The sequence below is a fragment of the Parahoeflea alexandrii genome (assembly GCF_024105735.1).
GTDB classification, from domain to species: domain Bacteria; phylum Pseudomonadota; class Alphaproteobacteria; order Rhizobiales; family Rhizobiaceae; genus Hoeflea; species Hoeflea alexandrii.
Genome location: NZ_JAAAML010000003.1, coordinates 510138 through 622446 on the forward strand (window position 1 = coordinate 510138; position 112309 = coordinate 622446).

The 112309-nt window shown below is 62.2% G+C and carries 112 protein-coding genes (2 of these 112 only partly in view); 51 read left to right on the forward strand and 61 right to left on the reverse strand.

Annotated elements, in window-relative coordinates:
* Positions 1–1225, forward strand: partial view of a putative bifunctional diguanylate cyclase/phosphodiesterase gene (locus GTW23_RS17345; protein WP_252916701.1) — the 3' portion only. 776 nt of this gene lie to the left of the window's left edge; only the last 1225 of its 2001 coding nucleotides appear in the window; the start codon falls outside the window, past its left edge; the stop codon is at positions 1223–1225.
* A 119-nt stretch (positions 1226–1344) separates the two neighbouring features.
* Entirely contained in the window at positions 1345–2031 is a 687-nt protein-coding gene (locus GTW23_RS17350; RefSeq protein WP_252916702.1) for a cupin domain-containing protein, read from the forward strand.
* A gap of 34 nt (positions 2032–2065) precedes the next feature.
* Here the strand turns inward: GTW23_RS17350 and GTW23_RS17355 are convergent, their stop codons facing one another.
* A complete protein-coding gene (locus tag GTW23_RS17355) occupies positions 2066–3151 on the reverse strand; it encodes an alpha/beta hydrolase fold domain-containing protein (protein WP_252916703.1) in 1086 nt (361 codons plus the stop codon).
* Between the two features lie 123 nt (positions 3152–3274).
* Positions 3275–3697: a hypothetical protein gene (locus GTW23_RS17360; protein ID WP_252916704.1), complete on the reverse strand. Its 423-nt coding sequence runs from the start codon at positions 3695–3697 to the stop codon at positions 3275–3277.
* A gap of 139 nt (positions 3698–3836) precedes the next feature.
* On the opposite strand from GTW23_RS17360, the gene GTW23_RS17365 reads away from it, so the two are divergent.
* Positions 3837–4196, forward strand: a complete 360-nt coding sequence (locus GTW23_RS17365; protein WP_152009294.1) for a hypothetical protein — start codon at positions 3837–3839, stop codon at positions 4194–4196.
* 89 nt (positions 4197–4285) lie between these two features.
* On the opposite strand, the gene GTW23_RS17370 is transcribed toward GTW23_RS17365, so the two are convergent.
* The 3 genes from GTW23_RS17370 to GTW23_RS17380 form a co-directional block, all read right to left on the reverse strand.
* A complete protein-coding gene (locus tag GTW23_RS17370) occupies positions 4286–5329 on the reverse strand; it encodes an aldo/keto reductase (protein ID WP_252916705.1) in 1044 nt (347 codons plus the stop codon).
* A gap of 139 nt (positions 5330–5468) precedes the next feature.
* Entirely contained in the window at positions 5469–6395 is a 927-nt protein-coding gene (locus GTW23_RS17375) for a calcium/sodium antiporter (RefSeq protein WP_252916706.1), read from the reverse strand.
* Between the two features lie 152 nt (positions 6396–6547).
* The gene (locus tag GTW23_RS17380; RefSeq protein ID WP_152009291.1) at positions 6548–6832 is read right to left on the reverse strand and encodes a hypothetical protein; all 285 of its coding nucleotides are present in this window, start codon (positions 6830–6832) and stop codon (positions 6548–6550) included.
* Between the two features lie 275 nt (positions 6833–7107).
* On the opposite strand from GTW23_RS17380, the gene fabD reads away from it, so the two are divergent.
* The 7 genes from fabD to gmk all read left to right on the forward strand — a co-directional run bounded on the left by fabD (position 7108) and on the right by gmk (position 13691).
* Positions 7108–8052 (forward strand): ACP S-malonyltransferase, encoded by a 945-nt coding sequence (fabD, locus tag GTW23_RS17385; RefSeq protein WP_252916707.1) that lies wholly within the window; start codon positions 7108–7110, stop codon positions 8050–8052.
* Positions 8053–8124: 72 nt separating this feature from the next.
* On the forward strand, positions 8125–8862 hold the full coding sequence (gene fabG / locus GTW23_RS17390) for a 3-oxoacyl-[acyl-carrier-protein] reductase (protein ID WP_152009289.1): 738 nt from the start codon (positions 8125–8127) through the stop codon (positions 8860–8862).
* A 282-nt stretch (positions 8863–9144) separates the two neighbouring features.
* Positions 9145–9381 carry an acyl carrier protein gene (locus GTW23_RS17395; RefSeq protein WP_152009288.1) on the forward strand — a complete coding sequence of 79 codons (237 nt, stop codon included), beginning with the start codon at positions 9145–9147 and terminating at the stop codon, positions 9379–9381.
* Between the two features lie 99 nt (positions 9382–9480).
* On the forward strand, positions 9481–10746 hold the full coding sequence (gene fabF / locus GTW23_RS17400) for a beta-ketoacyl-ACP synthase II (protein ID WP_252916708.1): 1266 nt from the start codon (positions 9481–9483) through the stop codon (positions 10744–10746).
* A gap of 114 nt (positions 10747–10860) precedes the next feature.
* Complete coding sequence (mltG, locus tag GTW23_RS17405) at positions 10861–12090, forward strand: endolytic transglycosylase MltG (RefSeq protein WP_375588866.1); 1230 nt, start codon at positions 10861–10863, stop codon at positions 12088–12090.
* Between the two features lie 54 nt (positions 12091–12144).
* Positions 12145–13032, forward strand: a complete 888-nt coding sequence (locus tag GTW23_RS17410; protein WP_252916709.1) for a YicC/YloC family endoribonuclease — start codon at positions 12145–12147, stop codon at positions 13030–13032.
* Positions 13033–13034: 2 nt separating this feature from the next.
* Positions 13035–13691, forward strand: a complete 657-nt coding sequence (gene gmk, locus GTW23_RS17415; protein WP_152009284.1) for a guanylate kinase — start codon at positions 13035–13037, stop codon at positions 13689–13691.
* A gap of 25 nt (positions 13692–13716) precedes the next feature.
* Here the strand turns inward: gmk and GTW23_RS17420 are convergent, their stop codons facing one another.
* Both GTW23_RS17420 and GTW23_RS17425 read right to left on the reverse strand, forming a co-directional pair.
* Positions 13717–16104 (reverse strand): transketolase-like TK C-terminal-containing protein, encoded by a 2388-nt coding sequence (locus GTW23_RS17420; RefSeq protein ID WP_252916710.1) that lies wholly within the window; start codon positions 16102–16104, stop codon positions 13717–13719.
* The gene (locus GTW23_RS17425; protein ID WP_252916711.1) at positions 16101–16808 is read right to left on the reverse strand and encodes an aspartate/glutamate racemase family protein; all 708 of its coding nucleotides are present in this window, start codon (positions 16806–16808) and stop codon (positions 16101–16103) included. The genes GTW23_RS17420 and GTW23_RS17425 overlap by 4 nt, the downstream gene beginning before the upstream one ends.
* A gap of 126 nt (positions 16809–16934) precedes the next feature.
* On the opposite strand from GTW23_RS17425, the gene GTW23_RS17430 reads away from it, so the two are divergent.
* Positions 16935–17387: an Lrp/AsnC family transcriptional regulator gene (locus GTW23_RS17430; RefSeq protein ID WP_324288446.1), complete on the forward strand. Its 453-nt coding sequence runs from the start codon at positions 16935–16937 to the stop codon at positions 17385–17387.
* Positions 17388–17435: 48 nt separating this feature from the next.
* On the opposite strand, the gene GTW23_RS17435 is transcribed toward GTW23_RS17430, so the two are convergent.
* Positions 17436–18641, reverse strand: coding sequence for a methionine gamma-lyase (locus GTW23_RS17435; protein ID WP_252916713.1), 1206 nt, complete (start codon positions 18639–18641; stop codon positions 17436–17438).
* A 113-nt stretch (positions 18642–18754) separates the two neighbouring features.
* On the opposite strand from GTW23_RS17435, the gene GTW23_RS17440 reads away from it, so the two are divergent.
* Positions 18755–19216: an Lrp/AsnC family transcriptional regulator gene (locus GTW23_RS17440; protein ID WP_152009279.1), complete on the forward strand. Its 462-nt coding sequence runs from the start codon at positions 18755–18757 to the stop codon at positions 19214–19216.
* A gap of 38 nt (positions 19217–19254) precedes the next feature.
* Here GTW23_RS17440 and rsmA read toward each other — a convergent pair whose 3' ends face one another.
* From rsmA to GTW23_RS17475, 7 genes are all read right to left on the reverse strand, one after another.
* Positions 19255–20085, reverse strand: a complete 831-nt coding sequence (gene rsmA / locus GTW23_RS17445) for a 16S rRNA (adenine(1518)-N(6)/adenine(1519)-N(6))-dimethyltransferase RsmA (RefSeq protein WP_252916714.1) — start codon at positions 20083–20085, stop codon at positions 19255–19257.
* Positions 20085–21131, reverse strand: a complete 1047-nt coding sequence (gene pdxA, locus GTW23_RS17450) for a 4-hydroxythreonine-4-phosphate dehydrogenase PdxA (protein WP_252916715.1) — start codon at positions 21129–21131, stop codon at positions 20085–20087. The genes rsmA and pdxA overlap by 1 nt, the downstream gene beginning before the upstream one ends.
* A 12-nt stretch (positions 21132–21143) precedes the next feature.
* Complete coding sequence (locus GTW23_RS17455; RefSeq protein ID WP_152009276.1) at positions 21144–22079, reverse strand: SurA N-terminal domain-containing protein; 936 nt, start codon at positions 22077–22079, stop codon at positions 21144–21146.
* Between the two features lie 134 nt (positions 22080–22213).
* Positions 22214–24580, reverse strand: a complete 2367-nt coding sequence (locus GTW23_RS17460) for an LPS-assembly protein LptD (RefSeq protein ID WP_382264750.1) — start codon at positions 24578–24580, stop codon at positions 22214–22216.
* A complete protein-coding gene (gene lptG / locus GTW23_RS17465; RefSeq protein ID WP_152011555.1) occupies positions 24577–25659 on the reverse strand; it encodes an LPS export ABC transporter permease LptG in 1083 nt (360 codons plus the stop codon). The genes GTW23_RS17460 and lptG overlap by 4 nt, the downstream gene beginning before the upstream one ends.
* 2 nt (positions 25660–25661) lie before the next feature.
* Positions 25662–26867 (reverse strand): LptF/LptG family permease, encoded by a 1206-nt coding sequence (locus tag GTW23_RS17470; RefSeq protein WP_193217285.1) that lies wholly within the window; start codon positions 26865–26867, stop codon positions 25662–25664.
* A gap of 90 nt (positions 26868–26957) precedes the next feature.
* Positions 26958–27245 carry a hypothetical protein gene (locus GTW23_RS17475; RefSeq protein ID WP_252916717.1) on the reverse strand — a complete coding sequence of 96 codons (288 nt, stop codon included), beginning with the start codon at positions 27243–27245 and terminating at the stop codon, positions 26958–26960.
* On the opposite strand from GTW23_RS17475, the gene GTW23_RS17480 reads away from it, so the two are divergent.
* Both GTW23_RS17480 and GTW23_RS17485 read left to right on the forward strand, forming a co-directional pair.
* On the forward strand, positions 27232–28719 hold the full coding sequence (locus GTW23_RS17480; protein ID WP_252916718.1) for a leucyl aminopeptidase: 1488 nt from the start codon (positions 27232–27234) through the stop codon (positions 28717–28719). The two genes, GTW23_RS17475 and GTW23_RS17480, sit on opposite strands and share 14 nt — an antisense overlap.
* A gap of 8 nt (positions 28720–28727) precedes the next feature.
* Entirely contained in the window at positions 28728–29177 is a 450-nt protein-coding gene (locus GTW23_RS17485) for a DNA polymerase III subunit chi (RefSeq protein WP_152009272.1), read from the forward strand.
* Positions 29178–29205: 28 nt separating this feature from the next.
* Here the strand turns inward: GTW23_RS17485 and GTW23_RS17490 are convergent, their stop codons facing one another.
* The 6 genes from GTW23_RS17490 to GTW23_RS17515 all read right to left on the reverse strand — a co-directional run bounded on the left by GTW23_RS17490 (position 29206) and on the right by GTW23_RS17515 (position 37833).
* Positions 29206–30423 carry an ABC transporter permease gene (locus tag GTW23_RS17490; RefSeq protein ID WP_252916719.1) on the reverse strand — a complete coding sequence of 406 codons (1218 nt, stop codon included), beginning with the start codon at positions 30421–30423 and terminating at the stop codon, positions 29206–29208.
* The gene (locus tag GTW23_RS17495; RefSeq protein WP_252916720.1) at positions 30413–31147 is read right to left on the reverse strand and encodes an ABC transporter ATP-binding protein; all 735 of its coding nucleotides are present in this window, start codon (positions 31145–31147) and stop codon (positions 30413–30415) included. The genes GTW23_RS17490 and GTW23_RS17495 overlap by 11 nt, the downstream gene beginning before the upstream one ends.
* Positions 31144–32400, reverse strand: a complete 1257-nt coding sequence (locus GTW23_RS17500; protein ID WP_252916721.1) for an efflux RND transporter periplasmic adaptor subunit — start codon at positions 32398–32400, stop codon at positions 31144–31146. The genes GTW23_RS17495 and GTW23_RS17500 overlap by 4 nt, the downstream gene beginning before the upstream one ends.
* Positions 32401–32629: 229 nt before the next feature.
* On the reverse strand, positions 32630–34408 hold the full coding sequence (locus tag GTW23_RS17505; RefSeq protein ID WP_252916722.1) for a methyl-accepting chemotaxis protein: 1779 nt from the start codon (positions 34406–34408) through the stop codon (positions 32630–32632).
* Between the two features lie 383 nt (positions 34409–34791).
* A complete protein-coding gene (locus GTW23_RS17510; protein WP_252916723.1) occupies positions 34792–35841 on the reverse strand; it encodes a bifunctional transcriptional activator/DNA repair enzyme AdaA in 1050 nt (349 codons plus the stop codon).
* A gap of 111 nt (positions 35842–35952) precedes the next feature.
* Entirely contained in the window at positions 35953–37833 is a 1881-nt protein-coding gene (locus tag GTW23_RS17515) for an ABC-F family ATP-binding cassette domain-containing protein (protein ID WP_252916724.1), read from the reverse strand.
* Positions 37834–37958: 125 nt separating this feature from the next.
* Between GTW23_RS17515 and GTW23_RS17520 the strand changes: the two genes are divergently transcribed.
* Complete coding sequence (locus GTW23_RS17520) at positions 37959–38651, forward strand: glutathione S-transferase family protein (protein ID WP_252916725.1); 693 nt, start codon at positions 37959–37961, stop codon at positions 38649–38651.
* A gap of 6 nt (positions 38652–38657) precedes the next feature.
* Here the strand turns inward: GTW23_RS17520 and GTW23_RS17525 are convergent, their stop codons facing one another.
* Positions 38658–39233, reverse strand: coding sequence for a hypothetical protein (locus GTW23_RS17525; RefSeq protein ID WP_252916726.1), 576 nt, complete (start codon positions 39231–39233; stop codon positions 38658–38660).
* A 269-nt stretch (positions 39234–39502) separates the two neighbouring features.
* Between GTW23_RS17525 and ndk the strand changes: the two genes are divergently transcribed.
* Positions 39503–39925, forward strand: coding sequence for a nucleoside-diphosphate kinase (gene ndk / locus GTW23_RS17530; RefSeq protein ID WP_152009264.1), 423 nt, complete (start codon positions 39503–39505; stop codon positions 39923–39925).
* Between the two features lie 106 nt (positions 39926–40031).
* Here ndk and ung read toward each other — a convergent pair whose 3' ends face one another.
* The 7 genes from ung to GTW23_RS17565 all read right to left on the reverse strand — a co-directional run bounded on the left by ung (position 40032) and on the right by GTW23_RS17565 (position 46110).
* Entirely contained in the window at positions 40032–40721 is a 690-nt protein-coding gene (gene ung / locus GTW23_RS17535; RefSeq protein ID WP_252916727.1) for a uracil-DNA glycosylase, read from the reverse strand.
* The gene (locus GTW23_RS17540) at positions 40721–41218 is read right to left on the reverse strand and encodes a molybdenum cofactor biosynthesis protein MoaE (RefSeq protein WP_252916728.1); all 498 of its coding nucleotides are present in this window, start codon (positions 41216–41218) and stop codon (positions 40721–40723) included. Before GTW23_RS17540 ends, ung begins: the two co-directional genes overlap by 1 nt.
* Position 41219: 1 nt before the next feature.
* Positions 41220–41477 carry a molybdopterin converting factor subunit 1 gene (gene moaD / locus GTW23_RS17545; RefSeq protein WP_252916729.1) on the reverse strand — a complete coding sequence of 86 codons (258 nt, stop codon included), beginning with the start codon at positions 41475–41477 and terminating at the stop codon, positions 41220–41222.
* Positions 41474–42058 (reverse strand): CDP-diacylglycerol--glycerol-3-phosphate 3-phosphatidyltransferase, encoded by a 585-nt coding sequence (gene pgsA / locus GTW23_RS17550; RefSeq protein WP_152009259.1) that lies wholly within the window; start codon positions 42056–42058, stop codon positions 41474–41476. The genes moaD and pgsA overlap by 4 nt, the downstream gene beginning before the upstream one ends.
* A gap of 120 nt (positions 42059–42178) precedes the next feature.
* Positions 42179–44266, reverse strand: a complete 2088-nt coding sequence (uvrC, locus tag GTW23_RS17555; protein ID WP_252916730.1) for an excinuclease ABC subunit UvrC — start codon at positions 44264–44266, stop codon at positions 42179–42181.
* 95 nt (positions 44267–44361) lie between these two features.
* Positions 44362–45126: an SDR family oxidoreductase gene (locus tag GTW23_RS17560; protein ID WP_252916731.1), complete on the reverse strand. Its 765-nt coding sequence runs from the start codon at positions 45124–45126 to the stop codon at positions 44362–44364.
* A 48-nt stretch (positions 45127–45174) separates the two neighbouring features.
* Positions 45175–46110, reverse strand: coding sequence for a calcium/sodium antiporter (locus tag GTW23_RS17565; RefSeq protein ID WP_252916732.1), 936 nt, complete (start codon positions 46108–46110; stop codon positions 45175–45177).
* Positions 46111–46388: 278 nt separating this feature from the next.
* Between GTW23_RS17565 and GTW23_RS17570 the strand changes: the two genes are divergently transcribed.
* Positions 46389–47027 carry an outer membrane protein gene (locus GTW23_RS17570; protein WP_152009255.1) on the forward strand — a complete coding sequence of 213 codons (639 nt, stop codon included), beginning with the start codon at positions 46389–46391 and terminating at the stop codon, positions 47025–47027.
* Between the two features lie 97 nt (positions 47028–47124).
* Here the strand turns inward: GTW23_RS17570 and GTW23_RS17575 are convergent, their stop codons facing one another.
* From GTW23_RS17575 to GTW23_RS17600, 6 genes are all read right to left on the reverse strand, one after another.
* The gene (locus GTW23_RS17575; protein ID WP_252916733.1) at positions 47125–47778 is read right to left on the reverse strand and encodes a DsbA family oxidoreductase; all 654 of its coding nucleotides are present in this window, start codon (positions 47776–47778) and stop codon (positions 47125–47127) included.
* A 161-nt stretch (positions 47779–47939) separates the two neighbouring features.
* Positions 47940–48326 carry a diacylglycerol kinase gene (locus GTW23_RS17580; RefSeq protein WP_152009253.1) on the reverse strand — a complete coding sequence of 129 codons (387 nt, stop codon included), beginning with the start codon at positions 48324–48326 and terminating at the stop codon, positions 47940–47942.
* A complete protein-coding gene (locus tag GTW23_RS17585) occupies positions 48323–48919 on the reverse strand; it encodes a glutathione S-transferase (protein WP_252916734.1) in 597 nt (198 codons plus the stop codon). Before GTW23_RS17585 ends, GTW23_RS17580 begins: the two co-directional genes overlap by 4 nt.
* A 39-nt stretch (positions 48920–48958) precedes the next feature.
* Entirely contained in the window at positions 48959–49660 is a 702-nt protein-coding gene (locus GTW23_RS17590; RefSeq protein WP_252916735.1) for a ribonuclease T2 family protein, read from the reverse strand.
* A 7-nt stretch (positions 49661–49667) separates the two neighbouring features.
* On the reverse strand, positions 49668–50090 hold the full coding sequence (locus tag GTW23_RS17595; RefSeq protein ID WP_152009251.1) for a hypothetical protein: 423 nt from the start codon (positions 50088–50090) through the stop codon (positions 49668–49670).
* A 130-nt stretch (positions 50091–50220) separates the two neighbouring features.
* Complete coding sequence (locus GTW23_RS17600; RefSeq protein WP_252916736.1) at positions 50221–50805, reverse strand: hypothetical protein; 585 nt, start codon at positions 50803–50805, stop codon at positions 50221–50223.
* Here GTW23_RS17600 and GTW23_RS17605 point away from each other — a divergent pair.
* Complete coding sequence (locus GTW23_RS17605; RefSeq protein WP_252916737.1) at positions 50783–51484, forward strand: Crp/Fnr family transcriptional regulator; 702 nt, start codon at positions 50783–50785, stop codon at positions 51482–51484. The two genes, GTW23_RS17600 and GTW23_RS17605, sit on opposite strands and share 23 nt — an antisense overlap.
* Here the strand turns inward: GTW23_RS17605 and GTW23_RS17610 are convergent.
* Positions 51452–52303 carry a 23S rRNA (adenine(2030)-N(6))-methyltransferase RlmJ gene (locus GTW23_RS17610; protein WP_252916738.1) on the reverse strand — a complete coding sequence of 284 codons (852 nt, stop codon included), beginning with the start codon at positions 52301–52303 and terminating at the stop codon, positions 51452–51454. The two genes, GTW23_RS17605 and GTW23_RS17610, sit on opposite strands and share 33 nt — an antisense overlap.
* An 85-nt stretch (positions 52304–52388) precedes the next feature.
* On the opposite strand from GTW23_RS17610, the gene GTW23_RS17615 reads away from it, so the two are divergent.
* The 3 genes from GTW23_RS17615 (at position 52389) to GTW23_RS17625 (ending at position 56393) form a co-directional block, all read left to right on the forward strand.
* Positions 52389–54527 (forward strand): molybdopterin-containing oxidoreductase family protein, encoded by a 2139-nt coding sequence (locus tag GTW23_RS17615; RefSeq protein ID WP_252916739.1) that lies wholly within the window; start codon positions 52389–52391, stop codon positions 54525–54527.
* A gap of 125 nt (positions 54528–54652) precedes the next feature.
* A complete protein-coding gene (locus GTW23_RS17620; RefSeq protein ID WP_252916740.1) occupies positions 54653–55612 on the forward strand; it encodes a VOC family protein in 960 nt (319 codons plus the stop codon).
* Between the two features lie 154 nt (positions 55613–55766).
* A complete protein-coding gene (locus tag GTW23_RS17625; protein ID WP_252916741.1) occupies positions 55767–56393 on the forward strand; it encodes a class IV adenylate cyclase in 627 nt (208 codons plus the stop codon).
* Here GTW23_RS17625 and GTW23_RS17630 read toward each other — a convergent pair.
* The gene (locus GTW23_RS17630; protein ID WP_252916742.1) at positions 56390–56860 is read right to left on the reverse strand and encodes a MarR family winged helix-turn-helix transcriptional regulator; all 471 of its coding nucleotides are present in this window, start codon (positions 56858–56860) and stop codon (positions 56390–56392) included. The genes GTW23_RS17625 and GTW23_RS17630 overlap by 4 nt on opposite strands.
* A 121-nt stretch (positions 56861–56981) precedes the next feature.
* Here GTW23_RS17630 and GTW23_RS17635 point away from each other — a divergent pair, with 121 nt between their 5' ends.
* The gene (locus tag GTW23_RS17635; RefSeq protein ID WP_152009243.1) at positions 56982–57404 is read left to right on the forward strand and encodes an organic hydroperoxide resistance protein; all 423 of its coding nucleotides are present in this window, start codon (positions 56982–56984) and stop codon (positions 57402–57404) included.
* Between the two features lie 70 nt (positions 57405–57474).
* Here GTW23_RS17635 and GTW23_RS17640 read toward each other — a convergent pair whose 3' ends face one another.
* The 3 genes from GTW23_RS17640 to purM all read right to left on the reverse strand — a co-directional run bounded on the left by GTW23_RS17640 (position 57475) and on the right by purM (position 59603).
* Entirely contained in the window at positions 57475–57750 is a 276-nt protein-coding gene (locus tag GTW23_RS17640) for a hypothetical protein (RefSeq protein WP_252916743.1), read from the reverse strand.
* A 162-nt stretch (positions 57751–57912) separates the two neighbouring features.
* Positions 57913–58503, reverse strand: coding sequence for a phosphoribosylglycinamide formyltransferase (gene purN / locus GTW23_RS17645; protein ID WP_290129038.1), 591 nt, complete (start codon positions 58501–58503; stop codon positions 57913–57915).
* Positions 58504–58532: 29 nt separating this feature from the next.
* Positions 58533–59603, reverse strand: a complete 1071-nt coding sequence (gene purM / locus GTW23_RS17650) for a phosphoribosylformylglycinamidine cyclo-ligase (protein WP_252916744.1) — start codon at positions 59601–59603, stop codon at positions 58533–58535.
* Positions 59604–59808: 205 nt separating this feature from the next.
* Between purM and GTW23_RS17655 the strand changes: the two genes are divergently transcribed.
* From GTW23_RS17655 to GTW23_RS17675, 5 genes are all read left to right on the forward strand, one after another.
* A complete protein-coding gene (locus tag GTW23_RS17655; RefSeq protein ID WP_252916745.1) occupies positions 59809–60354 on the forward strand; it encodes a CDP-alcohol phosphatidyltransferase family protein in 546 nt (181 codons plus the stop codon).
* Between the two features lie 48 nt (positions 60355–60402).
* Positions 60403–61530: an AI-2E family transporter gene (locus GTW23_RS17660; protein WP_252916746.1), complete on the forward strand. Its 1128-nt coding sequence runs from the start codon at positions 60403–60405 to the stop codon at positions 61528–61530.
* Complete coding sequence (hdaA, locus tag GTW23_RS17665; RefSeq protein ID WP_152009238.1) at positions 61530–62234, forward strand: DnaA regulatory inactivator HdaA; 705 nt, start codon at positions 61530–61532, stop codon at positions 62232–62234. The genes GTW23_RS17660 and hdaA overlap by 1 nt, the downstream gene beginning before the upstream one ends.
* A 58-nt stretch (positions 62235–62292) precedes the next feature.
* On the forward strand, positions 62293–64506 hold the full coding sequence (locus tag GTW23_RS17670) for an RNA degradosome polyphosphate kinase (protein WP_382264421.1): 2214 nt from the start codon (positions 62293–62295) through the stop codon (positions 64504–64506).
* Between the two features lie 260 nt (positions 64507–64766).
* Complete coding sequence (locus GTW23_RS17675) at positions 64767–66293, forward strand: Ppx/GppA family phosphatase (protein ID WP_152009236.1); 1527 nt, start codon at positions 64767–64769, stop codon at positions 66291–66293.
* A 226-nt stretch (positions 66294–66519) separates the two neighbouring features.
* On the opposite strand, the gene GTW23_RS17680 is transcribed toward GTW23_RS17675, so the two are convergent.
* Positions 66520–66822, reverse strand: a complete 303-nt coding sequence (locus GTW23_RS17680; RefSeq protein WP_152009235.1) for a hypothetical protein — start codon at positions 66820–66822, stop codon at positions 66520–66522.
* An 86-nt stretch (positions 66823–66908) separates the two neighbouring features.
* Complete coding sequence (locus GTW23_RS17685) at positions 66909–67268, reverse strand: hypothetical protein (RefSeq protein WP_152009234.1); 360 nt, start codon at positions 67266–67268, stop codon at positions 66909–66911.
* 323 nt (positions 67269–67591) lie between these two features.
* On the opposite strand from GTW23_RS17685, the gene GTW23_RS17690 reads away from it, so the two are divergent.
* The gene (locus GTW23_RS17690) at positions 67592–68896 is read left to right on the forward strand and encodes an SAM-dependent methyltransferase (RefSeq protein WP_252916748.1); all 1305 of its coding nucleotides are present in this window, start codon (positions 67592–67594) and stop codon (positions 68894–68896) included.
* Positions 68897–69009: 113 nt separating this feature from the next.
* Here GTW23_RS17690 and rnd read toward each other — a convergent pair whose 3' ends face one another.
* Together rnd and GTW23_RS17700 are read right to left on the reverse strand one after the other, a co-directional pair.
* Positions 69010–70155, reverse strand: coding sequence for a ribonuclease D (gene rnd, locus GTW23_RS17695; protein WP_252916749.1), 1146 nt, complete (start codon positions 70153–70155; stop codon positions 69010–69012).
* Positions 70156–70170: 15 nt separating this feature from the next.
* A complete protein-coding gene (locus tag GTW23_RS17700; RefSeq protein WP_152009231.1) occupies positions 70171–71460 on the reverse strand; it encodes an MFS transporter in 1290 nt (429 codons plus the stop codon).
* A gap of 234 nt (positions 71461–71694) precedes the next feature.
* Between GTW23_RS17700 and aspS the strand changes: the two genes are divergently transcribed.
* Positions 71695–73482: an aspartate--tRNA ligase gene (aspS, locus tag GTW23_RS17705; protein ID WP_252916750.1), complete on the forward strand. Its 1788-nt coding sequence runs from the start codon at positions 71695–71697 to the stop codon at positions 73480–73482.
* A gap of 92 nt (positions 73483–73574) precedes the next feature.
* Here the strand turns inward: aspS and GTW23_RS17710 are convergent, their stop codons facing one another.
* From GTW23_RS17710 to GTW23_RS17730, 5 genes are all read right to left on the reverse strand, one after another.
* Positions 73575–73730: a hypothetical protein gene (locus tag GTW23_RS17710; protein ID WP_252916751.1), complete on the reverse strand. Its 156-nt coding sequence runs from the start codon at positions 73728–73730 to the stop codon at positions 73575–73577.
* Positions 73731–73854: 124 nt separating this feature from the next.
* Entirely contained in the window at positions 73855–75078 is a 1224-nt protein-coding gene (locus tag GTW23_RS17715; RefSeq protein WP_252916752.1) for a hypothetical protein, read from the reverse strand.
* A 129-nt stretch (positions 75079–75207) separates the two neighbouring features.
* Entirely contained in the window at positions 75208–76473 is a 1266-nt protein-coding gene (locus tag GTW23_RS17720; RefSeq protein WP_252916753.1) for an RNA polymerase sigma factor, read from the reverse strand.
* A gap of 5 nt (positions 76474–76478) precedes the next feature.
* Positions 76479–76829, reverse strand: a complete 351-nt coding sequence (locus GTW23_RS17725) for a YciI family protein (protein ID WP_152009227.1) — start codon at positions 76827–76829, stop codon at positions 76479–76481.
* 112 nt (positions 76830–76941) lie between these two features.
* Positions 76942–77331, reverse strand: a complete 390-nt coding sequence (locus GTW23_RS17730; protein ID WP_252916754.1) for an MAPEG family protein — start codon at positions 77329–77331, stop codon at positions 76942–76944.
* Between the two features lie 168 nt (positions 77332–77499).
* Here GTW23_RS17730 and parC point away from each other — a divergent pair, with 168 nt between their 5' ends.
* Positions 77500–79746, forward strand: coding sequence for a DNA topoisomerase IV subunit A (gene parC, locus GTW23_RS17735; protein WP_152009225.1), 2247 nt, complete (start codon positions 77500–77502; stop codon positions 79744–79746).
* Here the strand turns inward: parC and GTW23_RS17740 are convergent.
* From GTW23_RS17740 to GTW23_RS17760, 5 genes are all read right to left on the reverse strand, one after another.
* Positions 79739–80500 (reverse strand): DUF3750 domain-containing protein, encoded by a 762-nt coding sequence (locus tag GTW23_RS17740; RefSeq protein WP_252916755.1) that lies wholly within the window; start codon positions 80498–80500, stop codon positions 79739–79741. The genes parC and GTW23_RS17740 overlap by 8 nt on opposite strands.
* A gap of 112 nt (positions 80501–80612) precedes the next feature.
* Positions 80613–81524: a DMT family transporter gene (locus GTW23_RS17745; RefSeq protein ID WP_152009223.1), complete on the reverse strand. Its 912-nt coding sequence runs from the start codon at positions 81522–81524 to the stop codon at positions 80613–80615.
* A 106-nt stretch (positions 81525–81630) separates the two neighbouring features.
* Positions 81631–82380, reverse strand: coding sequence for an arginyltransferase (locus GTW23_RS17750; RefSeq protein ID WP_252916756.1), 750 nt, complete (start codon positions 82378–82380; stop codon positions 81631–81633).
* Between the two features lie 19 nt (positions 82381–82399).
* A complete protein-coding gene (locus GTW23_RS17755) occupies positions 82400–84220 on the reverse strand; it encodes an SLC13 family permease (RefSeq protein ID WP_152009221.1) in 1821 nt (606 codons plus the stop codon).
* Between the two features lie 194 nt (positions 84221–84414).
* On the reverse strand, positions 84415–87834 hold the full coding sequence (locus GTW23_RS17760; RefSeq protein WP_252916757.1) for an indolepyruvate ferredoxin oxidoreductase family protein: 3420 nt from the start codon (positions 87832–87834) through the stop codon (positions 84415–84417).
* Between the two features lie 126 nt (positions 87835–87960).
* Between GTW23_RS17760 and GTW23_RS17765 the strand changes: the two genes are divergently transcribed.
* Positions 87961–88431: an Lrp/AsnC family transcriptional regulator gene (locus tag GTW23_RS17765; RefSeq protein ID WP_252916758.1), complete on the forward strand. Its 471-nt coding sequence runs from the start codon at positions 87961–87963 to the stop codon at positions 88429–88431.
* 1 nt (position 88432) lies between these two features.
* On the opposite strand, the gene GTW23_RS17770 is transcribed toward GTW23_RS17765, so the two are convergent.
* Both GTW23_RS17770 and hemB read right to left on the reverse strand, forming a co-directional pair.
* Positions 88433–88903 carry an RDD family protein gene (locus tag GTW23_RS17770; RefSeq protein WP_382264411.1) on the reverse strand — a complete coding sequence of 157 codons (471 nt, stop codon included), beginning with the start codon at positions 88901–88903 and terminating at the stop codon, positions 88433–88435.
* A gap of 99 nt (positions 88904–89002) precedes the next feature.
* On the reverse strand, positions 89003–90058 hold the full coding sequence (gene hemB / locus GTW23_RS17775; protein ID WP_152009218.1) for a porphobilinogen synthase: 1056 nt from the start codon (positions 90056–90058) through the stop codon (positions 89003–89005).
* Positions 90059–90283: 225 nt separating this feature from the next.
* Between hemB and GTW23_RS17780 the strand changes: the two genes are divergently transcribed.
* The 9 genes from GTW23_RS17780 (at position 90284) to GTW23_RS17820 (ending at position 98021) form a co-directional block, all read left to right on the forward strand.
* Entirely contained in the window at positions 90284–90730 is a 447-nt protein-coding gene (locus GTW23_RS17780; protein ID WP_152009217.1) for a DUF6163 family protein, read from the forward strand.
* 125 nt (positions 90731–90855) lie between these two features.
* Entirely contained in the window at positions 90856–91380 is a 525-nt protein-coding gene (ldtR, locus tag GTW23_RS17785) for a transcriptional regulator LdtR (RefSeq protein ID WP_244615184.1), read from the forward strand.
* Positions 91381–91622: 242 nt separating this feature from the next.
* Positions 91623–92036 carry a hypothetical protein gene (locus GTW23_RS17790; protein WP_152009216.1) on the forward strand — a complete coding sequence of 138 codons (414 nt, stop codon included), beginning with the start codon at positions 91623–91625 and terminating at the stop codon, positions 92034–92036.
* Between the two features lie 48 nt (positions 92037–92084).
* Complete coding sequence (locus GTW23_RS17795; protein ID WP_152009215.1) at positions 92085–92585, forward strand: hypothetical protein; 501 nt, start codon at positions 92085–92087, stop codon at positions 92583–92585.
* A 374-nt stretch (positions 92586–92959) separates the two neighbouring features.
* Positions 92960–94231, forward strand: a complete 1272-nt coding sequence (locus tag GTW23_RS17800; RefSeq protein ID WP_152009214.1) for a L,D-transpeptidase family protein — start codon at positions 92960–92962, stop codon at positions 94229–94231.
* 260 nt (positions 94232–94491) lie between these two features.
* Positions 94492–95805: a serine hydroxymethyltransferase gene (gene glyA, locus GTW23_RS17805; RefSeq protein WP_252916759.1), complete on the forward strand. Its 1314-nt coding sequence runs from the start codon at positions 94492–94494 to the stop codon at positions 95803–95805.
* Between the two features lie 6 nt (positions 95806–95811).
* Complete coding sequence (nrdR, locus tag GTW23_RS17810) at positions 95812–96294, forward strand: transcriptional regulator NrdR (RefSeq protein WP_152009213.1); 483 nt, start codon at positions 95812–95814, stop codon at positions 96292–96294.
* Positions 96295–96298: 4 nt separating this feature from the next.
* Positions 96299–97402: a bifunctional diaminohydroxyphosphoribosylaminopyrimidine deaminase/5-amino-6-(5-phosphoribosylamino)uracil reductase RibD gene (gene ribD, locus GTW23_RS17815; protein WP_252916760.1), complete on the forward strand. Its 1104-nt coding sequence runs from the start codon at positions 96299–96301 to the stop codon at positions 97400–97402.
* Positions 97403–97406: 4 nt separating this feature from the next.
* Complete coding sequence (locus tag GTW23_RS17820; RefSeq protein WP_252916996.1) at positions 97407–98021, forward strand: riboflavin synthase; 615 nt, start codon at positions 97407–97409, stop codon at positions 98019–98021.
* A gap of 24 nt (positions 98022–98045) precedes the next feature.
* On the opposite strand, the gene GTW23_RS17825 is transcribed toward GTW23_RS17820, so the two are convergent.
* Together GTW23_RS17825 and GTW23_RS17830 are read right to left on the reverse strand one after the other, a co-directional pair.
* The gene (locus tag GTW23_RS17825; RefSeq protein WP_252916761.1) at positions 98046–99422 is read right to left on the reverse strand and encodes an O-antigen ligase family protein; all 1377 of its coding nucleotides are present in this window, start codon (positions 99420–99422) and stop codon (positions 98046–98048) included.
* Positions 99423–99549: 127 nt separating this feature from the next.
* Positions 99550–100266: a DUF2161 domain-containing phosphodiesterase gene (locus GTW23_RS17830; protein WP_252916762.1), complete on the reverse strand. Its 717-nt coding sequence runs from the start codon at positions 100264–100266 to the stop codon at positions 99550–99552.
* A 269-nt stretch (positions 100267–100535) separates the two neighbouring features.
* On the opposite strand from GTW23_RS17830, the gene ribH reads away from it, so the two are divergent.
* From ribH to GTW23_RS17855, 5 genes are all read left to right on the forward strand, one after another.
* Positions 100536–100991, forward strand: a complete 456-nt coding sequence (ribH, locus tag GTW23_RS17835) for a 6,7-dimethyl-8-ribityllumazine synthase (protein WP_252916763.1) — start codon at positions 100536–100538, stop codon at positions 100989–100991.
* Between the two features lie 2 nt (positions 100992–100993).
* Positions 100994–101503, forward strand: coding sequence for a transcription antitermination factor NusB (gene nusB / locus GTW23_RS17840; protein WP_375588804.1), 510 nt, complete (start codon positions 100994–100996; stop codon positions 101501–101503).
* 5 nt (positions 101504–101508) lie between these two features.
* Positions 101509–102747, forward strand: a complete 1239-nt coding sequence (locus GTW23_RS17845) for an MFS transporter (protein ID WP_252916764.1) — start codon at positions 101509–101511, stop codon at positions 102745–102747.
* Between the two features lie 258 nt (positions 102748–103005).
* The gene (locus GTW23_RS17850; RefSeq protein WP_152009205.1) at positions 103006–105159 is read left to right on the forward strand and encodes a sodium-translocating pyrophosphatase; all 2154 of its coding nucleotides are present in this window, start codon (positions 103006–103008) and stop codon (positions 105157–105159) included.
* A 107-nt stretch (positions 105160–105266) separates the two neighbouring features.
* Complete coding sequence (locus tag GTW23_RS17855; protein ID WP_252916765.1) at positions 105267–106028, forward strand: bestrophin-like domain; 762 nt, start codon at positions 105267–105269, stop codon at positions 106026–106028.
* A gap of 55 nt (positions 106029–106083) precedes the next feature.
* On the opposite strand, the gene GTW23_RS17860 is transcribed toward GTW23_RS17855, so the two are convergent.
* Positions 106084–106593 carry an outer membrane protein assembly factor BamE gene (locus GTW23_RS17860; protein ID WP_152009203.1) on the reverse strand — a complete coding sequence of 170 codons (510 nt, stop codon included), beginning with the start codon at positions 106591–106593 and terminating at the stop codon, positions 106084–106086.
* Between the two features lie 136 nt (positions 106594–106729).
* Here GTW23_RS17860 and GTW23_RS17865 point away from each other — a divergent pair, with 136 nt between their 5' ends.
* The 6 genes from GTW23_RS17865 (at position 106730) to GTW23_RS17890 (ending at position 111284) form a co-directional block, all read left to right on the forward strand.
* Complete coding sequence (locus GTW23_RS17865) at positions 106730–107278, forward strand: ubiquinol-cytochrome C chaperone family protein (RefSeq protein ID WP_252916766.1); 549 nt, start codon at positions 106730–106732, stop codon at positions 107276–107278.
* Positions 107278–107841 carry a YceD family protein gene (locus GTW23_RS17870; protein WP_252917000.1) on the forward strand — a complete coding sequence of 188 codons (564 nt, stop codon included), beginning with the start codon at positions 107278–107280 and terminating at the stop codon, positions 107839–107841. Before GTW23_RS17865 ends, GTW23_RS17870 begins: the two co-directional genes overlap by 1 nt.
* A 96-nt stretch (positions 107842–107937) precedes the next feature.
* The gene (gene plsX / locus GTW23_RS17875) at positions 107938–108996 is read left to right on the forward strand and encodes a phosphate acyltransferase PlsX (RefSeq protein ID WP_252916767.1); all 1059 of its coding nucleotides are present in this window, start codon (positions 107938–107940) and stop codon (positions 108994–108996) included.
* A 9-nt stretch (positions 108997–109005) separates the two neighbouring features.
* Positions 109006–109977, forward strand: a complete 972-nt coding sequence (locus GTW23_RS17880; protein ID WP_252916768.1) for a beta-ketoacyl-ACP synthase III — start codon at positions 109006–109008, stop codon at positions 109975–109977.
* A 171-nt stretch (positions 109978–110148) separates the two neighbouring features.
* Positions 110149–110472: an integration host factor subunit alpha gene (locus GTW23_RS17885; protein ID WP_152009198.1), complete on the forward strand. Its 324-nt coding sequence runs from the start codon at positions 110149–110151 to the stop codon at positions 110470–110472.
* Positions 110473–110741: 269 nt separating this feature from the next.
* Positions 110742–111284 carry a MerR family transcriptional regulator gene (locus tag GTW23_RS17890; RefSeq protein WP_252916769.1) on the forward strand — a complete coding sequence of 181 codons (543 nt, stop codon included), beginning with the start codon at positions 110742–110744 and terminating at the stop codon, positions 111282–111284.
* A 90-nt stretch (positions 111285–111374) separates the two neighbouring features.
* Here the strand turns inward: GTW23_RS17890 and GTW23_RS17895 are convergent, their stop codons facing one another.
* Together GTW23_RS17895 and GTW23_RS17900 are read right to left on the reverse strand one after the other, a co-directional pair.
* Complete coding sequence (locus GTW23_RS17895) at positions 111375–111578, reverse strand: hypothetical protein (RefSeq protein ID WP_152009196.1); 204 nt, start codon at positions 111576–111578, stop codon at positions 111375–111377.
* Positions 111575–112309, reverse strand: the 3' portion of a protein-coding gene (locus GTW23_RS17900; RefSeq protein ID WP_252916770.1) for a LysR family transcriptional regulator. 264 nt of this gene lie beyond the right edge of the window; the window shows 735 of its 999 coding nt (coding positions 265–999); its start codon lies off the right edge, out of view — the gene reads right to left on this strand; its stop codon occupies positions 111575–111577. The genes GTW23_RS17895 and GTW23_RS17900 overlap by 4 nt, the downstream gene beginning before the upstream one ends.

Consider the following 112309-nt stretch of genomic DNA (forward strand, 5'->3'; position numbering starts at 1 on the left):
GGCCTTCGATCTCGATGGCTTCAAGGCCGTCAACGACCGGCTTGGCCACGCTACCGGCGACGCGCTGCTCCGGCAGGTTGCCGACCGCATGTCCCACACCTGTTCCGGTTTTCCCAACGCGATCCTGTCAGCCCGCATCGGCGGTGACGAGTTTGTCGCGATGCTGGATACTGCCCTGGGCGAGGAAGCGGTTCTCCGGCAGGCCGAGCAACTGCGTGCGGTCTTGTCTGCCCACTACATGATTGATGGCGCTGCAGTGATTGTCGGTGCATCGGTCGGTGTGGCCATCAGCAAGCCGGATCGCGATCCCGCCAGCCTCCTCATCGATGCCGACATTGCCCTGTCCCAGGCAAAGAGCTCCGGCAAGGACCGGGCGCTGTTGTTCGATCCTGCCATGCATGACCTGTTCCTCAGGCGGGCGCTGATCCAGGCAGAGCTTGCCTGCGCCATCGACAACGACCAGATCACGCCCCATTACCAGATCAAGGTCGACGTCCGCACAGGGCGCGTGACCGGTGCCGAAGTGCTGGCGCGCTGGACCCATCCGACCCTCGGCCCGATATCGCCGGGCGAATTCACCAAGATCGCCGAACAGTCCGGCCTGATCGTGCCGCTCGGACGCAAGATTCTTGAGAAGGCTTGCCGCGATGCGCTTCATTTTCCCGCCGGCATGGGCATTGCTGTCAATCTCTCTGTGGTTCAGTTCGTTCGCGGCGACCTGGTTCAGACCGTTCGGGACGTGCTGGCGGACACAGGCTTCCCGGCCGATCGGCTGACCCTTGAAGTCACCGAATCGCTGATGATCACGGAGGAGGGCCGCGCAGTCGAGATCCTGTCGCAGTTCCGGAAGATGGGCATCGCCATCGCGCTTGATGATTTCGGTACCGGTTATTCCGCGCTGAGCTATCTGCGGCAGTTCGAGTGGGACGAGTTGAAGATCGACCGCTCCTTCGTCATGGAAATCGAGGAAGACAGCCGGGCCGGATCGATCGTTGGATCGATCGTTTCCATGGCGCATCAGCTGGGCATCAAGGTGACTGCGGAAGGCGCGGAAACCTGCGGCCAGGTCACGATGTTGCGGAAGGCCGGTTGCGACACCATCCAGGGCTACCATTTCGGCAGGCCTGTGCCGTTCTCGGATTTTCCAGCCGCCATGCTGCAGGCCGTCGCCGCGAGCGCGAAGCTCAAGGTAATGGAAGACGCCGCCGACTCCGCGGTGGCTTGAACCGGACGCAAGACAACGGCGCGCAGGAGCGGTCGGTCGGGCCATGATTCCGGCACGTGTCTGTTGACGTCAGGCAAGGCGTACCCCACTTGTTCGGCTCACAACGACCGGAGACGGACATGACCACCCCAACTGCCATCAGAACCGATTTCACCCGCACCGAAATCGTCGACACCGCGGCCATGGACTGGATCGCCTCACCCTCGGGCGGGGTTGACCGCAAGCCGCTCGATCGCATCGGCGGCGAAGTGGCGCGGGCGACAAGTCTGGTGCGCTATGCGCCGGGCTCGGATTTCCCCAGCCACACCCACAATGGCGGTGAGGAATTCCTCGTTGTTGAAGGCATTTTCTCGGACCAGCATGGCGATTACGGTCCCGGCACCTATGTCCGCAACCCGGTCGGCACCAGTCATGCGCCGGGCAGCCGCGATGGCTGCACCATTCTGGTCAAGCTCTGGCAATTCGAGGAAGGCGATACCGCTCCGGTGGTGATCGACACCGCATCGGCGGAATGGCAGGCGGTCGGACAGGGCATCGAGCGGCTGCACCTGCACCGTTACAAGTCTGAAAAGGTGGCGATGCTGCGCTTTTCCGATGGCGGCAGCCTGCGCCTTCCGGAGGAAAGCGGCGGCGTCGAACTCTACCTGCTTGACGGCCGGCTGCAGGTCGAAGGGCAAAGTCTGTCGAAAGGCGGCTGGGCCCGGCTTCCGGCAGGGATGGCGGTCACGCTGTCGGCGCCCGGCACAGCCACCCTCTACATCAAGACCGGGCACCTCGACAGACCGGTAACAGGTCCCGATGCCTGACCCGGGCCGGTCTGGATGTCACCGTCTGGCATCCTCAAACGGAGCCCGGCTGCCAGTGGCGATGGATGAAATCATTGACCTCGCCAAAGGACTGCGCCGCTGCCTCCGAAGACAGCCGCTCCAAATGATGGCGCGGTGAATCCCAGTAGTTGATCCGGACTTCGCATCCGTGCTTCTGGCCGTTTTCCGCCATCCGGATTGCGTCGTCGAAATGCAGGTCATTCTCGCTGGTGTGGATCAGGATCGGCGGCCATCCGGACTGATCGGCAAATACCGGCGAGGCAAGCGGCGATGTGACCGGCTCATCCTGCAGGTAAAGCCGTGCGCAGAACGCCGCGGTCTCCATCCTGAATGGAGACTGCGAGGACATCGAGCGGGTGATATAGGACCAGCCGCTCAGGCTGAGATCGCACCAGGGCGAAAACAGCACAATGCCGGCCGGCAGATCAATGCCGTCTTCGGCAAGCATTTGCAGGGCACCCAGGATGATCGAGGCGCCTGCCGTGTCAGCCGCGAGAAACACGTTCTCCGCCCGGTGACCGTTTTCGAGAAGGTCCAGATAGCGGGCGGCGAAATCCAGTGGCGCTGCCGGAAACGGATGCTCCGGCGCAAGCCTGTGCGACACCATCAGGATCTCGCAATTGACGGCTTCGGAGAGCCGCTGGACCATAGTCTTCTGCTTTCGTGATGGCGGCATGATGAAGCCGCCCCCCGCGACGTAGAGAATGACGGGCCGATTGCTCGATGATTGCCTCAGATGAGCGGCATGATCCTTCGGCTGGTCAGCCTGATTGCCGCCGCGCGCTGTCATTCCGCGCGGCATGAAGCTTGGCAGGGTCTCGAGCGCGCCACTTTCATAGCCGCCACGCATCTCGGCGATATGCAGTTCCGCTGCCTCAAGGCTGCCAGCCTGCCTGAGCGCGAATTTCAGTCTCGATATCAGAACTCTTTCGATCACCCGGTTTTCGACACGGGCCATGACCTGTTCCAGGCCACGCCGCAGCGGGCCGGTCTCGATGCTGAAACGGCGGGCAAGGTCGGATGCTTCCAGCATTGCCAGTCTTGGACCGGTAAGGCTGTTCAGTATATCGGCATTGGCTGTCATCTGTGTTTGTGACATTCTGTCGACCGTATCATGTCCGGTGGATCAATGCGCCTGCGAACTGTTTCGAGTACCCTAGTTAGTGCGGGTGTATTTGTAAAATACGTAAGGGCGGAGCGGGCATAAATGGCGGACAAGCGGTCAGACGCGAAAGACGGCGCAACCGGCGCTAGGAAGGCGGCCAGCGATCAGCTTGGTGATGCGCGGAAAGCCTTGCCCGGCCTCGTTCGCGACAGCGGCTTGTTCGACCTTGACTATGACCCGTCCGAGCTTGCGCGGATGAACCAGATATTCGAACATCTCCCGGACCAGACGGTTTTTGACCTTTCCGCGCGTTTGAGGTCGGTGATTGCCGAAAAAGAGCCGGATTTCGTTGCCTTTTCTGAGGTCTTTGGCATTTCGCCTGCTGAGCGCAAGCTTCTTGAAAGCCTGGTCGAAGGGCTCACCGTGGTCGCTCATGCCGAAAGGGCCGGGATATCGGTCAACACCGCACGCACTCATATGCGGCGCCTGTTGGAGAAAACCGGTAGCGGCGGTCAACTCGATCTTATCCGCAAGGTTCATGCTACCGCCTGATATCGCGATCCGGACCACACACGTTCGTCGGGACTGAACAGGTCGTACGGATCATCACATATGATGATTACCCACCGGTGCCGGTGGACGAGTATCGGCTGTCCCAACGAGAAGAGGCAGTATTGTGATGATCAGAAAAGTCGGTTTGCTTTGCTTGATTGCAGCAATGGCACACGGGTGCGCGGGCACCGCTCAGTGGGACGAATTCCGGGGCGCAGAGAAAAGAAATCTTCCGCCGATCACCGTGAACGGAAAGACGTACAAAGTCTACGAACTCTCGCGCAGCTCGGACCCCGAGATTCGTGCACAGGATGACCCGAACGCCACATTCGCGGTGTATGTTGTCACTGGTCCGGGCAAGACCGTGTATTGCGGCCCCAATGCGTCGAGATGCAGAAATGTAATCCAGAAACTGGTCGGGTCGCCTGCCAAAGCCAATGCCAAACCCAAGCCTGACGTCCAGAAAGAAGTGCTTGATGGGATGTGATGTCGCCAGGGCGCGCAACCGGGGCTGAGCTGCTGCGGGGCTGAGCATGACGGGACTGCAGCCTCGGCAGTCCCGTCATTCATTTCCGATCAGATCGGCAGCGGATGCGCCCGCCGGGCCTGTGCGATGTCCTCAAACACTGCGTCCGACAGGCTCACTTCGGCGGCCCCGATGGCGGTCTTCAGCTGGTCCATCCTCGTGGCGCCGATGATCGTCGACGTCATGAACGGGCGCGAGATGCAGAAGGCGATCGCCATCTGTGACGGATCGAGCCCGTGCTTTCCGGCGACATCCAGATAGGCCTGCGCCGCCGCTTCCGCTTCGGGCCCCCAGCGTCCGCCGAGATTTTCGACCTTGGTGCGGCGGGAGCCTTCGGGAATGACCCCGCCCTGGTACTTGCCGGTGAGAATGCCGGTGGCCAGCGGCGAGAACGCCAGCAAGCCGACATCCTCGTGATGCGCCACTTCCGCCAGATCGGTGTCGAACATGCGGCAGATCAGGCTGTACTCGTTCTGGATCGAGGCGACCCGGGGCAGCCCGTGCTCTTCGGCCAGCCGTACGAACTGCATCGTGCCCCAGGCGCTTTCGTTGGACAGCCCGACGGCGCGGATCTTGCCGGCCTTCACCGCGTCACCGAGGCCTTCAAGCGTTTCGCGGATGTCGTCGACCGCGCCCGCCTTGTCCTGTTGGCTGGCGTCAAACGCCCAGTGCTTGCGGAAATGGTAGGAGCCGCGGTTGGGCCAGTGCAGCTGGTAGAGGTCGATATGGTCCACACCCAGCCGCTTCAGATTGCCGTCGACCGCCTGCATCACCGAAGCCCTTGTGAAGCCTTCGCTGTTGCGGATCCAGTTGACACCGGCGCCGCCCATCTTGGTGGCAAGGATTACCTCGTTGCGTTTGCCCGAGGCCCGGAACCAGCTGCCGATATACTCCTCTGTGAGGCCTTGGGTTTCCGCCCGCGTCGGCTGGGTCGGGTACATCTCGGCTGTATCGAAGAAGTTGACCCCCTGGGCCAGGGCGTAGTCCATCTGCTCATGGGCGTCTGCCTCGGTGTTCTGTTCACCCCAGGTCATGGTGCCGAGACAGATCTCGCTCACCATCATCTCCGTGCGTCCGAGCCGGTTCATTTTCATGCGGTACATCCTTGGCTGCTGAGTTGCGCGCACAATAGCGTGAGCAAACCGGTGCGCAAGCCGGTCCATTGTGAATCACTCAATTCACCGGGGATTGCCGGTCATCGGGGATTGCCGGTCACATCGAACTGCCTGCGTCTCAAAACAGCCAGGCCACATAGCCCGTGTAGATTGCCAGCATTGCCACGCCAGCTGGGCGGCCGATGCGGCCGGCCAGCAGGATCAGGGCAACCAGCGCCAGCGATACGCCAAGCATGAACGGGATGTCGAACGATGCCATCGAGGCGTCGACCGGCACCGGCACGACCATGGCTGTCAGGCCGAGAATGCCCAGGATGTTGAAGATGTTGGAGCCAACGACATTGCCAAGCGCGATTTCGGCCTGCCGCCGGAACGCGGCAACCACTGAAGTGGCAAGTTCCGGCAGGCTCGTGCCCACGGCGACGATTGTCAGGCCGATGACCGCTTCGGAGATGCCGAATTGGAGCGCAATCGAGGTTGCCGCATCGATCAGCAGATTGGCGCCGATGAACAGGCCGGCCAGTCCGCCCGCTATGAACAGGGCTTCTTTCCACCCGGCGAGCTTGACCACCAGCTCGGCCTCCTCGGCGCTCATGCGGCGCCGGTCGGTGTAGGTTACCCATGCAAGATAGGCCGAAAGCAGGGCGAACATGGCCAGGCCGGTTAAGAAACCGATGAGCCCCAGATAGCCCAGGCCGAGCATGACCACGGCAGCAAACAGCATCATCACCATGTCTCGCTTGAGGCTGGGGATCATGGCGGGAATTGGCGAAATCGCTGCGGCGAGGCCAAGAATGAGCAGGATGTTGGCGATGTTAGAACCGACCACATTGCCGACCGCGATCGCCGGCGCGCCATCAAGCGCCGCCTGCATCGAGACCAGAAGTTCGGGCATCGACGTGCCAAAACCGACGACGGTCAGGCCGATGAGAAGCGGCGGCATGCCGAGCCTGTTGGCAAACGAGATTGCGCCGCGCACCAGATAGTCTGCACCAAGTGTCAGCAGAACGAGTCCGGCGGCCAGCAGCAGCAGGTTGGATAACATGATGTGTTTCCTGTGATCGTGATTTCAGGTGCGGTTCAGGCTGTCAGGCTCGCACAGACGTCCGCACGATGTCCAGCGCACGCCGCATCTCGCGCCCCGCGGCGCCGAGCGGCAGATATGGGATTTTCTGGTGTCGGCCGAAAGCCCGGCAATCAGTCCGCGTTCTCGGGATCCATTTCGGCGGCGATCGCGAGCTTGACCGTCATCCAGGTCGCCCAGATCGCCAGCGGAATGACGAGGGCAAACATTACCAGATCACCGCCCAGGCCCAAGCCGAAAAAGCCGTCGGCAGCCCAGATTGCAGCCAGCGCGGTAAGCCAGATTTCCGAGCCGATCAGCACAATCGCGCCGATGGCGGTCATGAAGGCAATGAACTTTGTTGTCGGGGCCTGGCGGGCGGAATCTTGGCTGGAGGTATTGGAAGCGGGATACGACATCGTGGTCTGTCCGGAAAGGCGCTGCTGGTTCTGAGCGCAACAGCGAATATGTGAATGCACTTGGTGACGAATTCAAGATAGCAGCCGGTCCATATGCAAATAAATCTTTCGGCTCTCCTCGACTGGACTGACCGGCGTGCTGAAACGCCGCCGCATGGGCGTTTAGGCTGACCCGACTCTCTGGCGCCGCGGCCTGAAACCGGTCTCAACCTTGACACCGGCGGTGCGAATGTGAATTGAAGCGGCAACGCGACATCAATCATCGGAGCCGAAACATGGCCATAGCATTCACTTTTCCGGGGCAGGGCAGCCAGACGGTCGGCATGGGCAAGGACCTGGCCGCCGCTTTTCCCGAAGCCCGGGCCGTCTTTGACGAAGTCGATGCGGCGCTCGGCGAAAAGCTTTCGTCGGTGATCTTCGAAGGCCCCGAGGACACATTGACCCTGACCGCCAATGCCCAGCCTGCCTTGATGGCGGTCTCCATGGCGCTGATCCGCGTGCTCGAAGCCCGCGGTCTCGACCTGGCCAAGACCGCAAGCTATGTCGCCGGCCATTCACTCGGTGAATATTCCGCGCTGTGTGCGGCCGGCATGTTCTCGATTCCCGACACGGCGCGGCTGCTGCGCATTCGCGGCAACGCCATGCAGGCCGCGGTTCCGGCGGGCGAGGGCGCAATGGCTGCCATCATCGGGCTGGAGAACACTGATGTTGAAGCCGCCTGCACAGAGGGCCGCGCGCACGGCGCCGTCCAGATCGCCAATGACAATGGCGGTGGCCAGCTGGTCATTTCCGGCCTCAAGCCGGCGGTGGAAGCCGCAGCTGCCGCGGCCACGGCAAAGGGCGCCAAGCGTGCCCTGATGCTGCCGGTCTCCGCACCCTTCCATTCGAGCCTGATGCAGCCAGCCGCCGATGCCATGCGAGAGGCGCTGGCGGGCGTGGCAAAATCCGCGCCGGTTGTCCCCGTCATTGCCAATGTCCGCGCCGCCCCGGTCTCCGATCCCGATGAAATCGCAGGGCTGCTGGTCGAGCAGGTCACCGGCCAGGTGCGCTGGCGCGAGACTGTGGCCTGGTTTGCCGCAAACGGTGTCGACACGCTGGCCGAAATTGGCGCCGGCAAGGTCCTCACCGGTCTAGCCCGCCGCATCGACCGCTCCGTGACCGGTTTGAATGTTGCCGGGCCCGACGACATCGACCCGTTTCTGGCCGCAATGAACGCATAGGCCGGACTGGCCTGCAAACAGGACTGCCCGCGCCCCGGCGCCGGCGCGAGACCAATCCCGAAAGGACTTTCCATGTTCGATCTGACCGGCCGCAAGGCCCTCGTCACCGGTGCATCCGGTGGAATCGGCGAAGCCATCGCCCGTCAGCTGCACAGCCGTGGCGCGACCATCGGCCTGCATGGCACCCGCGTTGAGCGGCTCGAGGCGTTGGCCGCCGATCTCGGCGACCGGGTTCACATGTTTCCCGCAGACCTCTCCGATCGCGACGCGGTCTCTGCGCTCGGCAAGTCCGCCGAGGAGCGGCTCGAGGGCGTCGATATCCTGGTCAACAATGCCGGGATCACCAAGGACGGACTGTTCGTGCGCATGAGCGACGATGCCTGGGACCAGGTGCTGGAAGTCAACCTGACTGCGGTCTTCCGCCTGACACGCGAACTTGCCCACCCGATGATGAAGCGCCGCAATGGTCGCATCATCAACATCACCTCGGTGGTGGGTGTTTCCGGCAACCCCGGGCAGGCGAACTACTGCGCCGCCAAGGCCGGTATGATCGGCTTCTCCAAGAGCCTGGCCCAGGAAATCGCGCCGCGAAACGTCACCGTCAACTGCGTTGCGCCCGGCTTCATCGAGAGCGCCATGACCGAAAAGCTCAATGACAAGCAGAAGGATGCGATCATGGGCGCAATTCCGATGCGCCGCATGGGCACTGGTACCGAGATCGCTTCCGCGGTGACCTGGCTGGCATCCGACGAGGCCTCCTACGTGACCGGCCAGACCATCCACGTCAATGGCGGGATGCTGATGGTCTGATCTGCCGGAGGGAAGGTCCGGGCCATGCCGGCGCATCAGGAGCGCTGGCGGGAATCACGGTTGACCCGCATTTTCCGGCTTTGCCCGGTTGGCAAACCGTGATACTTCGCCCCCGCTGCGCGCGGCGCATGCCTTTTCCAGGGGGCGAATAAGCTGAAATCCACAGCTTCGGCTTTGACGGGATGGGGCAGAGCGCATAAAAACGTGCAACAAGCTTGATTACCCATGCTTGCGCAGGTAACGAGGCGCAACAACAATTTGAAACAGGTCGAGGAATCCGACATGAGCGACATCGCAGACCGCGTAAAGAAAATTGTCATCGAACATCTGGGCGTTGACGCTGAAAAAGTGACCGAAAGCGCAAGCTTCATCGACGATCTGGGTGCGGACTCGCTCGATACCGTCGAACTGGTGATGGCGTTTGAAGAAGAATTCGGCGTTGAAATCCCCGATGATGCCGCCGACACCATTCTGACTGTTGGCGACGCGATCAAGTACATCTCGTCTGCTCAGTCCTGATTGGACTTCAATTGACCGGCGGACCTGATGTCCGTTGTCAGGACCGGCGCAGACCCTGCGCCGGTTATTTGCATTTTGACATGACTGGGACTTGAGACGATGCGCAGAGTTGTCATTACCGGCACCGGTGTTGTTTCTCCGCTGGGATGCGGCACCGAAATAACATGGTCCCGCCTGATCGGCGGCCAAAACGGTGCGTCACGCGTCACGGCATTCGATGTCAGCGACATCCCCGCACAGATAGCCTGTTCGGTTCCCACCGACCCGTCGGTCGAGGGAGCCTTCAATCCTGACGACTGGATGGAGCCCAAGGAACAGCGCAAGGTCGACAAGTTCATCCTGTTCGGCGTGGCCGCCGCCGACATGGCGCTCAAGGATGCCGGCTGGAACCCGCAATCGCGTGAAGACCAGATCGCCACCGGCGTGATGATCGGCTCGGGCGTCGGTGGTCTCGAAGGTATCGTCGAGGCCGGCTACACCCTGCGCGACAAGGGCCCCCGCCGCGTCTCCCCGTTCTTCATTCCCGGACGTCTCATCAACCTGATCTCCGGTCAGGTGTCGATACGCCACGGCTTGCGTGGACCCAACCACGCCGTGGTCACAGCCTGTTCGACCGGCGCCCACGCCATTGGTGACGCGGCCCGGCTGATCGCGCTCGGCGATGCCGAGGTGATGGTTGCCGGCGGTGCGGAAGCCGCCATCTGCCGGATCGGGCTTGCGGGATTTGCCGCCTGCAAGGCGCTGTCTACCGCCTACAACGACACGCCGGAAAGGGCGTCGCGCCCCTATGATCGCGACCGCGACGGTTTTGTCATGGGCGAGGGGGCTGCCATCGTGGTGCTTGAAGAGCTCGAGCATGCGCTGGCGCGCGGCGCCAATATCATCGCTGAAGTCTCGGGCTACGGGCTGTCGGGTGACGCCTATCACATTACTGCGCCGTCCGAAGATGGCGATGGGGCCTACCGTTGCATGCAGATGGCGCTCAAGCGCGCCGGTATCACGCCGGCAGAGATCGACTACATCAACGCTCATGGCACATCGACCATGGCCGACACCATCGAGCTGGGCGCCGTCGAGCGGCTGGTCGGAGAGGCGGCTGATGGCATCTCGATGTCGTCGACCAAATCGTCGATCGGCCATCTTCTGGGTGCCGCGGGCGCGATGGAGGCGGTCTTCTCTGCGCTTGCCATCCGCGACAATGTCGCCCCGCCGACGCTCAACCTCGACAATCCGGAAGTCGAGACAACAATCGACCTTGTTCCCAAGGTTGCGCGAAAGCGCAAGATCGATGTTGCTTTGTCCAATTCCTTCGGGTTCGGCGGAACCAATGCATCGCTCGTGCTGAAGCGTTTTCAACACCAGTAAGACCTGTGCCCGGTCCGGGAAGACACGTTGCCGGACCGGCATTTCGCCACATTGAGCGGCCAGAACACTGCAACGGACGCCGTCCCTGTTTCAATTCCTGCGGAGATTGATCTCGTGAACGACCGCAACAATCAAGGCAATGGCATTTTTGGCCGCGCCGGTGACCAGAACAATGCGCCGTCCGGCCCGATCATTCCGGTCTCGCCGTCGCAGGCGCTGAAGCCTGAAAAGGCGCCGCCTCCACCGAAGCGGTCGCGCCGCGCCCGTAACCAGGTGGTCGTCTTCCTCAATTTCATTCTTTCGCTTGTCATCTTCGTGGCCGTCATCGCCGTGGGTGTGTTCTGGTACGGCAAGACTGAATTCGAAGGTCGCGGACCGCTTGACCGGACCACCAATTACATGGTGCGCGAAGGCGCGGGCCTGAACCAGATTGCCGCCGGGCTCGAGCGCCAGGGCATCGTGACAAACCAGCGGATCTTCTCGATCGGGGCAAAGGGCGTGCTGGGCGACGATACGCTGAAGGCCGGCGAATACGAGATCAAGGCCGGCGCCTCGATGCTTGAAATCGTCGAGCTGATGCAATCTGGCAAGTCCATCCTGCATTCCTTCACCGTGCCGGAAGGGCAGACCGTTCAGCAGGTGTTCGACCGGCTGAGAAGTGACGAGATGCTTGTCGGGGATCTCCCCGAGGACATGCCGGCGGAAGGTGCCTTGCTGCCCGAGACCTACAAATTCTCGCGCGGCACCACGCGTGCCGACATTCTTGACCAGATGATCAAGGCGCAGACACGCGCGCTCGAACAGGTATGGGCCCGCCGCGCGCCCGATCTTCCGCTCGAAACCCCCGAAGAGCTGGTGATTCTTGCCTCGATCGTCGAGAAGGAAACCGCCCGGGCAGATGAGCGCCCGCGGGTAGCCAGCGTCTTCATCAACCGGCTCAACAAGGGCATGCGCCTGCAGTCCGACCCGACCATCATCTACGGTCTGTTCGGTGGTGCCGGAAAACCCTCCGACCGTCCGATCTACAAGTCGGACATCGAGAAGCCGACAGCCTACAACACCTACGTGATCAACGGGCTGCCGCCCACGCCGATCGCCAATCCGGGCCGCGAGGCGATGGAAGCGGTTGCCAACCCGTCACGGACAGACGATTTCTACTTCGTCGCCGACGGCACCGGCGGCCATGCCTTCGCCCAGACGCTGGACGAGCACAATTCCAATGTCGCGCGCTGGCGCCGGATTGAAGCCGAGCGCGAAAAGGCGCTGGCTGCGGAAAAGGCCGCCGCCGAGGCGGCTGCCGCAAATCAGCCGGCCGATAGCGGGGCGGGCGGCGAAAACAACTGACCGGACGCCGTCCTGGCGGGCGGATCCGGTCCGGGGGAACAGGGGGCTGAAACAATGGCGATCCAGTCGATGACGGGATTTGCCCGTCATGAAGGCGAAGTCGATGGCTTCCGCTTCGTGTGGGAACTGCGCTCGGTCAATGGCAAGAATCTGGATGTCCGTCTGAGGTTGCCGCAGGGCTTCGAAGTGCTCGAACAACCGGTCCGCAAGGCCGTGGCGGCGGCCATGACCCGCGGCAATCTGCAGGTGTCGCTGTCCACTAGTGCTTCCGCGACGGCCGTGGAGGCCGTTGTCAACGAAGCCGCGCTCGATGCGGTGATAGATCTCGTCAACCGCCTGGAGGACCGGATCGATGCGCGCAAGCCAGCACTTGACGGCATTCTCAATATCAAGGGTGTTCTCGAACTTCGCGATCCCGAACTGACCGAGGAGGCCCGTCAGGCCCGCAACGAGGCGGTTCTTTCAGGCTTCATGAAGGCGCTGGGGGATCTCAAGGCCATGCGCCTTTCCGAAGGCAAGGCCCTGACGCGGGTTCTGGGCGAACAGGTCGACCGTATCGGAGAACTGACCCGCGCGGTCGAGGCCGATCCGTCGCGGTCTGCCGAGGCCATTCGCGCCCGCCTGGCCGAGCAGGTGGCAAGCCTGATGGACACCGGCGCCGGGCTGGATCGCGACCGGTTGCACATGGAAGCTGCTCTTCTGGCCACCAAGGCGGATCTGCGTGAGGAAATCGACCGCCTCAAGGCCCATGTCGAGGCGGCGCAGGCCTTGATCGGTGGAGAGGCCGCCGTCGGCCGGCGGCTGGATTTCCTGGCCCAGGAGTTCAACCGGGAAACCAACACCATCTGTTCAAAATCCAATGCGGCGCCGGTCACTGCGATCGGGCTTGATTTGAAGGTCCTGATAGACCAGTTTCGCGAACAAGTTCAAAATCTGGAGTAGCGATGAGCCAGCCGCCCGCCCATCTTCCCTCGGCCCGCATCAAGCGGCGCGGCCTCATGCTGGTGATTTCCTCGCCCTCCGGAGCCGGAAAATCCACCATTGCCCGCAATCTTCTTGAACATGACACCGGCCTCAGTCTGTCGGTCAGCGTGACCACGCGGCAGCGTCGCGGCAGCGAGATCGAGGGTGTGCACTACCAGTTCAAATCGCATCGTGAGTTTGAGCGGATGCGCGATTCCGAAGCGCTGCTGGAATGGGCGGAGGTACATGGCAATTACTACGGCACGCCGCGCGAGGCCGCCGAAGTGGCCATGGCCGAAGGTCGGGACATGCTGTTCGACATTGACTGGCAGGGCGCACAGCAGCTTCAGGAAAAGATGAGCGCCGATGTGGTCTCGATCTTCATCCTGCCGCCTTCAATGGATGAACTCAGGGCCCGTCTGCACCGTCGTGCCGAAGATGCAGACGATGTGATCGAGCAACGGCTCGCCAATGCCCGTTCGGAGATCGAGCACTGGCGCGAATATGACTACGTCGTCGTCAACGACGATCTCGACCGGGCCTATTCGGCGGTGCGCGCCATCGTCCAGGCCGAACGCCTGCGCCGCGACCGCCGTCCCGGCCTGTTCGAGTTCGTCCAGGGGCTGCTTGAAGGCTGAGCCTCCGGCTTTTCCCTGGGCCGTCTCAACTGTCGGTTCGCATCAACGGCGGCAAGGTCTGGCGTCCTTCCGACAGGCCGATGGCGGCCTGTACGATGGCCTCAGCGTCAATCCCGAAATGCCGGTAAAGATCGCCGATCGTGCCGGTCTGGCCGAAATGCTCTACGCCCAGAGGGATGGTCTGATGGCCCTGCACCGAGCCGATCCAGCCCAACGTGGCCGGGTGGCCGTCGATGACCGTGACGATCTTGCAGTGCCGGGGCAGGGCGGCGGTCAGCGTCTCGATGTGGCTTCGGGCTTTGGAATTGCCACGTGACCGCGCCCGTTGCGCCGCCGTCCAGCCGGCGTTGAGCCGGTCGGACGAGGTGACAGCAAGCACCCCGACATCGCGCCTTGTCTCGGCAATGCGGCCCGCCGCCCGGATCGCTTCCGGCGCCACGGCGCCCTGGTAGGCGATCACCACCTCGCAGTTTGGCCCAGGCTTGCGCAGCCAGTAGGCCCCGTCGATGGCTCCCTGGCGAAAATCCTCGTCGGCACGGGTGCCCGGCTGTTCGATCGGGTTGGTGGTGAGTCTCAGATAGACCGAGCCCCCGGTCTCATCGCGCAACCAGGTGCGTTCGTCCGGATCGCCCTCGCCATCTTTCTGCATGTAGTCAAACGCCCATTTCATGATCACCGCCAGTTCGTCGGCAAAGGCCGGCTCGAACGCCGCCAGCCCGTCCTGGCTCAAGCCGATCAGCGGCGAGCCGATCGACTGGTGAGCGCCGCCCTCGGGCGCCAGCGTGACGCCCGAGGGCGTGCCGACGATCATGAAGCGCGCATCCTGGTAGCAGGCATAGTTGAGCGCATCCAATCCGCGGGCGACAAAGGGATCGTAAACCGTGCCGATCGGGATCAGCCTTTTGCCGAATAGCGAATGCGACAGGCCGGCGGCACCCAAGAGCAGGAACAGGTTCATCTCGGCAATGCCGAGCTCGATATGCTGGCCGTCGGGCGTGAACTCCCATTTGGCGGTCGAGGGGATGTTGTGGGTCTTGAAGGTGTCGGCGCGCGCTCCCCGGGCAAACAGCTTGCGCCGGTTGACCCAGGGGCCGAGATTGGTGGTTCCGGTCACGTCCGGCGACGTGGTCACGATCCGGGCCGCCAGCTCGCTGTCCGTCTTCGACAGCTCATCAAGGATCTTGCCGAATGCCATCTGGGTCGAGATCTCGCGTTCGGACGCGAGCTCGATCTGAGGCGTGGCGATGACATGGTCGGAAAAGCGCCGCCGGCCCTTGGCAAAGAACGGCGTCCGCTCGAGGAACGCCTGGAGTGTGTCGGGATCCTTCACGGTTGCGAATTTCTCCCACTCTTCTCCCTCGGGAACGCCCATGTGGCGCTGCCACTCGGCCATCTGGGCCTTGTTCATCAACCCGCCATGATTGTCCTTGTGGCCTGCAATCGGCGTGCCCCAGCCCTTGATCGTGTAGGCCAGGAAACACACCGGCCGGTCATGGTCGATCGAGGCGAAGGCATCGGCCATGGTCGAGACACAGTTGCCGCCGAGGTTTTCCATCAGTACGGCCAGTTCAGCGTCGGAACGCCCCTCGATCAGCGCGGTCACGTCACCCTGGTCGCCAAGGTCGTCCATCAGGTGCTTGCGCCACACGGCACCTCCCATGAAGGTGAGCGCGGCATAGAGCTGGTTGGGGCAATTGTCGATCCAGCCCTTGAGCTTGTCTCCGCCCTTTTCGGAGAACGCCGCGCGCTGCAGGTGGCCGTACTTGACCCGCACCACGTCCCAGCCGAAGGCCTCAAAGATCTTCTCGACCCGCCGGAACAGGCCCTCATGGACGATGCCGTCGAGCGACTGGCGATTGTAGTCGATGATCCACCATGTGTTGCGCAGGTCGTTCTTCCAGCCCTCCTGCAGCGTCTCGTAGATGTTGCCCTCGTCAAGCTCTGCGTCGCCGACCAGAGCCACCATGCGCCCGAGCGGCAGATCCTGGCCCCACTCCTTGGCGGCAATGTAATCCTGCACGATTGAGGCGAACGAGGTGATCGCCACCCCGAGGCCCACCGAGCCCGTGGAGAAATCGACGTCGTCGATATCCTTGGTCCGCGAAGGGTAGGACTGCACCCCGCCGAACCCACGGAAATTCTCCATCTTCTCGCGGGTCTGGTTGCCCACCAGATACTGGATCGCGTGGAAAATCGGCGAGGCGTGCGGCTTGACCGCCACCCGGTCCTCGGGTCTGAGCGCGGAGAAATACAGCGCCGTCATGATCGACACCATCGAGGCCGATGACGCCTGGTGCCCGCCGACCTTGATCCCGTCCGCCTTGGGGCGGATATGGTTGGCATTGTGGATCATCCAGTGCGACAGCCACAGCAGCCGCTGTTCGATTGTCTTGAGATGGTCGGTACGGCTCATCGTGCAGTGTCCCCTGAAAGTGCGAAATCAACCGCAGCCTGTGCGTGAAGCTGGGTGGTGTTGAAGGCGGGAATGTCGAAATCATCCTGCGAGATCAGCAGCCCGACCTCGGTGCATCCGAAGATGATCCCGTCGGCTCCACGCGCCCGGGCAGTTTCGATGATTCTCAGGTAACGGTTCTTCGAGACTGGGCTGATCACACCCTGGCAAAGCTCTTCGTAAATGATGCGGTGCACGTCGTCGCGCTCCTGCTGTTCGGGTACGCAGACTTCGATCCCGTGCCGCTCCCTGAGCCTCGCCTTGTAGAAGTCCTGTTCCATGGTGAAACGGGTGGCAAGCAGCAGCGGCTTGCGGCAGCCGCTGGCCTTGATCGCTTCGGCAGTCACGTCAGCGATGTGAAACAACGGGATGGAAAGCGCCGCCTGAACTTCGTCGGCACAGATGTGCATCGTGTTTGTGCCGATCAGCAGGCAGTCGGCTCCTGCCGCCTCCAGCCGGATCGCCGCTTTGACCAGCAATTTCGCCGCTTCGCTCCATCTGGCCTCGGCCTGCAGCTCCGCGATCGGCGCGAAATCGAACGAGCGCATCAGGATTTCGGCGGAGTGCAGACCACCCAGCCGTTCCCGCACCATCCCGTTGAGCAACTGGTAATAAGTGACGGTGCTTTCCCAGCTCATCCCGCCCAGCAGACCGATCGTCTTCATGTATCCTCTCCCGTGTCCCTTCACAGTAACATCCTGCTTGAGCAAATTGATGCCATTTTCTGCTTCCTGTGCCGCATTTATTGGTGATATATCGCGTATATTGAGGCGATAATGGGGGTAATCCGCGTGGATGATATCGATATGGCGATTGTCCGTCGCTTGGCGGTCCATGGCCGTATTTCACTCAATGAGCTCAGCGAGGAGGTCGGGTTGAGCCCGACCCCTGTCTCGCGACGCATCCGGCAACTCGAAGCCGAAGGTATCATTACCGGCTATCACGCCAAGCTCGAAGAGACCGCGCTGGGCTTTCCGGTTTCCGTTTTCGTGTCCGTGCGCCTCGACAAGCAGGTGGACGAGGCGCTGGCGGTTTTCGAGGCCGCGATCAACCGTTTTCCGGAAGTCGTTGACTGCTGGTTGATGACCGGAAATCGCGACTACCTGATGCGCGTCGCCACCCGGGATCTGGCGGATTTCGAGCGTTTCCTGACCCAGCAGCTGACGCGGGTGAAAGGCGTGGCGGCGATCGAATCCTCCATCCCCCTGCGCCGGGTCAAGGCTATGCCGGCAAGAACCCCGTGACCCCGCAAGCCTGACCGTCCTTGTCCCGCGCATTCGAGTCGTGCATCCTCACGCCGCTGCGCGGACTGCATCATCGCTCAGCGCCTGGGCCAGATCGCCGATGATGTCGTCGACATCTTCAAGTCCGACGGACAGACGGATCAGCCCGTCGGAAATGCCGTGCTCGGCCCGCTCTTCGGCGGTGTAGGTCGAGTGTGTCATGCTCGCCGGGTGCTGGATCAGCGATTCCGCGTCGCCCAGCGAGACCGCACGCCCGATCATGGTAAGCCGGTTCATCAGCCGCCGTCCGGCCTCGATGCCGCCGTCGAGTTCGAAAGCGATCATCGCGCCGAAGCCGGGCATCTGCCTCAGCGCAAGCTCGTGCTGCTCGAAGCTTGCAAGACCCGGGTAATGGACCTTCGCCACGCCTTCGCTCGCCTCCAACATGGCGGCGACCTTCTGCGCATTTTCGCAATGCCGCTCCATTCTGAGCGCGAGCGTCTTCAGCCCGCGCAGGATCAGCATGGCGTTGAACGGGGCCATCACCGCGCCGGTCATGTCCTTCATGCCGAACATCCTGATTTCGGAAACCTGTTCCGCGCTGCCGACAAGCAGACCGGCGACGACATCGCCGTGGCCGCCGAGATATTTGGTCGCCGAATGCACGACGATGTCGGCGCCGAGCTCGATCGGACGGGTGAGGTAGGGGGTGGCGTAGGTGTTGTCGACAACCACCGTCGCACCGCTCGCATGGGAGATCTTCGAGATGGCCTCGATATCGACGAGCCGCATGTTCGGATTGGCCGGTGTCTCGAAATAGACGACGCGTGTCTTCTCGGAGATCACCGGTGTCAGGTTGGCCGGATCGGTCATGTCGACATGGGTGATGGTGATGCCGAACTTGGATAGCCCGTGGCGCATGAAGGCGAAGGTGCAGCCATAGAGCGTCTTGTCGACGATGACTTCGTCACCCGGGGACAAGAGCGTCCACAGGGCCGCGGTGATGGCGCCCATGCCGGATGCCAGAGCCAGCCCGGCCTCTGCACCTTCAAGCACCGCGATGCGCTGCTCCAGCAGGTCGAGCGTCGGGTTCGAAATGCGCGAATAGATGTAGCCCGGTCGCTCGCCCGCAAACATCTCGCCGCCGGCTTCGGCGCTGTCAAAGGCAAAGGTCGACGTCAGATGCAGCGGCGGCGTCAGCGCCCCCTGATGATCCATCGGATAGTAGCCGTGGTGGATGGCGCGGGTGGAGAAGTTCTTGCTGCTGGTTTTCATGACGGGATCCTTTCCGGTGGTGCAGCAAGATTGCCCTATCTTGAAGGGCATTTGATTGCTATTTGTGCTTCAACAGACATCAGTTTTGGCATTATCTGCCAGGGAGCGGGAAGATGGACAGCAAGGATCGCCAGATCATCCGGGCGCTGCAGGCCAATGCCCGCATGACCAACCAGGATCTCGCTGCAGCGGTGAACCTGTCACCCTCGCCATGCCTGCGCCGGCTTCGCAACCTCGAGGACAGCGGCGTGATCCGCGGCTACAGCGTCGATGTCGACGCCAGGGCCTACGGACTGCCGATGACGGTCTTCATCCGCATCCGGCTCGAGCGGCACACGGGCAGCCATATCCAGGAGTTCGAGGCCCGCATCAGGGCGATCGATGAAGTGCTCGAATGCCATCTGATGACCGGACCGGCGGATTATCTGCTGAGAGTCGTGGTCGCCGGTCTTGACCATTACGAGGACTTTATCCGCAACCGCATCCACGCCATCGGCGGCATTGCGTCGATCGACACGAGCATCGTCTACGGAACCGTCAAGAAAACCGGCGTGTTTCCGGCGCTGCCGTCATAGGCAATGAAGGCAGCCGGGATTGAGGGTTTGTCGCCAGTCTACAGAGCCTGAGCCAGCGCGCAGAATTCGGCGACACTCAGCGTCTCGGCGCGGCGCGTGGGCTCGATCCCGAGCCGTTCCAGCAAGGCTTCTCCGCCCAAGGGTTTCAGGCTCTGCCTCAGCATCTTGCGGCGCTGGCCGAAGGCGGCGTGGGTGACGCGTTCGAGCCGTGCGAGGTCGCAGGGCAGGCGGTCGGCCAGCGGTTCGAGCTGCACCACGCTCGACGTGACCTTCGGCGGCGGCGTGAAGGCCTGTGGCGGCACGTCGAAAAGGATCTCGCTGCGCGCGATCCATCCTGCCAGCACGCCCAGGCGGCCGTAGTGGTTCGATCCCGGCACGGCCACGATCCGCTGGCCGACCTCCTTCTGGAACATCAGCGTCATTGACGTCCAGAACGGATGGTCGACATCGGCAGTGAGCCAGTTGATCAGCAATTGCGTGCCGACATTGTAGGGCAGGTTGGCGACGATCTTGGCCGGAGCGCCATTGGCCAGGGCCGCAAGGTCGGTCTCGAGCGCATCTCCCTCCACCACCTCGAGCCGACCGGGATAATGTGCAGCGATCTCGGCCAGGATCGGCAGGCAGCGCGGGTCGCGCTCGACCGCGACGACGCGGGAAGCGCCCTGGGCCAGCAGCGCCCGGGTGAGCCCACCCGGGCCGGGGCCGATTTCGAACACGGTGAAGCCCTCGAGAGGGCCGGCCGACCGGGCGATCTTGGCAGTCAGGTTCAGGTCGAACAGGAAATTCTGCCCAAGCGCTTTTTTCGGCGCCAGCCCGTGCGTGGCAACGACATCGCGCAGCGGTGGAAGGCCGTCGGGGGTGGTGGCCATCAGACCCTGCTCAATGCTTGAAGGGTTGCGGTTTCAATCTCGGTATTGGCCATCCTGGCGGCAAGCTTCAGTGCCGCCACAAGGCTGTCGGCGCGGGCCTCGCCCTTGCCGGCCAGCGAGAAGGCGGTGCCGTGATCGGGCGATGTGCGGATGAAGGGAAGGCCGAGCGTCACATTGACCGAATCGTGAAAGCCCAGCGTCTTCGCCGGGATCAGCGCCTGATCGTGATACATGCAGATCGCCGCGTCATACCCCGCCCTGGCCTCCGCATGAAACATCGTGTCAGCCGGCAGCGGACCTGTGACATCAAGCCCCTCGGCCTTCAACAGGGCAATCGCGGGCAGGATGACCTCGCCGTCCTCGCGTCCCAGAGCGCCATCCTCGCCGGCGTGCGGATTGAGGCCCGAAACCGCGATGCGCGGCCGTGTCAGGCCGAAACGGCGGCCGAGATCATGAGCCACAATGCGTGTGGTCTCCACGATCGCGCCGGTCGTCAGCGCATCGGGAACCTGCCTGAGCGGGATGTGGATGGTGACCGGAGCAACGCGCAGGGAAGGGCCTGAAAGCAGCATTACCGGAGTGACGGCATGGCCGGTGTTCTCGCTCGCCAGATGGGCAAGATACTCGGTGTGGCCGGGAAAGCCGAAACCGGATGCATAGAGCACCGATTTTGCGATTGGATTGGTCACAACCGCCCGGGTTCTGGCAGCCGTGGTCAGTTCCACCGCGACACGGATGGCCTCGATGATCGCCTCCGCATTGCCCGAATCCGGATGGCGCGGCACGGCGGGCCTGGCGAGTTCGACCGGCAGCACGGGCAGAGCGCTGTCGAACTTCGCCACGGCACTTTCCGCGGTGGCCTCCACCAGCGGAACATCCAGGCCGAGCAGCTGCGCCCGCTCGGCGAGCATCGCCGGATCGGCAATCATCAGGAAGGCCGGCAGCTCAAGCTGCCCACGATGTGTCCAGGCTGCAAGCGCCAGATCCGGGCCAATTCCGGCCGGGTCGCCCATGGTCAAGGCCAGCGCGCGGCGGTGCCCGTTCATGTGGGGGAATTCCTACTTGTTGGCAATGACCGCACGCTTGCGCAGTTCGGCGAGGTACTTCTTTGCCTCCGCGGAATCGCCGGCATCGGCGTTCTCTGCGCGAAACACCATTTCCGCGGCCTTGTCGTCCGACACGGTCTTGGCCGAGCACACGATGATGAATTCAACGCCGCGTTCCGTGATCCGCGCCGAGGTGGTTCCGCCGGCATCCGTGCGTTCAATGAGCGGCTTCCACTCCGGCGGCAATTCCGGCTTCATGACGCGCCCAAGCTGGCGCAACGACACGTCGCGCAGACCGGTAATGGTCGATGCGGTGTTGTCACAGCCCTGAATGCGCGGGCGCAGCTGGTCTGCCTCGCGCTTGCGCGCGTTCAGCACCGCGTTCGAGCGCTTGTTCGCCGGCACCACCAGAACCACCTGCTGCAGAAAATACTCCGTGGTCGACGGCTTGTCGTCGCCACGCTCGAGCATCTTCGTCACGAGATCCTGGGTGGAAATGCCGCCACCGCCGGTGACTGCGCCAACCACCCTTGGCCAGCTCATCTGCACCCGGATGAAGGACTTGAAATGCTTTGGCGTCACACCGGCCTGGTTGAGCACCTGGTTCATCTGCTTGGCCGACAGGTTGTTGGAGGCGGCGAACCGCTCATACGACGCATCTACCTGGGAATCGGAGGCCAGCACGCGGATCCGCGCGGCTTCCTGCAGCTTGAGCGCTTCCTCGATCAGTTGTTCCCGCGCTTTCTGGTTCAGGTTTCCGCCCGTGCGTTGCAGTCTGAGGAATGCCGCCCTGCGGGCGATATCGACGCTGGTGATCGCCTGGTTGTTGACGATGATCTTGATCTCGCTGGCGGCATTTGCAGCGCGCATGGGCGCAAACGACATAGGCAGCGCCAGTGTCAGTGCCAGCAGCAGTCCGGTAAGGCGAAAGATCGCGGAAGATGTCATGCTTTCGTGTCCTCTTGTCCGGTCAAACGGATCATTGCCAGTCTTGCAAATCCGGCGCCGCCCGTAAATGCCTGTTGCTTGCGGCAAAAACGAGGCGGGTAGGGCACGCTTTCCCTTGCATCGGACTGCTTGAATCAGAAACTGGGCTTGAGCAGCGGGCTTTCAACATCACCTGTCCCGATGCCGCCAAGCGTCCTGAAGCTCAGCCGGGCGCCGATCTTCCAGTCGCGGGCGTTGGTGTTGCCGTCGTCGCGGATGCTCTCATAGGCGAAAGAAAACGCGTAGCATTCGTCCTCGTAGAGAATCCCGAACGCCTGCCGGTTGAATTTCTTGTCGACCAGATCATAGCTGGTCGATGCGGCGACGCGCCAGAAGTCATGCACCTTGAGCGAGGCATAGCCGGTGACTTCGCGGCGGTCCTCGTCGCCGACAACGAACGGACGCGGTGCCTTGATTTCCGTATAGGTCATCGAGGTGCTGAGCCGGCCACGGCTGAAGCCTGCGCGCACATCGGTGCGTTCCATGCGGAAATCGTCCTTGTCAAACCGCGCCGATGCGGCCAGCGAGAGGCCGTTGAAGGACAGGCCGCCCATGCCGACGAAATCAGAGACATCGTTCTCCAGCCCGGCGTTTCGGGTCGCCTGCGAGAGATCCGGGGATGCGAAGGAATTGAGGCCGGCAATGTGATAGGACTGGCCGAACGCCGCGTGGGTTTTCAGCCCGTTGTCGAAGCTGCCGGTGTAGCGCAGGCCGACATTGGCGCGGGTGCCGCCCTCGGTCCTGTCGAAACCGGAAAATTTGTCACGCTCGAACAGCGAAGTTGTGTCGAACACAAAGCTCTGCGCGTCTTCGTTGGGCAGGCCGCCGGCCAGCCGCTCGTTGGGACGCACGAAAATCTGGCCGATCGGTTCGAACACATGGCTCGAGCCAGCAGTAGTCACAAGCACCGGATAGCTCGCTTCCAGGCCGGCGGTCACCATGCCGCGGGCATGCGAGCCATTGCCCGCGAACGTGCCGTTGTAATCTGTGGGCGCTGTGTCGATATTGACCGAATTCAGGTCGCCGCGCGCCGCCAGGATGGGGGTCAGGCGCAGGCCGTTGGCCGTGGTCAGGGTCCGCCTCCACTCGAGCTCGCTGCTCAGACGCGAATTGGCGCCGGCGAAGCCCTTGTAGCGGTCGGCAAACAGGGGATCGGTCGCGGCAAGCCCGGTGCGCGTGGTGATGTCGTCAGCATTGCGGGAAACCGAATAACCATTGACGTTCAGCGAAAGCTCGCCCCCGGCGACCGGATCGGAGAAGGTGCGGGTGTAGTCGAGCGAGGGGTGGATCGTCGCCTGTTGCCTCTCGGTCAGGTTTGTCGTGGTTGCGTCCTGAATGTCGAACCGGTAGCTGCGCAGATCGAAATGGCTGCGGTTTGACAGGCCGGTCAGGTACACTTCCGATTTGACCGTGTTCTCCGAATAGCCGGAAATCCCGTAGGTGCGCGAGAAATTGTTGTCGGACTGCAGCATCCCGTCCCAGCCGAAGGTCCAGCGTGGATTGATCCGGAACTGGCCTCGCGAGGCAATCATGCCGCGCTCGGTCACCAGGCTGTCGGAGGTGCCGGCATCGAAGTCGCCGGGATTGGTCTGGGAGATGCCTGCCATGCGCAGTGTGTGTTCGCCATTGGCGAAGTTCTGCCGGAATTCGACCTCACCAAGAAAGCCCTGGTTGGTGTAGCCGCTGCCGGTGAAGGTCGCATCCATATAGGGCGAGATCGCCCAGTAGTAGGGGATCGACACACCGGTGCCGAGGTTGTCGGCAGTCAGGTAACTGGGCGTCAGGAAACCGCTCTTGCGCTTCCTGTCGTGATCCGGGATCTCGAGAAAGGGCAGGTAGGCAATCGGCATGCCGAAAAGTTCGAAGGTCGCCTGCTCAAGCCGGATCGTCTTGGTTTCGCCGTTCTGGATGACGCGTTTGGCCTTGACTTGCCACAGCGGCGCGCGCTCCGGGTCGTCCTCGCATGCTTCGCACGCGGTGTAGACACCGTTGTTAAAGGTGGTCTGGCCGTCACCGCGTTCAGCACTTTCAGCCGCTATACGGGTGTTGTCCGGTGTCTCGATTCTGAGCGCGTTGACAAATCCATCGGCGAAGTCGTCGGTGATGTCGAGATTGTCGGCATAAATCCGGTTACCGGTCGGCTCTATCATCTCGACCGAACCGAAGGCCTGCATCCGGCCGCTGTTCTGGTCATATTCGACGCGGTCGGCGACGAGCTTGTAGTTGTCATAATCGATCTGCACGCCGCCACTGGCGACGACCACGCCGGTGTCGTTGTTGTAGATCAGTTCGTCGGCTGCCAGCAGCATCTTTGCGTCTTCGGCAACACTGATGCCGTCCGGCGCCACGATCTGGGCGGCAGCCTGCGGCGCGGCAAAGTAAAAAATGGTGCAAAAGGCCACGCCGGCGCACAAGACGCCAGCAAACGCATGAACTCTCGACCGGCGCACACCCGCCACTATCCGTCCTCCTTGTGGAGAAGCACTGTTGTCCCCAATGCCGAGGCGACCAAAACCGGAAGCCATGCCGCCACGACCGGCGGGATGGTCCCGGCATTCGCGAACGCCTGGATCAACTCGGAGACGACATAAAGCACGAAGCCCGCCAGGATTCCACCCAGGATGACCGTTAAAGACTGACCAAATCGAACAAATTTGAGCGACACCATCGCCGCGATAAGTGTCATGGCCGCCAAAAGCGCCGGAAGAGCCAGCAAACGGTGGAATTGAGTCTCGTAGCTGGTTGCCGGAAGGCCGAAGGATTTGGCCGCGGCAATTTTCTCCCGCAACTCGAAAAACGGCACGGTTTCCGGTGAAGTCAATGATTCGCCAACAAATTCCGCCTTGAGACTGGTCGGAACGGTTGTGCTCTCAAGCTCTTCAACCGGTTGCGAGCCGCGGATGCGCTTGACCTTGGTCAATTCCCACACGCCATCCCCCAACCGTGCGCTCTCGGCCTCCAGCCGTTCCCTGATCCGCTGGTCCTGATCGAACAGGAAAAAGGTTGCGCCGGAGAGTTTGGTACCACCGTCGGAGCTGGCCCGGGCGCCAAGAACGGTATCGCCTTCTGCAGTTCGCTGTCGCAGCCAGGGCGCGGCATTGGTCTGTTGCCGGCTGCCGAGATTGCTTTCAACGACAATGTCCTCGGCTTTTTGCATAGCGCTTGCCGCGAGAGTGTTGAGAACGGTGATCGACAGAACTCCGATCAGCAGGTTGGCAATGATCAGGGGGGCCAGGAACTGCCAGGCGGAGATTCCCGCAGCGCGCGTTACCACCAGCTCGTATTTCCGATTGAGCTGCATGAGCGTGGCAATCGAGGCGATCAACACGACAAACGGAATGATCAGCTGCAGCACGCTGGGGACGCGCAGCGCCGAGACCAACAGCCCGAGCGCGACCGTGTAGTCGGGCGCGCGCGACAGGCGCCGGCTGGTCTCGTTGAAATCCACCAAGAGGATCACCAGCAGCAGTCCAAAGCAGTAGACAAGGAACGTCGTCATGTAGCGACTGAAGAAATAGCGCGAAAGAGTGGAGGCCAGGATTGTCATGCCGAGCGTCCTTCACCCGGCTTCTCGCGGTTGCCCTGAAACCGTTCGAGCAAGCCGGAAAGGTTGTCGAAAAGCCGGTTGTTGAGCTGGGCCCAGGCCTTCGGGATCGTCAGTGCCCGGCCGCTGATGGTCAGAAAGCCGAAGACCACGATCAGGCTTACCGGCACGAGATAGGATATCGCCTCCATCACCGGGCTGATGCCTGCCGCTTCGGTGCTGTAGAACCCGAGCCCGCGGGCACTCAGCGCGATGGCTGCGACCAGTGCCCCGTTCTGAAACTGTTCATGCCGGTTCGAGCGCGCCTTTCCGAGGAAGGAAAACGCCACAAGCCCGAAGGCAAGCGGATAGGTCCACGTCGAAAACCGCTTCACCAGCTCCTGCTGGATCATGTTTTTCGGACCTGTGTAGTAGTAGTCGTCGGGGTCCGGATCCAGGAGATAGAGGGTGGATCGCTCGTTCGGGCGCTTTGCCGCGGAGCCGCCTGCGGGAACGAACGCGGCCATGTCCAGGGCGTAGGATGAAAAGGTGACGATCGAGATCCGGTTGTTGGAGAGATCCTGCTGCTGCAATTCGCCATCGACCAGGTAGAGGATGTTTGTATCGGTCTCTTCAGATTTCCGGATGACGCCGCTGCGCGCGTAGTAAATGGTTTCGTTGCCCTCGGTACGGGTGTCGGAGAGAAAGATCCCGCCGAGTTCGCCGCCGGGCAGCTTCTCGTTGACCTGGACGTACAGGCCATCCTCGAGCTTCATGAAGGCGCCGGAGCGTACGGCGACCGAAAACAGGTCTGACTGCGCCTCGGCGATCACGTCATAGAGCTTGCCGTTTGCCCATGGCTCGATGAAATTGCTCACCACGAGCACCATCAGCGAAATCGCCGCTGACAGCGCCAGAACCGGTTTGAGAACCGTGGTCGGTGGCACGCCGGCGGCTTCCACGACAACCAGTTCGCTGTCCGAATTCATGCTCGACAGCACCTGGCTGACCCCGATCAGCAGCGCAAAAGCGGCGACGATGGGCACCACCGAGGGAATAAGCGTGGCCGCAAGCATGGCGAAGGCTCCGAACGCCTGTCCGGTGGTCGTCAGCACATTGACACGTATGAGCACCTGCGTGGTCAGCACAAGCAGGGTCACCGCGGAAAGCGACCAGAAGGTCAGCGAACTCATACGGCGAAATATGTAACGTTCAATCTGCTTCATTTCGCCTTTCCGGAGCAGCCCGAGCGGAACCATGATTCGTTTGGCACCTCAGTGCCCCGGTTCGACCAGCCCAACCATGCACCGGCCTTATCAAATCTCAAATTGGATAATGTGTGGCAAACAAATGCGGTTAACATATTGTTGCGGCGGTGTAACGCAAATGCAATATGGCTTGATACGAAGCTTCGGCAGCGCCGCTGTCAGCTCAAGGACAATCCGGATCAGGCCCAATTTTCGACGCAAAGCCGGTTCGTCATGAGAGCGCGGGAATTTGCGGCGTGTTGCGCCCATCCGCTCTTGCCTTCTGCCGCGAAAGCGCCAAGATCGCGACCCACGCAAATCAAGAGAATCCATTGGAGCCGTCATGTCGATGAGCATTGAAATCAGTTTTTCCAAATCAGCAAAGGTCACTGGAGGACTGGTCGTCGCTCTCGGCTCGTCGAGCCAACCCGTGCCATCGATTGTTCGCAGCGTGGACCCCGGCGGCCAGCTCGACAAGGCGGTCAAGGTTGCGGGCTTCTCCGGCAAGCTCTGTTCGACCGCCGATGTGATTGCGCCCGTCGATGCGGCTGCGGACCGTATCGCGCTCGTCGGGGCAGGGGAGCAGGGCAAGCTCTCCGCGCACGAATGGATGCGGATCGGCGGCAAGGCCTTTACCCAAATCCGCAAGGCCGAGAAGGTCACCGTTCTGTTGGGGGACGCGGACGAAGTTTCAGCGGAGGCTGCCGCCGACATGGCGCTCGGGCTGTTGATGCGCGCCTACTCGTTCGACCTCTACAAGACCAAGAAGAAGGACGATGACGACAATGGCGCCCGCAAGTGCACCGTGGTCTTCCAGCATGAGGACGCCGCGGCCTGCAAGAAGGCCTTCGCCAGCCGCCAGGCGGTCGCCGACGGGGTGAAGCTGGCCCGCGACCTGGTCAACGAGCCGGCCAACGTGCTCGGCCCGGTCGAGTTCGCAGCCCGCGCCAAGGAGCTTGAAGCGCTTGGCATGGAAGTCGAGATTCTCACCGAAAAGGAAATGAAGAAGCTCAAGATGGAGGCGCTGCTCGGTGTCTCGCTCGGTTCCGTGCGCCCGCCGCGCCTGGCGATCATGAAATGGCAGGGCGGCAAGGCCAAGGACAAGCCGCTGGCCTTCATTGGCAAGGGCGTCGTCTTCGACACCGGCGGCATCTCCATCAAGCCCGCGGCCGGCATGGAAGACATGAAGGGCGACATGGGCGGCGCTGCGGCCGTCACCGGCCTGATGCATACGCTGGCCGCCCGCAAGGCCAGGGTCAACGCCATCGGCATCATCGGACTTGTCGAGAACATGCCTGACGGCGCAGCCCAGCGTCCGGGCGACATCGTCCGCTCGATGTCGGGCCAGACCATCGAGATCATCAACACGGATGCTGAAGGGCGCCTGGTGCTCTGCGATGCGCTGACCTATTGCCAGGATCGCTTCAAGCCCGAGATCATGATCAACCTGGCAACGCTCACCGGTGCGGTGATGGTGGCGCTCGGCCAGCACCATGCCGGCCTGTTCTCCAACGACGACAAGCTGTCGGAGGCGCTCAGCAAGGCCGGCGCGGTCACCCAGGAGCGGGTCTGGCGCCTGCCGCTCGATCCGGCCTACGACAAGATGATCGATTCCAAGTTCGCCGACATGAAGAACACCGGCGGCCGTTATGCCGGATCGATCACCGCGGCGCAGTTCCTCAAGCGCTTCGTCGGTGAAACGCCGTGGGCGCATCTCGATATCGCCGGCACAGCCATGGGGTCGCCCTCGACCGACATCAACCAGTCCTGGGCCTCGGGCTTTGGCGTCCGGCTGCTCGATGAACTGGTGCGCGCCAACTACGAGGGCTAGGAAGGCTCATGGCCGAGGTGCTGTTCTATCATCTGACCGAGTCCAGGCTCGAAGACGCCTTGCCGCCGCTGCTGGAGAAAAGCCTCGAGCGCGGCTGGCGGGTGTCCGTGCACGTCGGCAGCGAGGAACGCTGCGCCGCGCTTGATGCGCATCTGTGGACCTGGCGCGAGGAAAGTTTCCTGCCGCACGGCAGCGCTCAGTCGCCGCATGCCGAGAGGCAGCCGGTGCTGCTCACGCTGGAACCCGAAGCAGCCAATGGCGCCACCGTGCGCTTTGTCGCCGATGGCGCCGATGTTCCTGCCCTTGAGGGAGTGGAGCGCCTGGTGATGATGTTTGACGGCCATGATCAGAACCAGCTCGATGCGGCCCGCGCCCAGTGGAAGACCCTGAAGGCCGGCGGTCACACGCTAACCTATTGGCAGCAGACCCCGGACCGCCGCTGGGAAAAGAAGGCCTAGATACCTGACACGGCAGGCCTCGGGACGCCTATTGGTGCCGGAGCGCCTCGATCGGGTCCATACGCGCGGCTCTCCGCGCCGGAAAATAGCCGAACACGATGCCGACCAGAGCCGAGAACAGGAAGGCCGCGAGCACGATGGTCGCGTCCGGTGCGAAGGGAATCGACAGCAGCCGCGAGCCAAGAAGCCCGAGCGCCAGGCCGAGCAGGATGCCGATCAGCCCGCCGATCAATGACAGCACGATCGCCTCGACGAGGAACTGCATCAGCACCTGGCGTTCCGTGGCGCCCACGGCCAGCCGGATGCCGATCTCGCGGGTACGCTCTGTCACTGACACCAGCATGATGTTCATGATGCCGATGCCGCCGACCAGCAGGCTGACGGCGGCGACAGCCGAGAGCAGGCCGGTCAGCACGCTGGTGATCCCGGTCAGCATCGAGGTGATCTGCTTCATGTCGAAGACGTTGAAATCGTCCTCCTCGAAGGGACCGATCCGCCGCCGCTCCCGCATCAGGCTTTCAATGTCGGCCTTGGCCTTCTCCGTGGAAACGCTGTTGCGGATCGAGGCATAGATCATCGCCACATCCTGGTTGCCCGATATCCGCCGCTGGAAGGTCCGGATCGGGATCAGGATGATGTCATCCTGATCGGTGCCGAAGCTCGAGGCTCCCTTGACCTCGAGAATGCCGATCACCCGGCAGGCGATCTGCTTGAGCCGGATGCTGGCGCCGATCGGATCGCCATTGCCGAACAGTATCTGGCGCACGGTTTCGCCGAGAATGCAGGCGGCGGTGCCGGTTCTCAGCTCGCTTTCGTAGAACGCGCGGCCACCAACGATCGCCCAGCTTCGGGCGGTCAGGTAGCGGTTGTCGGTGCCGGTCACGGTGGTGGAATAGTTCGCGTTGCCGTAGATCGCGGTCATGCCGCGCGAATTGGAAGGGGTGGCGACCGCGACACTGGAGATCTGCTGTTCGATCGCATCGACATCCTTGAGCGTCAGGCTTGCGGCCGTGCCGCCACCACCGCCCGAACCCGGCCCCTGCGAGGGCTGGCCCGGCCGGATCATCAGCAAGTTGGTGCCGAGCGTCGACACATCGGCTTCCACCTGGTCGGTCGAGCCCTGGCCCACCGTGACCATTGCGATGACAGCCGCGACGCCGATGACGATGCCCAGAACCGTCAGAAATGACCGGAAGGCGTTGCGCAGGATCGCCTGCAGCGCCAGCCGCACCGCTTCATACAGCATCTGCAGCCGCCTTCCTGTTCCGGTTGTCCGTTTCGATCCTGCCGTCCAGGAAATGTATGATCCGGTCGGCGTAGTCCGCCATGTCCGGCTCATGAGTGACCATCAGGATGGTGATGCCATCCACGCGGTTGAGCCCTGTGAGCAGATCCATGATCTCGTGGCTGCGCGCGGTGTCCAGGTTTCCAGTCGGTTCATCGGCCAGGATCACGTCCGGATTGGTCACGATCGCCCGCGCGATGGCCACCCGCTGCTGCTGACCGCCCGACAGTTGCGCGGGATGGTGGTCTTCCCGGCCTTCAAGCCCGACCTTGGCCAGCGCCTCGCGCGCCAGTATCCGTCGCTTTGAGCCAGCCATGCCCTGGTAAATCAGCGGCAATTCGACATTGTCGAGCGCCGATGTCCGGGCCAGCAGATTGTATCCCTGGAAGACGAAGCCGAGAAAGTTCCGCCGCAGCAGCGCCAGCTGGTCACGGTTGAGGTGACCGACCTCTGCTCCGCCGAAGAAGTATCGTCCGCCGGTCGGCTTGTCGAGAAACCCGAGAATGTTCATGGCGGTGGACTTGCCCGAGCCGCTGGGACCCATGACGGCGACGAACTCGCCGCCTGAGATTTCCATGTCGATGCCGCGCAGGGCCCTGACTTCGGCATCACCAGTACCGTAGATCTTGGTGATGCCTTCAAGCCCGATCAGTGGCCTGGAGTCCGGATCTTGACCCTTGCTCATTCCTGCAACAGATCGGTAATCACCTGATCGCCCTCGGCCACGTCTCCATCCCTGATCTCGGTCATCGCGCCGTCTGTCTCGCCGGGCAGGATATCCACCGCCACGGCCTGTCCATCGCGCAGCACCCAGATATTGCGCCTGCCGTCTTCACTTACCTGGGCCGCTGTCGACGGCGGTCGGCTCGGTGCGTTCTTGAACAACATGCCGAGCAGGCCGGTACGGTTGCTGTCCTCGGTCTCCACAGGTGGTGCGAACCTCAGCGCCGCATTGGGAACCGCCAGCGTGTCCTTGATCTCCGCCACCCTGATGTCGGCGGTGGCCGTCATGCCGGGCCGCAACAGAAGCTCGGCATTGTCGATCGACAGGATCGCTTCGTAGGTCACCACGCCGTCGACGGTCTTGGGCGCAAATCTGAGTTCCGAGATCACCGCCGGGAAAGTGCGTCCCTGGTAGGCCTCGACCGTGAACACCGCCCGGTTGCCAACCTGCACCTTGCCGATGTCGGCCTCGTCGATATCGACGCGCAGCTCCATGTTCTTGAGGTCAGCGGCAAGGGTGAACAGCACCGGAGCCTGCAGGGACGACGCGACGATCTGGCCCACTTCGACATTGCGCTCGAGCACCACCCCGTCGATCGACGAGCAGATGCAGGCCTTGGCCAGGTTTGCTTCATTGATCTTCAGGTTTGCTTCTGAAACCCGGATATCGGCTTCAGCGCTCTTGAGGGCAGCCTGGGCCCGGTCATAGGCGGCCTTTGCCCTGAGCAGTCCCTCAAGAGTGGTCACCTGCTTTTTCTCGAGCATCACCGCCCGCTCGTAATTGTCCCTGGTCTCGTTCAGTGTCGCCGTCGCCTCGGCCATTCTTGCCTGGGAGGCCGTCAGCGAAGCACGGGCAAGTTCGACATTGGCCTCCAGCTTGTCGGTGTCCAGCCGCGCGAGTATCTGGCCGGTCGTGACCAGGTCGTTGAAATTGGCTTCCACCGAGCGGACCGTTCCGGACAGTTCGCTTGAGATTTCAACCTTGTCCGTCGGCTCCACCGTGCCGGTGGCCGTCACCTGAACGATCACATCGCTCCGCACGATGGCCTGTGTCGTGTAGACAGGCAGGTTCTGCCCCGAACCGGAACTCCACCACAGCCAGAGCGCGGAAGCTCCCATGATCAGCGCCATCGCCCATAGCACCCGGCGCAGGGTGGACGGGCCTTTTTCGGCAGATTTGACGATTGTTTCGATGTCGGATTTGGAAGGCGTCATCTGGATATCCCGTGGTTGGGGATGTCCTATCACGCAGCGGCAGCGCGCCCGTTGACATGGGTCAAGAACTTGCCCGCGGGGAACCGCTGCAATCTGCTACTGGTGTTATCCTGCCTTGATACGGTTATCCATGGCTGCGGCGGTCCAGCCCGTTCTGAACGCGAAAACCCCCGGATCAGAGATCCGGGGGTCCCTCCTTTCGGCCTAGCGGGGGACATCCGAGCCGAAATTAAAACTCTTCCCAGTCCGACATCTCCACCGCGGCATTGCCGTGGAAGGCAGGCCGCTGGCGGGCTGGCGCGGTGTAGGCCGGGGCGGGGGTGCCACCGTTGCTCCGGACCACCCGTGGCGAGTGGCTTGCAGCGGCATCCACCTTGAACCGCGACAGCAGCTGGAACAATGAGGCTGCCTCCTGCGCCAGGCTGTGGCTGGCGGCGGTCGATTGCTCGACCATTGCCGCATTCTGCTGGGTGCCCTGATCCATGGCGTTGACCGCCGTGTTGATCTCGTTGAGGCCGGTCGACTGTTCGCGCGAGCCGGTGACGATCGCCTCGACATTGGCGTTGATCTGCTTGACCTGCTCGACGATGCTGACCAGTGCCTTGCCGGTTTCGCCAACCAGCGACACCCCGGTGTTGACCTGCTCGCCCGAAGCCGTGATCAGCCCCTTGATCTCCTTGGCCGCCGTTGCCGTCCGTTGCGCGAGCTCGCGGACTTCCTGGGCGACAACCGCAAAGCCGCGACCGGCTTCACCGGCCCTGGCGGCTTCGACGCCGGCGTTCAGTGCAAGCAGGTTGGTCTGGAACGCGATATCGTCAATCACATCGATGATGTTGGTGATCGCCTTGGAGGAACTTTCGATCTCGGCCATTGCGATGACAGCCTTGTCGACTACCTGGCCGGATGTCTCCGCATCGCGCTTGGTCTTGGCCACCAGTTCGCCGGCTTCCTCGGCACGCTGGCTGGAAGCGGCGACGGTCTTGGTGATTTCCTCGAGCGCAGCTGCGGTTTCCTCGACGGAGGCTGCCTGGTTCTCGGTCCGCTTGGCGAGGTCGTCTGCTGCAGAGCGGATCTCATCCGAACCGCTGGCAATCATCCGGGCGTTCTCGTTGACCGAACTCATCGCATCGCAAAGCCCTTCGTTGGCCTTGTTGAAATTGATCCGGAGCGGCTCGAGAGCAGGCTGGAAGGGCTTTGTAATCTGGATGGTCAGATCGCCGTCGGCCATGCTCTGCAGGCCGGTCGACAGGGATTCGACATTGCTGACCCGTTCGGTCACGTCTGAGGCGAACTTGACAACCTTGAAGACCTTGCCGTCCGCATCGAAAATCGGATTGTAGGAAGCCTGGATGTGGATGACCTTGCCGCCCTTGCCGATCCGCTTGAACTCATCGGAGTTGAATTCGCCGGCGGCAAGTTTTGTCCAGAACTGCGCATATTCTTCCCCCCTGACATAGTCGGGGTCGCAGAACATCCGGTGATGCTTGCCTACGATTTCGGCAAGCGTGTAACCGACCGCGCCGAGAAAGTTTTCGTTTGCGAACACGATTGTTCCATCTGGCTTGAACTCGATCATTGCCTGTGAACGCGAGATGGCGTCGAGCTTTCCGGCGTCCTCCATCGACTTGACCTTGGTCGCCGTGATGTCGGAGGCGAACTTGACCACCTTGTAGAGCTTGCCGCCGCGGAAAACGGGGTTGTAGCTGGCTTCGATCCAGATTTCATCGCCGCTCTTGGTGACGCGCTTGTACTGCGCCTTGTCGTATTCGCCGCGGCCGAGTTTCTTCCAGAATTCGGCATAGGCTGGCGCGGCAGCTTCCTTCGGTTCGACGAAAATGCGGTGGTGCTTGCCCTTGATCTCGGACAGTTCGTAGCCGAGTGCCTGGCAGAAATTTTCATTTGCGTCGAGAATCTTGCCGCTCAGATCGAATTCGATCATGGCGAGGGATTTTTTCAGTGCCTGGACGATGTTCTTTTCGTCTGAGCCGACGATGCTGGTGAAGCTCATGAGACTGGTCCTAAATGGTGACAAGCGACCTTGTGATCTGCACGGGTGTCAGCCGTGTAGAAGCAGGTAAATTGTAGCGAGGGGATGCATGAACCAGATGCTTCATGCATCAAGTACATCGCAAATCTCTCATGTATCCATTTCTAAAAAGTTAATGAAATATCATATTAGGAATGCTAAATATTGAGGTGCATTTTAACAGTTGAGGAGTGGGAGGCAGCACAACCGCGGACCGCTGCCGCATGGAAGGAGATCCACCGAAACAACTGTGGCCAACCGTGCCCTGCCAGCCCAGAGCCCGTTTCGTTGGCGCACTCAACAACTCGTCTGCCGGGAGAAAGAGCGCAACATTGCTGTCGCCGGTAGCTGCCGGACATGACCGCTCAAACGTATTGGCGCTCGATCTCGATCAGTTTCTGTTTTCGCCACAAGCCGCCGCCATAGCCGGTCAGCGACCCGTCGGCGCCAACGACGCGGTGACATGGCACGAGAAGCGCAATCTGGTTGGCGCCATTGGCGCGCGCCACCGCGCGGACCGCGGAAGGGCGCCCGATTGTCCCGGCGATCTGGCTGTAGCTGCGGGTTTCACCCGCAGGGATCTCCACCAGCGCATGCCAGACGGTTTTGGTGAACTCGCTGCCATGAAACGCCAGCGGCACGCTGAAGCACGGGTTGCGGCCTGAGAAATAAGCATCAAGCTGGGTTTCGAGAAGATCGAGGGGAGCATGACGGCCGAAGCCGATCCGGCCCTTGAACGCCTGGTGCATGCGGCGCAATTCGGCGGGCAGGGCCTTGCGGTCGGCGAATTCCAGAAGATGCAGATGGGTTCGGTCACACAATGCGATCATCGGACCGAGCGGGGTATCGATGTAGTCAGCCCGGATCATCGCGTCAGCGGTAAAACTCCCCGGCGGTGTGCCCATCAGCCTGGCAAAGGCCGCCCGGAAGGCGCCAGCCGATTCAAACCCGGCATCGAGCTGCGCCTCGATCACCTTGGAGCCGCCCGCCAGCGCCAGGTGCGCATGGCGCAGCCGCTCGAGCCGCGCCATTTCCAGGAAGGTCATTCCGAAATGCCGGTTGAAGGACCGCCGCACGGTCGAGGGATCGAAACCCATCCGGATGATGTCGGGTTCGCTCCAGCGGTGGCCCTTGCGTTCGGAGAGAGCTTCAAGAAGCACCTTCACGGCCGGATCGGCTTCCGCGGCGGGCGCCATCGGGTGGCATCGCTTGCAGGCCCGGAAACCGGCCTGGATGCAGTCGCCCACGCTGGCATAGAAGCTGCAGTTTTCCGGACGTGGTTTGCGAGCCGGGCAGGTCAGCCTGCAGAAGATGCCGGTCGAGGACACGCCCACATAGGCGCGCCCGTCATAATCCGGATCGCGTTTCAACAGCGCTTCGTAAAGAATGGCGGGCTCTGGCAGGTCAAACAACATGGTTCGCAGCCTAGCGCCGGCGTGGTCCGTCGTCAGCCTGAAATCGGGCGTCTATTCCTGATTACGTCTGGCGAGGTTGCCGGTCAGCCGGGGCCTCGGCAATGCGCGTATCTACTCGGCCGCGTCAGCTTCCTCGACCTGGCTGGTCAGAGCCAGCCATTCCTCCTCGGCCTTGGCCAGTTCCGCCGCCCGGTCGGCCCGCTGCTTGGATTTCTGGGTGATCTTGTAGGGCGCGTCGGCAAACTGGCCCGGATCCGAAAGTTCCGCATCAAGCGACTGAATCTGTTTGGTAAGTCTTGCCACCAAGGATTCGAGATCATTGATCTTTTTCTTCAGCGGAGCCACGCTGGCGCGCTGTTGGGCGGCCTGCTTGCGCTTCTCCGCTTTGGAGCCCCCATCGCTGTCATTCCCCTTCTTGCCACGGCTCGAGGCGCCGACGACTTCCTGCCGGTAATCCTCCAGATCGCCGTCAAAGGAACTCACCGTGCCGTCCTTGACGATCCAGAGCCGGTCGACCGTGGCCTCGATCAGGTGCCGGTCGTGGCTGATCAGAATGACCGCGCCGGGGAAGTCGTTGAGCGCCCGGATCAGCGCCGCGCGGCTGTCGATGTCAAGGTGGTTGGTCGGCTCGTCGAGAATCATCAGGTTCGGCGCGTGAAACGCCGAAAGGCCCATCAGCAGCCGCGCCTTTTCACCGCCGGAGAGATCCTTGGCCGGCGTGTTCATCTTCTCCGCTGTCAGTCCCATCTGCGCCACCCGGGCCCGCACGCGGGCTTCCTGCGCGTCCGGCATCAATGCTCTCACATGCGCCACGGCCGATTCATTCGGTCTCAGATCGTCCAGCTGGTGCTGGGCAAAAAAGCCGGTCTTGAGTTGCGGCGCGGTGCGGATCAGCCCGTCCTCGGCCTCAAGCCGTCCGGCAATGAACTTGGCGAAGGTCGACTTGCCATTGCCGTTCGAGCCGAGCAGCGCGATCCGGTCGTCGGCGTCGATCCTCAGATCAAGCCGTGCCAGGATCGGCGAGCCGGGGGTATAGCCGACGGAGCCGCCCTCGATGGCGATGATCGGCGAGGCAACGCCGCGATCGGGCCGCGGAAAGGTGAAGCCGCGGACATTGTTCTCGATCACCGCATCGACGGTGCCCATCTTTTCAAGCGCCTTGAGCCGCGATTGCGCCTGGCGCGCCTTCGAGGCCTTGGCCCGGAACCGCTCGACGAACGCTTCCATGTGCTTGCGTGCCGCCAGGCTCTTCTCGCGCGCCTTCATCTGGTGTTCGTCGCGCTCGGCCTTCTGCCGCTCGAACTGGTCGAAGCCGCCGCGGTAGAAGGTCAGCTTCTTCTGGTCGAGATGGACGATCGCGTTGGCCGCGGTGTTCAAGAGGTCGCGGTCATGGCTGATGATCAGCACGGTGTGCGGATAGCGGCGGATATACTCTTCCAGCCACAAGGTGCCTTCCAGGTCGAGATAGTTGGTCGGCTCGTCGAGGAGAAGTAGGTCGGGTTCCGAAAACAGCACCGAAGCCAGCGCCACGCGCATCCGCCAGCCACCCGAGAAACTCGAGGCGGGCCGCTGCTGGGCGTCCTGGTCAAAGCCGAGACCGGCCAGGATCGAGGAGGCGCGGGCCTCGGCCGAATGGGCGTCGATGTCGACCAGCCGGGTCTGGATCTCGGCGATGCGGTTGGGATCGGTCGCGGTCTCGGCTTCCTTCATCAGCCGGGTCCGCTCGAGGTCTGCGCGCAGCACGATCTCGACCAGGGCCGTCTCTTCGGAAGGCGCTTCCTGAGCGACCTGGCCGATGCGGGTGTTCTTCGGGATCGAGACGTGGCCGGTCTCGCTCGCCATCTCGCCGGTGATGATCCTGAACAGCGTCGACTTGCCGGCGCCGTTCGGCCCCACAAGCCCGGCCTTGATGCCCGCGGGCAGCGCCAGCGAGGCATTGTCGATCAATAGCCGCCCGGCGATGCGTGCGGAAAGGTCTGTAATCGTAAGCATGACCGCGCTTCTGGCCGGGTTCACGTCAAATGGCAAGGGCAAACGGTGTTTTCCATGGTCCCTGACCGGTGACAATTGGTCCGCGGTGCGTCACAAGTCGGATGACATGTGGCAGGAGAAAAAGAATGACGATTGTTTTGCACGAACTTGTCGGCGCCGATGAAGCCCGTCCGTTCAGCCCGCACTGCTGGAAGGTGGTGATGGCGCTGGCCCACAAGGGGCTGCCTTTCGAGCGCAAGCCGGTCTGTTTCACCCAGGTGCCCGGGGTCGAGGGCGGTGTATCGAAAACCGTGCCCGTCATTCGCGATGGCAGCCAGGTGGTGGCCGACAGTTTCATGATCGCCGCCTATCTGGAGGAGACCTATCCCGACCGGCCATCGCTGTTTGGCGGCGACGGCGGCCAGGCCATGGCCCGCTTCGTGGAAGCCTGGTCGCAATCGACCCTGCATGCGGCCCTCAACGTGATCGCACTGCATGAGATCGCCGACAGGCTGGCTCCGGAGGATCAGGCCTATTTCAGGCCGAGCCGCGAAGCCCGCCTGGGCAAGACGTTCGAGCAGATTGCCGAGCGTCGCCAGGCCGAGATCGAGGGTTTCGGAGCCAAGTTGACGCCTTTGCGGGTGATGCTGAAATCGCAGCCCTGGATCGGCGGATCGTCGCCGCTGTTTGCCGACTACATCGTCTTTGGCGCGCTGCAATGGGCGCGAGTGGTTTCCAGCGCCCCGTTGCTCGAGGCGGGCGACGCTGTGACCGACTGGTTCGAGCGCTGTATTGATCTCCATGACGGTCTGGGGCGTGCGGTAGCCGCGGCGGGCTGAACCGGTTCAGCCGCCCGGCATCAGCGCGGCGATGGCTGCGACAAACATCAGGATGCCGAAGCCCCAGTCGAGATGACGCCGGTGCCAGCCCGAGCTCAGATACAGGCAGCCGGACCATCCGGCGACGGCCCAGAGGCCAAGGCCGGAAGCGGTCAGCAGCGTCAGCCCGGCAAAGGCTGAGGCCAGCGTCACCGAGCCGCTGAGCGCCGACCCCGCGAGGAAAAAGGCGACGGCCCAGCTCTCGGGGCTCTGCAGATTTTGCACGGGCAGTGTAGGGCGCACAGGGGCGGCCTCCTGCTCTAACGGAGTGCCCGGATCGGCCATGTAGCGGGTCAAGCCTGACAGCGCCAGCAGGAGCGACGCCAGCACCATCGCCGTGCCGCTCATCCATTGCGGCATGAGGTGCAGGACACCAAGCGCCAGCGCGAACAGCGACAGCCAGCCGCAGATGCTGGAAATCATGCCGTCGATCACCGGTTTGAAGGTTCGCTCGGCGCCAGCCGTCAGCATCGCGTTGTTCTGGGGCGCAAACCCCAAAACCGCGACCGCGACAACTCCGCAGGCTATCACCGCGTCAGACATGTCACAAATCTACAACGCAATCGTGATTGTTCCAAGTCACCACGGCTACGGGGAGCCGGGGAGGGCACGATGACCGGATCACAGGCAGCATGCGCGCGCAACGGACCGTGAGAACGCCGGTGCCCCTTGCGAAGAGCCGGGCATGCGGCTATCTAGGCGCCAACTCCGGGCGGGACCTCGTCCAGCCCGGACTTTTGCACCCGAAATTCTTGCGTGGGCCTCTATGGCCCAGCTCTCGCAACCACAACCAGATGACAGGACAGACACCAATGGCGATTGAACGCACTTTCTCGATGATCAAGCCCGATGCCACCAAGCGCAACCTGACCGGCGCGATCACCAAGGTTTTCGAAGACAACGGCCTGCGCGTCGTCGCTTCCAAGCGCGTCTGGATGAGCAAGCGCGAAGCCGAAGGCTTCTACGCCGTGCACAAGGAACGCCCCTTTTTCGGCGAACTGGTTGAAGGCATGACCTCCGGCCCGACCGTCGTCCAGGTTCTCGAAGGCGAGAACGCCATCCTCAAGAACCGCGAGATCATGGGCGCCACCAACCCGGCAAACGCCGACGAGGGCACCATCCGCAAGACCTTCGCGCTGTCGATCGGCGAAAACTCGGTGCACGGCTCGGATGCGCCGGAAACCGCAGCCGAGGAAATCGCCTACTGGTTCTCCGGCACCGAAATCGTCGGCTGAATCAGTTTATCGGCCGGCAGGCCGAAACCATTGAACTGAATCGAAAAACCGGGTTCGCGAGAGCCCGGTTTTTTGTTGTGGCCAGCTCCCGGCCGCTGGCTGCGGATCAGGGATCTGCCGGCAGTTGCCAGTCGATCGGCGTCATGCCGTTCTTCTCAAGGAAAGCGTTTGCCTTTGAAAAGTGCCGGCAGCCGAGAAACCCGTTATGCGCCGACAGCGGCGAGGGGTGGGCAGCCTTGAGCACCAGGTGCCGGCCCGTGTCGACAAACTCGGCCTTTCTCTGCGCATAGGCGCCCCAGAGCAGAAACACCACCGGATGCGGAAGCGCGTTGACCTTTGCGATCACTGCATCGGTAAATCGCTCCCAGCCGCGGCCGCGGTGTGAAGCGGCAAGACCGCGCTCGACCGTGAGCACGCTGTTGAGCAGAAGCACGCCCTGCCGAGCCCAGCTTTCGAGATGTCCGTGGCTCGCTTTCGGGATGCCGAGATCGCTCTCGAGTTCCTTGTAGATGTTCTTGAGCGAGGGCGGCACCCGCACGTCCGGCTGCACCGAGAAACACAGCCCGTGCGCCTGGCCCTCGCCGTGATAGGGATCCTGTCCGAGAATGACCACCTCGACCCGGTCGAGCGGAGTGAGGTCGAGGGCCGCGAAATACTCCGACGTCTGCGGAAAAATCTGCTTGCCGGCATCGAGCTCAGTGTCGAGGAAAGCTGCAAGTTCGTCCATGTACGGATCAGAAAGCTCCGCCGCCAGAGCCGTGTCCCAACCGCCCGTAAGCGTGAAATTCGCAGGCATCAGCTCTTCTGCCAGCGCAACTTGGCCTTGTCGTCGGCGTCCTTGGCCGAGACCCATTCGCCTGAACCGCCGTCTTTGAGATGTTCCTTCTTCCAGAACGGCGCGTCGGTCTTGAGGAAGTCCATCAGAAACGAGGCGCCATCAAAGGCCGCCTGCCGGTGCGGCGCACTTGCCACCACCAGCACGATGTTGCCGCCGGGCGGGATCGCCCCGTAGCGGTGAATGGCGGTGATTCCGCTGAGGTTGAAGCGGGCCACAGCCTCGTCGGCGATCGCCCGTATGGCGCGCTCGGCCATGCCCGGATAGTGCTCAAGCTCCAGCGCGGACAGCCGTCCGCCTTCGTCGCGGCACAGCCCGGTGAAGCTTACGACCGCGCCGATGTCGGCACGGTCGCCGGTGAGCGCCTCGATCTCCTCGGAAATGTCGAAATCCCCGGTCTGGATACGCACGGATACCGGCGCCACCGGATCTCCGGAGATCTTGCCGCCCGCCGCCATTTCAGCCTCCGGTCATCGGCGGAAACAGCGCGATTTCCTTCGCGTCGCCGATCACCTCGTCATGCTCGGCATGTTCCTCGTTGATGGCGGCGCGGATGACCCGGGGCACCTCGAAGGCTGCCGCATATTCCTCGCCCAGCGTCGCCAGGTGCGCGATCAGGTCGCCCACGGTCTTGACGTCCGCCGGCAGGTCGATCTCTTCCGAACCCTTGCCGATGCGTTCGCGCACCCAGGCGAAATAGACAATCCGCACGCTCATTCGTCCACCACATGTCTCAGCCCGGCGCGGAAATAGTCATAGCCGGTGTAAATCGTGATGATCGCCGCAACCCACAGCAGCACGATGCCGGTTTCGGTGGTGTAGGGCAGCACCTTGTCGCCGGCCGGACCTGCCAGCAGGAAGCCGAGCGCCACCATCTGCAGGGTGGTTTTCCATTTGGCAATCCAGGTGACCGGCACCGAGACCTTGAGTGCTGCGAGATATTCGCGCAGTCCCGAAACCAGGATCTCGCGGCACAGGATAATGATCGCCGCCCAGATCGACCAGCCGGCGATGGTGCCGTCGGCGGCGACCAGAAGCAGGATCGCGGAGACCAGCAGCTTGTCGGCGATCGGATCGAGCATGCGCCCGATGTTCGAGGTCTGGTCCCAGATCCGGGCGAGATAGCCGTCGAAGAAGTCGGTAATCGACGCGATGGTGAAAATCGCCAGCGCGCTCCAGCGGGCAAAATCGGATCCGTGCAGCCGGCCCTCGATGAAGAAGCACAGCACGATCAGCGGGACGGCGAGAATCCGTCCATAGGTGAGTATATTCGGTATGTTAAGCGCGCGCGACGCCATGGAGCACCCCGTCCGTATCAGGATTTTGCGCAAGATGCGCGTGGCGGGGCGGAAAGGTCAACCGCCTTGGCCACGATTAGCGCCTGAATGCCGCAGTTTGATGTCTCATCGCACACCAATTCAGCGGTTTTCCTCGTGGAAATGATTGTAGACCAGCTCGGCCACCGCGCGTGAAATCCCCTCGACAGCGACGAGGTCGTCGATTCCCGCGCGCGAGACCGCCTTGGCGGTGCCGAAATGGTGCAGCAGCGCCCGCTTGCGCGTCGGCCCGATACCGGCAATCTCGTCAAGCGGATTGGTCACCATGTCCTTCTTCCGTCGCGCCCGGTGCGAACCGATGGCGAACCGGTGGGCCTCGTCCCTGAGGCGCTGGATGAAATAGAGCACCGGGTCGCGCGGCGGCAGCGTGAAGTCCGGCTTGCCTTCGACAAAGAACCGTTCGCGGCCGGCTTCCCGGTCCATGCCCTTGGCGACGCCGATGGCGGTGATCTTGTCTGCGATGCCAAGTTCCTCGAGGATCGTCCGCACCGCGCTCATCTGTCCCTTGCCGCCATCGATCAGCACCAGGTCGGGCCAGGCCGGCATGCCCGGTTGGCTCACCGCGTCCGGATCTTCCGCGCTGTCGGGCAGGCTTGGGCCTGCATCGCCATGCTCCTTGAGCAGCCGCGAGAACCGGCGCTGCATGACTTCGCGCATCATGCCGAAATCGTCACCGGGGGTGATGTCGGTCGATTTGATGTTGAACTTTCGGTACTGGTTTTTGACGAAGCCTTCCGGCCCGGCAACGATCATGCCGCCCACCGCATTGGTGCCCATGATGTGCGAGTTGTCGTAGACCTCGATGCGACGCGGCGGATGGGCCAGGTTGAAGGTCTCCGCAAGCCCCTGCAGAAGCCGCGCCTGCGAAGCCGTTTCGGCCAGGTTGCGGCCGTGCGCTTCGCGCGCATTGTTCAGCACCTGCTCGACCAGTTCGCGCTTTTCGCCGCGCTGCGGCACGCTGATCGAGGTTTTGCGGTCCATCCGCACGCTCAGTGCCTCCTCGAGCAGCCTCCGGTCCTCGAACTCGTCGGAGATCAGGATCATCCGCGGCGTCGGCTTGTCGTCGTAGAACTGGCCGATGAAGGCGCCGAGGATCTCGCCCGGCGCCAGCGACGGGTCGGCCTTGGGGAAATAGGCGCGGTTGCCCCAGTTCTGCCCGGTGCGGAAGAAGAACACCTGGATGCAGGCCATGCCGGCATCGTGATGGATGGCGAAGACGTCGGCTTCTTCCACAGTCTGCGGGTTGATGCCCTGGTGGCTCTGCACGTGGCTGAGCGCCGACAGGCGGTCGCGATAGACGGCCGCCCGTTCGAAATCGAGATCTTCCGATGCCGACTGCATCGCCGTGGCCAGTTGCGCTTTCACCGCCTGGCTGCGGCCTGAAAGGAAATCCTTGGCCTCATCCACCAGCCGGGCATAGCCTTCGGCATCGATCTCGCCGGTGCAGGGCCCGGAGCAGCGCTTGATCTGGTAGAGCAGACACGGCCGGGTGCGGCTTTCATAGACGCTGTCGGTGCAGGTTCTCAAAAGAAAGGCGCGCTGCAGCGCGTTGATCGTCCGCCCGACCGCGCCGGCCGAGGCGAAGGGGCCGAAATAGGATCCCTTTCGCGACCGCGCACCGCGATGCTTGAAGATCGCCGGCGCCTCGTGGTCGCCGGTCACCAGGATATAGGGAAACGACTTGTCGTCGCGCATCAGAACGTTGAAGCGTGGCTTCAGCCGCTTGATCAGGTTGGCCTCGAGCAGCAGCGCTTCCGTCTCGGTGCGGGTGGTGACGAACTCCATGTTGGCCGTCTGCGCGATCATCCTTGTGATGCGGTTCGAATGGCCGCGGCCCTGCGCGTAGTTGGTCACCCGCTTCTTCAGGCTGCGTGCCTTGCCGACATAGAGCACGTCGCCGGCCTCGTTCATCATCCGGTAGACGCCGGGCTGGTTGGGCAGGTGCCTGACGAAGGCCTGGATGACTTCCGCGCCTTTCAAGCCCGGCGTGGCGACCGGGCTTTCGTTCCACTCGATGCCGGCGACGGAAGCCGCATCCGCGGGCAGGGAAGCATCGACAGCATCCTGTTCGTCCTCGTCTGCATCGGTTTCCTCATAGATCATGCCGCCATCGGCTGGTGCCGTGGCTTTGGATGGCTTGGGAGAGGTCGGATTCGGCGTGCGAGTCATCAGGCGATCTTATCAACTTCCTGCGCTTGTGGGGCAAGGGAGTGCGGCTGTCAGATCATGACATCTGGCGTCAGCAGCGCAGGTTATCAAGCGCGCTATTCCCCTACGCCTGTCACATCCGGGGTCTCCCACGCCAGATGCTGGCCGCCATCAAGCGCGATCATCTGGCCGGTGACTGACCGGGCTGCGTGCAGGTAGCGGATGGTCGCGCCAAATTCCGCCAGTTCCGGCCCGCGCTGAAGCGGCACGGCGGCCTCCTGTCTTGCGAAATCGCTGTCTTTCTGCCGCTCGTTGGCGAGCGTCGGTCCGGGACCGATGGCGTTGACCCGGATGCGTGGCGCCAGTGCCTGCGCCATGGTCTGAGTTGCCGTCCACAGCGCTGATTTCGACAGGGTGTAGGAAAAGAAGCGCGGCGTCAGCTTCCAGACACGCTGGTCTATGATGTTGACGATTAGCCCTTCGCCGTCCCTCGGCAGGTTCTCCGCCATGGTATGGGCAAGCACCGCCGGCGCCTTGACGTGGACGGCGAAATGCCTGTCGAACAGACCCTCATCAAAAGCGCGTACATCGTCTGCCTCGAACACCGAGGCATTGTTGACGATGACGTCCGGTACACCCATGCGTTCGCTCACCTGGCCGTGCAGCGCGCGCACGGCCTTCATGTCGGTGAGATCAGCAAGGAACACCTCCGCCGAACCGCCCGCATCGCGGATCGTGCTCGCGACAGCCTCGGCTTCCTCGCCGCTGCTGTTGGCGTGAACCGCGATGCCGTAGCCGTGTGTAGCGAGATCCAGCGCGATTGCCTTACCGATGCGGCGCGCTGCGCCGGTCACAAGAACTGTGCCGTTCGAAGATGTCATGATGTGTCCCGGTTCATGCTGGCGTGGCTGAAAGCCAGGCTTTCAGGTTCAGAATACCGAGATGATATAGGCCGCGAAAACGACAAGCATAGCCGCGCCGCCGAGCTTTTTGATCGGTATGTTCCAGTGCGCCAGCCCCACCACCAGGAGGCTGACTGCCAGCATCACCCACATGTCGATCGAGACAATGCGCGGATCGACATCAAGCGGCAGGATGACGGCGGTGCCGCCGAGGATCAGGCCGATGTTGAAGATGTTCGAGCCAACCACGTTGCCGATGGCCACCGCGCCGGACCTGCGCCATGCCGCCATGACCGAGGTCACCAGTTCGGGCAGCGAGGTGCCGATGGCAACGATGGTAAGCCCGATGGCCGTCTCCGTTGCTCCGAACATGCGCGCGATATCGGACGCGCCGTGCACCGTGAGCCAGGCTCCGATCGGCAACCCTATCAGGCCGCCAACGATGAAAACATTGGTGCGCCAGGTTTCCTGCGGAAGGCCTGCGACCTCGTCGTGATAATCGGGAACGCTGGCGCCGTTCTTCCGGGCCTCCCGGATCTGCCAGCCGAGATAGGCCGCGATCAGCGCCAGCAGGATCGCGCCATCGAGCCGGCTCAGCGGCCCGAACCACATCATCGCCATCAGCGCGACAGACATGACGATCATCACCGCCAGCGATGTCCCCAGCCCGTTTTCGCGGCAATTGATGGTCATCAGCAGGGCTGGCGCGCCAAGCACGAGCAGCACGTTGGCAATGTTCGATCCGACCACGTTGCCGATGGCGATTCCCGAGACGCCGTCGAATGCCGCCTGCAGCGAGACAAACAGCTCTGGCGCGGAGGTTCCGAAGGCCACGATCGTCAATCCGATGATCAGGGGGTCGATTGAAAGCTTCTCGGCGAGGCCGACTGCGCCACGTACGAGATAGTCACCGGCAAACACGAGGACGATCAGTCCCGCGATCAGGGTCAAAATGCTTAACATATTAAGGAATCAACGCTCGCGGTTTGAATGGGCCCACACCCCATATAGGCGGCGCGCCCGCATGCGCAATGGCGCGGGTGTCCGCCGTCAACCGAAAATGTTGCCGCAATGCAACAGTGAGCGCTGCCCTTTTTCCGCCGCTGTGTTTCCACATTCCTGCTTCTCGTCCGCCGCATTCGATCTCCATCTTCAACCTCGTCGACGGCATGCATCCCAGTGCCGCCGGTGCTCAAGGTCCGCTGTTTCGTGTCGGGCCGGAATTAAACAAGGAGAATGACATGCGTATTCGTAAACTGGCACTGCTGGCCGCAGCCCTTTCCGTGCCGCTCGCTGGCCCCGTGCTGGCCGCGGACGCTATCGTCGAACAGCCACCTCAGCCGCCTGTAGCGGAAGTGGCACCTCAGGCCTACCTCTGGTCCGGCGGTTACCTCGGCGGCTACGGTGAGTACAAATGGGGCGAGTTCAGCGCTGTCCCCGCCCAGAATGCCAATGGCTTCGGCGGTGGCGTCTATGGTGGTTACAACTGGCAGTCCGACAACATCGTCTATGGTGCGGAAGCTGATCTTGGCTATTCGGGCGCCGACTTCACCTCTGGTGGCCTGACCGGCAAGCAGGGCTTCAACGGCTCGCTGCGGGCACGGATGGGTCTCGATATCAACCCGTTCATGATCTACGCAACCGGCGGTGTCGCAGCCACCAATGCAAAGCTGACCAATGCTGCTGGCTCTGACAGCAACACCCATGTCGGCTGGACCGTCGGTACGGGCGCCGAAGCGTTCCTGACTGAGAACATCACCACCCGCATCGAATACCGCTACACCGATTACCAGTCGAAGAACTACAATCTTGGCGGCACCAACGTGTCGTCCGGCTTCGACGACCATTCGGTCCGTCTCGGTATCGGCATGAAGTTCTGATCTTCAGTACATCCCAACAGGAAAGCCCGGACGCGAAAACGTCCGGGCTTTTTTGATTTCCGAAGGTGATTTCGAGCTCGCAGCCGGTCCGCCTGCTTCAACCGCGCAATTGAGCCAGTTGAGCCAGAATGCCGGTGTAATTGTCGGTTCCCTGTGCGCCGGTTACCAGGTGCTTGCGATCAAACACCATGGCCGGCACGCCGCGGATTCCCTGCTGCACCCAGAAGCTCTCCGCCTGCCGCACGTCCTGGGCATAGCGCTGGTCGTCCAGCACGGCCCTGGCTTCCGCCGCATCAAGGCCCGTCTTGCTGGCGATTTCAACCAGCACCTCGGGATCGGACAGATCGCAGCGTTCGGTGAAATAGGCCGCAAACAGCGCCTGCTTCAGTGCGTGCCCACGGTCCTGGGTATCCGCCCAGTGAATCAGCTGGTGGGCATTGAAGGTATTGTACATCCGCATGTCGTCGTCGAAGTTGAACGCGAATCCCAGACTGGTTCCCAGATCGCTCAGCCGCGCGCGGTTTTCCTGTGACTGCTCGCGCGTGGCACCGTATTTCTCCGCGATATGTTCGCCAAGGTTCTGTCCTTCGGTGGGCATATCCGGATTGAGCTCGAAAGGGTGCCAGTGAATCTCGTGTTCCGTGCCCGTGGCCTCGAGCGCCTCGGCCAGTTGCCGGTAGCCGACGATGCACCAGGGACAGACAACATCCGACACGATGTCGATGCGAAGCGGCGCGGTTTGGTCAGTCATCAGAATTCCAGTGTTTGTTCGGTGAGTTTTCTCACAGATAAGACATGAAAGTGGAATTGCCACCGCGCAGGGAGAGGGCAGCGAGAGGATTGCGACCCGACTTTGAGGTCGCGGTATCCCGCCCGGTCACCCCGGAAGCGGGCAGGCCGCTGTTCTCAGCCTCAGGGGGCAAGAGGCAGCCAGAGCGTTGCCAGCACATAGGCCGCCCAGATTCCGTTGGCGAGCAGCAGGCAAAACACCGCGAAGGAACCAAGATCCTTGGCGTGCTTGGCCATCTCGGAATAATTGGGAGACGCATGATCGGTGATTTCCTCGACCGCCGTGTTCAGCGCCTCGATCGAGACCGTCAGCAGAAACAGCAGGCTGGCGCCGACATAGCCCCAAAGCGGTGCTCCGGCGTACAGGAACACGCCGGTGATCAGCACGATGGCGAGCACCTCGTGCCGGAATGCGGTTTCGCCCCAGAGCCGCCTGACGCCACCCAGCGAGTAGCGCGCGGCAGCGAATACATGGGCAATCCCGGTTTCCTTGTCCGGCCGTGGTGTCACGCTTTTGGCAACATGTCTGCGAGTTCGGGAAAGCTCGATGCGAACTTGGCATGCCAGCGCTTGAGCTTCGGCCGGCCACGTTCCCATTGTCCGGAAAACCGCAGCGTCAGATAGCCGATCATCGCGGCGGCAGCGAAATGCCCGCCATTGGGCGCCTTGGTGATCCGAGGCAGGTTGGCCTCGAGATGGTCAAGCGCCCGTGTGGCCTTGGTCCATTGCTTGTCGATCCATTCCTGGTGGACGATTTCCTCGGGCCGGAAGCGTCGCTCGTACATGATCGCCAGCAAGCAGTCGCAGATCCCGTCACACAGGGCTTCCATCACCTCGGCATCCGTCCGCTTGGCCGCGTTGCGCGGGTAGATCCGCTTGCCGCCTGCACGATCGATGAACTGCATGATGGCCCGGCTGTCAAAAACGGCCTGTCCCTCGTCGGTGAGCAGCGTCGGGATCTTGCCGAGCGGATTGTTGCCAACCAGTTCGGCCGGCGCGGCATTGGTGTCGGTCAGCACAGCTTCGGCGTTGATGCCGGCATGTTTCGCGGCCATCCGCACCTTGGCCGAATAAGGGGATGCAGGCGAGTAGAGGATTTTCATGGTTTTCTTCTCTTCTTCTTGTGACACGACCCGCTTCGGTCAGTCCGGTTCGGGGACGGTGAGATTTTTGATTTTGCAGCCGGCCCGGTCAACCTCGGGGCATGCACGATAGTCAAGTGACGGGGTCATGCAGATGCGGATCTCTCGCAGATAGCCGCGCTCGCAACGTACGGCAATGGTGTCGCGCTTCATGCCGGGGTTGGCGGCGATGAAGGCGTCTTCGGCTTCGAGTGCGTCGATCTCGGCGGGAAGCGTCTCGAGCGCGAACGCCGCCGGTATGCTCACCCGCTCACGCGCTGCACGCAGCGTTTTGAGATAGTCGGCCTGGGAAAGCCCCGAACAGGACCCGTGCTTGCGCCACTGGTGGCCGATCAACCCCATCGTCGGCACGATGTCGAGATAGTCCCGGCCCAGGCTTGAAGGCACCCGGTCAGGTTCGCGGCTCGGGCAGAACTCCGGGTAGCCCGTTTCATATTGCGGCCAGAGACCGTGCACCACAAAGCCCAGGTCGCGGTCTTCGGCGCATTGCTGGCGGTTGGCGCGGTCACCTTCGACCAGGCAATAGGCTGGCGACCAGGACAGCGCGAGCACGTAGAAATCAAATCCCGATCCGGCAGGCGCGGTCCGGTTCGCGCCGGTTGTTTCCGCCCGCGCCGGCGGTGCGCCATCATCCGTGCAGGCCACGGCCAGCATCAGCACCGGCAAGGCAAGCAGGATCCGGATCAGGGTGGCTCCCGTCATGGCCCGGTCAGCGAACCGACCTGCACCAGGCTCCGTGAACCTTGAGCGGATCGAGCCCGGATATGCAGAACTCGAGATTGTCTCGCAAACCGGCAAAACCCTGGCCACCTTCGATCAGCCACCAGATCTGGCGTTTGTGGCCATCGTTCATATGGGCGGTGCCGTGGCAGTAGAGCCGGGGGATCGACCAGTATTCGTGCCCGTTGCTGCTGCGATTGCGATGCACCCGTTCGATACTTTCAATGGCAAGACCGCGCTGGAGCACATGGCGGTCGGTCCAGACGAACCTGTTCTGGATATAGGAAAGAACCTGAGGCGCATCGCAGGCCGGGAAGTTGCCGCCACTGAAAGCCATGGCAGGGCTGGCGAAACTTGAAAGCAGGAAACCGACTGTTGCGGCAAATGCGATTATCAGGCTTTTCATGCTCATGACCGGTCCTCCAAACAGGATGCGAGTCACGATATAAGATGCACGGCCGCCGATGAGCAAGTGCAGAGCGCAAACCAGTCCAACCATTTGGTCCGGTTTGCTGCTCTGTCCGGCAAAGACGGCCGGCGGGTCAATGACCCATCATCCCCCTGGCCATGGCCAGATGGTGCGGCTGGTGATGGCTGCCTTTCGCCATCAGCCCGAAGAAGCCGAGCGCTCTGGCTTTCTCCAGATCGTCTTCGGTTGCGCTTTTCACCAGAAGGATTGCGCCTTCGGGCGTTAACTCCGCCGACGTGCTCCACGGACCGGACTTGTCGAGCTCAGCAGCATGGGCGGGAACCATCGCCTGGATGGCCCGCAGCACTGCGCCTTCGCCCTCGACCCTGAACCGGATGGTGTTTCCCTCAACCGTTGTGGTTGCCTTGGCATTGAGCATCAGGCTGTTCATGTCGACCAGGTGCTCGCGCAGCGCGGTGATGTCGACTGTCGACCAGTCCGTGTCCGGATCCTCTTCAAGCAGGGCGACGATTTCGGCAATCGCGGCAAAAGTGGACTGCCCGCCTTCCTCGGGCCGGGGCGCGTCGCCGTGGAGTGCATGCGCCTCGTGGCTTCCTCCGGCCATGGTCGTGGCATCTGACGCGGCAATCCAGTGGTAGAGCGGAATTGCCCCGGCCAGGATGGCGAGAACCGCAATGAGAAGGGGAAGGCGTTTCATCAAGTCATCTCCTGTGTTGCGCGGAGACTACGATGACCGCCGGTTGCCGAAATATGATTTCAATCATATTCTCTCGGCCATGTTGCCATACCCGTTTGATCTTCTGCCACCTTCCGCCTCGACCCCGCGATCGGTGAAGAAAGGCATTGCCCTGTTTCACCGCGACGATCCCGCGACCGCGATGTATCAAGTCATCTCCGGGCAGGTGCATCTGCTCAGGCACACCAGGCAGGGCGACGAGGTGATCATTCACCGTGCCCATGGTGATGAAAGCTTTGCCGAGGCGGCGCTGTTTTCAGCCGGCTACCATTGCGACGCCGTGGCCGCCGCTGACAGCGAGTTGCTTCGTATCGACAAGACCGCCGTGCTTGAGCGGATGAAACAGGATCCCGACTTCGCAATGGCGATTTCCGCCCGGTTCGCCGGACAGATCCAGAATTACCGCCGCCGGCTGGAAATCATCGCCATCCGGGATGCCAAAGCCCGTGTCTTCGCCGCGGTGGCCGACGGCATGCTGACCGGAAGCATCAAGCCGGCTGCCGCACAGATCGGGCTGACCCATGAGGCCATGTACCGGGCGTTGTCATCACTGGTGCGCGCCGGCAGGCTGGTCAAGACCGGTCGCGGCAGCTACAGGCTGAAAGGCTCAGCTCTCGCCGACCAGGAGCCGCACCTCTGAACCGGCACCCGGGCCTTGCGACAGCAGGCCTGCCAGTTCAGGCAGCACCTGCCGCAGTTCGGCTTCCAGCGTGAACGGCGGATTGATGATCACCAGCCCGGTCCCGTTGAGCCCCGGCGCGGTCTGGTTGGCGCGCGTGAGCAGACGCACGGTCAACGTTCGCGGCCTTGCCAGCGCAATGAGCTTATTGTCGAAGGCGCCAAGCGCGCTGTCGGCCTTGATCGGGTGCCACAGCATGTAGGTCCCGCCCGGAAACCGCCGCGTCGCCCGCGCCAGCCCGTCAATCATCCGGTCATACTCGCCGGCTTCCTCGAACGGCGGATCGATCAGCACCAGGCCACGCTTTTCCTTGGGCGGCAGGTGGGCGCCGAGCGACAGCCAGCCGTCGAGCTCGATGACTCGTACCTGGTAGTCGCCATCAAAGACCTGCTTGAGCTGTCTGGCGTCTTCCGGATGCAGTTCGATCGCCGTCAGCCGGTCCTGCTTGCGCAGAAGCGAGCGGGTGAGTTTCGGCGATCCAGGATAGTGCAGGACACCGCCCTGAGGGTTGAGCGTAGCGACCGCCTCGAGCCATGGCGCCAGGAAGGCCTTGAGCTCGGACGACTGTTCGGCCTCGATCAATCGTCCGATCCCGTCGCGCCACTCCCCGGTCTTCTGCGCCTCGACCGAGGACAGGTCGTAAAGCCCGATGCCCGCATGGGTGTCGATGACGCGGAACGCCTGGTCCTTGCGCTTGAGATAGGTGATGATCTGGGCCAGCACCGCGTGCTTGAGCACATCGGCGAAATTGCCCGCATGATAGCTGTGACGGTAATTCATCGACTGGCGTGATGCGTCCCTGATTTGATCTGATCAACGCCCGCGCGGCGTGGCGCGGCGGTGCGAATTCTCTTATAGAGAAAGCATGAACGACGCGACCCCCATTGATTCCGCCGCCCGCGATTCCACTGCGGTCACCGCCATCGGCCATTCGGCCTGTCCGCATGATTGCCCGTCGACCTGTGCGCTGGAGGTCGATCTCTTGGCGCACAACCGCATCGGCCGGGTGCGTGGCGATGCTGCCAACAGCTACACCGCCGGTGTGATCTGCGCCAAGGTGGCCCGCTATGCCGAGCGCATCCACCACCCCGAGCGGCTGCTGAAGCCGCTGATCCGCTCCGGCGCGAAAGGCGAGGGCCAGTGGAAACAGGCAAGCTTCGAGGCCGCGCTCGATCTGATCGCCGAAAAATTCGAACAGGCGGAAGCGAAGTTCGGCTCCGAGACCGTCTGGCTCAACTACTATGCCGGCACCATGGGGCTGGTGCAGCGCGACGGGATCCATCGTCTCCGCCACGCCAAGCGCTATTCCAACCAGTTCGACAGTTTCTGCACCAACATGGCCTGGACCGGCTTTGCCATGGGGGCAGGGGCCATGCGCGGCTCCGATCCGCGCGAGATGGCCAAGTCCGACTGCGTCGTGATCTGGGGCACCAATGCGGTTTCGACCCAGGTCAATGTCATGACCCACGCCATCCGCGCCCGCAAGGAGCGCGGCGCCAAGATCGTGGTCATCGACATCTACGACACCCCGACGATGAAACAGGCCGACATCAAGGTGCTGCTCAAGCCCGGTACGGATGGCGCCTTTGCCTGCGCGGTGATGCACGTGCTGTTCCGCGAGGGGCTCGCTGACCGGGATTATCTCAACAAATTCAGTGATGACCCGGCAGGTCTTGAATCACATTTGCACGACCGGACGCCCGAATGGGCGGAAGCGATCTGCGGCGTGCCGGTGGCCGAGATCGAGGCCTTTGCGCGGATGGTCGGCACGACGAAACGAACCTTCTTCCGGCTTGGCTACGGCTTCACCCGCCAGCGCAACGGTGCGGTCAACATGCACGCGGCGCTGTCGCTCGCGGTCTGCACCGGCAGCTACCAGTATGAGGGCGGCGGCGCGTTTCATTCCAATTCGGACATCTTCCGCCTCGACAAGTCGCTGCTCGAAGGCCGCAAGCATTTTGATCCCGGCTTGCGCTGGCTCGACCAGTCCAAGATCGGCCGGGTGCTGACCGGCGATGCGGAAGCGCTGGATGGCGGCCCGCCGGTCACCGCCATGCTGGTGCAGAACACCAACCCGGCCAATGTCGCGCCCGAGCAGCGCAAGGTTATTGAGGGGCTCAGGCGCGAGGATCTGTTCCTCGCGGTCCACGAGCAGTTCATGACCGACACGGCAAAGCTTGCCGACGTGATCCTGCCCGCCACCATGTTCCTCGAACATGACGACATTTACCGCGGCGGCGGCCACCAGCACATCATGCTGGGCCCGAAACTGATCGACCCGCCCGAAGGCCCGAAACCCAATCACCATGTGATCGAGGAACTGGGCAGGCGTCTCGGCGTTGCAGACCGCGAAGGCTTTGGTCTCAGCGAGCGCGAGCACATCGACATCATGCTCGAAAAGCGGGGCCTGGGTGATTTCGACAGCTTCAGGTCCGGCAAATGGGCCGATGTGCAGTCGGATTTCGAGACTGCGCATTTTCTGAACGGCTTTGCCCATAAGGACGGCAAGTACCGCTTCCGGCCCGACTGGACCGGAACGCCGGCCGCCAACAAGCCGCCCAAACGCATGGGTCCGCAAGGCCCGGTCGAGCGGCTGCCGGAGTTCCCGGACCATGTCGAGCTGATCGAAAGCGCCGATGCCGATCATCCCTTCCGGCTGGCGACCTCGCCCTCGCGCTCGTTCCTCAATTCCACCTTTGCCGAAACGTCATCGTCAAAATCGAAGGAAAAGCGCCCGGAACTGCTGATCCACCCGGAAGATGCCGCAAGTCTCGGGATTGCCGATGGCGACAGGGTGCGTCTCGGCAATGTCCGCGGTGACCTCACTATGCCCGCAAGGCTCGACTCCGGCCAGCGCCGCGGCGTGGTCATCCATGAAGGGCTCTGGCCGAATTCGGCTTTCGAGAACGGCGAGGGCATCAACACCCTTACCGGCGCTGATTCCTGCGCCCCCTATGGCGGCGCCGCGTTCCACGACACGCGGGTGTGGGTCAATAAGGCCTGACGGTTCCGCTGCGCATTCATTGTTCGGCATTTGTGAACGAAGTTGCGCTGAAGCGTGGGCTTTAATGTCCGGTGCTCCGTTGCGATATTGGAACAAGATCAACGAAACAAAGTCGAGTTCCGACCATGCCTTCCTCATTCGACATGACCCGCCGTGCAGCCCTGAATTTTCTTGCCGCCGCGCCGGTTCTGGCCAACGCGTCAACGGCAAGCGCTGCACCGGTGGCGCCTTCCTTTGCGGTCACCACACCGATCCACATCCACTCCGTGTCGCTGCGGGTGCGCGACCTGGAAAAGATGACCTATTTCTACAATGCGATCATCGGCCTCGATGTCCTCGGTGCCGAGCCGGACCGGACCGCGCTGGGCAAGGATGGAAGAACGCTTGTCACCCTCATCCGCCATGTGGATGACGATGTCGACGATGTATCGACCGCCGGCCTCTACCATACGGCATTCCTGATGCCGACGCGCGAGGATCTGGGGCGCTGGCTGATCATGGCCTACATGAACGGCATCCCGTTTACAGGTTTTTCCGACCATCGCGTCTCCGAAGCGCTCTATCTCAACGATCCGGAAGGCAACGGCATCGAGGTCTATGCCGACCGCCCGCATCAGGGCTGGCAATGGGTCGACAACCGGGTTGTCATGGGGAACCAGCAACTCGATCTCGACAATCTGGTCGCTGGCCTGCCCGATGATTCGGACTTGCCTTACAGCGCGCCCAGCGGCTTTCGCATCGGACATATCCATATGCGGGTTGGCGACACGCGGCTGGCGCAGGACTTCTATGTCAAGGCCACCGGCCTTGATCTGACCGCGCTGATACCCAACGAAAGCGCCGCCTTCTTCTCCAACGGCCGCTATCATCACCACGTTGGCGCCAATATCTGGCACAGCCGCAATGCCGGCCAGCGCCCGCAGAACATGTCGGGTCTCGAAGACGCCGCCTTTTCCATCGAGCCTGCGCTGATGGACGGCTTGCGCCGGCGGCTGAGAGCCCACGGCACCGACATCAAGGAAACCGGAAGCACGCTCGAAGCGCTCGACCCCTGGGGCACCAGGATCCGCTTCATCAGCGGCTGAGCGCTCTGGAAAAACCGGGCGTCCGGTGCAGAATGCGGCCTTGAGATTCGCAGATGTCGCAGCGGTTGGGTTTCCGGGCTGAATTGGCTCCGGTGCCTTCCGTGGCCGACCTGCACTCTCGCTGCGTGAACATCGGACAGGAAAGGTCTTGGGCATGGCTGCCGCGATATCAACGACCACCGCATTGCAGGCCAAGGGCATGCTCTGCGATCCCGGCTCTCACTTTGACGGCCGCTACGAGGTTGAGCGCAAGCACCGCGTCCATTCGCTTGAGCCGTTTCGATCTAAAATCCTGTCCATGGGAGCGGTTCCTTTCACTCTCGGCAACGTCGAAACCGACATCTTTCTCGATCAGCCCGATGGCCGGCTTGCGTCGAACGATCAGCAGCAGGTGGTGCGCCTGATGCAGCCCTCGGGCCGGGTCCTGTGGATCTGCAAGGGGCCTGGATCCGATCGTTGCGTGGCGATGGATCTCGATGGCTCGGAGAAAGCGCTGGAGATGCTCTCGGCGCTTGGCTTTGTCGAGACCGGGAGGCTGGTCAAGCAGCGCGATATCTATTTTGCCGGAGACTTTCACATTACGCTTGACCGGCTCGAAGGGCTCGGCTGCTTTGTCGAGATTGCCGTGATGACCGATGCTGCCGACAGCCTGTCTTACTGGGCAACCCGTATCGGGGAGTTCGCGGACGGGCTTGGTCTGGATGCCGCACAGGCAGAGGAAAGATCTTACCGCGCCATGATGACGGGGAAGGACGGGGTTGGGGATTTGCCGCAGACTTAGGCGGCTTCGCTGTCGCCCTGCGCCTTGAGCGCCCGTCGCAGCTGACCGAGCAGCGAATGCATCTGGGCGAATTGCTCCACTGACAACCCGAAGGCTTCGGCCACGCAGCCGGGTACGTGGCTTGCCTCCTGTTCCAGCGCGATGCCGGCCGGAGTAAGAAGCACACGCACCTTGCGTTCGTCGGCCGCATCGCGTTTGCGCGATACCAGCCCCTGGCTTTCCAGCCGCTTGATCAGCGGGGTGAGGGTGGAGGAGGCGAGGTCCAGCCGTTCGCCAAGCTGTCCGACGGTCTGTCTGTCCTGCTCCCACAGCACGATCATCACCAGGTATTGCGGATAGGTCAGCCCCAGCTTCGACAGAAGCGGCTGGTAGACCTGTCCGACCGCATGGTGGGTCGCGTAGATATCGAAACACAACATGGATTCCGGTCTCAGCCTGAATCCGTCCGGCAGTTTCACATCGACCATTCGGTTTCTCCCCTGTCCGGCAAACCTATTTCTCGCAGTCAGACGGCGCAATGACTTGCATCAAGCCCGATTCAATCATATATATCGTGTACGATTAAATCGTAAACAAAGGAAATTGACCATGGTTACGAAAGTTGTCTACAGCACATCGGCCACCGCAACCGGCGGCCGCGACGGACGCTCGAAAACCCACGACGGGGCAGTGGATGTCAATCTCGCCGTTCCCACTGAAATGGGCGGCCCTGGCGGCGGTGTGAACCCGGAACAGCTTTTTGCCACCGGCTACGCCGCCTGTTTCCTGGGCGCGCTGAAGTTCTACGCCGGCCAGCAAAAGGTGAAGGTGCCTGATGAGGCCACCGTGACGGTAACGGTTGGCATCGGCCCGCGCGAAGATCCCGGCTTCGGTCTCGACGTCAAGATCAAGGTCGATCTCCCGGGCATCGACAAGGACGTGGCCGAGGATCTGATCGCCGGCGGCCACAAGGTCTGCCCCTATTCGCACGCCACCTCCGGTACGCTCAGCATCACACCGGAACTTGCCTGAGACCTCCAGGCCTTGACCTTCCAGCGAACCACCGGGCCTTGCGGTCCGGTGGTCAGGCGTTAAGCGCCTTTTAGGCGCTTGCCACCACGCGCTCGAGAAACTCTTTTTCGCGTTCCGCGATGCGCGCTTCCTCGGCTTCAATGTAGTTTCGGGTGATCGGAGCCGTGGCCGCATTGAGCTCCGGATTGATCAGGATCTTCAACGGAGCCGTGGACGACGTGAAGCGGATCGCGGCTTCGGGGCCGGGTTCCTTGCCTCCGAATTCCCGGGTGACGCCCTTGGCGTCCTCCACCGTCAGGCGACCTTTCCCGATGGCCTTGTCGATAAATCCGTACAGCGAAAGCATGGCTTCTCCGTTCTGGCAGGCCAGGTTTCCACATGAACACACATCTCTCGGACCGCATGCGGCTAGGGAAGCAGGTCCGGCCTTTCAGGTAAAGGTCCCGGGTACAGCCGGGCTCCGCAGCTGATCGGATTGAGGGGCACTGACCGACCAGCCGAGCCGGAGTCAGCCGGCGAACTGGGCCCTGTTGTCTCCGCTCATGCGGACTTCGCCGCGCGCCAGCATCGCCAGCGCCATCGGGTAGATCCGGTGCTCGGCCTCAAGCACGCGGGCTGCAAGTGTATCGGGCGTGTCGCCGCGCTCCACCCGCACCGCTTCCTGCTCGATGATCGGGCCTTCGTCCATGCCTTCGGTGACGAAATGGACCGTGCAGCCATGCACCCTGCAGCCGGCGGCCAGAGCCCGCTCATGGGTGGCAAGGCCGGGAAAGGCCGGCAGCAGCGACGGGTGAATGTTGATCATCCGTCCAGCGTAGCGTTTGACAAAATCCCCGGACAACAGCCGCATGTAGCCCGCGAGCGCGATGATCCGCGCGCCTGACGCATCCAGTGCGGCAATGACCGCGGCCTCGTGATCCGCCTTGCTGGGATAATCGCTGCGCGGGATAGCCAGCGCCTCGATGCCGAACTCGCGGGCGTGTTCCAGCCCCTTGGCTTCGGGCTTGTCCGAGATCACCGAGACGATCTTGGCCGGAAACCCAGCATCCAGCGCGGCGGCGATCAGGGCTCCCATGTTCGAGCCCCGGCCGGAGATCATCACCGCGACCGACACTTTCGGCTGATCGGTCACAGCGACAGCGTTCCCTTGTAGACAACGCCGGGGCCGTTGTCGGCCCGCCGCGTCAGCCGTCCGAGCCGGATGACCGTCTCGCCCTCGGCTTCCAGCGCGGCAATAACGCGGTCCGCATCCGCTTCGGGCGTGACCGCGATCATGCCGACGCCGCAATTGAAGGTGCGCAGCATCTCCTCGGGCGCCACGCCGCCGGTCTTGGCAAGCCATGAAAACACGGCTGGAGACTTGATGGCGTCGAGGTCGATTTCCGCCGCAATCCCTTCGGGCAGCACGCGCGGCAGGTTTTCCGGGAATCCGCCGCCGGTAATGTGCGCCAGCGCCTGGATGGCGCCGGTCTGCCGGATCGCCGCAAGCAGTGGTTTGACATAGATCCGGGTCGGTTCGAGCAGCGCCGCACCAAGGCTGCGCGAGGCATCGAACGGGGCAGGGGCGTTGTAATCGAGCCCGCTGAGCTCGACGATCCGGCGCACCAGCGAGTAACCGTTGGAATGCACCCCGGAGGATGCAAGGCCCAGCACCACATCTCCTTCCGACAGCGTGCCCGAGGGCAGCAGCTGGCCGCGTTCGGCCGCTCCCACGGCAAACCCGGCGAGGTCATAGTCGCCATCGCGGTACATGCCGGGCATTTCCGCCGTTTCGCCGCCGATCAGCGCGCATCCGGCCTGCAGGCAGCCCTGTGCGATGCCCGCGACGATTGCCGCGCCCTGTTCCGGATCGAGCTTGCCGGTGGCGAAGTAGTCGAGAAAGAACAGCGGTTCCGCGCCCTGGACGACGAGGTCGTTGACGCACATGGCGACGAGATCGATGCCGACGGTATCGTGGATGCCGGCTTCGATCGCAACCTTCAGCTTGGTCCCTACGCCATCATTGGCGGCCACCAGCACGGGATCGGTAAAGCCTGCGGCCTTCAGGTCGAACAGGCCGCCAAAGCCGCCGATCTCGCCATCCGCACCCGGCCGCCGTGTTGCACGCACCAGCGGCTTGATGCGGTTGACCATCTCGTTGCCGGCATCGATATCAACGCCCGCCTGGGCGTAGGTGAGGCCGTTCTTAGGATCCGCCATCTTGGCTTCCCCTCCCTGGGTTTCAAAGGAGCATCATATGCCGGGGGGGGATGGCATTTTGCGGGCCATTCTGCAAGCCGGAGCTTGGTTGCAAAGCGAACAAACGTCGGGAAAAAGCTTTGCCCGCGTGCTATTGCGGTCGTGAACCATTTAAAAACCGCCGGCCAGTCTCCATATCGCCATCGTTCAGGATCGTTCGCTGCCCATGACGCTGCCCAATTTCATAACGATTGCCCGGTTCATAATGGTTCCGCTGATCATCCTTGCCATGATCAATGGCGAGATGCTTGCGGCATTCCTGCTGTTCATGCTTGCAGGCATTTCCGACGGTCTCGACGGTTTGATTGCCCGGCATTTCAACCAGCGCTCCGAACTGGGATCCTGGCTCGATCCGGTAGCCGACAAGTTCCTGCTGGTCAGCGTTTTTATCATGCTCGGCTGGCTCGGCGAGCTTCCAAGCTGGCTGGTGATCTTTGCCGTCTCGCGTGACGCTCTTATTGTCGGCGCGGTGGTGCTCTCGAGCCTTCTCGACAATCCGGTCGAAATGCGGCCGCTGCTGGTATCCAAAGCCAACACCATGGTTCAGATCGTTCTACTCATCCTGGTGCTGGCCGATCTCGCCGGCCTTGCTGAGCTCGACGGCATCGTCAGATGGATGATCTATGCGGTCGCGGGCTTGACCATCGCTTCAGCCAGCGCCTATCTCGTTACATGGCTCCGGCACATGGCCGGTGTGAATCAGCCGGACTGACCTTTGGCGGATTTTGGCGGCCGCGAACGGCCTGCAAGCGAGGTGATCATGACCACTCACATAGACCGTGCGGCGCTTCGCCGGCAGTTCTTCTTCTGGTTGCTGGCCTTTGCGGTCGTCGTCGCCTTCCTGATGGTGTTTCGTTCCATCCTGCTGCCCTTTATCGCCGGTATGGCGCTGGCCTATTTTCTCGATCCGGTGGCCGACTGGTTCGAACGCCGCGGGTTTTCCAGGCTGATGGCGACCTTCGCCATCCTGATCGCCTTCATAGCCCTGTTTGCCATCGCGCTGATCGTGCTGATTCCGATCCTGGTAACCCAGGCGGCCGATCTCGGCGGCAAGATTCCGGGCTACATCACCCAGTTGCAATCCCTGTTGACGTCGGAAACCACCCTGCTGCCGGGCTGGATCAGCAGTCAGCTCGATCAGATCAAGGACAGTTTTGCCGCGCTGCTGAAGGAAGGTGCCGGCCTGGTCGGCACAATCTTCCAGCAGATCTGGAACTCCGGCATGGCGCTGCTCGACATCGCAGCGCTGTTCGTGGTCACCCCGGTGGTCGCTTTCTACCTGCTGCTCGACTGGGACAACATGGTGGAGAAGGTTGATGGCTGGATCCCGCGCGATCATGTCGACACCGTTCGCGAACTAGCAAAGCAGGTTGATGCGACCATTGCCGGCTTTGTCCGCGGGCAGGGCAGCGTCTGTATCATCCTTGGTCTCATATATGCGGTCGGCCTGTCGCTGGTCGGGCTGAATTTCGGGCTTCTGATCGGGCTCTTTGCAGGTCTGATCAGCTTTATCCCCTATGTCGGCTCGATGGTCGGCCTGGTGCTGGCAGTCGTCGTGGCCATTGTCCAGTTCTGGCCCGATTTCATCATGATCGGTGCGGTGATCGCGGTTTTTGCGCTTGGCCAGTTTTTCGAGGGCAACATCCTGCAGCCGCGGCTGGTCGGCAAATCGGTGGGCCTGCATCCGGTCTGGCTGATGTTTGCGCTGTTTGCCTTTGGCGCCCTGTTCGGTTTCGTCGGCATGTTGATCGCGGTGCCCGCGGCAGCCTCTGTCGGCGTTCTGGTGCGCTTCGCCATTTCCCGTTACCTCGACAGCGATCTCTACCACGGAACCAGGCGACCGGCGCCGCTGACGGCCGGATCCGCCGACGACACCACGGGTGACTGATGGGCAAACCACCCGCAACCCGTCAGCTGCCGCTCGCTTTCGACCATGGCTCCGCTTCCGGGCGTGACGACCTGATCGTCTCCGACCGTTTGAACGCGGCGGTTGCGATTGTCGACCGCTGGCCCGACTGGCCGGCGCCGGTCGTCATCCTGGCTGGCCCTACCGGGTCGGGAAAATCTCATCTCGCGGGCATTTGGGCGGGCCTTGCCGGCGCAAGCCGGGTCAGCATCGACAAGCCCGATCCGATGGTTCTGGAGATCGCCACGCGCGCGCCGGTGCTCATTGAGGACATTGATCACACCCGGTTTGACGAAACCGCGCTGTTCCATCTGATCAATGCTGTCCGCGAAAATGGCAGCGCGCTGCTGATCACCAGTCGTGTCTGGCCCGCGGCCTGGCCGGTGTCATTGCCTGACCTCGCCTCCCGCCTGAAAGCGGCGACGGTGGTCGAAATTGCCGAGCCCGATGAAGAGCTGCTGGCCCAGGTCATGGTCAAGCTGTTCGCCGACCGGCAGGTCGTCGTCGATGACCGCATCATCCACTGGCTGGTGGCCCGCATGGAGCGCTCGCTCGCCGCGGCCCGCACCATCGTCGCCCGTCTTGATCAACTGGCGCTGGCCAGGGGGTCGAAGATCACCCGCGCGATGGCCGCGGAGGTTTTGGCGCAAATGGAGGCCGGAACGGACGACACGGAAGTGTCATAGTTCCTTCGTTCTTGTGCTATAGACGGTGACTTCCATAACCGGGGCGTTGGAGTGAATGATGGACGATTTCGAGGGGACAGTCGGGAGTGAACTGCGGATCGATCCGATCACGGCAGATATTTCTCCGGAAGATCTGAAGACCAGCCCGAAGCGCTTCATCAACCGCGAATTTTCCTGGTTGCAGTTCAACCGCCGGGTGCTTGAGGAGACGCTCAACGCCGCCCATCCGCTGCTTGAACGGGTCCGGTTCCTGTCGATTTCGGCGGCCAACCTCGACGAGTTCTTCATGGTGCGCGTCGCCGGCCTTGAAGGCCAGGTGCGCGAAGGCATTACCAACCGCTCTCCTGACGGGCTTTCGCCGAACGAGCAACTTGACCAGATCCTCGAGGAAATCGACGGCCTGCAGCTCGAACAGCAGGCGTCTCTCGCCATTCTGCAGCAGAACCTGGCGGCCGAGAACATCTACATCGTCCGTCCCTCCGTGCTGGTCGAAGGCGACTTGGCCTGGCTTGAGGACGAGTTCTTGCAGTCGATCTTCCCGGTGCTGACCCCGCTGTCGATCGATCCGGCCCATCCGTTTCCGTTTATTCCCAATCTTGGATTCTCGATCTGCCTGCAACTCGCCTCAAAGGCGGCAAACGAGCCAATGACGGCGTTGATCCGTCTGCCGATGGCGCTTGACCGCTTCCTGCGTCTGCCCGATCTTGACGGCGCCATCCGCTACATCACGCTCGAGGACGTTGTCTCTCTCTTCATCGGCTCGCTCTATCCGGGCTACGAGGTCCGCGGTTCGGGCACCTTCCGGATCATCCGCGATTCCGACATCGAGGTCGAGGAAGAGGCCGAGGATCTGGTTCGCCTGTTCGAGAGCGCGCTCAAGCGCCGCCGCCGCGGTTCGGTGATCCGTATCGAGTTCGATTCGGAACTGCCGCAGAGCCTGCGCGAATTCGTGGTTCACGAAACCAATGTGCCCGACAACCGCGTCGCGGTGCTGCCGGGCCTGCTGGCGCTCAACACCCTGTCTGAAGTCACCAAGGCACCGCGCGACGATCTCAAGTTCGAGCCTTACAATGCCCGCTTTCCCGAGCGCATTCGCGAACATGCCGGCGATACCTTCGCCGCTATCCGGGAAAAGGATCTGGTGGTTCACCACCCTTATGAATCCTTTGACGCGGTGGTCCAGTTCCTGTTCCAGGCCGCGCGCGACCCGGACGTTCTGGCCATCAAGCAGACGCTGTACCGGACGTCCAACGACAGCCCGATCGTCCGGGCGCTTGTGGATGCCGCAGAGGCCGGAAAGTCTGTCACGGCGCTCGTCGAGCTCAAGGCCCGCTTCGACGAGGAAGCCAATATCCGCTGGGCCCGCGACCTTGAACGCGCCGGTGTTCAGGTGGTCTTCGGTTTCATCGAACTGAAGACCCACGCCAAGATGTCGCTGATCGTCCGCCGCGAAGAGGGAAAGCTGGTGTCCTACTGCCATCTCGGCACCGGCAACTATCATCCGATCACCGCCAAGATTTACACCGACCTGTCCTATTTCACCTGCGATCCGGTGATCGCGCGCGACACCGCGCACGTGTTCAACTTCATCACCGGCTACGGCGAACCGGAAGGGCTCAGCCGGCTTGCAGTGTCGCCGCTCAACCTGCGCACCCGGATCCTCGAGAACATCGAGGCCGAGGTCAACCATGCCCGCGCCGGCCGGCCGGCGGCGGTCTGGATGAAGATGAACTCGCTGGTCGACCCGGAAATCATCGATGCGCTCTACGGCGCCAGTGCCGCCGGCGTCGAGATCGACCTGGTGGTGCGCGGTATCTGTTGCCTCAGGCCGCAGGTTCCCGGCCTATCCGAGCATATCCACGTCAAGTCAATCGTCGGCCGCTTTCTCGAACACAGCCGTATCTATTGTTTCGGCAACGGCCACGGTCTGCCCTCCGCCGAAGCGCTGGTCTATATCGGCTCGGCCGACCTGATGCCGCGCAATCTCGACCGCCGCGTTGAGACGCTTGTGCCGCTGGCCAACAAGACCGTGCATGAACAGGTGCTTTCGCAGATCATGCTGGGCAACATGATCGACAATCAGCAGAGTTACGAGATCTTGCCTGATGGCACCTCCCGCCGGATCGAGCCAGGCGTGGATGAGGAGCCGTTCAACGCACAGGTCTATTTCATGACCAATCCCAGCCTGTCGGGCAGGGGCGAGGCGCTGAAATCCAACGCGCCGAAACTGATCGCCGACCGTTTGGCCCGGGCTTCCCGCAGCAAGCGCTGACCGTCCATCGATTTGACCATGCCTGGCCGCGCGCACCGTCTTCTGTGCGTCCCGGCTCTCGCGAGGTCGGCTTCGGCCACGCGTTCCGCCGTCTCCTGGCGCGTCAAAAGTCGTATGAATTGTTGCTGGACAAGCCTGTGAGAAGTGGTGCTGCCGGGTTTCAGTTCCGGCTAATGCCATATATAAGGGCGCTGAATTGTTGACCTTGGTCTCGCTCCACTCAGCCGGAGCGCGTCGCCCTAACCGAAGAGCCCTTGGACATGGTGGAATCGGAAGCGCAAGGCCGGCTGCCGGGCATACATCCAGTTTCTGTCATTGATATAGGATCGAATTCGGTCCGCTTGGTGATCTACGAAGGTCTCAACCGGGCGCCATCCGTGCTGTTCAACGAGAAGGTTCTGTGCGGGCTAGGCAAGGGGCTCGTCGCCACCGGCAGGATGGACGAAAGCGGCATCGAGCGGGCTTTGGCCGCGCTCAGACGATTCCGCGCGCTCTCCGACCAGGCCCGCGCGTCGGAAATGCACGTGCTCGCCACCGCGGCGGCACGGGAAGCGGAAAACGGTGCTGCCTTCATCGATTCGGCGGAATCCATTCTTGGATGCCGGATCCGCGTCCTGACCGGTGAGGAGGAAGCCCGTTTCTCGGCTCTTGGCGTGATCGCCGGCTACTACAAGCCCGATGGCATCGCCGGCGACCTGGGCGGCGGCTCGCTCGAACTCGTTGATGTTAAAGGCAATGTTCACTCTGGCGGGCAGACCCTGCCACTGGGTGGCCTCCGGCTCGCCGAAATGTCCGGCAACTCGATTTCAAAGGCGCGGGCCATCGCCAAGCGGTCGCTGAAGCAATCGACTGTGCTGCCGGGCGGGGCGGGGCGGACCTTCTATGCCGTGGGTGGAACCTGGCGAAACATCGCCAAGCTGCACATGGAAATCACGGGTTACCCGCTGCACATGATGCAGGCCTATGAGATCGAGGCCAAGCCTGCGATCGAGTTTCTCGGCGAGGTGGCGGCGATGAAGCAGTCGCGGATCAGCGCCATCAAGGCGATTTCGAGAAATCGCCGAGGCCTTTTGCCCTATGGCGCCGTGGCGCTGCAGGAGACGCTGATCGCCATGAAGGCGTCACGGGTCAGTTTCTCCGCACTCGGTGTGCGCGAGGGTTATCTCTACTCCCTTCTCGGCGCTGCGGAGGCGGCACGAGATCCGCTGCTGACGGCAGCAGGCGAACTGGCAATTCTGCGCGCCCGTTCACCCGAGCACGCCCGCGAGCTTGCTGTCTGGACCGGCCGCATGTTCCCTGTCTTCGGTGTCGAGGAGAGCGAGGAGGATGCTCGCTACCGCCAGTCGGCCTGCCTGCTCGCCGACATTTCCTGGCGCGCGCATCCCGATTACCGCGGCCCGCAGGCGCTCAACATCATCGCCCACGGGACCTTCACCGGCATCAGCCATGCCGGCCGGGCCTATATCGCGCTGGCCAACTACTTCCGTTTCGAAGGTCTCAATGACGACGGCATGTCCTCGGAGCTTGCGGCGATCGCCGGGCCGAAATACCTCGAATACGCCAAGCTGCTGGGTGGCATGCTTCGGGTAGTCTATCTTTTTTCGGCTTCCATGCCGGGCATGGTGCCGCGCCTGGAATTCGTTGCCGCCGCGCCATCTGATGGTGACGTCGATATCGTGCTGAAGGTTCCGCGTGAAAGCGAGGCTCTCGTTGGTGAACGCCTGGATGGCCGTTTGCAGCAGCTTGCCAAGCTCACCGGCAAGCGTCTCGGTTTCCGGATCGGCTGACGGGCCCACAAGGTCTTGCAAGGTAAACCCCAGAACAGCAGACAAAGAAAAAGGCCGGGCGAAATTCGCACCGACCTTCCTGACTTGCCTCAACAAACCTGCCAGTACATCCGTGGTCAGGCTGGAGGCAAATTTCCTTGTTGATCAATATATGGGGTGGATCAGATCGATTGCAAGAGGGCACAGTGATTTTCCCGCCTGAACCGGAATAACTTTGCCATTCCGGTCAATCGTCGGGCTTGAAGTCCGAACTCACCGTGATCGCACTTGGACCGGTGGTAAAGGATATGTCCATCGGCGTATCGGTTTTCGAGGTCCAGCTATCGGTCTTGTAGGAATAGGTTGCTTTCAGATACACCGTGTAATCAACGCCGAACTGGATCATGACGTCTCCGCTGAGCATCAGCGTGAAGGTCTTGCGGACGTCACCGATCTTGAATTCCTCGTTGATCACATCCTCGCTGAAGATGGTCCAGTCCTGCTGCTTCCCGGACGTGTTGTAGACAAACAGTGTGTATTTTCGTGCCATTGTCGGGTCCTCCGAGGCGCCGGCCCGCGTGGCGACGGGCCGGCTTTTGCCGGAGCGGGGCTGGCTCCGGCGGGCGATTCACGGGGTCAGCACTTGCCGAACGACTTGGTGATGATCACCTTGCCAAGCACGCTGATGGTGACCGTGACGCCGGTCGGAAACGGGCCGGTGAAGCAGATGCTCAGGCAGGCTTCGGCGGCCGTGCCATTCGGGATGAAAGACGGGATCGGCAGGCAGACCGTGTTGCCGAGCACCGGCAGCTTCAGGCAGACCTTGCCGTTGTCGACAGTCACCTGGATGCATTCCGCGGCAATGTTCATGTGACCGTCATCGTTCGGATCGATCCTGCCGCCTTCCTGGTAGGTGCCGATCTCCGCATAGTAGCTGCGCGCAGCCTCGATCGCGGCGGCAACCCTGTCTTCGCTGAATTCGTGATACTTGGCCATTTTCTTCTCCCTGGATGGTGTGATTGAAGAACCCGGCCGTCCCTCGCAGATGCTGGGCAGGCCGGTATTTTGCCTAACGAGTGCAATTCATGGCAGCAGTTTGAAGGTAATGCAACTAATAATTGATTTACCAAGTTGCAAAACGTAATGGTTGTGTTTTCTAAGGGGGCTGTAATCTTGTAACTGCCAGGTGTCGCACAGCCGGGTTGACCTGGGCATCATGCCGCGCTGTGGTGTTGCGTAGGTCGGGCGGCCGTGCGACGCCTTTGCTGACCACCAGTTGAGTTGGAACCGATGCGGTTGATCAGACGGGAGACGTGAGTTTGAGCGCAAACAGTCGATTGAAGAGCCTTCGAAAACTTCTTGCCCATGCCCGAGAGATTCTCCAACTGGATATCGGGTTCAGGCTCTGGGATGGCTCCACGGTGCCCGATGACCTCGATCCGGCCGCCTTCGCCATCCGTTTTGCCGACGAGGGCGTGATGGCGTCGCTGCTGCGTTCACCCAATCCCGAAACCCTGCTCAATCTCTGGGTATCCAGCCGGGTCGACCTGGAGAACGGCGACATGTTCGACCTGGTGGCGCGACGGCCGAAGGTTCGCACCCGCGAGATCCGCAAGCAGCTCAGCAAGTTCCAGGTGTTCAACACGGCGCGCAAATTCCTGTTCGTCGACAGGGGCGGACCATGGCCGCTCAGCGATCAACCCGACGAAAAGCCATCAGATGGCAATGCCGAAGAGAACCAGAAGAACATCGCCTATCACTACGATGTCTCCAACGCGTTCTATGAACTCTTCCTCGATGACCAGATGGTTTACACCTGCGGCTATTTCACCGATTGGAACAATGACATCCACCAGATGCAGACAGACAAGCTGGAGATGATCTGCCGCAAGCTGCGCCTCAAGGCCGGTGAGAAAATGCTCGACATCGGCTTCGGCTGGGGCTCGCTGGCGCTTTATGCGGCGAAGAATTACGGTGTGCATGTGACCGGTGTGACCCTGTCCGAACGCCAGTTGGAGTATGCCACTCAAAAGGCTGAAAAGCTCGGACTGTCCGACCGTGTGAACTTCATTCTGCTTGATTATGCCAAGGTCGAAGGAGAATTCGACAAGATATCCTCGATCGGCATGCATGAAGCCATCGGCATCGACAATTACCCGACCTATTACTCAACCATACACCGGGTGCTCAAACCCGGCGGCATCTACCTGCACCACGCCATCACCCGGCCCGCCAAGAAGGACGCCAGAACCTTCCGGAAGAAGAACAAGGAATTCAAGCTTCTCACCAAGTACATCTTCCCCGGTGGTGAACTCGACCATATCGGCAACACCGTCACCATGCTCGAGCAGCATGGCCTCGAGGTTCATGATGTCGAGAACTGGCGGGAGCACTATCAGCGCACCTGCCGGCTGTGGCATGACCGGTTGCTGGCCAACTACCAGGCAGCCGTCGCCGAAGTGGGCGAAGTCAAGACCAGGCTGTGGCTTGTTTATCTCGGCGGCTGTTCGATCGCATTCGAGCGCAACACCGTCAGGATCTACCAGACCGTGACCACCAGGTCCGCGCGGGGATCCGCCGGCCTGCCGCCAACCCGGGCAGACCTCTATCGCCAAACCGACTGACGCGCCGTGGTCTTGATCAAACGCACGAAGCACGCTTTAGCACTTAAAGCTGCTGCATGATCTTCCACCTTGGATAGTTTCCGATTTAGGGAATTACGCAGCAGGACGAGCAGCTAGAGCTCGACAGCCTCGACCTTCTTGTTGGCAAACCGCAAGGCCAGCTCGCCGCGGATCAGCTTGAGCGCCCGCTCGCCGAACAGTTCGCGGCGCCAGCCCTGGAGCGCGGGAACGTCGGCGGCATCGCCATCGACGGCGATGGCTTCCAGATCATCCGAATTGGCGATGATCTTGGCGGCGACGTTTTCCTTTTCCACGGTCAGCTTCAACAAGACCCGTAACAGCTCGATCGAGGCCTGCGCGCCTTCTGGCGCCTGTTTCTGGCGGGGCAGGCGCGGCATCGCGTCCTTCGGCGTCTCGAGCGCCTCGTTGACGATCTCGACCAGCGTGGCGCCCTGTTGCGAGCGTTCCCAGCCGCGCGGGATGGTCCTGAGCCGCGACAGCGCTTCCGCATCCTTCGGCTGCTGCTGGGCGATCTCGTACAGCGCATCGTCCTTGATCACCCGGCCGCGCGGCACGTTGCGGGATTTCGCCTCGCGTTCGCGCCAGGCCGCCACATGCTGCAGCACGCAGAGTTCGACCGGTTTCTTGACCCGCATCTTCAGGCGCTTCCAGGCGTCTTCGGGTTCAATCTCGTAGGTCGAGCGCGATTCGAGCACGGCCATTTCGTCGGCAACCCAGTCACCGCGGTCTGCTGCTTCGAGGCGCGAGACCAGTTCGAGATAGACGTCGCGCAGATGTGTGACATCGGCCAGCGCATAATCGAGCTGCTTGTCGCTCAGCGGCCGGCGGCTCCAGTCGGTGAACCGCGAGGACTTGTCGATAGGCGCGCCGGTGATCCGCGAGACAAGCTGGTCATAGGAGATCGATTCGCCAAATCCGCACACCATCGCCGCCACCTGCGTGTCGAAGAGAGGGTGTGGAACCAGATCACCGAGCTTGACCACGATTTCGATGTCCTGGCGGGCGGCGTGGAACACCTTGATCACCGAGGCGTCCGCCATCAGCTCAAAAAACGGTTTGAGATCAATGCCTTTGGCCAGCGGGTCGACAATCCCTTCATCCTCGGGACCGGCCATCTGGATCAGGCACAGTTCGGGCCAGTAAGTGGTCTCTCGCAGGAACTCGGTGTCGACGGTGACAAAGTCGTGTTTGGCGAGGCGGGTGCAAAAGGCGGCAAGCGCCTCGGTCGTTGTAATCATGTCCATGTCTGGCATTTAGCGGGAATTTTCCGGTTTGTCTTGTGCCGGATCGCCATTTTGGATGGCATCCTTGTCACCTGGCTCGCTGTTGGCCGACTGGGTCGCCATCCGCGCGAACACCGGTGAGGTGCGCAACAGCGAGGCGAAGCGTCCGCGGTCCGGCTCGTCGGGCTCACCACGGACGATCCGGACGATTGTGTAGGCCACGAATGCGCCATGCATGGCACAGACATAGGTGAAGAAGGCGACCGCGCCGAACCAGTCGACCAGAACCGCCGAAAGCAGCGGACCGATGGAGGCGCCAATCGCCCAGAAGAACATCAGGCCCGAGGCAATCTGCACATACTCGCCGGCCTCGGCCTTGTCGTTGGCATGCGCCGCCGACAATGAGTAAAGCGGCAGCGTGAAGGCACCCCACAGGAAGATGCCGACGAGATTGAGCGCCAGGTTGCTGCCTGCGAACCAGACCATCGCCAGTCCGGTAAGGGTGGAGCCGGCCGTGGCCATCAGCAGCACCGACCGCCGGCTGATATTGTCGGAGAGATAGCCCAGCGGATATTGCAGCACGACACCGCCGATGATGCCCGCACTCATGAACGAGGCGATGTCGGAGACACCAAACCCTAGGCCTTCGGCGTAGAGCGGGCCGACGGAGCGGAACGAGGCGGTCGTCAGGCCCACGGTGATGGCGCCGGCGCAAGCCAGCGGCGAGACCGCGAACAGACGCTTCGGGTTGAACGAGAACGGCGCCGGCGGGGCAGGGTTGGATCGGTCGGCGAGCGAGACCGGCACGATCGACAGGATGATCAGCATGGTCATCACCGCGAAGATCTCAAAACCGCCAATGCCGAAAACCGGCAACATGTACTGCGACAGTGTCACCGCGCCGAGATCGACAAAACGGTAGATTGCAAGTGTCCTCGCCCGGTTGTTGTTGGTCACCTGCGCGTTGATCCAACTTTCGACATTGGCAAACAGCGAGGCAAAGCAGATCCCGGTGACAAGCCGCATCAGGAACCAGAAGAAGGGATCGATGACCATGACCATGGCGAGCGAGGCACAGGCAGCGACCGCGGACATGGCTGCAAAGGCCCGGATGTGCCCGGTGCTTCTGAGCAGCCACGGTGTCACCCAGCAGCCGACGATGAAGCCGAAATAGTATCCTGCGCCGGATAGCCCGATGACCGTGGCGGAAAATCCTTCCGCCGAACCGCGCAGGGTGACCAGCGTGCCCTGCAGACCATTGCCTGCCAGCAGCACACCGGCTGTAAAAAGAAGCGGGAAAAGCGGGCGAAGCGAATGCATTGCGGTCCGGACGAGAGATTGGCCTTCGCGAATCCTTACATGGAATTGTCCGGGCCGTCGCCCTGAAATCCCGCCACTCACAGCGCCGTTCACGCCCTTTCGGCTTGACAAACCGGATGCGCCATGCGCTTTTCCGCGCGATTTCGACCGCGCGCCGAAACGGGGATGGATCGCGTCTTCACTCCCGCCGATCCGCCGTTGTCAGCGCGACGCCCCAGCCTTGAGGATATCACAATGCATCGCTACCGTTCCCACACCTGCGCCGCGCTTCGCAAGAGCGACACCGGGGCCAATGTCCGGCTTTCGGGCTGGGTGCACCGCGTGCGCGACCATGGCGGCGTACTGTTCATCGACCTGCGCGACCATTATGGCCTGACCCAGGTCGTTGCCGACCCGGATTCGCCCGCTTTCAAGATCGCCGAGACTGTTCGCGGCGAATGGGTGATCCGCGTTGACGGTGTTGTCAAGGAACGCATGGCCGACACCATCAACCCCAATCTCGGCACCGGCGAGATCGAGGTCTTCGCCCAGGAGATCGAGGTCCTGTCCTCGGCCAAGGAACTGCCGCTGCCGGTCTTCGGCGAGCCGGACTATCCGGAAGACGTCCGCCTCAAGTACCGCTTCCTCGATCTGCGCCGCGAGACGCTGCACAAGAACATCGTCACCCGCACCAAGGTGATCGCCGACATGCGCAAGCGCATGACCGAGATCGGCTTCGCAGAATACGCGACCCCGATCCTGACCGCCTCGTCGCCTGAAGGCGCGCGTGACTTCCTGGTGCCGAGCCGCATCCATCCCGGCCAGTTCTACGCCCTGCCGCAGGCGCCGCAGCAGTACAAGCAGCTGCTGATGGTCGCGGGCTTCGACCGCTATTTCCAGATCGCGCCCTGCTTCCGCGATGAAGACCCGCGCGCCGACCGTCTGCCGGGCGAATTCTACCAGCTCGACCTTGAAATGAGCTTCGTCACCCAGGAGGATGTCTGGGACACGATGGAGCCGGTGATGCGCGGCGTGTTCGAGGAATTCGCCGAAGGCAAGCCCGTCACCCAGGAGTTCCGCCGCATTCCCTATGACGAGGCGATGCGCACCTACGGCACCGACAAGCCCGACCTGAGAAACCCGATCGAGATGCAGGCCGTCACCGAGCATTTCGCAGGCTCCGGCTTCAAGGTCTTTGCCGGCATGATCGCCAACAACCCGAAGGTCGAGGTCTGGGCAATTCCGGCCAAGACCGGTGGCTCCCGCGCCTTCTGCGACCGGATGAACTCCTGGGCGCAGGGCCAGGGGCAACCGGGTCTCGGATACATCTTCTGGCGCAAGGAAGGCGACAACCTTGAAGGCGCGGGTCCGATCGCCAAGAACATCGGACCGGAGCGCACCGAGGCGATCCGTGTGCAGATGGGGCTCGAGGATGGCGATGCCTGCTTTTTCGCTGCCGGTGACCCCGCCAAGTTCGCCAAGTTTGCCGGCGACGCCCGCACACGCGCCGGCGAGGAACTGAACCTTGTCGACCAGGACCGCTTCGATCTCTGCTGGATCGTCGATTTCCCGTTCTACGAATGGGACGAGGACAACAAGAAGGTCGAGTTCGCCCACAACCCGTTCTCGATGCCGCAGGGCGGCATGGAAGCGCTCGAGACCCAGGATCCGCTGACGCTGAAGGCCTACCAGTACGATCTGGTCTGCAACGGCTTCGAGATCGCGTCGGGCTCGATCCGGAACCAGTCGCCCGAACTCATGGTCAAGGCCTTCGAGAAGGTGGGGCTCACCAAGGCCGACGTCGAGGAGCGCTTCGGCGGTCTCTACCGCGCCTTCCAGTACGGCGCACCGCCGCATGGCGGCATGGCAGCCGGTGTCGACCGGGTGATCATGCTGATCGTCGGCGCCAAGAACCTGCGCGAAGTGGCCCTGTTCCCGATGAACCAGCAGGCCCAGGATCTGTTGATGGGCGCACCGAGCCCGGCTTCGCCAGCCCAGATGCGCGAACTGTCGCTGCGCGCGCTGCCGCCGAAGGCCGACTAGGCCGCAAGCAGACTCAAATCATAAAGAAGCCCGGGCAAACATCTGTTTCCCGGGCTTTTTCTTTGCGGCAATGTCTTGCCGGCATGTGGTGATCAGTCCTTGTCGTCTTGGGATTCCGCGGCCAGATCGAGCAGGTCTTCCTTGGCTGCGGATTTCGCAGTCTTGGTCTTTGTTGCAGGTTTTTGCGGTTTGGCTGTGGCGTTTTCCGCTGGCTTTTCAGCCGGCGGCTCTGCCCTGAAACGGATCATCTGTTGGTCCAGTGCTGGTGTGAGGCGGGCGAATCCGCACGCAAGGCCCGGAGCCAAATCGCTCCCGGTCCGGCGCGACACTGCGCCCGCCGAAGCTAACAAGCAACCTGATAATCCGCCGATGCTACTGCTTACAGCAGACTTCCACCGGCTTGTTGGCGATGATCTGCACATTGAGCAGATCAACCAGCGACTTCGGATCGCCCATGCCCGCACCCATGATCACCGGGACCGCCACCGGCGATGCCGGCATCGCCGTGATGGTGATGTCCTGCGGGTTGTCGAGATAGACGCTCGCGGCGGCGGCAATCTGTTTCTGCAGTTCGGGAATACCGATACGGCCGAGCATAAGCGGCAGCATACCCTTGAGCGCCATCCGCATCTGGTCGCCGGAAACACCTTGCTGCTTGCCTGCAAAGGCCAGCGCCCGTTCGGTCACCGAGGCATCCTCGAAGCGCACCGAGGCGGAATTGAAGTTCAACTGCTGCAGCATGCCGAGCATGGCAAACCCCAGCGCCTGCTGGGCTGCCTGCGGATCCGGATTGGCCGCTGCGGCCGCCTGCGCCTGCTGCATCGCGTTGATGAACTCGACAGTGTAGCCTGAGATCTCCATCGACATGCTCAGGCGTCCCACATCGTCGAGGTTCAGGGAGTATTCCTGCATGTTGACCGTGCCGGCGGTCGCATCCCACGCGGCGGAGAGATTGATATCACCGGTCAGGGTCTCGTAGCCCAGCTGTTGAATGGCATCCCTGGCCTTGGGATCATCGATGGAACTGAGGTCGATCTTCAGATCGGATCCGTTCATCCGCATGTCGACCTTCGAGCCATCATCCTGACGCTCGACCTGCATGTCGACTCCGGCCATCGAAAACACACGGACATCGTCTGTCTCGACGCTGATCTCGCCGGTTGAAAACCCTTCATAAAAAAGCATTCCTGCAAGCGAACCCGTCTCGCCGTTGCCCGGCACGCTCAGCCCGGTCATCTCGATACCTTCCACCGTGACCGTGGTCGGTCCCTCGTTGACCTCGACATCTTCGAACAGGGCTTCGCTGACGAAATAGCCGCCGTCGTCCTCTTCCTCGACACCCTTGAAGGTAATGTCGCCGGCTGCGATGGGGGCTTGTCCGGGCACCTCAATGCGAACTGATCTAAGCACAACCGTGCTGCCGTCGGGCTCGACCGCGGAAAAGCTCAACCGGTTGCCGCTCTGGCTGGAGAGGGCTGCAAGCTTGGTGGCGAAGTCATCGGCATCCAGGGCCAGTGCGGGCAGGGCAGGCAACGACAGGCCGGCCGCGAGCAGGGAGGCGGAAAACAGACGCTTGGGTGAGTATTGGACAGTCATCGGAGTTTCCTTCTGCTTTCGATGCGGCCTGGCCGGCCGTTGGGTCAGTGGTGCCGTGTTTTAATAAACTAGGTACCTGTCGCTGCATCGTCCACAGCTTTGTGGTGCGGATGAGGCCGCAAGGCGGTCCTATGTGCTCTGCTCCATCGCCGCCATCCGGCTTGCCAGGAACTGGCGTTCGCTTTCGTTGCCGCTGAGCTCGATGGCGCGCCGGTAGCTTTGCCGGGCGGCCTCGAACTGACCCGTCCGGCGCAGCAGATCCGCCCTGGCGGCATGAAACGGCTGATAACCGCCGAGCGCGGCTTCGACGGCGCCAAGAGCCTCCAGCGCCTGGTCCGCGCCATGCGCATAGGACAGTGCCGCGGCGCGGTTGAGCAGGTAGACCGGATTGTCCGAACGTGCGTGCATGGCCTCGTACAGAAGCACGATCTGGTGCCAGTCCGTGTCCGCGTGGCTCGTTGCCTCGGCATGCAGGGCACTGATGGCCGCTTGCAGCTGAAACAGGCCTGCGCGTCGGCGGGCGAGCGCCCGCTCAAGTGTCCGGCTGCCCTCGTCGATTTCGCTACTGCTCCAAAGGCTCCGATCCTGTTGATCGAGCGGGATCATCCTGCCGTGATCGTCAATCCGAGCCTGGGCACGTGAGTGGTTGAGCAGCATCAGCGCCAGCAATCCCTCGCATTCCGCGTCGCCGGGGGCCAGTTCCAGCATCAGCCGTCCCAGCCGGATCGCCTCGAGGCACAGGTCATGACGCAGCAGGTCCGGGCCTGCGGTCGCCGAATAGCCTTCGTTGAAGATCAGGTAGATCACCGAGAGCACCGAGTTGAGCCGTTCCGCCCAGTGATCCGGCTCGGGAATTGCAAAGGGAATGCCGGCCTTGGTGATCTTGTGACGCGCCCGCACCAGCCGCTGCGCCATCGCCTCCGTCGCATACAGAAAGGCCCGGGCGATCTCCCGGGTTGTCAGCCCGCACAGCGTTCTCAGGGTCAAGGCGACACGGGTCTTGCTGTCCAGCGCCGGATGGCAGCAGGTGAAGATCAGGCGCAGGCGTTCATCGGGTATCTCCGGCGGTTCCTCGCGGCTCAAGGCTTGCTGGTCAAGCTCGATCAGCAGACCGTACTCCTCCGCCTTGCGGTCGAAATTGCGTGCCCGCCGGAACCGGTCGATGGCTTTTCGGCGCGCCGCTTGCAGCACCCACCCTGCGCGAGAGTCCGGCAGCCCGTTGCGGGACCAGTGCAACAACGCCGATTCCAGCGCCTCCTGCAGACAGTCTTCCGCCATCTGGAAATCGCGGACATCGCGCAACAGTGCGCCCAGCAGACGGCCTGTCTCTGCGCGCGCAAGTGCCTCTATGGCCTTGCGCGCGCGGTCCTCCAGCTCGGGGACGTCGGATGCCATCCGGGCTATTCGATTTCCATGATCGGCCGGACTTCCACCGATCCGTGCTCGGCTGTCGGGATCATCGCGGCATAGCGGATCGCCTCGTCAAGATTGGCGCAGTCCAGCAGGTAGAACCCGCCAAGCTGTTCCTTGGTTTCGGCAAATGGTCCGTCCATTGTATCCGTCTTGCCGTTGCGAATCCGCACAGTCGTTGCAGTCGACGTGTCCTGCAGGGCTTCGCCCGCCAGCATGACGCCGTCACGCTGGTAGGTTTCGGTAGCCGCGCGGTATCCGTCCATGTAGGGGCCGAATTCCGGTGTGCCGTAATCCGGTCCGGCTCCGGGTGCCGCGTAGATCAGTGCAAGATATTTCATGGTCTGCTTCCTTTTCCTCGGTGGTTGAGGCCACAGCGGTATCCGCCGGGGCCGGAGTTTACGTCAAGGGGACGAACGGGCGGAGCCCGTTTCGACATCGGGCGTGAAAAAATTATGTGTCCCACTGGGCGAGGACGATGTTCACCATCGAAATCAGCATGGAGAGCCATGTCAGGGAACCACCGGCGATGCGGGCGGCGGTCACCGGCCTGTCGTCGAACAGGCCAAGCGGGTGAAGGATCCGGCCGGCAAGAAGCGCAAGGCCAGCCGCATGGGTCCACAAGGGCGCCGATGCCGAGGCTTCGGCAAGAGCCATCAACAGAAGTGCGATTGGAACGTTCTCGGCAAAATTGCCATGCCGCCGTATCCGCTCGGCAAGGGCCATGTTGCCCCCATCGAGAATGGAGATGGCGGTCTTTCCCCGCAGAACGCTGACATGGGCGGAAAGTCCCATCATCATCAGCGCCAGCGGCACGGAGTACAGTCCGGTCAGGTGCATCATCGGTGTTTTCCTTTGTCTCGGGTCGATAGTGATGTGCTTTCGATCGATCGCACTGTCATGTCGACGAACGGGCTTTCTCGAAATCGACAGACTGGCGGAAGTTTCCTCTTGATGCCGCCGATGCCGGCGCCTCTTGCCCCGAATCAGGGCTTCCTCTAATCCAGCCCCATGGGAAAAAGCTTGATACCGCCCGGCGGCGGCGATGACATTCAGGGCATCGACCTGAAAAAGGCGCTCGAGGAGCGCTATCTGGCCTATGCGCTGTCGACGATCATGCACCGTGCGCTGCCCGATGTGCGCGATGGCATGAAGCCGGTGCACCGGCGCATCGTCTACGCGATGAGCGAGATGGGCCTGCGCTCGGCCGGGTCGTTCAAGAAATGCGCCAAGATCGTCGGTGAGGTGATGGGTAACTTCCATCCCCATGGCGACCAGTCGATCTATGACGCGCTGGTGCGGCTGGCCCAGGATTTTGCCGTTCGCTACCCGCTCGCCAACGGCCAGGGCAATTTCGGCAACATCGACGGCGATAGTGCCGCCGCGATGCGCTACACCGAATCGAAGATGACCGCGGTCGCTGAACTGCTGATCGAGGGCATCGGCGAGGACGCGGTGGATTTCCGCACCACCTATGACGAGGAAAACAGCGAGCCGGTTGTTCTCCCCGGCGCGTTCCCCAACCTGCTCGCCAATGGCGCCACCGGTATCGCCGTCGGCATGGCGACCTCGATTCCGCCGCACAATGCCGCCGAACTCTGCGATGCGGCACTCGCCCTGATCCGCAAGCCCGAGGCCACGGTCGAGGACCTGCTGCAATATGTCGAAGGTCCGGACTTCCCCACCGGCGGCGTCGTTATCGACAGCCGCGAATCCATCCTCGAATCCTACCGCACTGGCCGAGGCGGCTTCCGGGTTCGCGCCAAGTGGGAAGTCGAGGAGACCGGTCGGGGCGGCTACCAGATCGTTGTCACCGAGATGCCCTACCAGGTGCAGAAGTCGCGGCTGATCGAGAAGATCGCCGAACTGCTGATCGCCCGCCGCCTGCCGCTGCTCGATGACGTCCGCGATGAATCCGCCGAAGACGTGCGCCTGGTGCTGGTCCCAAAGAGCCGTGCGGTCGATCCCAACCTGCTGATGGAATCGCTGTTCCGCCTCTCGGATCTCGAAAACCGCATCCCGCTCAACCTCAATGTCCTGTCGATGGGCAAGGTGCCCAAGGTGATGAACCTGGCCGAGGTGCTGTCCGAATGGCTGGCGCACCGCCGTGAGGTGCTGCAGCGCCGCTCCCGCCATCGCCTGGCGGCCATCGAACGGCGTCTGGAGCTCCTGTCGGGCTTCCTGATCGCCTATCTCAATCTCGATGAGGTGATCCGCATCATCCGTGAAGAGGATGAGCCCAAGCTCGAACTGATGAAGACCTTCGAGCTGACCGATGTTCAGGCCGAAGCCATCCTCAACATGCGGCTGCGGTCGTTGCGCAAGCTCGAAGAGCTTGAAATCCGCAAGGAATTTGATGGCCTGACCAACGAGAAGGCCGAGATCGAGGCCTTGCTCGCCTCCGACGCCAAGCAGTGGCAGACGGTGGCGTGGGAAATCGGCAATGTCCGCAAGACCTTCTCCAAGGAAACCGAACTCGGTGCGCGCCGCACCAAATTCGCCGAGGCGCCGGTGGCCGATCTCGCGGCCATCGAGCAGGCGATGATCGAGAAAGAACCGATCACCGTTGTGATCTCCGAGAAGGGCTGGATCCGGGCGATGAAGGGCCACATGGCCGATTATGCCGGCTTGCAGTTCAAGGACGGCGATCAACTGAAACTCGCCTTCCACGCCAACACCACCGACAAGCTGGTCATAGTCACCACCGGCGGCAAGGCCTACACGCTCGGCGCCGACAAGCTGCCGGGTGGACGCGGGCATGGCGAGCCGCTCAGGATCATCGTCGACATGGACAATGACCAGGCGGTGCTGACCGCCTTTGTGCATGATCCGGCGCGCAAGCTGCTTATTGCCTCGACCGTCGGCAACGGCTTCATCGTGGCTGAAAGCGACATGGTCGCCAACACCCGCAAGGGCAAGCAGATCATGAATGTCAGCCTGCCGGTGGAAACCCGGCTGTGCGTGCCTGTTACCGGCGATCACGTCGCCATCATCGGCGAGAACCGCAAGATGCTGATCTTCCCGCTCGAGCAATTGCCCGAAATGAGCCGTGGCAAGGGCGTTCGACTGCAGCGCTACAAGGATGGCGGCGTGTCCGATATCCGCTGCTTCGTCATGGAGGACGGGCTCACCTGGGAAGACAGCGCCGGACGGATGCACAACCGCAAGAAGGAAGAACTCACCGAGTGGATTGCCGACCGCGCACAGGCAGGCCGCCTGGTGCCCAAGGGCTTCCCGCGGTCCGGCAAGTTCAGCTGACCAGCCCGGTATCCCGTTCCATCCCGATCCGTCCAAAGCCCGGCAACTTGAGCGCCGGGCGCATCACGTCCAGGCCGAAGACCAGTCCGGCAAGTCTCAGTTCGAGGCCGTAGAGCGTGCCTATGGCAAACCCGGCATATCCACCGAGAGAGACTTCGAGATTGCGCCAGTCCGGCGTCAGCGTGACGAAATCACCGAAAGGGCGGAAGTCGCGGCCGACCGCTTCCGGCGGCAGTGCAAGCTCAAGCTCGGGAACCTGCCTGAGCACATGGGCGACAAAGGAATTGGAATTCGGCCCCGGCCAGATCCGGTAATCGCCAAAACCGGCAAACGGATAGGCCTCGACCGCAGCCTCGATCTGCGGGATCAGCCGGGCGGCTTGCCCGCCGTGAAGCGCCAGCAGCACGTCCGGAGTGTTGGAGTACCAGCGGCCGTCGGCGGGATAGGAATTGGTGCGGATCGGGCTGCCCCAGCCGACCTTGTCATAGCGGGTGTAGCGCACCGCATCCCTGTCCTTGGTCACGATCCAGCTGTGAACGGCGAGCGCGCCTTTTAATCCGCCGGTCCGCGCCGCCATCACATAGACCGCCGCTTCCCGGTCCGTGGAGGCCTCGGGCAGCAGCCCGGAAGACGACCAGTCCGCGGTTCGCCAGGAGCCCGGTTGCGAGCCCGCGGCACGAACGCCGAGCGAGGCCAGCGCCGGGGCGACGAAGCACAGCACGACAACAAGGATGATTTTCTTGATCTTCGACACGGGCCGATCCAGACGGTTTGAATGCGCGCAGTTGATCACTGCCTTAAGACCAGATTAGGGCGCTTTCAAAACTTTGACAGGGTCAGAGGCCCGCGTGGTGTTGGCATCCGCTTCAGAGCGGATGCCGCGGCGCCAGGCTGCGAACCGCGCGACGGTGCGCGGAAAGTTGCCACAGGGAATGCGCAACAAGCGCCGTGACGATGATAGCCCCGCCGATCAGGCCGAGCCGGGTAGGGGCCTCCGAAAAGATCAGCCACATCCAGACCGGCGCCAGGATGGTTTCGAGCAGGTAGAACATCGCCACTTCCGGCCCGGAGATGTATTTCGGTCCCGTCGCCAGGCACCAGAAGGCGATCGGGATGACGATAAGCCCGTTGAGCGCCAGCCATCCCGGATGCGGCAGGACAATGCCGCCGGGGCCGCCAATGATCACAAGACCGACCAGGCAGGGCACGATCGCCGCGATCAGCGGGGCAAAGCCCATGCCGGTGCGGGCCTTCCGGCTGATCGTGATGATCAGCGACAACAACAGCGAGGTGAACAGCGCCAGCCCGTTGCCGATCATGTTGCCGGCCTGCAACCCGTCGGAGACGATCAGGGCGACGCCGACGATCATCGCGGCCATTGCCACGAAGGTCTGTGGCTTGGGCCTTTCGCCGATCAGCAGCCAGCCCATGAGGGCGGCAAACATCGGGTTGAAGGCAAGGATGAACACCAGGTTGGCCGTTGTCGTGTGAAACACGGCCAGCATGAAGCTGATGGCTGCAATGCCATAAAGCCCGGTCACGAGAAGCCCGGTACGCCCCGGAATGATCGGGTCACGGTTGGAGGTAAACAGCCGCAATCCGGCCCACATCACCAGCGCCGCGAAAAAGGTCATCCCGCCGCGTGTGGCCACAACCGACCAGGCTTCGCCCTCCGACAGCTTGATCAGCGGGATGTCGATGGTCAGCGCCAGCCCCCCGAATGCCGTGATCAGCAATCCCTTGCGATGCTCGGCCGCCTGCTGGATGTGGTCGGACATGGTTGGCGGCCTTGCTGGAGGAACCGGACGGCAGTCTGGTTCTGGCTTCGGTTCGGATCGGGTTTGTGTGGGACTGGTTCAGGCGGGAAACAGGAGGACGAAGAGGTCAGGGTGCATAGCGCTGCCAACCCTGAGCCATCAGGTGTTCCTGCGGCTGAAAACGGGTCTTGTATTCCATTTTGCGCGAACCCTTGACCCAGTAGCCCATGTAGACATGCGGAAGGCCGAGCATCCGGGCGCGCTCGATGTGATCGAGGATCATGTAGGTGCCGAGCGAGCGTGCCGTCACGTCCGGATTGTAGAACGAATAGACCATCGACAGACCGTCGCTCATCCGGTCCGTCAGCGCCACTGCCAGCAATTCGCCCGCCGGATGCTCCTGCAGTCCGTCGCCCTCGGTGCGCACCCGGTATTCGATGATGCGGCTGTCGACGTGAGAATCCTCGACCATCATCGCGTAGTCGCCGATGCTCATGTCGGCCATGCCGCCGCTCTGGTGACGGCTGTCGAGATAACGGCGAAACAGCTTGAACTGCTCGCTCGAGGGTTCCGCGTGATACTCGGCGGCAATCAGATCCGCATTGACGGAGATGTTGCGGCGCATCGAGCGGGTCGGCTTGAACTCGCTGGCGAGAATGCGCACCGAGACGCAGGCCCTGCAGGTCTCGCAGGCCGGCCTGTAGGCAATGTTCTGCGACCGGCGGAAGCCGCCCTGGGTCAGAAGATCATTCAATTCCGAGGCCTTTTCGCCCACCAGATGGGTAAAAACCTTCCGTTCGCTCTGGCCCTCGAGATAGGGGCAGTCCGACGGAGCGGTCAGAAAGAACTGCGGGGAATTGATGGGTTGGTTCATCATGTTTGGGATTCGGAACTGTTCAAAGTCCATAATACCATGGCGCAAGTATCGAAAACGTCAACCATATGATGATCACAAGCGGTGTGCCGGCGCGAAGAAAATCGCTGAACCGGTAATGCCCGGGCCCCATCACCAGCAGGTTTGTCTGATAGCCGATCGGCGTGGCGAACGAGGCGTTTGACGCAAAGATCACCGCCGCGATGAACGGCTCGGGCGGAGCGCCCATGCCCTTGGCGATCCCCAGCGCGATCGGTGTGAACAGCACCGCGGTGGCATTGTTCGACAGGATGTTGGTTAGCACAGCCATCACCAGGAAGAGCCCTGAAAGGACGACGCCGGGCGACGCGCCATCCATAAGGCTGAGCGACGCAGAGGCGATCAGCGCGGCCCCGCCGGTGATTTCAAGAGCGGTGGCGAGCGCCACCGACGAGCCCACCAGCAGAAAGATCTGCCGGTCGAAGGCTCGGCCCGCCTGCAGGATCGAAAGACATCCGGTCAAGAGCATCAGCACCGCGCCGCAAATCGCTGCCACCACGATGGGCACGACGGAGAACGCCGAAAGCAGCACGATGGCGGCAAAGATCGCCACCGCGATCCGTGCCTTGCGGGATTGCGGCACGGCCTCGGCGGAATGCTCGAGCAGAAGCAAGTCGTGATTTCCCCGCAAGAGCTTGATCGCCTCCATCGGGCCGCCGATCAGCAGCGTGTCGCCCGGTTCCAGCCTGATGTCGGACATGGCCGAGCGCGCCATGCGGCTCTTGCGCTGCACGCCAAGCACCGAAATGCCGAATTGCGGTCTGAGGCCGGACAGCTGGATGGTTCGCCCGGCATAGCGCGAACCCGGAGAGATCACCGCTTCGGCAAGATGGTAATCGGGGCCCGGCGGAAGCTCCTTGCCGGTATCCTCCTGCGGGCCGTCCTCGCTTTCCAGCCCCGTGCCCCCGCGCGACAGTGCCTTGGAGAAGGCGCGCCGGGTTCCGGTTACCACAAGCGTGTCGCCGACCGACAGGGTGAGATCCTCAAATGGCGGCAGAACCGGCACATCCCGGCGCTGCAGCAGCCTGAGCGTCAGTTCGCCGAGCCCCGGGAACATCCCCGCCTTGGCGGATATGCCGACAAAGGGATGATCCCGCGTCAGCGTGATCTCGCCGATGAACTGCGCCCCGGACTTTGCTCCGGCGGACAGCTCGGCGACCCGTTCTGGCAACAGTCGCGGCAACACGCCAAGCACATAGGCGCCACCGACCAGCGCCAGGATGACGCCCATCCCGGTGACGTCGAAGAAGCCGATCTCGTAGCCGTAGTCGCGCACCACGCCCGCCACCAGAAGGTTGGTCGAGGAGCCGATCAGCGTGGTCATCCCGCCCAGGATGGTGATGAAGGACAGCGGTATGAACACCCGGCTCGGCGAAATCGACCGTTGCGCGGAGATCACCACCAGGATCGGGATGAAGATCACCACCACAGGTGTGTTGTTGAGAAAGGCCGAGAAGATCGCGGCACCGACCAGGATGAACAGGATTGGCCGGAATGTCGCTGCTCCGCCCATCCGGCCGAGCTTGCGGGCAGGCGCTTCCATGGCGTCCGTCGCAAACAGCCCCTGGCCGACGATCAGCAGCGCGATGACGGTCGCTAGTGCCGGGTTTGCAAAGCCGGCCAGTAACTCTTCCGCACCCAGGGTCGCGCCGTCGAGGCCGGAATAGGGAAACAGCCCGAACAGCAGCAGCACGGCCGCAAGCGAGACCAGCGAAACCGTCTCCATCGGCCAGCGCTCGGAGGCATAGGCAATGATGGTGGCCGCGATGATCACGAACGTGGCGATGAGATGAAAGTCTGGCATGGAAACGGGGCGACTCCGGTGGCGCTGTCTGCTGCCACTTTACCGCGCCACCGGCTCACGCGCCTAGGGCGAATATTTCAGGCCGCTCAATTCCGGCGCAACGGCTGAGGCGATGGTTGACCGAACATGAAACGAATCTTCCGGCCTGTCCATGCCGCCGGTGCTCTTGGCTCAGCGGCGTCCTCTGCAAGCCGTCAGCGCGGCAGCAGCGCTTCAACCCTTGCTTTCACCGTGTCGACCGCCGCGTGCTTGACCGGGCCGTAGCCGCGTATGTCCATTGGCGCGGACAGCACCTGGCGCCAGATTTCGGCTGTCTCCGGCGTGATTTCCCGCTCGCAGCGCGCCATCAGCGTTTCGAACCACGCGATCAGCCCGCGCTCCATCTTGCGCTCGGCGGTATAACCGAAGGGATCGAGCGCCGTACCGCGCAGGCCCTTGAGCCGAGCGAGCATTGAGAGCGCTGGCCGGATGGCGGGCCCGAAGGCGCGCTTCAGCGGCCGTCCGCGCGCATCCTTGCCGCCGGCGAGCAGCGGCGGCGCGAAATGATGAACGACCCTGAATTCGCCCTCGAAGCGGTCCTCAAGGCTCCTGCGGAACGCTGAATCCTGGTGGAGCCGTGCGACTTCGTATTCGTCCTTGTAGGACATCAGCTTGAACAGCGATTTTGCCGCCGCGCTGGTCAATCCGGCCCCGAGTTCGGCAGGCATCCTCGCCTCGAACCCGGTCATCCGGCTGCGATAACGATCCGCCCAGGCCCGGTTCTGGTAGCCTTCCAGAAACACGGCCCGCCGCGCGATGATGTTCTCGGGCGAGGTTGCGAAGTCTGGTTTCGGGTTGAGATGAGCAGCCAATGCCGAGGGGTCGGAAGCCATCAGCCGGCCGCAGGCAAGCGCCCGCTTGTTGGCGTCGATTGCGACATTGTTGAGTTCGATCGCCCGCATCAGTGCATCGAGCGTCACCGGAACCAGCCCGCGCTGCCAGGCAAAGCCGAGCATCATCACATTGGCATAGACGGCATCGCCGAACAGCGCCTCGGAGGCCAAATTGGCGTCAAACGCAGCCAGATTGTCAGCGCCGACGACTGCGGCGATGGCGGAGGCGCGGCTGTCGATGTTGAGATCGGCATCGCGCCTGAGCACCAGATCGCCGGTCGGCATCGACGCGAGATTGAGCGCGACCGATGTTCCGGCGCGGTAGGTTCCCGATGCCTTGGGTGACGAGGAGACGACCACATCGCAGCCTATCACAGCGTCCGCCATGCCGGTGTCGATGCGGACCTGGTTGATGGCATCCGGGTCGCGGCCGATCCGCACGAAGCTCAACACCGCGCCGAATTTCTGCGCAAAACCGGTAAAATCGAGAATGCTCGCACCCTTGCCCTCCAGATGCGCCGCCATCGAGATCAATTGCCCGACGGTGACCACGCCGGTGCCGCCAACGCCGGTAACCAGCAGGTTGAACGGCGCGTCAAGGCCTGGAAGCGCGGGCAGGGGGACGCCCTGCATCAGCTGCTCGATGTCGAGATCCGCCGGTTTCGGCTTGCGCCGCTCTGCGCCTTCGATGGTGACGAAGCTCGGGCAGAAGCCATTGAGGCAGGACATGTCCTTGTTGCAGTTGGACTGGTTGATCTGCCGTTTGCGGCCGAATTCGGTTTCCTTCGGCTCGATGCTGAGACAATTGGATTCGGTCGAGCAATCGCCGCAGCCCTCGCAGACCAGCTCGTTGATAACCGCGAATGTCTTCGGATCCGGCAACTCGCCGCGCTTGCGTCGGCGGCGCTTCTCGGTGGCGCAGGTCTGCTCGTAGATCAGCACCGAGACGCCCGGAACCTCGCGCAATTCGCGCTGGACGGCGTCCATTTCGGCCCGGGCATGGATGCTGATCCCGCCCGGGAAATCCGCAGCCGAGAACTTGTCCGGATCATCTGACACCAGCGCGATCCGCTCGACACCCTCGGCGCGGCAGATATGGGCGATCGCCTGAACGCTGACCGGTCCGTCCACCGGCTGCCCGCCGGTCATGGCCACGGCATCATTGTAGAGGATCTTGTAGGTGATGTTGGCCTTGGCCGCGATCGCCTGGCGGATCGCCATCGAGCCCGAATGATACCAGGTGCCTTCACCGAGATTCTGGAAGATGTGGTTCTTGCCGGTAAAGCGCGAGGAGGCCGCCCAGTTGACGCCTTCGCCGCCCATCTGGATCAGCGACGAGGTCTCGCGGTCCATCCAGCTGGCCATGAAATGACAGCCGATGCCGGCCAGCGCCTTCGAGCCCTCGGGCACCTTGGTCGAGGTGTTGTGCGGACAGCCGGAGCAGAAATAGGGCGTGCGCGTTGCGCCGGGGTCGGACAGCGAGACCAGCGGTAGGCCGGTGATTTCCGCAGACCGCGCGGCAAAATCCTCGCCCCGGAACACGCCGTCGAGCCGCTTGGCGATCAGCGGGACCAGTTGTCTCGGCGACAATTCGCCGGTCCAGGGGATCAGCCGCCGCCCGGTTTCGTCATGCTTGCCGACCATGCGCTGCGGCTTGTCGCCGGGCCAGTCGTAGAAATACTCCTTGAACTGGCTTTCGATGATGCCGCGCTTCTCCTCGATCACCACCACTTCGCGTTTCTCCCGGACGAAATCGAGCGCCGCGCGCCGCGCCAGCGGCCAGACCATGCCGACCTTGTAGATGTCGATGCCGAGCGCCCGGCAGCGCGCCTCGTCGAGCCCGAGCAGCCTGAGCGCCTCCATCAGGTCGAGATGCGCCTTGCCGGTGGTCACGAAGCCGAACCGCGCGTCAGTCACCCCATAGATCGCCCGGTCGATCGGGTTGGCATCGGCGAAGGCGAAGACCGCGTGTTTCTTGGCCTCCATCCGCTCCTCGATCTGCGGGCCGGGCAGATCCGGCCAGCGGTAGTGCAGGCCGGTCGCCGGGATCTGGAAGTCCGGCTCGGCAAACACGCGGTCAGGCTTGAGCAGGAAGGAACTGGCGCCCTCGACCGTTTCCGAAATAGCCTTGAAGCCGACCCACATGCCCGAATAGCGTGACAGCGCGTAGCCATATTCGGCGAACTCGAGATATTCGGCCACACTGGCCGGATTCAGCGTCGGCATGAACCAGGCCATGAACGCCACGTCCGACTGGTGCGGCATCGACGAGGAAACGCAGCCATGGTCGTCGCCGGCCACCACCAGCACCCCGCCATGCGGCGAGGAGCCATAGGCGTTGCCGTGCTTGAGTGCGTCGCCCGCCCGGTCGACGCCCGGACCCTTGCCGTACCAGAGCCCGAACACGCCTTCGACCTGCCGGTTCGGATTGGTCTCAACCTGTTGCGAGCCGAGCACCGCGGTCGCCGCCAGATCTTCGTTGACCGCGGGCAGGAACTCGATCGCGCCTTCCTTGAGACGCGCCTTCTGCCGCCACAGTTCCATGTCGAGGCCGCCGAGCGGCGAGCCGCGATAGCCCGAGACAAACCCGCCGGTCTTGAGCCCCGCCTCGCGGTCGCGCCGGGCCTGATCGAACAGCGCCCGGACCAGCGCCTGCGTGCCGGTCATGAACACCCGGCCGGATGCGAGCGCGTAGCGGTCGTTGAGCGTGTAATTGGATGGGGCGGGTGTGTGGAATGTCATGGGCAGCTCCTCTGTCCGTCACCATACCACTCCCACGCTGGCAGATCTTGCCAGATTGGCCGATTGCGGCCATAAATATGGCAGGAGTCTCCAACCTTATATCTTGCAGAGAAAAAATTATCCGGAATGACCAGAGAATCTGAAATGCCGCCCGCAGACCGGCAGATCCTCAAGGCGCTGCAGCAGGATGGCCGTATCTCCAACCAGGACCTGGCCGAGCGCGCGGGCATGTCGGCATCCGCCTGCTGGCGGCGGGTCAAGGCGCTGGAGGAGGACGGCGTCATCGAGCGCTACACCGCGCTCGTCAATCCCGAAGCGGTCGGCCTGGACTTCCATGCAATGATGCACGTGGTGCTCTCGCGTCACCAGGCCGGTCATGTCGAGAATTTCATTCAGGCGGTGATGGGACGCCCGGAAGTGCTCGACTGCTTCGCCACCACCGGCGACGCCGACTACCACCTGCGCATCCGCTGCCGCGATCTTGCGGCCTACAACGCGTTCCTGGAGGACTTCATGTTCGCGCTCGAAGGCGTCTCGACGGTGAAGACCAATTTGATCCTGAGGCAGCTAAAGCACGAGACGCGGGTAGAGGTGTGACTTACCCCCGCACCACCACGGTGCCGAGCAGCCAGTCGTGCACGGTCTGCTTGCGGTCGAGCACCAGCGTGGCGAGCAGGATGAACGGGGTCAGCACAGCGTTGAGCGCCCAGAACAGCACGCCGTGGACGACGGCCAGCATGAAATCGACCGGGCGGCCGTCGAGGCGCGCAAGTCGGATGCCCATCACCCGCATGCCGGGCGTGGCCTGGTTCGGCCCGCCCATCGACATGCCGATATAGGGAATGGCGACCAGCAGGAACAGCAGCGGGTAGAGGAAGAAGCCCAAGCCAAGCGTAAAGATGCCGATGAAGAAGATCAGCACCGCCACCGGTACACACAGCGCCAGAACGATGGCGTAGTCGATGAAAAACGCCAGCACACGCTTGGTGCGCACACCGTCATAAAGCGCGATATCATCGTAAGCGCCCATGGCGGGATTGTCTGCACTTTCGCGGATCGGCTGGCTCATCGGTTTCTCCTGTCATCGGCGCGGACAGGTCGCCCACGCTCAATCTGATGTAGGAACTCGAGCCCCGGACTTAAAGGGTTTCGGACGAGCCGCAGCGGATCACCAGCCGCCCTTGGCAAGCTGCCGGGCCGCTTCCGGGGCGAAATAGGTCAGCACGCCGTCGCAGCCTGCGCGCTTGAAGGCCAGCAGTTTTTCCATCATCACCCGTTCGCCGTCGATATAGCCGGCGGCGGCTCCGGCCTTGACCATCGAATACTCGCCCGACACCTGGTAGGCGAAGACCGGCAGGCCGTAGGTGTCCTTCAGCGCGCGGCAGATGTCGAGATAGGTGAGCCCCGGCTTGACCATCAGCATGTCCGCACCTTCCTCGACATCGAGGCCCGCGTCCCGGATCGCCTCGGTGGCGTTGGCGGGATCGAGGTAGTAGGTGCGCTTGTCGCCCTTGAGCAGTCCCGAGGTGCCGATCGCCTCGCGGTAGGGGCCGTAAAGCGCCGAGGCGAACTTGGTGGCATAGGACATGATGCCGACCGACTGGTGGCCGGCGGCATCGAGTGCCTGGCGGATCGCGCCGATGCGCCCGTCCATCATGTCCGACGGTGCGATGATGTCGGCGCCCGCATCGGCCTGGTGAACGGCGGCCGCGGCGATGATGCGCACGGTCTCGTCATTGACGATCTCGCCGTTGCGCAACACCCCGTCATGGCCGTGATCGGTGAAGGGGTCGAGGGCCACATCGGTGATGATCCCGATTTGGGGCACTTCCTTCTTGATGGCGCGTGTGGCCCGGTTGATCAGGTTGTCGGCTTCAAGCGCATAGGATCCGGTTTGGTCGCGGTGTTCCATTTCGACATTGGGGAAGGTGGCGAGCGCAGGAATTCCAAGATCGGCCGCCATTTTGGCCGCTTCCACCGCCTTGTCGACCGACATGCGGCTGACGCCGGGCATGGCGTCGATCGGCTCAAGCACATTTGTTCCGGGAATGATGAAGATCGGCCAGATCAGGTCATCGACGGTCAGCCGGGTCTCGCGGGTCAGTCGCCGCGACCACTCGGCGATCCGGGTCCGGCGCATCCGGCGGTGGCCGGTGATCTGATCCACATCGCTCGCCGCCGCAGCCTTCAGTCCGGCAGCCGTGTTCTTCTTGTCCTCGCCCATGTCTTTCCATCCCTTGGCTTCCGCTGCCCCGGCGTCCTCGCCAGGCCCGGTGCGTTCGTATCAGTCGCTTTAGACCGCACCGGGGGGCAAACGGTCAAGCCGGACAAATCATCCGGTCTCATCCGTGTTTGCCCACGGGCTTGCACCGCACGCGGCGGATTGGCTATGACAGGAGCCCGTCGGGGGCTGTTGTCACCCGCGCCCCCCGGACAAGGAGTTTCCTGAATGGCGATACTGCAGATCGGCACCGCCCCGGAAGTCGGCACCGGCGCGATCGAAGCCAGCTTCCGGCTGTTCGTCCGGCTGGTGGCGTTGAGTTCGCTGCTTGCAGGGCTGCACTATTGGGGGCGTCTGATCGGTTACTCCGATGGCGGCGTCTACCGGTTCGATCTTATCCCGTCCTACTGGCAACTGGCATCGGCCTCGCTTGCGGTTTTGCTGCCGGTGGCGGCGGTCGGCCTGTGGATGCAGGTCTCCTGGGGACCAGTGCTCTGGGTGGTGGCGGCCGGTTCTGAAATCATCATGCACCAGGGCTTGCCACAATGGTTCGGAGAGCGTCCGCTGCTGATTGCAGCCCACGCGGTGGTCATCTGCGTCTATGTCGGGTTTCGCATGGCACTCTTCGTCAAGCGACGCTTTGACGCCAGGCAGGTAACAACTGATTCACTTTGATTGACGGTCGGTGACGGGTAACCCGCTGTTAAGCTTGCAGTTTAAGTAGAATTTTAGGCGTATTCGATAGGGTCTGTCTCAAGGCGGGAACAAAAGCCGCCACAACAAACAGTGAGGCAGTCATCATGTCATATACCAATTCAGCTCTTGCGGCGGGACCCAAATCCGCAGTTGCAAACGACGAATCCGAGGCCCTGCGTGATCTCTATCTGGAATCACTGCAGCTGGTCGAGCGGCTCCACCGCCGTCTTCTCGATGTCATCAAGGACGAGTTCGACCGCGCCAATCGCACCGACATCAATGCCATCCAGGCCTTGCTGCTGTTCAACATCGGCAATTCCGAACTGACGGCGGGCGAGTTGCGCAGCCGCGGCTACTATCTCGGCTCCAACGTCTCCTACAATCTCAAGAAGCTCGTTGATCTCGGCTACATCAATCACCAGCGTTCGCGGGTCGATCGCCGCGCAGTGCGCATCAGCCTGACCGAGCACGGTGCCGAAATCGCCGAGACGGTAGGCGCGCTTTATGACCGTCACATCAATTCGATCGCCAAGGTCGGCGGTATCGGCGCCAGCGAGTTCGAGGAGCTCAACAAGCTGATGCAGCGCCTCGACCGGTTCTGGAACGACCAGATCCTCTATCGCCTCTGAACCGGCGGTCCATACCAATCCAGTAAAACGCGGCGGGCTCCAAACCCGCCGCTTTTCGTTTGCGCTCCCGGTCCGGGCGGCAGACGCCTCCGCCGGTGTGGAACAGTCGTGTCTCTAAATACAACTTAAAATATTTATGATTATTGATTGCAACCTATAGAATATAAGCCTAGCCTGATAAGCGGCATTCCGGCTCGGGAATGCCGATCCGGCACTTCAACCCAAATACGAGGAGACATCTCATGAGCCAGCCAAGTCCGGGCAATTGCCCCGTCCAGATCCAGGTCTATGTCGACACCAACGCGGCCAAGCAGAATTCCACCGCCGGCGTCTACATGGTCGACAATCGTGTCAACAGCGGCAGCACAGGCGAGGGGTCGCTCGATCTGGACACCAATGTATCGAAGGCCTCGAACGTCTGTTTTCAGGTCATCAACATCGATGCGACATCCGATGTGACGGTGGAGTTTACATCCTTCGGCAACTCCAATGCCTGGGGAACCCAGATACCCGCCATGTGGGACAACAATGCCAAGGTCTGGACCGCGCAGGCGGCCAACCAGGGCGGCAATCAGCCCTACAGCTTCGTTCTGCGGGTCGGAAATGCCACCCCGTTCCAGGTCAGCGTGACCACGCCGACGCTGACCGTCAGCTGATTTTCCAGACACCGGACAATCATCAGCCAAACCGAGGAAGGAATAGAAATGTCCAACGCCATGGTATTGATCAGTCAGAACAGAAAGCCGAACCTGAGAGCTCCCATCGTCCAGACCGCCGTCACGATCGCGCTCGACACCAAGTACCTCATCTCGCAGCCGCCGGGAACCAATTCGCGCGGCATCTACATGTTCGACAACCGCGTCAACAACGGCAGCAGCAACGAGGGGGGACTGGAACTGTCGACCGTGTGCAATGCCGGAGACATCATGAGTTTCGAGGTCATTGCCATCAATGAACTCATGGGTGGTTCCGCCGACACGGTGAAGATCACCGGCTTCAACGTCTCCCAGGGCAATGTCTTCGGCGGCAGCGAAGGCGCACCCATCCCCTATCATCTGCCGGGCACGTCGCCCGGTGCCTACTGGCTGGCCCAGGCGGTCAACGCCGGCCAGCAGGTCTACCAGATCTTCGTCGAGATCACGAGTTCGGGTCTGCACCCGATCGTCCGCGACATCACCTGGGATCCCTACATTACCGCGAAGTAGGATCCCGTAGGCCTTTGGCAATCAGCCGGCGCAACGGGCGCCGGCTTTTCTCATGCGGCGGCGTCAGCGCCCCCTGGTTTGGCACGATGGCATGAAGCAAGTTCGCTGCAAACAGCCGGGCAGGGTGCGCGCTGGGCAGGTCTCTTGCCGTCACCTTGCGGCATTGCCGAATCCGGAACATCAATTAGCCATATTGCCGTGAGACCGGATGTGCTAAGAATGGGGCTGTGGAAATGCGGTTTTCTCCGGTCGCGGGCTCACGCAAAAGTGTTGCGGCTTGCTTGAAGGAGCAGTTTTGGTCCCCATTTCTTAACGTTAACAATGGTACGAAAAACCGGACCTGACGCTAGAACCGATTGCATGGTGGATGACGCATGAACAAGCCAACCCGACCTGATACACTCTCCCGTCGCCGTTTTATCGGTCGCGCCGCAGCGCTGGCCGCTACGACCGTCGTGGCAGGTCCTGCTCTGGCTCAGTCCGCGATTGAAGATATCATCAATTCGCCGCGCCGCGGCACCTGGGACGACCAGTTCGACGCCAAGAGTTCGCGCTCTGTGGCAGCGACCGCCACACGTCACCCGATTGCGAGCGCCGACACCATCGCCTTCGTCGAGCGCGCAATCTTCGACTACCAGAACCTTGTCGCCCGCGGCGGCTGGCCGATCGTGCCCGCCACCAAGAAGCTGCGCATGGGTGTCTCCGAACCCGAAGTCCGCCTCCTGCGTCAGCGGCTGATGGCATCGGGCGATCTTGACCGCAACGCCGGTCTCTCCAATGCATTCGATTCCTATGTCGACGGCGCGGTCAAGAAGTTCCAGGCCCGCCATGGCCTTCCGCCGGACGGTGTGCTCGGCAGCTACTCCTACCAGGCGCTCAATGTCTCCGCCGATGTCCGCCTCGGTCAGTTGGAGACGAACCTCGTGCGGCTGCGCTCGATGTCGGGCTTCCTTGGCGACCGTTATGTCATGGTCAACATTCCGGCTGCCCAGATCGAGGCCGTGGAGAACGGCTCGGTGGCGCTGCGCCATACAGCCATTGTCGGCAAGATTGACCGTCAGACGCCGATCCTCAATTCGAAGATCCACGAGATCATTCTCAACCCCTATTGGACCTCGCCGCGCTCGATCATCGAGAAGGACATCGTTCCCCTGATGCGCAAGGATCCAACCTATCTGGCGCGCAACAACATCCGCCTGTTCGACGGCAAGGGCGAGGAAGTCGCGCCGGAAATGGTCGACTGGCATGCTGAAAAGGCGCCGGAACTGATGTTCCGTCAGGATCCGGGCAAGGGCAACGCCATGTCCTCGACCAAGATCAATTTTCACAATCCGCACGCGGTCTACATGCACGACACCCCGCAGCAGGGCGTCTTCAACCAGCTCATGCGGTTTGAATCCTCGGGCTGCGTGCGTGTGCAGAACGTGCGCGATCTCAACACCTGGCTGCTGCGCGACACGCCCGGCTGGAACCGCCAGGCTATCGAGGCGACGATCGCTTCGGGGGAAAACACCGAGATTGCGCTGTCGACTCCGGTGCCGGTCTATTTCACTTACTTCACCGCCTGGGCCTCTGGGGACGGAATTGTCCAGTTCCGTGACGATGTCTACCAGCGCGACGGCGTCGACGAACTGGCGCTGCGCTGAACCGGCACCATTGCTGAGAGATGATTGCTGAGAGATGATCCTGAAAACCGCCCCTTGCCGGGCGGTTTTTTGTTCTGCGCTGCACAATGACGCAATCAGGACGGCGGATATTGCCCTCGTCATGCGACGGGGGTAAACAGCCGCATCCGGACCGGAACACATTGCTCCGGATTCGAGCTAATCTTTGGACGTCGCCAGACCACAGGCGGACGTTACGTCAGACCCGAGCCATACCCCGAGTCACACAAGGAACCCGGAACATGTCCAACGCGACCGCCGCCGCCCGTTTTTCAGATGCATCGTTCAACCGCACCCTGGCTGATGCCGATCCCGCACTGTTCGGTTCCATTCAGAGCGAGCTCGGCCGCCAGCGCCACGAGATCGAGTTGATCGCTTCAGAGAACATCGTCTCTCGCGCGGTTCTGGAAGCGCAGGGCTCGGTGATGACCAACAAGTATGCCGAGGGCTATCCGGGCCGTCGCTATTATGGCGGTTGCCACTTTGTCGATATCGCCGAGGAACTGGCCATTGACCGGGTCAAGCAGCTGTTTGACTGCGGCTTCGCCAACGTCCAGCCCAATTCAGGTTCGCAGGCCAACCAGGCCGTGCTTCTGGCTCTCGCCAAGCCCGGCGACACGCTTCTGGGCATGAGCCTCGATGCCGGCGGTCACCTGACCCATGGCGCCCGGCCCAACCTGTCGGGAAAATGGTTCAACGCGGTCCAGTATGGCCTCGACCTCGCCACCGGCACCATCGACTATGACCAGGTCGAGGCGCTCGCTCACGAGCACAAGCCGCGCATCATCATCGCTGGCGGCTCGGCCTATTCGCGCCGCATCGATTTCGCCCGGTTCCGCGCCATTGCCGACGCGGTTGATGCCATCCTGTGGGTCGACATGGCGCATTTTGCCGGTCTCGTCGCCGGCGGCGCCCATCCAAGTCCGTTCCCGCATGCCCACGTGGCGACTTCGACCACCCACAAGACCTTGCGCGGGCCGCGCGGCGGCATCGTTCTGACCAATGACGAGGATATCGCCAAGAAGATCAATTCGGCAGTCTTCCCCGGCCTGCAGGGTGGTCCGCTGATGCATGTCATCGCAGCCAAGGCTGTGGCCTTCGGTGAGGCACTGACCCCGGACTTCAAGCACTACATCGGCAACGTTGTCCGCAACGCCGAGGTGTTGGCCGAAACTCTCGTGGCCGGTGGCCTCGAGATCGTCTCCGGTGGCACCGACACCCACCTGATGCTGGTTGACCTCAGGCCGAAGAACCTGACCGGCAAGGCGTCGGAATCCGCGCTCGGTCGCGCCTTCATCACCTGCAACAAGAACGGTGTCCCCAACGACCCGGAAAAGCCGACGATTACCTCGGGTGTGCGTCTCGGCACGCCGGCCGGCACCACCCGTGGCTTTGGCGAGGCCGAATTCCGCGAAATCGGCGCATTGATCCTCGAGGTTCTCGACGGCCTCAAGGCCGCCAACTCGGAGGAGGGTAACGCCCAGGTGGAAGCCGCGGTGAAGGAAAAAGTGGTGGCGCTGACGAACCGTTTCCCGCTTTATCCGCATCTCGGGTAAGCCGGTATGCGCTGTCCCTATTGCGGTTCCGAAGACAGCCAGGTGAAGGATTCGCGGCCAGCCGAAGATGGCGCCGCGATCCGTCGCCGGCGGGTCTGTCCCGATTGTGGCGGACGTTTCACCACCTTCGAGCGCGTTCAGTTGCGCGACTTGCAGGTTCTGAAGAAAACCGGCCGCAGGGTTCCCTTCGATCGCGACAAGCTGGCGAAATCCTTCCAGATCGCGCTGCGCAAGCGCCCGGTTGATCCCGAGCGCATCGATCGCGCGGTTTCGGGCATCGTGCGCCGGCTGGAAAGCTCGGGAGAAACCGAGATTGCCACCGACGAGATCGGCCTGCTGGTGCTCGAGGCGCTCAAGGCTTTGGATGATGTGGGGTTTGTTCGGTATGCTTCGGTCTACCGGGATTTCTCCGGGCCGGAGGATTTCGAGCGCACCATCGCCGAGCTGACTGCCCGGATCGCCAATGACAGTTCCGTCGGGGATATCTGACACGATGGCCGTGAGCGCGCGCGACCGCCGTTTCATGGCGGCGGCAATCCGGCTGGCGCGCTGGCACGAGGGCCGCACAGGTTCCAATCCGTCTGTTGCAACACTGATCGTGCGCGAGATCGACGGCGCGCCGGTGATCGTCGGACGCGGCGTCACCGCCATTGGCGGCCGTCCGCACGCTGAGCCCCAAGCCCTTGCCGAAGCCGGAGAGCTGGCGCGCGGCGCAACCGCCTATGTCACGCTTGAACCTTGCGCCCATCATGGCCGCACGCCGCCTTGCGCGGAGGCCCTGGTCGCCTCTGGTGTCACCCGTGTGGTGGCGGCTGCGACCGATCCCGACGAACGCGTCTCCGGCCGCGGTTACGCCATATTGCGCGCCGCGGGCATCGAGGTCGAGGAGGGCGTGCTGGCGCGCGAGGCGGAACGCGATCTGGCGGGCTACCTCAAGCGGCGCACCAGCAACCGCGCGCATGTGACCCTCAAGCTCGCAGTCTCTGCCAATGGCATGATCGGACGGCGCGACGGCCGGCAGGTGGCCATTACCGGCGAGATCGCCCGTCACCAGGTCCATGCGCTACGCGCCCGCTCGGATGTGATCCTGATCGGGGTCGGCACCGCCATCAATGATGATCCCGAGCTGACCTGCCGGCTTCCGGGGCTGGAAGACCGGTCTCCGGTCCGCCTTGTCCTTGATACCCAACTCAGACTGCCGGCCGGGTCCCGGCTTGTGGCAACGGCGCGGGATGTTCCCCTGTGGATTGCCACTGCCGCCGCTCCGGATGATCCGCGCCGGGCCGAGCTCGCTGAACTGGGCGTGGAATTCCTCGCCTGCGACGCCCATGACGGGCGCATCGCGCTGCCGGAACTGCTCGAGGATATCGCGGCCCGCGGCCTCTCGACGGTATTCGTCGAAGGCGGCGCCGATGTCGCCCGCACCTTTCTGGCCGAGGATCTTGTCGACCGCCTGATCCTGTTGACGGGTGAGGGGAGTGTTGACGGCGATGCGGTGAACGCACCGGTCACCAGGACCACCATCCCCGAGGCTTTCCGGCTGGTCGCTTCCATGACATACGGGACCGACCAGATGGATGAATACGAAAGGGCCTGACACCATGTTTACCGGCATCATCACCGATATCGGCCGTGTGGCCGCAGTGACCGAGCGCGATCAGGGCGTGAGCCTGCGCATCGAAACCGCCTGGGATCCGGCCGGCATCGATATCGGCGCCTCGATTGCCTGTTCGGGGGTTTGCCTCACGGTGACCGCACTGCCGGCCGACGGTGAGAATTCCCGCTGGTTCGAGGTCGAGGCCTGGGAGGAGGCGCTGCGGCTGACCTCCATCGGGACATGGGCAGCCGGCACCAGGATCAATCTCGAGCGCTCGCTGAAAATCGGCGACGAACTCGGCGGCCACATGGTCTCCGGCCATATCGACGGTCAGGCCGAAATCATTGCCATCAGGGACGAGGGCGAAGCCCGCCGTTTCACCCTGCGTGCGCCGGGTGAATTGTCCCGGTTCATCGCGCCCAAGGGGTCTGTGGCGCTTGACGGAACGTCGCTGACGGTCAATGCCGTCGATCAGACCGATTTCGACGTTCTCCTGATCCGGCATTCGCTGATGGTCACCACCTGGGGTGAACGCGAAGTTGGCGATCGCGTCAATCTCGAGGTGGACCAGATGGCGCGCTATGCCGCGCGTCTCGCCGAAACCGCCAAGCCCGTCTGATTTCGGTTTTCACCACTGACCGGGTCAGCGCGGGAACGGGTCTTCGCCGAGGCGGAACCGGGCGGCCAGATGTAGGCCGAACACCGCAAAGACATGCATCAGCCACAATGAATCGTTGCGCGCCAGGAAAAATGTCTCCAGGAAAGACAGCAGCGCCGCGAAGACGATGATCATGAAGAACATGTCGGCGATCTTCCTGTTACCCGGTATTTTTCGTGCTTTGGCGTAGTTGAACATTGGCCCGATGAACAGCACCCAGAGCAGCACCGCGCCGCCGATGATCCCGAGATTGAGCACGATATCGAGATAGTTGTTGTGACCGTGAACGATGAAACGGTAGTCCCAGGCCGATTCAAAGGGCTTGTCGAGCAGGAAGACGTTGTCGGTGCTCCAGAAATTGTAAAGGCCGAAACCCGTCCAAGGCTGTTCGGGTATCTTTGACAGGCTGAACTCCCAAAGGGTCGTGCGCCCGGTATAGGTGCGGTCACCGAGCAGATCCTCGATCAGATAGGAAATGCGCCCGCTGTAGAGCGAGCCCAACGTCGCCGCCGCCACACCGGCGAGAGTGACCAGAAAGGCCAGGATGGCCGCCCCGCTGCGCCCGAACAGGCCGGCCATCATCACGATCATGATCGACAGCGGAAAAAAGCCGCTGGTGGTTTTCGATCCGGTCTTGAGCACGAACAGCGCGCCGGCGAGGAAGATGATCAGGCCACCGAGGCGATGACCCGTTCGCATCAGATAAATGCCGAAAATGGCAATCACGCACATCACCGGGCCGGCAACGTTCTTGTGGCTGAAATGACCGCGCCACAACCCGGCATGCTGGGGCTCATAGGCGTCGTAACCGTGGGTGGCCAGATCCGGCACCACCACCAGTCCGCCATAGGACATGGCGAGCGCAGCCGCCGCTCCGGCAAGCAGGGCGATCTGGAAATCCCGCTCGCTGCGCGGCAGCGCAATCGTAGAGAACGCGATGAACATGCCGATAACGGTGAGCACCACGGCACGGATCATCGAGTCCGGATCCGGTGCCTTTGCCACCGAATAGGCAAGGATGACGGCCAGCATCAGGTAGCTTGGCGTGAGCAGGCTTGCGAGCACTTTTCGGCTTGCCAGGCACATCATTGCCACGGCAAACACCAGGCCCGCTGCCAGAAAGCCGATCTGGTTGACGATGCTGCCGCCGTCCCCGCCGGTTTCGCTGACCAGGCTGGAACTGACAAAGGGTCGAAGCGAGATCAGCATCAGCGCCATGCCGGCCGCCGACAGCACGATTGCCGACAGCCGCAGAAGCCCGGGCGTGATGATACCGGGCCGGGAAAAATCGAGACCGTGCTGCAGCGGAGAAAGGGCCGCACGCCGCAATGGGCCGGAAGTGAAGGAAGGTGCGTGGCGCATGCCGTTGCCCGGGCGAGAGGTGTCAGGCTCCGAGCATCCGCATTTATGGTTAACCGACGGTAAATTTCTCCTCGAAGGCGCATGAGGTGGCAGGTCTTGAGGAGAGGCGAATGCACCCCCGGTCTCCTCAGTTCTTTGCGTCTGCCCCAACCTCCGTCTTGGCGCCGCTGTCCGGATCGCCAAGCAGCGCCAGCGCCTCCGATCCCTTCGGGCAGAGGCCGTAAATCCCGGTCGCCAACCGCTCGAACCAGCCGTAGTGATTGTCGGCCATCAGCGTTCTCGCCCGGTCCACACCGGAGGCCTTGGCAACAAGCGCGGCCTTGGTCGGGCCGAGCTCGGAGAGCACCCGTGCGCAGCGCAGCGCATCCTGCCGGTAGGCGGTCATCAGGCCCTGGCGTGTCGCGCCGCCGGAATTGGGATCGCCTGTGCGCTTGGCGAACTCCTTCAGCAGCCGTGCCTTCTTGATGTTGGATTTCCTTGGCTTGTAGGGCGCCGGATCGGCATGCACCTCCACCAGCCCATCTTTCAGCCGCACCGTCATCAGCCCGAGCCCAAGCCGGCGGCAGAGCGATGTATTGGCGGCGATCGCCTTCTGGAACGCCCGCCCTGTCCCGCGCGGCACAGCGATATAGACCACATCGGTGATCGCTTGCCTTTCGATGCCCTGGTGAAACAACGACAGCGAGAACCCGGTTTTCAGTTCCACGACAAGCGGATCCTCATCGGCGCGGACGGCGACGATATCCGCCGCCCCGATCTCGCCCTTGACCGCATAGCCCTGGCTTTCGAGCAGGGCCTTGACCGGCGGATAAAGGTCGGTTTCTCGGGGTTTGGCTGCGCTCATGATTGCCTGCATAGCGGAGTCGTTTCGTTCCGCAAAGGTGCCGACGCGATCCAGCGTGCGGGACGAACATGGAAAGGCATTCGGCAGCAACTGCCGTACGCACGGGCCGCGGAAGCGGACAAAAGGCCGCTGGAACCAGCCAAACAGCCATTTCCGCTTGCCAAGCTGCGGACAAAGTGATTTGACCGCGCTCTGATCCGACCCAATTCTCAGGTTCCAGTGAGGAACCCAGACGCGTGGCAATTCTGTCCGCAAAAAGGAAAGCCGTCATGGCCAAGCCCAAGATTCCGCATCTTCTCATCGTTGAAGCGCGTTTTTACGATGACATGTCCGATGCCCTGCTGGATGGCGCTAAATCCGCTCTCGATGCCGGCGGCGCCACCTATGACGTCGTCACCGTTCCGGGTGCCCTGGAAATTCCGCCAGCCATTGCCATGGCGCTCGACGCAATGGACGAGGGCGGCGCGGAGTATGACGGGTTCGTGGCGCTTGGCGTGGTCATTCGCGGCGAAACCCACCATTTCGATATTGTCGCCAATGAATCGGCGCGCGGCCTGATGACATTGTCGATTTCCGAATCGCTCGCGCTCGGCAACGGCATCATGACCACAGAGAACGCCGAGCAGGCATGGGAGCGGGTCCGCAAGGACCGGCTCGACAAGGGCGGCTTTGCAGCGCGCGCGGCGCTGACGATGATCGCGCTGAAAGACAATCTGGCGGGCTGAACGTGGCGACAGAAGACACTTCCTCACCATCGGCGCCTGAGCCGGAAATCAAATCCGCCAACCAGCGCGGCGCAGCACGGCTGGCCGCGGTCCAGGCTCTCTATCAAATGGATATTGGCGGTGCGGGCGTGCTCGAGATCGTCGCCGAATATGAAGCGCATCGTCTCGGCAGCGAAATCGACGGCGAGCAGTACCGTCCGGCCGATCCGGCCTGGTTTCGCGCCGTCGTATCTGGCGTGGTCGACAACCAGCGTGCACTTGACCCGGTGATTCGCTCCGGTCTGACCGAGGACTGGCCATTGTCACGGCTTGATGCCACGCTGCGCGCGATCCTCAGGGCAGGGGCCTGGGAACTCTCCGCCAAGAAGGACGTGCCGGTGGCTGTCGTCGTCAATGAATATGTCGATGTGGCGCGCGCCTTCTTCGACGGCGAGGAGCCCAAGATCGTCAATGCGGTGCTTGATCGCCTGGCACGCAAATATCGCGGCGACCAGAACCCCGGCAAGGACTGACCAGCATGGCGTTTCTCGACAGGGTGGGGCTCGCCGGGACAACCGACGCCGAAAATCTTGCTCGCCGCAACGCGCTGTTGCTCTCGGGCGCGCAGGCCTTCGGTGGAGCAGCCGCTCCCATCGCCATTTCCATGGGTGGACTGGCTGGCTTCTACCTGCTCGGCGCCGACAAGTCCCTGGCAACGGCGCCGGTCACCGGTTTCAATCTCGGCGTTGCGATCGGCGCGCTGCCCGCCGCCTGGCTGATGCGTCAGATCGGACGCCGTTACGGCTTCCTCTCGGGCATGGTGATGACCGCGCTTGGCGGGATCATTTCGGCTATAGCGCTGTTCCGGCATGACTTCTGGCTGTTCGCCATCGGCATGATCTTTATCGGCCTGGGCGGCTCTTTCGTCCAGCAGTACCGGTTTGCGGCCGCCGACGGCTCCCCCACCAATTTCAAGGCTCAGGCCATCTCATGGGTGCTTGCTGGCGGTGTCTTCGCCGCCATCATCGGGCCGCAGACCGTGATTTTCACACGTGAACTGTTCGATCCGGTGATGTTTGCGGGCTCGTTCGTGGCCCTCGTGCCGCTGGCCCTGATCACCATGTCGATCCTGTGGTTTCTGCGCATCCCCAACGACACCAAGCCCGGTGACGCCGGCCACGATGAAACACCGGCCAGGCCGCTTCTCGAGATCATCAGCCAGTCCCGCTTCATCACCGCGATGATCTGCGGTGTCGGCTCCTATGCCCTGATGACCTTCATGATGACCGGTGCGCCGCTCGCCATGGTCGGCTGCGGCTTCTCGCCGGAACTGGCGACGCTCGGCATCCAGTGGCATGTCATGGCCATGTTCGCGCCGAGCTTCTTCACCGGCAAACTGATCGCCCGCTTCGGCCGCGACACCATCACCGCCGCCGGCCTTGTGATTTTGCTTGGCTGCGCGATCGTCGCCCATATGGGCATCGAGTTGTGGAACTTCTGGCTGGCCCTGGTGCTTCTCGGCGTCGGCTGGAACTTCGGCTTCATCGGTGCCACCACCATGGTCACCATGACCTACAGGCCGTCAGAGAAGAACAAGGTGCAGGGCTTTCACGATGTCACCCTGTTCGGCATTGTTGCCTTTTCCTCGCTGATGTCGGGCAAGGTGCTCAATGCGTGGGGCTGGGACGCCCTCAACAGCCTGTTCTGGCCGGTTGCGCTGTTCTGTCTGCTGGCGCTGGGCACGCAGGTCCTGCTGGAGCGCCGCCGCTCGATCTGAACGGTCTCGCCGGTGTGATGCTGCTGGGCCGCGGTGTTTTTGCGGACGCGGACCATCAGCGGCCATTCCGGCAGCGTTTCCCAATGCTTATTGGCTGTGCCCTGGCAATAACACCATATGCGCCCTTGACGGCACCCCACCTGTGTCGCAATCATCCGCCGCGATGCGGCAGGGTGCCCGGACGTGTGGTCCGTGCAGCTTTCGCCGCGCAATACCTGGCCGGGGGGAGGATTCCGGCCAAATTGGAGGGATATCAGCATGACAATTCTTTTTGCTGTGATCGCCTGCGGATTGCTTTCCGTTGTCTACGCCATCTGGGCGACCAAGTCGGTGATGGCCGCCGACCAGGGCAACGCACGCATGCAGGAAATCGCAGGCTACATTCGTGAAGGCGCTCAGGCCTACCTGAACCGCCAGTACACCACCATTGCCATCGTCGGTGCGGTGGTTTTCGTCATTACCTGGTTGTTGCTCGGCGCGACCGCCGCCATCGGCTTCCTGATCGGCGCGGTGCTGTCGGGTGCCGCGGGCTATGTCGGCATGCATGTGTCCGTGCGCGCCAACGTGCGCACCGCGCAGGCTTCGGCGGTCAATCTTGCCGGCGGCCTCGACATCGCCTTCAAGGCGGGCGCCATCACCGGCATGCTGGTGGCGGGCCTCGCGCTTTTGGGCGTTGCGGTCTACTACTACATCCTCACCGGCCCGATGGCGCTTGCCTCTGATAGCCGTCAGGTGATTGACGCGCTGGTGGCATTGGGGTTTGGCGCCTCGCTGATTTCCATCTTCGCCCGTCTCGGCGGCGGCATCTTTACCAAGGGTGCCGACGTTGGCGGCGACCTTGTTGGCAAGGTTGAAGCCGGCATTCCCGAAGACGATCCGCGCAACCCCGCAACCATCGCCGACAATGTGGGCGACAACGTCGGCGACTGCGCAGGCATGGCTGCCGACCTGTTCGAAACCTATGCGGTGACCGTTGTCGCCACCATGGTTCTGGGCGCCATCTTCTTTGGCGGCATGGATGTGCTTGGCTCGGCCATGCTCTATCCGCTGGCGATCTGCGGTGCATCGATCATCACCTCGATAGTGGGCACTTTCTTCGTCAAGCTCGGTACCAACGGCTCGATCATGGGCGCGCTCTACAAGGGCCTGATCGTAACGGGCGTGCTCTCCATCATCGGCCTGGGCGGCGCCACCTCGCTGACCATCGGCTGGGGTGAGATCGCCGTTATCGACGGCAAGTCGATAACCGGCACGGCACTGTTTGCCTGCGGCGTCGTCGGTCTGATCGTCACCGCGCTGATCGTGGTCATCACCGAGTACTACACCGGCACCAACAAGCGTCCGGTCAACTCGATCAGCCAGGCATCGGTCACCGGTCACGGGACCAACGTCATTCAGGGTCTCGCCATTTCGCTGGAATCGACGGCTCTGCCGGCGATCGTCATCGTTGGCGGCATCATCTCGACCTATCAGCTTGCCGGCCTGTTCGGCACCGGTATTGCCGTGACCGCCATGCTCGGCATCGCCGGCATGATCGTGGCACTGGACGCTTTCGGCCCGGTTACCGACAATGCCGGAGGCATCGCCGAAATGTCGGGTCTTCCGCCGGAAGTCCGCCAGGCCACCGATGCCCTCGACGCCGTCGGCAACACCACCAAGGCCGTGACCAAGGGTTACGCCATCGGTTCGGCCGGTCTCGGTGCACTGGTGCTGTTCGCGGCTTACTCGAACGACCTTCAGTTCTTTGCCGCCAAGGCGAACGCGGAAGGCTCGACGCTGTATCCCTACTTCAAGGATATGGGCGAGATCTCGTTCGATCTGTCCAACCCCTACGTGGTTGCCGGCCTGATCTTCGGTGGTCTGATCCCCTACCTGTTCGGCGGCATCGCCATGACGGCCGTGGGACGTGCGGCCGGCTCGATCGTGGAAGAGGTTCGCAGCCAGTTCAAGGCAAAGCCCGGCATCATGGCAGGCACCGAAAAGCCTGACTACGGCCGTGCGGTGGACATCCTGACCAAGGCTGCAATCCGTGAAATGATCGTGCCGTCGCTGCTGCCGGTTCTGGCGCCGCTGTTTGTCTATTTCGGCGTGCTGTTGATCTCCGGTTCGAAGGCATCAGCCTTTGCGGCCCTTGGTGCATCCCTGCTCGGCGTGATTGTCAACGGCCTCTTCGTCGCCATCTCGATGACCTCGGGCGGTGGTGCATGGGACAATGCCAAGAAGTCCTTCGAAGACGGCTTTGTCGACAAGGATGGCGTCAAGCACGAAAAGGGATCGGATGCCCACAAGGCTTCCGTGACCGGTGACACCGTCGGCGATCCCTACAAGGACACCGCCGGCCCGGCCGTCAACCCGGCCATCAAGATCACCAACATCGTTGCACTTCTGTTGCTGGCAGTGCTTGCGCACTGATCAAGAGACAGGATTGTCACAGTAAGGACCCCGCGGACAGCCATGTTCGCGGGGTTTTTTGATGCTATGTTCGCAGCAGCGCATAGCCGCGCAGAACGGGAGGGGCAATGACCGTCGCTGTCTTGGAAGGAAGCGGTTTCATTCTGGGAACCGCAGCACTGACACTGCTTTGCTATCTGCTCATGCGCTATCTGACCGGCGGTGATCCGGAGCAGCACACAAAGGATCTCGCCGGTTCGGTGATCTTCCGGGTCTCCGCCTTGCACGGGCTTATCCTGGCGCTGGTGTTTGCCCAGGAAATGGTGGATTACCAGCAACTGAAATTCGAAAGCACCGTCGAGGCCAATGCGATCGCCGACGTCTATTTCGATGCCCGGCGTTATGATCCGGATCTGGCGCCGACTGTGCAGGAGCCGATAGAGGCCTATCTCGAACTCGTCGTTTCACGGGAATGGGATCATCTGGCCGAAGGCAAGGGCCTGTTTGGCCCTGCCTGGGGGCAATGGGACGCGGCGTATGAGGCGGTGCTTGATCTTGAGCCGGCCGACCAGCGCCAGGAGAGCCTGCGCAGCCATATGCTTGACCGTATCCATGTCATCTCGGAGACGCGGGTCAAGCGTGAAAACCATGCGGCCGGCTCGATCAGCGCCATGTTCTGGTTCGCGGCAATGGCCGGCGTCGTCCTCATCGCGCTGGCCTACTACCCCTATCCGGTGCAGCGGCACAATGTCATGCTGATTGTCATGTTCGGCGCCTTCACGGGCCTGGTCCTGTTCTTTATCTCCGCCTTCTCGAATCCGTTCGACCCGCCCGGAGCGATCGGAACCGGCCCCTATCTGCGGCTTATCGAGCAGATTGCACGCTCATGAAATATGGAGATGAGGCCGCGGCGCAGCCCGAAAGGCTGCGCCTGGCTGGTTGGGATCAGTTGCCGCCGCCAAGGATGTTGCGGGCCGAGTTCGCCGCCGATTCAGCGCTTGATGCGCCGGCCAGGACCTGGGCAAGGAACGACTTGTCGACGCCGCCGGTCGGCGTCGTACGGGAGATCATGTCGAACACCCGGCCGTCCTGAAGTGTGTAGTTGGCGATCTGCTTGACTGTGCCTTCGTCATCGAAATAGACCGCCAGCACCGACTGGTCGACCAGCTTCGGCTTCATGAACATCGCTGCGCGTGTACGTTTCTGCGAGACGTAGTAGAAGACTTCATTGTCGAAGGTCGCCGTGGTCGAAGGCGTACCGAGCGATAACAGCACCTGTTCCCGGCTTGACCCGACAGGTGTCAGTTCAAGTGCGGTCTGATCGACGACGTAACCCTGATGGAAGACTTCCCCGGTTGTGCAGCCGCTCAGCGCGATCGTCGAGACCAGCGCGATTGCTGCGCCGAGACGCAAATTCCGTCCGGTTGCCTTGAAAACTCTTATCGTCAACGACATCTCCCTTTGGCACGCAGGCTTGAAAGCCGCAGCCATTGCGTTTTGCGTCCCATTCGGTAAACCAGCTTCCGCACGGATGCAACACGCCAGTCTCTTGCAGTTGCGATGATATCCATCGGCCATTGAAGGCATTTTCATGATCTGGAACCTGTTCAAGCGAAAAAAATCCAATCAGGCTCTGGTTGAAAGGCAATATGCCGAAATCACCAGGGCGGCGCGGGTGCCGGCCTTCTACGAATCGATGGGCGTTCCCGACACTGTTCTGGGTCGTTTCGAGATGATTTCCATCCATCTCATCCTGTATCTGCGCCGAACCGGCAAAGCCGGAGAGCCCTCGAGGGCGCTGGCCCAGGACATCGTCGACGCCTTCTTCGAGGACGTCGATCACTCGATCCGCGAACTTGGCATCGGCGATATGGGTGTGCCCAAGCGCATGAAAAAGCTCGCCCGCATGTTCTATGGCCGGGTCCAATCCTACGGCCAGGCGGTGGACGCCGGCGACCGGCAGGCCCTGATTGATGCGCTCAAGCGCAATCTTCACCCCGAAAGCGGTGATGCCGCACCGCCGATGCAGGCGCTCGCCGACTGGATGATCGCAACCGCCAGCACCGTGGAAGAGGTGCCGGATGAAACCCTTGCGGCCGGCCGGTTGACGTTCAATGCTTCCGACCGGGAGGTTGCATGATGACCGAGGCAGAAAAGGACCTGTTCGCCTACGAGGTCAAGGTCAGCCATGTGTCGGCCAATCCGATCACGGTCAGCATTGCCGCGGACACTGCTGATCTGCAGCGATTGGCCAGGCAGTGGGGCGTGCCTGAGGTATTGAAGTTCGAGGCCGAACTCTCCCTTGGCCGCTGGAAGCGCGACGGTGTGCGGGTGAAGGGCCATGTCAGCTCCGAAATCGTTCAGGACTGTGTCGTCACCCTCGATCCGGTGCAGCAGCAGATCGAGGAGGATGTCGAAGCTGTCTTCCTTCCCGAGAATTCGCGCCTGGCACAACGGGCCGTCGACGGCAATGGCGAGATGTTTCTTGATCCGGACGGGCCGGACCTGCCCGAACTGTTCAGCGGCGATTCGATCGATGTCGGTGCGGTCGCTGCCGAGTTCGCGGCGCTCTCGATTGACGAGTATCCGCGAAAGCCGGGCCTGGACTATGCGGACCGGATCGAGAGTGATCCGTCGGTGGACAAAAAACCGTCACCTTTTGCGGTTTTGCAAGGTCTCAAGCGCGACGATTCCGCTTCTTGACGCCATGTGCGACGACAAAGCGGTTGTACGCAGAGCGAAAACGGGTATTTTCTGCCGACAAATCCGGCCTGAAGAGCCGGGGACAAAGGACGGGGCGTGATCAGGATTGCGGTTGATTTGATGGGGGGCGACCACGGCCCCAAGGTTGTCGTGCCCGGCGTCGCCAAAGCGCTGGAGCGTCATCCCGACATCCGCTTTTCCCTGTTCGGCCTCGAGAGTGATTGCAGCCCTGTGCTCGACAAGTACCCTGCGCTCCGCGAAGCCTCGACATTCGTGCCTTGCGAGGTCGCCGTCAGCATGGACGACAAGCCCAGCCAGGCTCTGCGCCACGGCAGGTATCGCTCGTCGATGTGGCGCGCCATCGAGGCGGTGAAGACCGGCGATGCCGATGTCTGTGTCTCCGCGGGCAACACCGGCGCGCTGATGGCGATGTCGCGCTTCTGCCTGCGCACAATGGCCAACATCGACCGGCCGGCCATCGCCGCCATCTGGCCCACGATGAAGGGTGAGAGCATCGTTCTTGATGTGGGCGCCACCGTTGGCGCCGATGCCCAGCAGCTCATCGACTTCACCATGATGGGTGCGGCGATGGCGCGCGCCCTGTTCGAGATCGAAAAGCCGACCGTCGGTCTGCTCAACATCGGCGTCGAGGAGATCAAGGGGCAGGAGGAAGTCAAGGAAGCCGGTCGGTTGATCCGCGAGGCCGCGATGCCGAGCTTTGACTATTATGGCTTCGTCGAGGGAGACGACATCGGCAAGGGAACCGTCGACGTGGTGGTGACCGAGGGGTTTTCCGGCAACATCGCGCTCAAGACCGCCGAAGGCACCGCCCGCCAGATCGCAAGTTATCTTCGCGCGGCGATGTCGCGCACCCTGATGGCGCGCATCGGCTACGTTTTCGCCAAGGGCGCGTTCGACCTGCTGCGTGAGAAGATGGATCCCGGCAAGGTCAATGGCGGGGTCTTTCTCGGCCTGAACGGCATCGTCATCAAGAGCCATGGCGGGGCCGACATTGAAGGTTTTGCGGCAGCCGTCGATGTCGGCTATGACATGGCCCGCAACGGTCTGAAGGCCAAAATCGAACATGATCTCAAACTTTTTCACACGCGCCGCTCGGCACTTGCTGTTTCGGTCGGTGACACTTCTTCCAGCTAGGATGCCAGCATGATCCGTTCCGTCGTTCGTGGTTTCGGGGCTCACCTCCCTGAGCGCATCATGAAAAACAGTGATATGGAAGGCGTTGTCGAGACCAGCGACGAATGGATCGTGCAGCGCACCGGTATCCGCCAGCGCCACATTGCCGGCGAAGGCGAGACAACGGCGTCGCTGGGCGAGATGGCAGCACGTCAGGCGCTCGAGCGGGCCAACATGACCCCGGACGATATCGATCTTATCGTCTGCGCCACGTCCACGCCGGACAACACGTTTCCTGCCACCGCGGTCAATATCCAGAACCGGCTTGGCATGCATCACGGCGCAGCCTTTGACCTTCAGGCCGTCTGCTCGGGCTTTGTTTTCGCCGTCACCACGGCCGACAGCTACATCAAGTCCGGACTGGCCAAGCGCGTCCTTGTTATCGGAGCGGAGACGTTCTCGCGCATTCTTGACTGGAACGACCGCACAACCTGCGTTCTGTTCGGCGATGGCGCCGGCGCCATCGTGCTCGAAGCCGTCGAAGGAGAGGGCACCAATGCCGACCGGGGTGTTCTCACCGCGCATCTGCGTTCCGACGGGGCGCATCGCGAGAAGCTCTATGTCGATGGCGGCCCGTCGACGACCGGCACTGTCGGTCACTTGCGCATGCAGGGGCGGGAAGTGTTCAAGCACGCCGTCGGCATGATCACCGATGTCATCGAAGCTGCCTATGAAGCGACCGGCCTCGGTTCCAGCGACATCGACTGGTTCGTGCCCCACCAGGCAAATCGCCGGATCATCGACGCTTCGGCGCGCAAGCTTGGGATCGACGATGGCAAGGTGGTCATAACCGTTGACCACCACGGCAATACCTCCGCCGCGTCCATTCCGCTGGCGCTAAACGAGGCGGCTTCGGATGGCAGGATAAAGCAAGGTGATCTTGTTCTGCTGGAAGCGATGGGCGGCGGTTTCACCTGGGGATCGGTGCTGTTGCGCTGGTAACCGTCAGGTTTTTCTCAACGGAAAATTAACCCTTCCGGGGTCGCTGTTTAGGTGCAGCGCAGTAATGCGGGCGCATTTATGGGAGTTGCTTGACCTTGAGGAACATGATCCATAAAGTTATCGGACTGCATCTACGGGCGGCGGGGAAGCTCACCAGTTTGGTTGGAAAAAATGAGTGGTAAAACAATTACCAGGGCTGATCTTGCGGAGGCGGTTTTCCGCAAGGTCGGGCTCTCTCGAACCGAGTCAGCAGAGCTCGTCGAGATGGTCATAGACGAAGTCTGCAGCGCCATCGTGCGTGGCGACAGCGTCAAGCTCTCGTCCTTTGCGACCTTCCAGGTGCGCGACAAGAAGGAACGCATCGGCCGCAATCCCAAGACCGGCGAGGAAGTGCCGATCAGCCCGCGCCGGGTCATGACCTTCAAGGCCTCCAACGTGCTCAAGAACCGTGTTCTGAAGGGGCATCTGGCCCGAAAAGGCAAAGCCAAGTCCTGAGCGGCCCTGGCACGAGACCAAGCGGTCCCGGGCAATGCCGAGACAGGGCGGTGCAGGTCCTGCTTCAGATCGCACTTGATATTTTTCACGCAAACCTTTGAAATGACGGTTCCCTGATGCGCTGTTGCCGCGATTCGGGGCGCCTTTGCACAGATTGCTGGCGGCGCTCGACATGCCGTTGGTGCCCACTGTGGTGCGCATCAGATTGGAATTTGGCAGGTTTTCCGTCCGGTTCATCCGGCGGGGCTGCCTGAGATCGGAGTGGTCCAATGGACAAGAGCCCTGACGCGTTCCGGACAATATCGGAAGTGGCCGAAGACCTGGATCTTCCGCAGCACGTTTTGAGGTTCTGGGAAACCAGGTTCACCCAGATCAAGCCGATGAAACGCGGCGGCGGCCGTCGTTATTACAGGCCCGATGACATCGAACTGCTCAAGGGCATCCGCATCCTGCTCTATGATCAGGGATACACGATCAAGGGCGTGCAGAAACTGCTCAAGCAGAACGGCAACAAGTTCGTCATTGCGATTGGCAGCGGGGACATGGCCGCGGTGGAGGCTCTATCGGCCACAATCGCGGAAGAAAAGCCCGCTCCGCGGGCAGCCGCGCCGGCGGAGGAAGATCAACTGGTCGGCAAGCCGCGGCTGCCGTCGACGCGCCGGTTTTTCGGTCTCGGCGGCGATGCCGGCAAGTCCGAGGCCGAGGCGCCGGAGCCGGGAGCAGGCGGTCTCAAACGGGATGATCGCGCGCTGCTTCAGGAGGCTCTTTACGACCTGCTCGAATGCAAGCGGCTGCTTGACCAGGTGCGCTGAGCTTCTACCGCGTGAATTCTGCCCTCCATCGGAAACGATCCAGGGCGGTATTCAGCAGCATGAAATTCTACAGCCTGAACATGAAATCCGTTAGTTGAGCAGCTTGCATTGCAGGCTGCGCGCCTCGGCGATCGCGGCTTCAAGATGGGCCTCCAGATGCCCGAGTTTCTTTGCCTTGGCCAGGGCCAGGGCCATCTCCAGCTGCATGAGGACCATGACGATGCGGTCATGTTCATCCTGTGTCGCAAGGGTGACGATTTCCGGAGCAGGGCGGGGAAGACGGGGCAAGCTCATGAGCGGGCTGTAAACCCTTCGAAATAGGATCTGAGATCCTCGCGCGAAAACTGCTTCTCGATTTCCTGCGGCGTCATGGTGTCGGCTCCGAACCAGGGAAACTTTCGTTCGTCAAAGCTGTCCGTAAGGAAATCGATGAAGTTCCTGTGCCGTGCGCTCTTGGCGATCTCGGGATGGGTTGCGAGCCAGATCTCGACACGGAAGTCGAACCCGAGATCGACATGTTCCACATCGCCGCCGATTGCCCGGGCATAATTCGGCATCAGGCCGATGCCTGCACCCTTCGCAACGGCCCAGTAATGCGCCGAGGAGAAATTGGTCTTCATCCGCACTATGCGCTCGGCAATCTTCGGGCCGAACACCTTGTCCAGCTCGTAGCCGCGCAACTGGTCGGTCTGCTGCTCGACCACACGGTGATTGACCATGTCGGCCACGCTCTTTGGCCGTCCGAACTGTTCGAGGTAGCTCGAACTGGCAAAAGGCAGCAGATGCAGATAGCCCAGCCGCTTGACCTTGAGTTCGGGCCGGTTGGGCATTTCCAGCTGCACCGAGATATCGGCTTCCATGCGCAACACGTCGACCGAGCGCATGGCGCATTGCAGCTCGATACGGTTCTGCGCCCCGGTTTCGTTCATGTAGTCGACAATGCGCGGGGTCAGCCAGAAGCTGCCCAGACCCTCGGTGATGGCGAGGCGGATCGGGCCGTTCGCCTCGCGCTCCGCCATCGCTGC

Coding starts and splice junctions, on each gene's coding strand:
- GTW23_RS17435 (WP_252916713.1), bottom strand. CDS start 18,641: ATGAAAACCAGCAGCAAGAACTTCTCCACCCGCGCCATCCACCACGGC.
- GTW23_RS17630 (WP_252916742.1), bottom strand. CDS start 56,860: ATGGTCGATGTGAAACTGCCGGACGGATTCAGGCTGAGACCGGAATCC.
- ndk (WP_152009264.1), top strand. CDS start 39,503: ATGGCGATTGAACGCACTTTCTCGATGATCAAGCCCGATGCCACCAAG.
- GTW23_RS17855 (WP_252916765.1), top strand. CDS start 105,267: ATGACCGTCGCTGTCTTGGAAGGAAGCGGTTTCATTCTGGGAACCGCA.
- GTW23_RS17755 (WP_152009221.1), bottom strand. CDS start 84,220: ATGCCAGACTTTCATCTCATCGCCACGTTCGTGATCATCGCGGCCACC.
- GTW23_RS17865 (WP_252916766.1), top strand. CDS start 106,730: ATGATCTGGAACCTGTTCAAGCGAAAAAAATCCAATCAGGCTCTGGTT.
- GTW23_RS17560 (WP_252916731.1), bottom strand. CDS start 45,126: ATGACATCTTCGAACGGCACAGTTCTTGTGACCGGCGCAGCGCGCCGC.
- nrdR (WP_152009213.1), top strand. CDS start 95,812: ATGCGCTGTCCCTATTGCGGTTCCGAAGACAGCCAGGTGAAGGATTCG.
- GTW23_RS17440 (WP_152009279.1), top strand. CDS start 18,755: ATGGACAGCAAGGATCGCCAGATCATCCGGGCGCTGCAGGCCAATGCC.
- GTW23_RS17425 (WP_252916711.1), bottom strand. CDS start 16,808: ATGAAGACGATCGGTCTGCTGGGCGGGATGAGCTGGGAAAGCACCGTC.
- GTW23_RS17515 (WP_252916724.1), bottom strand. CDS start 37,833: ATGCTTACGATTACAGACCTTTCCGCACGCATCGCCGGGCGGCTATTG.
- fabG (WP_152009289.1), top strand. CDS start 8,125: ATGTTCGATCTGACCGGCCGCAAGGCCCTCGTCACCGGTGCATCCGGT.
- GTW23_RS17670 (WP_382264421.1), top strand. CDS start 62,293: ATGGACGATTTCGAGGGGACAGTCGGGAGTGAACTGCGGATCGATCCG.
- GTW23_RS17745 (WP_152009223.1), bottom strand. CDS start 81,524: ATGTCCGACCACATCCAGCAGGCGGCCGAGCATCGCAAGGGATTGCTG.
- GTW23_RS17380 (WP_152009291.1), bottom strand. CDS start 6,832: ATGTCGTATCCCGCTTCCAATACCTCCAGCCAAGATTCCGCCCGCCAG.
- hemB (WP_152009218.1), bottom strand. CDS start 90,058: ATGGGCGAGGACAAGAAGAACACGGCTGCCGGACTGAAGGCTGCGGCG.
- GTW23_RS17625 (WP_252916741.1), top strand. CDS start 55,767: ATGGCTGCCGCGATATCAACGACCACCGCATTGCAGGCCAAGGGCATG.
- GTW23_RS17850 (WP_152009205.1), top strand. CDS start 103,006: ATGACAATTCTTTTTGCTGTGATCGCCTGCGGATTGCTTTCCGTTGTC.
- GTW23_RS17470 (WP_193217285.1), bottom strand. CDS start 26,867: ATGAAGCAGATTGAACGTTACATATTTCGCCGTATGAGTTCGCTGACC.
- GTW23_RS17890 (WP_252916769.1), top strand. CDS start 110,742: ATGGACAAGAGCCCTGACGCGTTCCGGACAATATCGGAAGTGGCCGAA.
- GTW23_RS17655 (WP_252916745.1), top strand. CDS start 59,809: ATGACGCTGCCCAATTTCATAACGATTGCCCGGTTCATAATGGTTCCG.
- GTW23_RS17760 (WP_252916757.1), bottom strand. CDS start 87,834: ATGACATTCCACACACCCGCCCCATCCAATTACACGCTCAACGACCGC.
- GTW23_RS17455 (WP_152009276.1), bottom strand. CDS start 22,079: ATGACATCTTCCGCGATCTTTCGCCTTACCGGACTGCTGCTGGCACTG.
- ribD (WP_252916760.1), top strand. CDS start 96,299: ATGGCCGTGAGCGCGCGCGACCGCCGTTTCATGGCGGCGGCAATCCGG.
- GTW23_RS17710 (WP_252916751.1), bottom strand. CDS start 73,730: ATGATCCGTTTCAGGGCAGAGCCGCCGGCTGAAAAGCCAGCGGAAAAC.
- GTW23_RS17605 (WP_252916737.1), top strand. CDS start 50,783: ATGAGAAGGGGAAGGCGTTTCATCAAGTCATCTCCTGTGTTGCGCGGA.
- GTW23_RS17485 (WP_152009272.1), top strand. CDS start 28,728: ATGGCCGAGGTGCTGTTCTATCATCTGACCGAGTCCAGGCTCGAAGAC.
- GTW23_RS17790 (WP_152009216.1), top strand. CDS start 91,623: ATGAGCCAGCCAAGTCCGGGCAATTGCCCCGTCCAGATCCAGGTCTAT.
- GTW23_RS17685 (WP_152009234.1), bottom strand. CDS start 67,268: ATGGCCAAGTATCACGAATTCAGCGAAGACAGGGTTGCCGCCGCGATC.
- GTW23_RS17615 (WP_252916739.1), top strand. CDS start 52,389: ATGAACGACGCGACCCCCATTGATTCCGCCGCCCGCGATTCCACTGCG.
- GTW23_RS17700 (WP_152009231.1), bottom strand. CDS start 71,460: ATGCATTCGCTTCGCCCGCTTTTCCCGCTTCTTTTTACAGCCGGTGTG.
- GTW23_RS17590 (WP_252916735.1), bottom strand. CDS start 49,660: ATGACGGGAGCCACCCTGATCCGGATCCTGCTTGCCTTGCCGGTGCTG.
- GTW23_RS17895 (WP_152009196.1), bottom strand. CDS start 111,578: ATGAGCTTGCCCCGTCTTCCCCGCCCTGCTCCGGAAATCGTCACCCTT.
- GTW23_RS17565 (WP_252916732.1), bottom strand. CDS start 46,110: ATGTTAAGCATTTTGACCCTGATCGCGGGACTGATCGTCCTCGTGTTT.
- pdxA (WP_252916715.1), bottom strand. CDS start 21,131: ATGAACGGGCACCGCCGCGCGCTGGCCTTGACCATGGGCGACCCGGCC.
- ldtR (WP_244615184.1), top strand. CDS start 90,856: ATGTCATATACCAATTCAGCTCTTGCGGCGGGACCCAAATCCGCAGTT.
- purN (WP_290129038.1), bottom strand. CDS start 58,503: ATGATCTCCGGCCGGGGCTCGAACATGGGAGCCCTGATCGCCGCCGCG.
- pgsA (WP_152009259.1), bottom strand. CDS start 42,058: ATGGCGTCGCGCGCGCTTAACATACCGAATATACTCACCTATGGACGG.
- GTW23_RS17765 (WP_252916758.1), top strand. CDS start 87,961: ATGACCAGAGAATCTGAAATGCCGCCCGCAGACCGGCAGATCCTCAAG.
- GTW23_RS17720 (WP_252916753.1), bottom strand. CDS start 76,473: ATGGCATCCGACGTCCCCGAGCTGGAGGACCGCGCGCGCAAGGCCATA.
- GTW23_RS17350 (WP_252916702.1), top strand. CDS start 1,345: ATGACCACCCCAACTGCCATCAGAACCGATTTCACCCGCACCGAAATC.
- GTW23_RS17540 (WP_252916728.1), bottom strand. CDS start 41,218: ATGGCGGCGGGCGGCAAGATCTCCGGAGATCCGGTGGCGCCGGTATCC.
- fabF (WP_252916708.1), top strand. CDS start 9,481: ATGCGCAGAGTTGTCATTACCGGCACCGGTGTTGTTTCTCCGCTGGGA.
- parC (WP_152009225.1), top strand. CDS start 77,500: ATGGGAAAAAGCTTGATACCGCCCGGCGGCGGCGATGACATTCAGGGC.
- aspS (WP_252916750.1), top strand. CDS start 71,695: ATGCATCGCTACCGTTCCCACACCTGCGCCGCGCTTCGCAAGAGCGAC.
- GTW23_RS17480 (WP_252916718.1), top strand. CDS start 27,232: ATGTCGATGAGCATTGAAATCAGTTTTTCCAAATCAGCAAAGGTCACT.
- GTW23_RS17575 (WP_252916733.1), bottom strand. CDS start 47,778: ATGACTGACCAAACCGCGCCGCTTCGCATCGACATCGTGTCGGATGTT.
- GTW23_RS17510 (WP_252916723.1), bottom strand. CDS start 35,841: ATGTTGTTTGACCTGCCAGAGCCCGCCATTCTTTACGAAGCGCTGTTG.
- GTW23_RS17410 (WP_252916709.1), top strand. CDS start 12,145: ATGGCGATCCAGTCGATGACGGGATTTGCCCGTCATGAAGGCGAAGTC.
- ung (WP_252916727.1), bottom strand. CDS start 40,721: ATGCCTGCGAATTTCACGCTTACGGGCGGTTGGGACACGGCTCTGGCG.
- GTW23_RS17845 (WP_252916764.1), top strand. CDS start 101,509: ATGGCGTTTCTCGACAGGGTGGGGCTCGCCGGGACAACCGACGCCGAA.
- GTW23_RS17825 (WP_252916761.1), bottom strand. CDS start 99,422: ATGCGCCACGCACCTTCCTTCACTTCCGGCCCATTGCGGCGTGCGGCC.
- GTW23_RS17820 (WP_252916996.1), top strand. CDS start 97,407: ATGTTTACCGGCATCATCACCGATATCGGCCGTGTGGCCGCAGTGACC.
- GTW23_RS17730 (WP_252916754.1), bottom strand. CDS start 77,331: ATGATGCACCTGACCGGACTGTACTCCGTGCCGCTGGCGCTGATGATG.
- fabD (WP_252916707.1), top strand. CDS start 7,108: ATGGCCATAGCATTCACTTTTCCGGGGCAGGGCAGCCAGACGGTCGGC.
- GTW23_RS17860 (WP_152009203.1), bottom strand. CDS start 106,593: ATGTCGTTGACGATAAGAGTTTTCAAGGCAACCGGACGGAATTTGCGT.
- GTW23_RS17610 (WP_252916738.1), bottom strand. CDS start 52,303: ATGAATTACCGTCACAGCTATCATGCGGGCAATTTCGCCGATGTGCTC.
- GTW23_RS17800 (WP_152009214.1), top strand. CDS start 92,960: ATGAACAAGCCAACCCGACCTGATACACTCTCCCGTCGCCGTTTTATC.
- GTW23_RS17620 (WP_252916740.1), top strand. CDS start 54,653: ATGCCTTCCTCATTCGACATGACCCGCCGTGCAGCCCTGAATTTTCTT.
- GTW23_RS17570 (WP_152009255.1), top strand. CDS start 46,389: ATGCGTATTCGTAAACTGGCACTGCTGGCCGCAGCCCTTTCCGTGCCG.
- GTW23_RS17585 (WP_252916734.1), bottom strand. CDS start 48,919: ATGAAAATCCTCTACTCGCCTGCATCCCCTTATTCGGCCAAGGTGCGG.
- purM (WP_252916744.1), bottom strand. CDS start 59,603: ATGGCGGATCCTAAGAACGGCCTCACCTACGCCCAGGCGGGCGTTGAT.
- GTW23_RS17660 (WP_252916746.1), top strand. CDS start 60,403: ATGACCACTCACATAGACCGTGCGGCGCTTCGCCGGCAGTTCTTCTTC.
- GTW23_RS17525 (WP_252916726.1), bottom strand. CDS start 39,233: ATGTCTGACGCGGTGATAGCCTGCGGAGTTGTCGCGGTCGCGGTTTTG.
- GTW23_RS17725 (WP_152009227.1), bottom strand. CDS start 76,829: ATGAAATATCTTGCACTGATCTACGCGGCACCCGGAGCCGGACCGGAT.
- GTW23_RS17500 (WP_252916721.1), bottom strand. CDS start 32,400: ATGACGCCTTCCAAATCCGACATCGAAACAATCGTCAAATCTGCCGAA.
- GTW23_RS17750 (WP_252916756.1), bottom strand. CDS start 82,380: ATGATGAACCAACCCATCAATTCCCCGCAGTTCTTTCTGACCGCTCCG.
- GTW23_RS17830 (WP_252916762.1), bottom strand. CDS start 100,266: ATGAGCGCAGCCAAACCCCGAGAAACCGACCTTTATCCGCCGGTCAAG.
- GTW23_RS17370 (WP_252916705.1), bottom strand. CDS start 5,329: ATGAAAATGAACCGGCTCGGACGCACGGAGATGATGGTGAGCGAGATC.
- GTW23_RS17355 (WP_252916703.1), bottom strand. CDS start 3,151: ATGTCACAAACACAGATGACAGCCAATGCCGATATACTGAACAGCCTT.
- GTW23_RS17640 (WP_252916743.1), bottom strand. CDS start 57,750: ATGCTTTCGCTGTACGGATTTATCGACAAGGCCATCGGGAAAGGTCGC.
- ribH (WP_252916763.1), top strand. CDS start 100,536: ATGGCCAAGCCCAAGATTCCGCATCTTCTCATCGTTGAAGCGCGTTTT.
- GTW23_RS17595 (WP_152009251.1), bottom strand. CDS start 50,090: ATGAGCATGAAAAGCCTGATAATCGCATTTGCCGCAACAGTCGGTTTC.
- GTW23_RS17475 (WP_252916717.1), bottom strand. CDS start 27,245: ATGCTCATCGACATGACGGCTCCAATGGATTCTCTTGATTTGCGTGGG.
- GTW23_RS17680 (WP_152009235.1), bottom strand. CDS start 66,822: ATGGCACGAAAATACACACTGTTTGTCTACAACACGTCCGGGAAGCAG.
- GTW23_RS17365 (WP_152009294.1), top strand. CDS start 3,837: ATGATCAGAAAAGTCGGTTTGCTTTGCTTGATTGCAGCAATGGCACAC.
- GTW23_RS17635 (WP_152009243.1), top strand. CDS start 56,982: ATGGTTACGAAAGTTGTCTACAGCACATCGGCCACCGCAACCGGCGGC.
- GTW23_RS17870 (WP_252917000.1), top strand. CDS start 107,278: ATGACCGAGGCAGAAAAGGACCTGTTCGCCTACGAGGTCAAGGTCAGC.
- GTW23_RS17770 (WP_382264411.1), bottom strand. CDS start 88,903: ATGAGCCAGCCGATCCGCGAAAGTGCAGACAATCCCGCCATGGGCGCT.
- GTW23_RS17495 (WP_252916720.1), bottom strand. CDS start 31,147: ATGAGCAAGGGTCAAGATCCGGACTCCAGGCCACTGATCGGGCTTGAA.
- GTW23_RS17715 (WP_252916752.1), bottom strand. CDS start 75,078: ATGACTGTCCAATACTCACCCAAGCGTCTGTTTTCCGCCTCCCTGCTC.
- GTW23_RS17880 (WP_252916768.1), top strand. CDS start 109,006: ATGATCCGTTCCGTCGTTCGTGGTTTCGGGGCTCACCTCCCTGAGCGC.
- GTW23_RS17885 (WP_152009198.1), top strand. CDS start 110,149: ATGAGTGGTAAAACAATTACCAGGGCTGATCTTGCGGAGGCGGTTTTC.
- GTW23_RS17420 (WP_252916710.1), bottom strand. CDS start 16,104: ATGAGCCGTACCGACCATCTCAAGACAATCGAACAGCGGCTGCTGTGG.
- GTW23_RS17675 (WP_152009236.1), top strand. CDS start 64,767: ATGGTGGAATCGGAAGCGCAAGGCCGGCTGCCGGGCATACATCCAGTT.
- GTW23_RS17780 (WP_152009217.1), top strand. CDS start 90,284: ATGGCGATACTGCAGATCGGCACCGCCCCGGAAGTCGGCACCGGCGCG.
- GTW23_RS17395 (WP_152009288.1), top strand. CDS start 9,145: ATGAGCGACATCGCAGACCGCGTAAAGAAAATTGTCATCGAACATCTG.
- GTW23_RS17375 (WP_252916706.1), bottom strand. CDS start 6,395: ATGTTATCCAACCTGCTGCTGCTGGCCGCCGGACTCGTTCTGCTGACA.
- glyA (WP_252916759.1), top strand. CDS start 94,492: ATGTCCAACGCGACCGCCGCCGCCCGTTTTTCAGATGCATCGTTCAAC.
- hdaA (WP_152009238.1), top strand. CDS start 61,530: ATGGGCAAACCACCCGCAACCCGTCAGCTGCCGCTCGCTTTCGACCAT.
- GTW23_RS17520 (WP_252916725.1), top strand. CDS start 37,959: ATGACGATTGTTTTGCACGAACTTGTCGGCGCCGATGAAGCCCGTCCG.
- GTW23_RS17795 (WP_152009215.1), top strand. CDS start 92,085: ATGTCCAACGCCATGGTATTGATCAGTCAGAACAGAAAGCCGAACCTG.
- GTW23_RS17490 (WP_252916719.1), bottom strand. CDS start 30,423: ATGCTGTATGAAGCGGTGCGGCTGGCGCTGCAGGCGATCCTGCGCAAC.
- moaD (WP_252916729.1), bottom strand. CDS start 41,477: ATGAGCGTGCGGATTGTCTATTTCGCCTGGGTGCGCGAACGCATCGGC.
- rsmA (WP_252916714.1), bottom strand. CDS start 20,085: ATGGCCACCACCCCCGACGGCCTTCCACCGCTGCGCGATGTCGTTGCC.
- GTW23_RS17360 (WP_252916704.1), bottom strand. CDS start 3,697: ATGAACCTTGCGGATAAGATCGAGTTGACCGCCGCTACCGGTTTTCTC.
- GTW23_RS17600 (WP_252916736.1), bottom strand. CDS start 50,805: ATGAAACGCCTTCCCCTTCTCATTGCGGTTCTCGCCATCCTGGCCGGG.
- rnd (WP_252916749.1), bottom strand. CDS start 70,155: ATGATTACAACGACCGAGGCGCTTGCCGCCTTTTGCACCCGCCTCGCC.
- GTW23_RS17505 (WP_252916722.1), bottom strand. CDS start 34,408: ATGAGCTTCACCAGCATCGTCGGCTCAGACGAAAAGAACATCGTCCAG.
- uvrC (WP_252916730.1), bottom strand. CDS start 44,266: ATGACTCGCACGCCGAATCCGACCTCTCCCAAGCCATCCAAAGCCACG.
- gmk (WP_152009284.1), top strand. CDS start 13,035: ATGAGCCAGCCGCCCGCCCATCTTCCCTCGGCCCGCATCAAGCGGCGC.